At 70.5% G+C, this 101,273-nt stretch carries 100 protein-coding genes, 4 tRNA genes and 2 pseudogenes (1 of these 106 cut by a window edge); 83 read left to right on the top strand and 23 right to left on the bottom strand.

Translation table 11 applies throughout. The annotated features are described in order from the left end of the window. Positions 1-1,147 (top strand): MFS transporter (locus KDK95_RS03970; protein ID WP_212516597.1); only part of this gene is annotated, 1,147 nt, incomplete at its 5' end. Here the strand turns inward: KDK95_RS03970 and pdxR are convergent. Beyond that, positions 1,138-2,541: a MocR-like pyridoxine biosynthesis transcription factor PdxR gene (pdxR, locus tag KDK95_RS03965; protein ID WP_212516596.1), complete on the bottom strand. Its 1,404-nt coding sequence runs from the start codon at positions 2,539-2,541 to the stop codon at positions 1,138-1,140. The two genes, KDK95_RS03970 and pdxR, sit on opposite strands and share 10 nt — an antisense overlap. 47 nt (positions 2,542-2,588) lie before the next feature. On the opposite strand from pdxR, the gene KDK95_RS36700 reads away from it, so the two are divergent. Then, complete coding sequence (locus KDK95_RS36700; protein WP_212516595.1) at positions 2,589-3,074, top strand: carboxymuconolactone decarboxylase family protein; 486 nt, start codon at positions 2,589-2,591, stop codon at positions 3,072-3,074. 34 nt (positions 3,075-3,108) lie between these two features. Here KDK95_RS36700 and KDK95_RS03955 read toward each other — a convergent pair whose 3' ends face one another. Beyond that, the gene (locus KDK95_RS03955) at positions 3,109-4,179 is read right to left on the bottom strand and encodes a sigma-70 family RNA polymerase sigma factor (RefSeq protein ID WP_212516594.1); all 1,071 of its coding nucleotides are present in this window, start codon (positions 4,177-4,179) and stop codon (positions 3,109-3,111) included. Further along, positions 4,180-4,845 carry a DUF899 domain-containing protein gene (locus KDK95_RS03950; protein ID WP_212516593.1) on the bottom strand — a complete coding sequence of 222 codons (666 nt, stop codon included), beginning with the start codon at positions 4,843-4,845 and terminating at the stop codon, positions 4,180-4,182. 242 nt (positions 4,846-5,087) lie between these two features. Here KDK95_RS03950 and KDK95_RS03945 point away from each other — a divergent pair, with 242 nt between their 5' ends. The 3 genes from KDK95_RS03945 to KDK95_RS36695 all read left to right on the top strand — a co-directional run bounded on the left by KDK95_RS03945 (position 5,088) and on the right by KDK95_RS36695 (position 8,595). Next, entirely contained in the window at positions 5,088-5,672 is a 585-nt protein-coding gene (locus KDK95_RS03945; protein WP_212516592.1) for a TOPRIM nucleotidyl transferase/hydrolase domain-containing protein, read from the top strand. 139 nt (positions 5,673-5,811) lie between these two features. Next, a complete protein-coding gene (locus tag KDK95_RS03940; protein ID WP_212516591.1) occupies positions 5,812-8,166 on the top strand; it encodes a helix-turn-helix domain-containing protein in 2,355 nt (784 codons plus the stop codon). Between the two features lie 75 nt (positions 8,167-8,241). Continuing rightward, positions 8,242-8,595 carry a helix-turn-helix domain-containing protein gene (locus KDK95_RS36695; protein ID WP_212516590.1) on the top strand — a complete coding sequence of 118 codons (354 nt, stop codon included), beginning with the start codon at positions 8,242-8,244 and terminating at the stop codon, positions 8,593-8,595. 24 nt (positions 8,596-8,619) lie between these two features. On the opposite strand, the gene KDK95_RS03930 is transcribed toward KDK95_RS36695, so the two are convergent. After that, on the bottom strand, positions 8,620-9,090 hold the full coding sequence (locus KDK95_RS03930; RefSeq protein WP_212516589.1) for an ATP-dependent Clp protease proteolytic subunit: 471 nt from the start codon (positions 9,088-9,090) through the stop codon (positions 8,620-8,622). 277 nt (positions 9,091-9,367) lie between these two features. Between KDK95_RS03930 and KDK95_RS03925 the strand changes: the two genes are divergently transcribed. Next, positions 9,368-10,768 carry an NAD-dependent malic enzyme gene (locus KDK95_RS03925; protein ID WP_212516588.1) on the top strand — a complete coding sequence of 467 codons (1,401 nt, stop codon included), beginning with the start codon at positions 9,368-9,370 and terminating at the stop codon, positions 10,766-10,768. 63 nt (positions 10,769-10,831) lie between these two features. Here KDK95_RS03925 and KDK95_RS03920 read toward each other — a convergent pair whose 3' ends face one another. Together KDK95_RS03920 and murA are read right to left on the bottom strand one after the other, a co-directional pair. Beyond that, positions 10,832-11,806: a quinone oxidoreductase family protein gene (locus KDK95_RS03920; protein WP_212516607.1), complete on the bottom strand. Its 975-nt coding sequence runs from the start codon at positions 11,804-11,806 to the stop codon at positions 10,832-10,834. A gap of 29 nt (positions 11,807-11,835) precedes the next feature. Then, on the bottom strand, positions 11,836-13,224 hold the full coding sequence (gene murA, locus KDK95_RS03915) for a UDP-N-acetylglucosamine 1-carboxyvinyltransferase (RefSeq protein WP_212516587.1): 1,389 nt from the start codon (positions 13,222-13,224) through the stop codon (positions 11,836-11,838). Between the two features lie 126 nt (positions 13,225-13,350). Here murA and KDK95_RS03910 point away from each other — a divergent pair, with 126 nt between their 5' ends. From KDK95_RS03910 to KDK95_RS03890, 5 genes are all read left to right on the top strand, one after another. Beyond that, entirely contained in the window at positions 13,351-13,923 is a 573-nt protein-coding gene (locus KDK95_RS03910; RefSeq protein WP_212516586.1) for a YqgE/AlgH family protein, read from the top strand. Between the two features lie 50 nt (positions 13,924-13,973). Further along, positions 13,974-14,276, top strand: coding sequence for a DUF3039 domain-containing protein (locus tag KDK95_RS03905; RefSeq protein ID WP_212516585.1), 303 nt, complete (start codon positions 13,974-13,976; stop codon positions 14,274-14,276). Positions 14,277-14,346: 70 nt separating this feature from the next. Then, on the top strand, positions 14,347-15,471 hold the full coding sequence (locus KDK95_RS03900) for an FAD binding domain-containing protein (RefSeq protein WP_212516584.1): 1,125 nt from the start codon (positions 14,347-14,349) through the stop codon (positions 15,469-15,471). Positions 15,472-15,538: 67 nt separating this feature from the next. After that, on the top strand, positions 15,539-16,192 hold the full coding sequence (locus tag KDK95_RS03895; RefSeq protein WP_212516583.1) for a (2Fe-2S)-binding protein: 654 nt from the start codon (positions 15,539-15,541) through the stop codon (positions 16,190-16,192). Next, complete coding sequence (locus tag KDK95_RS03890) at positions 16,185-18,611, top strand: xanthine dehydrogenase family protein molybdopterin-binding subunit (protein WP_212516582.1); 2,427 nt, start codon at positions 16,185-16,187, stop codon at positions 18,609-18,611. The genes KDK95_RS03895 and KDK95_RS03890 overlap by 8 nt, the downstream gene beginning before the upstream one ends. 170 nt (positions 18,612-18,781) lie before the next feature. Here KDK95_RS03890 and KDK95_RS03885 read toward each other — a convergent pair whose 3' ends face one another. Then, on the bottom strand, positions 18,782-18,997 hold the full coding sequence (locus KDK95_RS03885) for a hypothetical protein (protein WP_212516581.1): 216 nt from the start codon (positions 18,995-18,997) through the stop codon (positions 18,782-18,784). Between the two features lie 61 nt (positions 18,998-19,058). Here KDK95_RS03885 and KDK95_RS03880 point away from each other — a divergent pair, with 61 nt between their 5' ends. The 3 genes from KDK95_RS03880 (at position 19,059) to KDK95_RS03870 (ending at position 23,101) form a co-directional block, all read left to right on the top strand. After that, positions 19,059-20,459: an MFS transporter gene (locus KDK95_RS03880; protein WP_212516580.1), complete on the top strand. Its 1,401-nt coding sequence runs from the start codon at positions 19,059-19,061 to the stop codon at positions 20,457-20,459. A gap of 113 nt (positions 20,460-20,572) precedes the next feature. Then, complete coding sequence (locus KDK95_RS03875) at positions 20,573-22,360, top strand: DEAD/DEAH box helicase (RefSeq protein ID WP_249160180.1); 1,788 nt, start codon at positions 20,573-20,575, stop codon at positions 22,358-22,360. A gap of 72 nt (positions 22,361-22,432) precedes the next feature. Further along, positions 22,433-23,101 (top strand): IclR family transcriptional regulator, encoded by a 669-nt coding sequence (locus KDK95_RS03870; RefSeq protein ID WP_212516578.1) that lies wholly within the window; start codon positions 22,433-22,435, stop codon positions 23,099-23,101. Here the strand turns inward: KDK95_RS03870 and KDK95_RS03865 are convergent. From KDK95_RS03865 to KDK95_RS03855, 3 genes are read right to left on the bottom strand one after another with little or no spacing between them, the layout of a single operon-like run. Further along, on the bottom strand, positions 23,006-24,574 hold the full coding sequence (locus KDK95_RS03865; RefSeq protein WP_212516577.1) for a DCC1-like thiol-disulfide oxidoreductase family protein: 1,569 nt from the start codon (positions 24,572-24,574) through the stop codon (positions 23,006-23,008). The two genes, KDK95_RS03870 and KDK95_RS03865, sit on opposite strands and share 96 nt — an antisense overlap. Then, positions 24,553-25,170, bottom strand: coding sequence for a DUF5819 family protein (locus KDK95_RS03860; protein WP_212516576.1), 618 nt, complete (start codon positions 25,168-25,170; stop codon positions 24,553-24,555). Before KDK95_RS03860 ends, KDK95_RS03865 begins: the two co-directional genes overlap by 22 nt. A 22-nt stretch (positions 25,171-25,192) precedes the next feature. Then, positions 25,193-25,660 (bottom strand): Lrp/AsnC family transcriptional regulator, encoded by a 468-nt coding sequence (locus KDK95_RS03855; RefSeq protein WP_212516606.1) that lies wholly within the window; start codon positions 25,658-25,660, stop codon positions 25,193-25,195. A gap of 134 nt (positions 25,661-25,794) precedes the next feature. Between KDK95_RS03855 and hppD the strand changes: the two genes are divergently transcribed. Both hppD and KDK95_RS36690 read left to right on the top strand, forming a co-directional pair. After that, a complete protein-coding gene (hppD, locus tag KDK95_RS03850; protein ID WP_212516605.1) occupies positions 25,795-26,934 on the top strand; it encodes a 4-hydroxyphenylpyruvate dioxygenase in 1,140 nt (379 codons plus the stop codon). A 53-nt stretch (positions 26,935-26,987) separates the two neighbouring features. Continuing rightward, positions 26,988-28,370, top strand: coding sequence for an RDD family protein (locus KDK95_RS36690; RefSeq protein ID WP_212516575.1), 1,383 nt, complete (start codon positions 26,988-26,990; stop codon positions 28,368-28,370). A gap of 76 nt (positions 28,371-28,446) precedes the next feature. Here the strand turns inward: KDK95_RS36690 and KDK95_RS03840 are convergent, their stop codons facing one another. Both KDK95_RS03840 and KDK95_RS03835 read right to left on the bottom strand, forming a co-directional pair. Next, a complete protein-coding gene (locus KDK95_RS03840) occupies positions 28,447-28,941 on the bottom strand; it encodes an isochorismatase family protein (protein WP_212516574.1) in 495 nt (164 codons plus the stop codon). Between the two features lie 5 nt (positions 28,942-28,946). After that, positions 28,947-30,251 (bottom strand): nicotinate phosphoribosyltransferase, encoded by a 1,305-nt coding sequence (locus KDK95_RS03835; RefSeq protein WP_212516573.1) that lies wholly within the window; start codon positions 30,249-30,251, stop codon positions 28,947-28,949. A gap of 71 nt (positions 30,252-30,322) precedes the next feature. On the opposite strand from KDK95_RS03835, the gene clpS reads away from it, so the two are divergent. From clpS to KDK95_RS03765, 14 genes are all read left to right on the top strand, one after another. Continuing rightward, positions 30,323-30,619 (top strand): ATP-dependent Clp protease adapter ClpS, encoded by a 297-nt coding sequence (gene clpS / locus KDK95_RS03830; protein ID WP_212516572.1) that lies wholly within the window; start codon positions 30,323-30,325, stop codon positions 30,617-30,619. Between the two features lie 36 nt (positions 30,620-30,655). Continuing rightward, entirely contained in the window at positions 30,656-31,225 is a 570-nt protein-coding gene (locus KDK95_RS03825; RefSeq protein WP_212516571.1) for a DUF2017 domain-containing protein, read from the top strand. Between the two features lie 133 nt (positions 31,226-31,358). After that, positions 31,359-31,784 carry a M67 family metallopeptidase gene (locus KDK95_RS03820; RefSeq protein WP_212516570.1) on the top strand — a complete coding sequence of 142 codons (426 nt, stop codon included), beginning with the start codon at positions 31,359-31,361 and terminating at the stop codon, positions 31,782-31,784. Beyond that, the gene (locus KDK95_RS03815; protein ID WP_212516569.1) at positions 31,781-33,082 is read left to right on the top strand and encodes a glycosyltransferase 87 family protein; all 1,302 of its coding nucleotides are present in this window, start codon (positions 31,781-31,783) and stop codon (positions 33,080-33,082) included. Before KDK95_RS03820 ends, KDK95_RS03815 begins: the two co-directional genes overlap by 4 nt. Before the next feature lie 44 nt (positions 33,083-33,126). Then, positions 33,127-34,671 (top strand): MptA/MptB family glycosyltransferase, encoded by a 1,545-nt coding sequence (locus tag KDK95_RS03810; RefSeq protein ID WP_212516568.1) that lies wholly within the window; start codon positions 33,127-33,129, stop codon positions 34,669-34,671. A 76-nt stretch (positions 34,672-34,747) separates the two neighbouring features. After that, positions 34,748-34,903, top strand: a complete 156-nt coding sequence (locus KDK95_RS03805) for a putative leader peptide (protein WP_212516567.1) — start codon at positions 34,748-34,750, stop codon at positions 34,901-34,903. 65 nt (positions 34,904-34,968) lie between these two features. Beyond that, positions 34,969-35,247 (top strand): MoaD/ThiS family protein, encoded by a 279-nt coding sequence (locus tag KDK95_RS03800; protein ID WP_212516566.1) that lies wholly within the window; start codon positions 34,969-34,971, stop codon positions 35,245-35,247. Positions 35,248-35,257: 10 nt separating this feature from the next. Then, entirely contained in the window at positions 35,258-36,205 is a 948-nt protein-coding gene (locus tag KDK95_RS03795; RefSeq protein WP_212516565.1) for a PLP-dependent cysteine synthase family protein, read from the top strand. Positions 36,206-36,221: 16 nt separating this feature from the next. Further along, entirely contained in the window at positions 36,222-37,028 is an 807-nt protein-coding gene (murI, locus tag KDK95_RS03790) for a glutamate racemase (protein ID WP_212516564.1), read from the top strand. Further along, positions 37,025-37,777 (top strand): ribonuclease PH, encoded by a 753-nt coding sequence (gene rph, locus KDK95_RS03785; protein ID WP_212516563.1) that lies wholly within the window; start codon positions 37,025-37,027, stop codon positions 37,775-37,777. Before murI ends, rph begins: the two co-directional genes overlap by 4 nt. Continuing rightward, a complete protein-coding gene (gene rdgB / locus KDK95_RS03780) occupies positions 37,774-38,388 on the top strand; it encodes an RdgB/HAM1 family non-canonical purine NTP pyrophosphatase (RefSeq protein WP_212516562.1) in 615 nt (204 codons plus the stop codon). The genes rph and rdgB overlap by 4 nt, the downstream gene beginning before the upstream one ends. Positions 38,389-38,628: 240 nt before the next feature. Further along, positions 38,629-39,906 carry an extracellular solute-binding protein gene (locus KDK95_RS03775; RefSeq protein WP_212516561.1) on the top strand — a complete coding sequence of 426 codons (1,278 nt, stop codon included), beginning with the start codon at positions 38,629-38,631 and terminating at the stop codon, positions 39,904-39,906. Between the two features lie 107 nt (positions 39,907-40,013). Further along, positions 40,014-40,994, top strand: coding sequence for a carbohydrate ABC transporter permease (locus tag KDK95_RS03770; protein ID WP_212516560.1), 981 nt, complete (start codon positions 40,014-40,016; stop codon positions 40,992-40,994). Positions 40,995-40,997: 3 nt separating this feature from the next. Then, positions 40,998-41,882: a carbohydrate ABC transporter permease gene (locus KDK95_RS03765; protein ID WP_212516559.1), complete on the top strand. Its 885-nt coding sequence runs from the start codon at positions 40,998-41,000 to the stop codon at positions 41,880-41,882. Positions 41,883-41,968: 86 nt separating this feature from the next. Here the strand turns inward: KDK95_RS03765 and KDK95_RS03760 are convergent. The 4 genes from KDK95_RS03760 to KDK95_RS03745 form a co-directional block, all read right to left on the bottom strand. After that, positions 41,969-42,042, bottom strand: a tRNA-Leu gene (locus KDK95_RS03760). 12 nt (positions 42,043-42,054) lie between these two features. Then, positions 42,055-42,930: an HNH endonuclease signature motif containing protein gene (locus KDK95_RS03755; protein WP_212516558.1), complete on the bottom strand. Its 876-nt coding sequence runs from the start codon at positions 42,928-42,930 to the stop codon at positions 42,055-42,057. 306 nt (positions 42,931-43,236) lie between these two features. Continuing rightward, positions 43,237-43,842 (bottom strand): malonic semialdehyde reductase, encoded by a 606-nt coding sequence (locus KDK95_RS03750; protein ID WP_212516557.1) that lies wholly within the window; start codon positions 43,840-43,842, stop codon positions 43,237-43,239. 75 nt (positions 43,843-43,917) lie between these two features. Next, positions 43,918-45,570 (bottom strand): hypothetical protein, encoded by a 1,653-nt coding sequence (locus tag KDK95_RS03745; protein ID WP_212516556.1) that lies wholly within the window; start codon positions 45,568-45,570, stop codon positions 43,918-43,920. A gap of 150 nt (positions 45,571-45,720) precedes the next feature. Between KDK95_RS03745 and KDK95_RS03740 the strand changes: the two genes are divergently transcribed. The 18 genes and pseudogenes from KDK95_RS03740 (at position 45,721) to KDK95_RS03655 (ending at position 64,046) form a co-directional block, all read left to right on the top strand. After that, a tRNA-Thr gene (locus KDK95_RS03740) sits at positions 45,721-45,793 on the top strand. A gap of 60 nt (positions 45,794-45,853) precedes the next feature. After that, positions 45,854-45,926: transfer RNA gene (locus KDK95_RS03735), tRNA-Met, on the top strand. A 136-nt stretch (positions 45,927-46,062) separates the two neighbouring features. After that, positions 46,063-46,227 (top strand): 50S ribosomal protein L33, encoded by a 165-nt coding sequence (rpmG, locus tag KDK95_RS03730; RefSeq protein ID WP_212516555.1) that lies wholly within the window; start codon positions 46,063-46,065, stop codon positions 46,225-46,227. A 125-nt stretch (positions 46,228-46,352) separates the two neighbouring features. After that, entirely contained in the window at positions 46,353-46,811 is a 459-nt protein-coding gene (locus KDK95_RS03725; RefSeq protein ID WP_212516554.1) for a MaoC family dehydratase N-terminal domain-containing protein, read from the top strand. Next, the gene (locus KDK95_RS03720; RefSeq protein ID WP_307844132.1) at positions 46,808-47,239 is read left to right on the top strand and encodes a MaoC family dehydratase; all 432 of its coding nucleotides are present in this window, start codon (positions 46,808-46,810) and stop codon (positions 47,237-47,239) included. Before KDK95_RS03725 ends, KDK95_RS03720 begins: the two co-directional genes overlap by 4 nt. Beyond that, positions 47,236-48,318, top strand: coding sequence for a UDP-N-acetylmuramate dehydrogenase (locus KDK95_RS03715; RefSeq protein WP_212516553.1), 1,083 nt, complete (start codon positions 47,236-47,238; stop codon positions 48,316-48,318). Before KDK95_RS03720 ends, KDK95_RS03715 begins: the two co-directional genes overlap by 4 nt. Before the next feature lie 40 nt (positions 48,319-48,358). Beyond that, a complete protein-coding gene (locus tag KDK95_RS03710; RefSeq protein WP_212516552.1) occupies positions 48,359-48,925 on the top strand; it encodes a TetR/AcrR family transcriptional regulator in 567 nt (188 codons plus the stop codon). A gap of 91 nt (positions 48,926-49,016) precedes the next feature. Continuing rightward, on the top strand, positions 49,017-50,513 hold the full coding sequence (locus KDK95_RS03705) for a DHA2 family efflux MFS transporter permease subunit (protein WP_212516551.1): 1,497 nt from the start codon (positions 49,017-49,019) through the stop codon (positions 50,511-50,513). 64 nt (positions 50,514-50,577) lie between these two features. Continuing rightward, a tRNA-Trp gene (locus tag KDK95_RS03700) sits at positions 50,578-50,650 on the top strand. A gap of 421 nt (positions 50,651-51,071) precedes the next feature. After that, positions 51,072-51,308: pseudogene (secE, locus tag KDK95_RS38085) on the top strand (preprotein translocase subunit SecE); the annotation flags it as partial. 65 nt (positions 51,309-51,373) lie between these two features. Continuing rightward, positions 51,374-52,066, top strand: a pseudogene (nusG, locus tag KDK95_RS03690) (transcription termination/antitermination protein NusG); the annotation flags it as partial. 175 nt (positions 52,067-52,241) lie between these two features. Continuing rightward, complete coding sequence (rplK, locus tag KDK95_RS03685) at positions 52,242-52,673, top strand: 50S ribosomal protein L11 (protein ID WP_212516550.1); 432 nt, start codon at positions 52,242-52,244, stop codon at positions 52,671-52,673. A gap of 86 nt (positions 52,674-52,759) precedes the next feature. Beyond that, on the top strand, positions 52,760-53,473 hold the full coding sequence (gene rplA, locus KDK95_RS03680) for a 50S ribosomal protein L1 (RefSeq protein ID WP_212516549.1): 714 nt from the start codon (positions 52,760-52,762) through the stop codon (positions 53,471-53,473). Between the two features lie 155 nt (positions 53,474-53,628). Further along, entirely contained in the window at positions 53,629-54,516 is an 888-nt protein-coding gene (locus tag KDK95_RS03675) for an SCO4651 family lipoprotein (protein ID WP_212516548.1), read from the top strand. Positions 54,517-54,811: 295 nt separating this feature from the next. Next, positions 54,812-55,348 (top strand): 50S ribosomal protein L10, encoded by a 537-nt coding sequence (gene rplJ / locus KDK95_RS03670; protein ID WP_212516547.1) that lies wholly within the window; start codon positions 54,812-54,814, stop codon positions 55,346-55,348. A gap of 74 nt (positions 55,349-55,422) precedes the next feature. After that, positions 55,423-55,812 carry a 50S ribosomal protein L7/L12 gene (gene rplL, locus KDK95_RS03665; RefSeq protein ID WP_212516546.1) on the top strand — a complete coding sequence of 130 codons (390 nt, stop codon included), beginning with the start codon at positions 55,423-55,425 and terminating at the stop codon, positions 55,810-55,812. Positions 55,813-56,657: 845 nt separating this feature from the next. Then, the gene (gene rpoB, locus KDK95_RS03660; RefSeq protein ID WP_249160174.1) at positions 56,658-60,152 is read left to right on the top strand and encodes a DNA-directed RNA polymerase subunit beta; all 3,495 of its coding nucleotides are present in this window, start codon (positions 56,658-56,660) and stop codon (positions 60,150-60,152) included. A gap of 15 nt (positions 60,153-60,167) precedes the next feature. Beyond that, positions 60,168-64,046 (top strand): DNA-directed RNA polymerase subunit beta', encoded by a 3,879-nt coding sequence (locus KDK95_RS03655; RefSeq protein ID WP_212516545.1) that lies wholly within the window; start codon positions 60,168-60,170, stop codon positions 64,044-64,046. Positions 64,047-64,182: 136 nt separating this feature from the next. Here KDK95_RS03655 and KDK95_RS03650 read toward each other — a convergent pair whose 3' ends face one another. Next, the gene (locus KDK95_RS03650; RefSeq protein WP_212516544.1) at positions 64,183-65,541 is read right to left on the bottom strand and encodes an MFS transporter; all 1,359 of its coding nucleotides are present in this window, start codon (positions 65,539-65,541) and stop codon (positions 64,183-64,185) included. Positions 65,542-65,658: 117 nt separating this feature from the next. Between KDK95_RS03650 and KDK95_RS37340 the strand changes: the two genes are divergently transcribed. Continuing rightward, the gene (locus tag KDK95_RS37340; protein WP_307844130.1) at positions 65,659-66,162 is read left to right on the top strand and encodes a MarR family winged helix-turn-helix transcriptional regulator; all 504 of its coding nucleotides are present in this window, start codon (positions 65,659-65,661) and stop codon (positions 66,160-66,162) included. A 123-nt stretch (positions 66,163-66,285) separates the two neighbouring features. Here the strand turns inward: KDK95_RS37340 and KDK95_RS03640 are convergent, their stop codons facing one another. Next, the gene (locus KDK95_RS03640; RefSeq protein WP_212516542.1) at positions 66,286-67,059 is read right to left on the bottom strand and encodes an SDR family NAD(P)-dependent oxidoreductase; all 774 of its coding nucleotides are present in this window, start codon (positions 67,057-67,059) and stop codon (positions 66,286-66,288) included. 134 nt (positions 67,060-67,193) lie between these two features. On the opposite strand from KDK95_RS03640, the gene KDK95_RS03635 reads away from it, so the two are divergent. From KDK95_RS03635 to tuf, 7 genes are all read left to right on the top strand, one after another. After that, complete coding sequence (locus KDK95_RS03635; protein ID WP_212516541.1) at positions 67,194-67,808, top strand: TetR/AcrR family transcriptional regulator; 615 nt, start codon at positions 67,194-67,196, stop codon at positions 67,806-67,808. A gap of 55 nt (positions 67,809-67,863) precedes the next feature. Continuing rightward, positions 67,864-68,250, top strand: a complete 387-nt coding sequence (locus KDK95_RS03630; RefSeq protein ID WP_212516540.1) for a hypothetical protein — start codon at positions 67,864-67,866, stop codon at positions 68,248-68,250. Between the two features lie 68 nt (positions 68,251-68,318). Next, the gene (locus tag KDK95_RS03625; protein ID WP_212516539.1) at positions 68,319-69,731 is read left to right on the top strand and encodes a protein kinase family protein; all 1,413 of its coding nucleotides are present in this window, start codon (positions 68,319-68,321) and stop codon (positions 69,729-69,731) included. 473 nt (positions 69,732-70,204) lie between these two features. Continuing rightward, on the top strand, positions 70,205-70,579 hold the full coding sequence (gene rpsL / locus KDK95_RS03620; RefSeq protein WP_034266172.1) for a 30S ribosomal protein S12: 375 nt from the start codon (positions 70,205-70,207) through the stop codon (positions 70,577-70,579). Next, positions 70,579-71,049 carry a 30S ribosomal protein S7 gene (gene rpsG, locus KDK95_RS03615; RefSeq protein WP_212516538.1) on the top strand — a complete coding sequence of 157 codons (471 nt, stop codon included), beginning with the start codon at positions 70,579-70,581 and terminating at the stop codon, positions 71,047-71,049. Before rpsL ends, rpsG begins: the two co-directional genes overlap by 1 nt. Before the next feature lie 91 nt (positions 71,050-71,140). Continuing rightward, on the top strand, positions 71,141-73,261 hold the full coding sequence (fusA, locus tag KDK95_RS03610; protein WP_212516537.1) for an elongation factor G: 2,121 nt from the start codon (positions 71,141-71,143) through the stop codon (positions 73,259-73,261). Positions 73,262-73,343: 82 nt separating this feature from the next. Further along, positions 73,344-74,537 carry an elongation factor Tu gene (gene tuf, locus KDK95_RS03605; RefSeq protein WP_212516536.1) on the top strand — a complete coding sequence of 398 codons (1,194 nt, stop codon included), beginning with the start codon at positions 73,344-73,346 and terminating at the stop codon, positions 74,535-74,537. A gap of 121 nt (positions 74,538-74,658) precedes the next feature. Here tuf and KDK95_RS03600 read toward each other — a convergent pair whose 3' ends face one another. After that, a complete protein-coding gene (locus KDK95_RS03600; RefSeq protein WP_212516535.1) occupies positions 74,659-76,764 on the bottom strand; it encodes a protein kinase domain-containing protein in 2,106 nt (701 codons plus the stop codon). A 439-nt stretch (positions 76,765-77,203) separates the two neighbouring features. Here KDK95_RS03600 and KDK95_RS03595 point away from each other — a divergent pair, with 439 nt between their 5' ends. The 8 genes from KDK95_RS03595 to KDK95_RS03560 are packed head-to-tail and all read left to right on the top strand — an operon-like array spanning position 77,204 to position 87,840. Further along, positions 77,204-78,004, top strand: a complete 801-nt coding sequence (locus KDK95_RS03595) for a glycosyltransferase family 2 protein (protein ID WP_212516534.1) — start codon at positions 77,204-77,206, stop codon at positions 78,002-78,004. Beyond that, positions 77,974-78,975 carry a hypothetical protein gene (locus KDK95_RS03590; protein ID WP_212516533.1) on the top strand — a complete coding sequence of 334 codons (1,002 nt, stop codon included), beginning with the start codon at positions 77,974-77,976 and terminating at the stop codon, positions 78,973-78,975. The genes KDK95_RS03595 and KDK95_RS03590 overlap by 31 nt, the downstream gene beginning before the upstream one ends. A 55-nt stretch (positions 78,976-79,030) precedes the next feature. Further along, complete coding sequence (locus KDK95_RS37335; RefSeq protein ID WP_212516532.1) at positions 79,031-81,517, top strand: DUF2206 domain-containing protein; 2,487 nt, start codon at positions 79,031-79,033, stop codon at positions 81,515-81,517. Next, the gene (locus KDK95_RS03580) at positions 81,514-82,689 is read left to right on the top strand and encodes a glycosyltransferase family 4 protein (protein ID WP_212516531.1); all 1,176 of its coding nucleotides are present in this window, start codon (positions 81,514-81,516) and stop codon (positions 82,687-82,689) included. Before KDK95_RS37335 ends, KDK95_RS03580 begins: the two co-directional genes overlap by 4 nt. A 41-nt stretch (positions 82,690-82,730) precedes the next feature. Beyond that, positions 82,731-84,182: a lipopolysaccharide biosynthesis protein gene (locus KDK95_RS03575; RefSeq protein WP_212516530.1), complete on the top strand. Its 1,452-nt coding sequence runs from the start codon at positions 82,731-82,733 to the stop codon at positions 84,180-84,182. 8 nt (positions 84,183-84,190) lie between these two features. After that, positions 84,191-85,336, top strand: a complete 1,146-nt coding sequence (locus tag KDK95_RS03570; protein ID WP_212516529.1) for a glycosyltransferase family 4 protein — start codon at positions 84,191-84,193, stop codon at positions 85,334-85,336. Between the two features lie 21 nt (positions 85,337-85,357). Further along, positions 85,358-86,530: a glycosyltransferase family 4 protein gene (locus KDK95_RS03565; RefSeq protein WP_212516528.1), complete on the top strand. Its 1,173-nt coding sequence runs from the start codon at positions 85,358-85,360 to the stop codon at positions 86,528-86,530. Next, positions 86,518-87,840 carry a polysaccharide pyruvyl transferase family protein gene (locus KDK95_RS03560; protein ID WP_212516527.1) on the top strand — a complete coding sequence of 441 codons (1,323 nt, stop codon included), beginning with the start codon at positions 86,518-86,520 and terminating at the stop codon, positions 87,838-87,840. Before KDK95_RS03565 ends, KDK95_RS03560 begins: the two co-directional genes overlap by 13 nt. Here the strand turns inward: KDK95_RS03560 and KDK95_RS03555 are convergent. From KDK95_RS03555 to KDK95_RS03545, 3 genes are all read right to left on the bottom strand, one after another. Next, positions 87,774-88,946 (bottom strand): cellulase family glycosylhydrolase, encoded by a 1,173-nt coding sequence (locus KDK95_RS03555; protein WP_212516526.1) that lies wholly within the window; start codon positions 88,944-88,946, stop codon positions 87,774-87,776. The genes KDK95_RS03560 and KDK95_RS03555 overlap by 67 nt on opposite strands. 69 nt (positions 88,947-89,015) lie before the next feature. Beyond that, positions 89,016-90,167, bottom strand: coding sequence for a cellulase family glycosylhydrolase (locus KDK95_RS03550; RefSeq protein WP_212516525.1), 1,152 nt, complete (start codon positions 90,165-90,167; stop codon positions 89,016-89,018). Between the two features lie 120 nt (positions 90,168-90,287). Next, positions 90,288-91,016, bottom strand: coding sequence for a hypothetical protein (locus KDK95_RS03545; protein WP_212516524.1), 729 nt, complete (start codon positions 91,014-91,016; stop codon positions 90,288-90,290). 758 nt (positions 91,017-91,774) lie between these two features. On the opposite strand from KDK95_RS03545, the gene rpsJ reads away from it, so the two are divergent. The 17 genes from rpsJ to KDK95_RS03465 all read left to right on the top strand — a co-directional run bounded on the left by rpsJ (position 91,775) and on the right by KDK95_RS03465 (position 100,046). Beyond that, positions 91,775-92,083, top strand: coding sequence for a 30S ribosomal protein S10 (gene rpsJ, locus KDK95_RS03540; protein ID WP_034266131.1), 309 nt, complete (start codon positions 91,775-91,777; stop codon positions 92,081-92,083). Positions 92,084-92,098: 15 nt separating this feature from the next. Then, positions 92,099-92,740 (top strand): 50S ribosomal protein L3, encoded by a 642-nt coding sequence (gene rplC, locus KDK95_RS03535; protein WP_212516523.1) that lies wholly within the window; start codon positions 92,099-92,101, stop codon positions 92,738-92,740. 5 nt (positions 92,741-92,745) lie between these two features. Then, positions 92,746-93,372 (top strand): 50S ribosomal protein L4, encoded by a 627-nt coding sequence (rplD, locus tag KDK95_RS03530; RefSeq protein ID WP_212516522.1) that lies wholly within the window; start codon positions 92,746-92,748, stop codon positions 93,370-93,372. Beyond that, a complete protein-coding gene (gene rplW / locus KDK95_RS03525) occupies positions 93,372-93,704 on the top strand; it encodes a 50S ribosomal protein L23 (protein WP_212516521.1) in 333 nt (110 codons plus the stop codon). The genes rplD and rplW overlap by 1 nt, the downstream gene beginning before the upstream one ends. A gap of 35 nt (positions 93,705-93,739) precedes the next feature. Then, positions 93,740-94,576, top strand: a complete 837-nt coding sequence (rplB, locus tag KDK95_RS03520) for a 50S ribosomal protein L2 (protein ID WP_212516520.1) — start codon at positions 93,740-93,742, stop codon at positions 94,574-94,576. A gap of 12 nt (positions 94,577-94,588) precedes the next feature. Next, the gene (gene rpsS / locus KDK95_RS03515) at positions 94,589-94,870 is read left to right on the top strand and encodes a 30S ribosomal protein S19 (RefSeq protein WP_212516519.1); all 282 of its coding nucleotides are present in this window, start codon (positions 94,589-94,591) and stop codon (positions 94,868-94,870) included. 58 nt (positions 94,871-94,928) lie between these two features. Then, positions 94,929-95,258 (top strand): 50S ribosomal protein L22, encoded by a 330-nt coding sequence (gene rplV / locus KDK95_RS03510; RefSeq protein WP_249160212.1) that lies wholly within the window; start codon positions 94,929-94,931, stop codon positions 95,256-95,258. Then, positions 95,258-96,106 (top strand): 30S ribosomal protein S3, encoded by an 849-nt coding sequence (rpsC, locus tag KDK95_RS03505; protein WP_212516517.1) that lies wholly within the window; start codon positions 95,258-95,260, stop codon positions 96,104-96,106. Before rplV ends, rpsC begins: the two co-directional genes overlap by 1 nt. 4 nt (positions 96,107-96,110) lie before the next feature. Next, entirely contained in the window at positions 96,111-96,530 is a 420-nt protein-coding gene (rplP, locus tag KDK95_RS03500; RefSeq protein WP_212516516.1) for a 50S ribosomal protein L16, read from the top strand. Then, positions 96,530-96,751, top strand: a complete 222-nt coding sequence (gene rpmC, locus KDK95_RS03495; protein WP_212516515.1) for a 50S ribosomal protein L29 — start codon at positions 96,530-96,532, stop codon at positions 96,749-96,751. The genes rplP and rpmC overlap by 1 nt, the downstream gene beginning before the upstream one ends. Then, positions 96,751-97,032: a 30S ribosomal protein S17 gene (rpsQ, locus tag KDK95_RS03490; RefSeq protein WP_212516514.1), complete on the top strand. Its 282-nt coding sequence runs from the start codon at positions 96,751-96,753 to the stop codon at positions 97,030-97,032. The genes rpmC and rpsQ overlap by 1 nt, the downstream gene beginning before the upstream one ends. A gap of 113 nt (positions 97,033-97,145) precedes the next feature. After that, complete coding sequence (gene rplN / locus KDK95_RS03485; protein ID WP_212516513.1) at positions 97,146-97,514, top strand: 50S ribosomal protein L14; 369 nt, start codon at positions 97,146-97,148, stop codon at positions 97,512-97,514. Between the two features lie 2 nt (positions 97,515-97,516). After that, on the top strand, positions 97,517-97,885 hold the full coding sequence (gene rplX / locus KDK95_RS03480) for a 50S ribosomal protein L24 (protein WP_212516512.1): 369 nt from the start codon (positions 97,517-97,519) through the stop codon (positions 97,883-97,885). After that, positions 97,885-98,460: a 50S ribosomal protein L5 gene (rplE, locus tag KDK95_RS03475; RefSeq protein ID WP_212516511.1), complete on the top strand. Its 576-nt coding sequence runs from the start codon at positions 97,885-97,887 to the stop codon at positions 98,458-98,460. Before rplX ends, rplE begins: the two co-directional genes overlap by 1 nt. Positions 98,461-98,462: 2 nt before the next feature. Next, complete coding sequence (locus KDK95_RS03470) at positions 98,463-98,648, top strand: type Z 30S ribosomal protein S14 (protein ID WP_212516510.1); 186 nt, start codon at positions 98,463-98,465, stop codon at positions 98,646-98,648. A gap of 271 nt (positions 98,649-98,919) precedes the next feature. Next, complete coding sequence (locus tag KDK95_RS36680; protein ID WP_282971214.1) at positions 98,920-99,045, top strand: hypothetical protein; 126 nt, start codon at positions 98,920-98,922, stop codon at positions 99,043-99,045. Next, positions 99,042-100,046 (top strand): polysaccharide deacetylase family protein, encoded by a 1,005-nt coding sequence (locus tag KDK95_RS03465; protein ID WP_212516509.1) that lies wholly within the window; start codon positions 99,042-99,044, stop codon positions 100,044-100,046. The genes KDK95_RS36680 and KDK95_RS03465 overlap by 4 nt, the downstream gene beginning before the upstream one ends. A 9-nt stretch (positions 100,047-100,055) precedes the next feature. Here KDK95_RS03465 and KDK95_RS03460 read toward each other — a convergent pair whose 3' ends face one another. Beyond that, positions 100,056-100,478 carry a VOC family protein gene (locus tag KDK95_RS03460; RefSeq protein WP_212516508.1) on the bottom strand — a complete coding sequence of 141 codons (423 nt, stop codon included), beginning with the start codon at positions 100,476-100,478 and terminating at the stop codon, positions 100,056-100,058. Positions 100,479-100,802: 324 nt separating this feature from the next. On the opposite strand from KDK95_RS03460, the gene rpsH reads away from it, so the two are divergent. Both rpsH and rplF read left to right on the top strand, forming a co-directional pair. Further along, positions 100,803-101,201: a 30S ribosomal protein S8 gene (rpsH, locus tag KDK95_RS03455; RefSeq protein ID WP_212516507.1), complete on the top strand. Its 399-nt coding sequence runs from the start codon at positions 100,803-100,805 to the stop codon at positions 101,199-101,201. Between the two features lie 24 nt (positions 101,202-101,225). Then, positions 101,226-101,273, top strand: partial view of a 50S ribosomal protein L6 gene (gene rplF / locus KDK95_RS03450; protein ID WP_212516506.1) — the 5' end (the start) only. It continues 492 nt past the right edge of the window; only the first 48 of its 540 coding nucleotides appear in the window; its start codon is at positions 101,226-101,228; the stop codon falls past the right edge of the window.

The raw sequence follows: 101,273 nt of genomic DNA, 5'->3' as shown, positions 1-101,273 counted from the left end.
GCTCGGGGGCGTCGCGGGGGCGATCGGGCCGTTCGTGGGCGGGTGGCTCGTACAGGCGGCGACGTGGCGGCTGGTCTTCCTGATCAACGTGCCGGTGGCGGTGGCGGTCATCGCCGTGGCGGTCCGGGGCGTGCCCGAGTCGCGGAATCCGGATGCGGCACGGAGCCTTGACGCGATCGGCGTGCTGACGGCTGCGGCGGGGCTCGCGGGCCTGACGTACGGCTTCACGGCGTGGCCTGATCGCGGCGGCTCGAGTCCGGCCGTGATCGGTGCGCTGGCCGTCGGCGTGGCCGGAATCCTCGGCTTCATCCTGGTCGAGAAGCACGCGCGCGAGCCGATGCTGCCGCTCTCGATCTTCCGGTCACGCGCGTTCAGCGCGGCGAACCTGGTGACGTTCGCGGTGTACGCGGCGCTCAGCGGCGTGCTCTTCCTCGTCGTGCTGAACCTGCAGGTGGTCGTGCACTTCACGGCGCTGGCCGCCGGGATCTCGATGCTGCCGGTCACGGTGCTGATGCTGCTGCTCTCCGCGCGTGCCGGAGCGCTCTCGCAGCGCATCGGGCCGCGGATTCCGATGACGCTGGGGCCGATCGTGTGCGCATGCGCGATGCTGCTCTTCTCGCGGATCGGGGCGGGCTCGACGTACGTGCGCGATGTCCTGCCGCCGGTCGTGGTCCTCGGCCTCGGGCTGTCGCTGACCGTCGCGCCGCTGACCGCGACCGCGCTCGGATCGGTGGACGAGCGTCACGCTGGCATCGCGAGCGGCGTGAACAATGCGGTCGCGCGTGCTGCCGGGCTACTGGCGGTCGCGATTCTCCCGTTGGCCGCGGGCCTTGGCGGCGGGAGTCTGACGAGTTCGGCGGACCTCGGGCCGATGTATCACCGGGCCATGCTGATCTGCGGCGGTCTGCTGCTCGTCGGCGCGGGCATCGCCTTCGCCGCCATCCCGTCGAAGCTCCGCGAGCCGAGTGCGGGCGCCGAGGCAGCGGCGGAACCGTCCGTGGAGGCCGTCCAGCCCGTGGCGCTGGTCGAGCAGATCGAGCCGGTCCGCGTGCACTGCGCGATCGCGGGCACGCCGCTACAGCCGCACGCGCCGAACCCGCACACGTCGAGCCCGCACGCGCCACGATCCGAGGAATCTCATCGATAGAACCCCCGCAGTACGTCGACCAGGACCCCGACGGCTTGCAGATAACCGGCTTCCGTGGGTGCGCCATAGCCGACGACGAGGCCCTTGGCGCGGTCCGGGCGGCCGGAACCATGCCAGTGCTCTGCCAGGCCGCCCAGGGCCAGCCCGCGCCGCGTAGCCGCGCCGATGACTTCTGATTCGTCGGGGCCGTCGGCCGGCAGGCTGACGAGGATGTGCTGGCCCGCGCTGATTCCGGCCGCCGAGAGGGCGGGGAACGCGGCGACGGCGTCGACGAGCAGGTCGCGGCGGCGACGGTGGCGGTTCCGGCCGGCGCGGATCTGGCGGTCGTAGCCGTGTGTGGAGATCAGGTCGGCGAGAGCGAGCTGGCCGGGGCTTTCCGTCTCCAGGGTGCTGAGCCGCAGTTCGGCGAGGACCGGGTCGACGAGCTGCGGCGGCAGCACCATCCAGCCGAGCCTCAGGGCCGGAGCCAGCGCCTTCGCGCAGGTCCCGGCGTAGACGACGTGGTCCGGCGCCATGGCCTGGAGCGCGCCGACCGGTTGGCGGTCATAGCGGAACTCGCCGTCGTAGTCGTCCTCTATCACGATCGCGTCCGCCGACCTCGCCCAATCGATCAATGCCCTGCGACGCTTCGGGTGCAGCGTCACACCGGTCGGGTATTGGTGGGCGGGAGTCGTCACGAGCAGGCGCACGTCGGCGGGCAACGTACTGGGGTCGGCGCCGAGGCTGTCGACAGGTAACGGCCAGGGCTCGCCGCCCGCGTGCACGACGAGTTCGCGGTGGTACGGCAGCCCGGGATCCTCCATCGCGACGCGGCGGGACGTCGGCGCGAGTACCCGCGTCAGCAGCGAGAGCGACTGCGTGTAGCCGCTCGTGATGACGATCCGCTCCGGGGTCGCGGCCACGCCTCGCGCGCGGCCGAGGTAGTCGGCGAGCGCGGCACGCAGTTCCGGCCGGCCCCGCAGGTCGTCCGCGTATCCGAACGCCGACGACGGTGCCGTGGTCAGCGCCCTCCGCATCGAGCGCAGCCACACCTGCACCGGGAACGCGTTCATGTCGCCGGTGCCGGGCCGCAGATCGTAGCGCGGCTTGGCGGCCGGGCGACGGATGTGGTGGCCCGCAGCGTGCGGCACGTGCGCGACCGTGGTCCCCGACCCGTGCCGCGCGTGCAGGTAGCCCTCCGCCACGAGCTGGTCGTACGCGGCGCTCACCGTGCCGCGCGACAGGCCCAGCTCCGTGGCCAGCACACGCGTCGCGGGAAGCCGCTCACCTGCGGCAAGCCGTCCGCCCTGGATCGCCTCCCGCAGCGCCCGCTCCAGTCCGTCCCGCCGCCGCTCGCCCGGCAGCAGCTCCAGGAACAGGTCGAGCCCGGAAGAAGTGGCCCAATCTCTCGCCATGGAATTGGACCTTAGCACCGGTCCACTTCCACCCTAGGGTCAGAGTCATGACAACGAACACGAACACGAACACCGCCGCCTACGTCGCCGCCCCCGCCGTCCGCATCGCAGCCGACAAGCTCGCCCCCGCCGCCATGCGCGCCATGTCCGCGCTGGACAAGGCCACCGCCTCCAGCGGCCTGGAAGCCGGCCTCAAGGAACTGGTGCGCGCCCGCGCTTCGCAGATCAACGGCTGCGCCTATTGCGTCGAGACGCACACTAACGACGCCCTTGCCGGCGGCGAGGGCCGGCGCCGGCTGTTCCTGCTCCCCGTCTGGCAGGAGACCGGCCTGTTCACCGCTCGCGAGCGCGCCGCCCTCGCCCTGACCGAAGCCGTCACCCGCCTCTCCGACGGCCCCGTCGCCGACGGCGTCTGGGCCGCGGCCGCCGCCGAGTTCGACGACACCGAGCTCGCCGACCTCGTCTGGCTGATCACCACGATCAATGCCTGGAATCGGGTCAACGTCGCGGCGCACGTCTGGCCGGTGGACTGACAGCCGGCCGGAAGCGGAATGCCGACGTCTTCGGCTACTTCAGCCAGGCGCGCTCTGCGCCCTCGACCGGCAGGCCGAACTTCTCGAAGTCGGCGTCCAGGAACGCCGTGACGGCGCTGATCTTGTCGCCGCGCAGGGTGAGGACGTCGATGCAGTGCGGGAGGAAGGCCTGCCGGCCGGGGTCGTACATGTAGCAGGCGACCGCGAGGTGGCCGTTGGCGCGGGCGGGCAGGTGCCGCCACTGCCGGGTCAGCGGGTAGCGGCTCAGGAAGGAGGCGATCGCCTCGTGGCCTCGGAAGTAGGTCGGGACCGGCGGCATCGACCAGGTGGCGTCAGCAGTCAGCATGCTGATGATGGCGTCGACGTCGCCGCGTTCCATGGCGTCGACGTAGCGGTGGGCCAGTGCGCGGGTGCGCTGCTCGCCGAGGGCGCTCAGCGTCTCCCGCTGCGTGGCTTCGTCGGGGCGGTGGGCGCGGACGGAGGCTCTGGCGCGCTGGAGGGCGCTGTTGACGGAGGCGGCCGACGTGTTGAGCTGGTCGGCGATCTCGGCCGTCGTGAAGCCGATGACCTCGCGCAGCAGGAGTACGGCGCGTTGCAGGGGCGGGAGGCTCTGCAACGCGATGACAAAGGCCAGTTCGACGCTCTCGCGTTGTTCGAACCTTGCGTCAGGAGATGTGAGCCACTGGTCGGGGTACGGCTCCAGCCACGGTATGTCGGCGGACGGCGGCTCCAGCTCCGCACCCGCGTCTGCTGCCGGACCGAAGCCCGCGGGCAGTTCACGGCGTGACCGGTGGGTGGCGATGTCGAGCGCGGTGTTGGTCGCGATGGAGTACAGCCACGCGCGCACGGTGCCGCGCTCCCGGTAACCCGACAGGCCCTTCCACGCGCGGAACACCGCGTCCTGCAACGCGTCGTCGGCGTCGTGGATCGAGCCGAGCATGCGGTAGCAGTGCGCGCGCAGCTCTGACTGGTACCCGGCGATCAGCTCGTCGAAGGCGCGGGAATCACCGGTCTGTGCGCGGTGCAGCAGCGCGGAGGTGTCCAGAGCGTCCCCTGTGCGCTCGGCGTCCTGCGCGCCCTCCGGGTCGGGCCTGTCGGAAGTCACCTAGCTATCCTGACGGCCGAGCGCGGTCATATCCAGGAACGCGTAACGCAGCTCGGTGAGGTCCATGCCGCGCGCGTAGGCCGAGTAGGTGTGGAAGATCTCGCCGTTCTCGCGCAGGAAGCAGCTGGCTCCAGGCACCTCGGTGCTGACCTCGTCCTCCCCGAGGATCCCGGGCTCTGGCCGGTAGTTGTACTCCAGCTGCGGGATCGAGGAGTCGACCGTCACTCGGAAGTCGTAGTTGAAATCGCTGCCGTACGACGAGTACCAGGGCAGCGCCCAGCCGCGGCCCTCGCTGTACGCCCGCACCTTCGCGATCGGCGCGCGGCAGACCATTGCGAACTCGGTGTCAGCCTCGCGCATCCGGTCCAGCAGGGTCGGGGTGAACTCGCTGGTCGCGGCGGTGCAGCGGGGGCAGGCCGAGTCCCAGTCCGGGCCGAACATGATGTGCTGCACGACGAGCTGCCGGCTGTCGCGGAACAGCTCGGCGAGCGTGACCTTGCCGTCCGGGCCCTCGAACACGTACTCCTTCTCGACGCGGACCATCGGCAGTTCGCGGCGCTTGGCGTTGAGCGCGTCGCGCCGGCGGGTGAGCATCTTCTCCTCGGCGAGCAGGGCGATCCTGGCCTCGAGCCACTGCTCGCGGGACACGACCTGGGGTAGCGACATCTTCTCGATCTCCTTCGGTGAGCCGGTGCTTCTGCGGATGCTTCGGTGCATGCTTCGGCCGGTTCGACACGGTTCGGTGCGCCGAAAGCCCTCCGAGGATGAGACCGGCGCCGGGCGCCGGAATCATCGGTCCCCGGGCGAATTTCTCGCGCGGTATCCCGCCGGGAGCGCGTACCACCGCCCCGTCGGCGGCACTTGGTGAACGGCCGCCCTCGGCCGACCCCCGGGGATAGGATCGCCGCATGGCCGAGGCCTCGCCGAACGGGGATGCCCGCGCGGTGGTGCTCGTCGAAGGGGTGAGCGACCGGGCGGCGCTGGCCGTGCTGGCCGAGCGGCGCGGGATGGATCTCGCGGGCGCCGGAATCGAGATCGTGTCGATGGACGGCATCACCAACATCGGGCACTACCTCGACGTCTACTGCGCTCCCGCGCGCGAGACGCACGTCACCGGGCTCTACGACGACGGCGAGGAGCGCTTCGTGCGCCGCGGGCTGGGCCGGGTCGGCCGGCTGGAACCCGGCGGCGATCTGGAGCCGCTGGGCTTCTACGCCTGCTCGCCGGACCTCGAGGACGAGCTGATCCGCGCGCTCGGGCCCGGCGCGGTCGAGGAGATCGTCGAGGCCTGCGGCGAGCTGCGCTCGTTCCGCACGCTGCAGCGGCAGCCCGCGCAGCGGGCCCGGAGCCTGCACGATCAGCTGCGGCGGCTGATGGGCGGCCGCTCGGGCGGCAAGGAGCGGTACGCCGCCGCGATGGCCGCCGCCGTGCCGCTCGACCAGGTGCCCCGGCCGCTCGACGCCGTGCTCGCCCACGTCTGCGCGGCACTCTGACGCTGCTCGCCGGGCCGCGACCATTGCAGTTCGCCGACAGCCTGTTGATACGATTCAATCACGCCGTGTTATTCTGACTCGCTAATCTGCAGACGTCTGTCATGGATTGGGACGGACCTGGTCGAAGGACTTGGGCATCGTGGGCAGTGTGTGGGCACCCCTTCCGGCCGGACTCAATCCGGCTGCCCGGAGACTGGTCGGTGAGCTGCGCGCGCTCAAGACCGACCACAACCTCTCGCTCGCACAGCTCAGCGCCTCGACCCACTACAGCCGCGCGTCCTGGGAGCGCTGGCTCAACGGCAAGCGGCTGATCACCCGGCACGCCCTCACGGCCGTGGCCACCCGGTTCGGCGCCGACCTGGTGCTGCTGATCACGCTGCTCGGCGAGGCCTCCCTGGACGAGGAGGCGGACCGCGAGGCCGCCCCCGAGGTACTCGCCGCGTCGGCGGACGCTTCCGCGCAGGACGACGTGCCGGTCGTGATCGCTCAGCTGCCCGCCAGCGTGTCGGACTTCACCGGCCGATGCGCGCAGGTCGAGGACCTGTCCGCCGCGCTGCTGCCGGGCACGGGCGATCCCGGGCAGGTCTCGATCGCGGCGGTCACCGGAGGCGGCGGCCTCGGCAAGACGACGCTCGCCGTGCACGTGGCGCACCGCATCGCGGAGCGCTTCCCGGACGGGCAGCTCTACGTGGACCTCAACGGGGCGTTCGAGAACGCGCTGACGCCGGAGACCGTGCTCGGCCAGTGGCTGCACGTGCTCGGCGTGGCGCCGTCCGAGCTGCCCTCGGGGCTGGAAGAGCGCGCCGCCCTGTATCGCAGCCTGCTGAGCACGCGGCGGGTGCTCGTCGTCCTGGACAACGCGCGTGACGCCCAGCAGATCCTGCCGCTGCTGCCCGCGACGAACGAGTGCGCGGTGCTGATCACCAGCCGCAGCCGGCTCGCCGAACTGCCGGGCGCCTACAAGCTGAGCCTGACGTCGTTGCCGGACGACGAGGCGACGATCCTGCTGGCCCAGCTCGTCGGCGCCGCCCGGCTGGCCGCGGAACCCGAGGCGACGGCCGAGCTGCTGCGCGCGTGCGACGGCATGCCGCTGGCGCTGCGCATCGCGGGCGCGAGGCTCGGCGCGCGGGCGAACTGGGCCGTCTCCACGCTCGCGCGGCGGCTGTCCGATCGACGCCGCCGGCTGGACGAACTCGCGATCGGCGACATGGCCGCGCGGGCCAGCTTCGACGTCAGCTATGCCGCCCTGGCCAAAGCGGGCTTCGACGGCGCGCTCTCCCTGGAGCGCGCCTTCCGCCTGCTGGGCCTGGCCTGCGGCCCGGACATCTCGCTGCCCGCGGCCGCCGCGTTGCTCGACCTCTGCGAGGCGCGAGCGGAACTCGTCCTCGAAGCCCTCGTCGACACGCACCTGCTCGAATCGCCCGAGCCGGACCGGTACCGGATGCACGACCTGATCAGGCTCTACGCGGCGGAGCGGGCGATGGCCGAGGAGAGCGAGCAGGCGCGCGCGCTCGCCGTCAGCAGACTGATCGGCTGGTACCTCGTCACCGCCGCCAACACGCACGCGATGCTCTCGCCGCAGTCGCGGCCCATCCCCCTGGGCGACCTCGCCCCCGAGCCGCCGGCGCCCGTGTTCGCGAGTTACCAGGAGGCGCTGGACTGGTGCGAGCGCGAGCGCGCGAGCCTCGTCGCGGGCGTCATCCAGGCTGCGGAAGCCGGCCTCGGCGAGTACGCCTGGAAGCTGGCCGCGGCGATGCTGGGCTTCTTCAACGCGCGCCGGTACCTGGCCGACTGGACCTCCACGCACCTCGCCGCGCTCGCCGCCGCGCAGTCCATCGGCGACCTCGTGGGCGAGGCGTGGATGTGGAACAACCTCGGCTTCGTCTACTTCTACTGGGAGGAGACGGAGCACAAGGCGCTGGAGAGCTTCGAGCGCTCGCACGAGCTGCGGGTGCGTCTCGGCGACCGGCTCGGCGAGGCCATCGCTCTCAACAACATCAGCGGCGCGCAGTACCGCCTCGGCGACCACGCGGAGGCGATCAGCACACTCGACAAGGCGATGCGGATCCGCGAGGAGCTCGGCGACATGATGGGCGTCGGCATGGCCTGCCTGAACATCGGCACGGTCTACTCGGACAACGGCCAGAACGCGCAGGCCGAGCTGTACCTGCTGCGCGCACTGGAGATCGTCGACGAGCTCGGAGCCGAGCAGCTGAAGCTCAAGACGCTCAATACGCTCGGCGCCGTCTACGAGGCGATCGGCGAGACCGCCGTCGCCAAGAAGTACCTGTACGCCGCGCTGGAGCTCGGCAGCGAGCTGCGCGAGGTGGACGGCGAGGCGACCGCGCTGCAGAAGCTCGCCAAACTGCACGCGGCGGACGGCGACCGCAGCACGGCGATCGAGTTCTGGCAGCGTGCGCTCGGCCTCTACGAGCGCTTCAACGACTCCGAGGCAGAGATCGTGCGCGCCGAACTGGCCGCCGCGAGCCGATAGCCGCGCTCGTCCCGTTCGCTCAGAGCAGAGCCGAAAGGGGCTCCCGGGACGGCGCGCTCTGCCTACTCTGAGGGCATGGAGACACGCGCACACGATGACCGCCCCCGACGTGAGCCGCTCTGGCGGGACCTGATCGGCGACGTGCTGCGCCGCGAGCGGCAGGCCCAGGCGCGCACGCTGCAGGAGGTGGCGGACGCGGCGCGCATCTCCATGCCGTATCTCTCCGAGCTGGAGCGCGGCCGCAAGGAGGCCTCCTCGGAGATCCTCGCGGCCACGGCCCGCGCCCTCGGATTGCGCCTGTCCGACCTGGTCAGCCTCGCGAACAGCCGCCTCGGCGAATACGAGACCGCGATGGCCGCCCAGCCGGCCCCGGCCCACGCCTCTTCCGGCGCGCACGGCGCCCGCGGGGCCCTCGCGCTGGCGGCGTAGGCGCGGAATCCTCCGGCGGTCTTCTCAGAGCCCGATGCGGCGGGCCGGGGTCGACGGGCGGATCTTCGCGAGCGACTCCAGGATCGCGTCGACCAGGCCGTGCTCGACCGCCTCCCGCGCGGTGAACCGCCGCTCCACGTCCTGCGGGCGCTCGGGCCGGCGCACCACGATCCGCGCGCTGGGCAGGGCGTAGCGCTTGCCGGGCGTGCCGGCCGTGAGCAGGACCTGGCCCATGCCCGCGACCAGGCCGGTCGCCACGGTGGCGACGTCGTTCGGGATCAGCCGGAGCACGTCGTGGACCGCGAGGCCGGCCGTCGCCGTGCCGCCGGAGCTGTTGATGTAGAGGCGGATCTCGTCGCGCGGGTTCTCCGCGGAGAGCAGCAGCAGCTGCGAGCAGATCCGCTGCGCGGTCACGTCGTCGACTTCGCTGCCGACGAAGATGATCCGCTGGGCGAGGAGCTGGTTGGCGAGGTGGTCGTCGAAAGTCGCGGACATGCTTCCACTCTCGCCCGCGCGCGGGCGGAAATCACCCGAATCTGCTGACAGCAGAGCGCCGTACCGCACCGCGTGCACCCCGCTCGCCCCCCGCCCGGCCCGAGGATCGGCTCCCGTCGATCACCGGCCGGATTACGCGCTTAACGCGCCCGCGAGAGAACGCTCACATCAGCCGGTACGCCACCGTTCGGACGGCCGGCGCATGGGACCATGGTTGACACTGGATGAGCGAGCGCGACGACGAGAAGCTGCGCAGGAAGAAGGCAAGACCGCGATCATGACTACTCAGCCCAACGCCTCCTATTCGTACACGGTGCGCCTGGAGGCCCCGTCCCGCGGCAACGCGGTGTCCAAGCTGACGCGAACCGTGGAGGACGCGGGGGGCGAGATCACGGCGCTCGACGTCTCGGGCTCCGGCAACGACCGGCTGCGCATCGACGTCACCATCGCGGCGTACTCGAGCGCGCACGCCGCCCAGATCACCGACGGCCTCAAGGCCGTCGAGGGCATCGAGGTCGGCCGCGTCTCCGACCGCACCTTCCTGCTGCACCTCGGCGGCAAGATCGAGATGGCCTCGAAGGTCCCGCTGCGCAACCGCGACGACCTGTCCATGGCGTACACGCCGGGCGTCGCGCGCGTGTGCAAGGCGATCGCCGACAACCCGGAGGACGTGCGCCGGCTGACCATCAAGCGCAACTCGATCGCCGTGGTCACCGACGGCTCCGCGGTGCTCGGGCTCGGCAACATCGGGCCGATGGCCGCGCTGCCGGTGATGGAGGGCAAGGCGGCGCTGTTCAAGCGCTTCGCGGGCATCGACGCGTGGCCGATCTGCCTGGACACCCAGGACACCGAGGAGATCATCCGCACGGTCAAGGCCATCGCGCCGGGCTTCGCCGGGATCAACCTCGAGGACATCTCGGCGCCGCGCTGCTTCGAGATCGAGCGGCGGCTGCGCGAGGACCTGGACATCCCGGTCTTCCACGACGACCAGCACGGCACCGCGATCGTCGTGCTCGCCGCCATGACCAACGCGCTGCGCGTGGTCTCCAAGGACCTGTCCGCGGTGCGCATCGTCTGCTCCGGCGCGGGCGCCGCGGGCACCGCGATCATCAAGCTGCTGCTCGACGCGGGCGCCAAGGACATCACCGTCGCCGACTACCACGGGGTCGTGCACCTCGGCCGCGATGACCTGGGCGCCGAGGACTCGGACCTGCGCTGGGTCGCCGAGCACACCAACCCGGCGGGCTACACCGGCACCCTGCGCGAGGCGCTGGCCGGGGCCGACGTGTTCATCGGGGTCTCCGCGCCGAACATCCTGACCGGCGCCGACATCGCCACGATGGCGGCCGGATCGATCGTGTTCGCGCTGGCCAACCCGGACCCGGAGGTGGACCCGGAGTCGGCGCGGGAGCACGCCGCGGTGGTGGCCACCGGCCGCAGCGACTACCCGAACCAGATCAACAACGTGCTCGCCTTCCCCGGCTTCTTCCGCGGCCTGCTGGACGCGCAGAGCCATGAGATCCGGCCGGAGATGCTGGTCGCGGCGGCCCGGGCGCTGGCCGACGTGGTCAAGGAGGACGAGCTGAACGCCAACTTCATCGTGCCCTCGGTGTTCGACCCCGAGGTCGCGACGAACGTGGCGGCCGCGGTCAAGAACGTGGCCGTCGCCGCCAGGTGAGCTGATCCGACGCGACGTCAGGGCCCGTGCCCGCCCACGCGGGCGGGCACGGGCCCCGGGCGGCTACGGGATGAGCAGGACCTTGCCGGTCGTGGCCCGGCCGGCCAGGGCGGTGTGCGCGTCGGCCGCCTCGGCGAGCCGGAAGCGCGCGCCGATACGGATCTTCAGGCTGCCGTCGGCGACCGCCGCGAGGATCTCGCCCGCGCGCCACTCGAGCTCCTCGCGCGTCACGATGTGGTCCACGAGCGTCGGGCGGGTCAGGAAGAGCGAGCCCAGCCGGTTGAGCACCTGCGGGTCGAAGGCCGGCACCGGGCCCGACGCGCCGCCGTACAGGGCCAGCAGGCCGCGCCTGCGCAACGACCTGAGTGAGGCCTCGAAGGTGGTCTTGCCGACGCCGTCGTAGACCACGTCCACGCCGCGGCCGTCGGTGAGCGCGCGCACCTCGGCGGCCAGATCCGCGACCTCGGTGTAGTCGATCACGGCTTCGGCGCCCGCCTCGCGGGCCAGCGCGGCCTTCGCCGCGGTCGACGTCGTGCCGATGACGCGGGCGCCCTTGCTCGTGGCGATCTGGGTGAGCAGCAGGCCCATGCCGCCCGCCGCCGCGTGGACGAGCGCGATGTCCCCGGCCTTGAGCGGCCAGGTGGAGTTCGTCAGGTAATGGGCTGTCATGCCCTGGAGCATCGCGGCGGCCGCGGTCTCCAGGTCCACGCCCTCGGGCACGTGCACCAGGCGGTCGGCCCGCACGACGTCGTACTCGGCGTACGAGCCGGTGTTGCCGTCCGCCCAGGCCACGCGATCGCCCACGGCCAGGCCGGTGACCCCCTCGCCGAGCGCGGCGACCGTGCCCGCGCCCTCGCCGCCCGGAACCGCGGGCAGCGGGCGCGGGTACAGCCCCGTGCGCACGTAGATGTCGATGAAGTTGACGCCCGCGGCCGCCACCCTCACCAGCACCTGGCCGGGCCCCGCCGCGGGGGCCTCGACCTCGGAGTACTCCAGGACCTCGGGTCCGCCGGTCTTCGTCACATATGCCGCATGCATGAGGCTCATGCCTCTGCGAACGTTCGGCTCTAGCTCGGGAATTCCACCTGAGCGCCGAGCGCCTGCAGCTTCGTGCCGAAGTCCTCGTAGCCGCGGCTGATCAGCGAGATGCCGTGCACGCTGGAGGTGCCCTGCGCCGCGAGCGCCGCGATCAGGTAGGAGAATCCGGCCCGCAGGTCCGGGATCACCAGGTCGGTCGCGTGCAGCTTCGTCGGTCCGGAGATCACCGCCGAGTGCATGAAGTTGCGCTGGCCGAAGCGGCAGGGCGTGCCGCCGAGGCACTCCCGGTACAGCTGGACCTGCGCGCCCATGTCGATCAGCGCCTTGGTGAAGCCGAGCCGCTTCTCGTACACGGTCTCGTGCACGATCGACAGACCCTGCGCCTGCGTCAGCGCGACGACCATCGGCTGCTGCCAGTCGGTCTGGAAGCCCGGGTGCACGTCCGTCTCCAGCGCCAGCGCGCTGAGCGGACCGCCCGGGTGCCAGAAGCGGATGCCGGTCTCGCCGGGCTCGTCCTCGACCTCGAAGGCGCCGCCGACCCGCCGGAAGACGTTCAGGAACGTCATCATCGGGCCCTGCAGCGCGCCGCGCACCAGCACGTCGCCCCCGGTGGCCAGCGCCGCGCACGCCCAGGAGGCGGCCTCGAGCCGGTCCGGCAGCGCGCGGTGCCGGTAGCCGCTGAGCGAGTCCACCCCGGTGATGTGGATGACCCGGTTGTCCAGCACCGAGATGATCGCGCCCATCTTCTGCAGGACGGCGATCAGGTCCTGGATCTCCGGCTCCGTGGCCGCGTTGCGCAGCTCGGTCACGCCCTCGGCGAGCACCGCCGTCAGCAGCACCTGCTCGGTGGAGCCGACGCTCGGGTAGGGCAGCGTGATCTTCGTGCCGCGCAGCTTCTGCGGGGCCGAGATGTGCAGGCCCTCGGGGCGCTTGTCCACCACGGCGCCGAACGCGCGCAGCGCGTCGAGGTGGAAGTCGATCGGCCGGTCGCCGATGCGGCAGCCGCCGAGGTCCGGGATGAAGGCGTGGCCGATCCGGTGCAGCAGCGGGCCGCACAGCAGGATCGGGATCCGGCTCGACCCGGCGTGCGCGGCGATCTCGGCGTGGTCGGGCCGGTCCACCGAGGTCGGGTCGAGCACCAGGTCGCCGGGCTGCTCGCCCGCGCTCACGGTGACGCCGTGCGCCTCGAGCAGGCCGGTGACGATGCGCACGTCGCTGATCTGCGGCACGTTGCGCAGCAGGCTCGGGCCGTCGCCCAGCAGGGCCGCCACCATGGCCTTGGGGACCAGGTTCTTGGCGCCGCGCACGGTGACCTCGCCGGTGAGCGGCGTGCCGCCGGTGACCCGGATGAGGTCCGCGGAGTCGAACGCCTCGGACGGTTCGGCGGGCCGGGGCAGGGTAGTGGCTGGACTAGTCATGGCTCCAAGTGCGGGTTGACGAGGGGCGGTCGCACGGGACGTCAGTCTGCCAGAGACGCACCGGCTGTGCCCAACGCCGCACGCGCGTCCTCTCGCCTGTCAGTATGTACTCCATGGGTGTGGCGCATGTCCGACACTGAGCTGACCGGGCGACTGCTGGTGGCGACTCCGCTGCTGGTGGACCCCAATTTCGACCGCACCGTGGTGCTGGTGCTCGATCACGACACCGACGGCACCCTCGGCGTGGTGATCAACCGGCCCACGACGGTGCCGGTGAACGAGGTCCTGCCCGCGTGGAGCGAGCTGGCCGGCCCCATGCCGATGGTCTTCCAGGGCGGCCCGGTCGCCCTCGACTCGGCGCTCGGCCTGGCCGAGCTGCGCGCGCTGCCCCGCGGCGAGGACCCGGACCCGCTCGGCTGGCGCCGCGTGCACGGCGACCTGGGCCTGGTGGACCTGGACCTGCCGCCGGAGCTGCTGGCCGCCGAGATCTCGGCCTTCCGGGTCTACGCGGGCTACGCCGGATGGAGTGCCGGGCAGCTGGAGCGGGAGCTGGGCCAGGGCGCCTGGTACGTGGTCGACGCGGCCCCCGCGGACGCCTTCACCCTCTCCCCGGAGCTCGCCTGGCGCACCGTGCTGCGCCGCCAGCGCGGCGGCCTCGCCCTGCTCAGCACGTTCCCGGACGACCCCGAGCTCAACTGACCTTGATAAGCACTCCACAGGCGGCCCGGCGACCTTCTACACTCGGGGTTATGAGCACCGTAGAAGAGATGACCGTATCGGGCGGGACGTCCACGCTGATCGAAGAGCGGACCGACTACCGCACCGACGACGGCGACCACGAGCGCTTCTCGCACTACGCGCCCAAGGACAAGATCACCGAGGCGATGGTGTTCGGCACGCCGATCACCGCGCTGTGCGGGAAGACGTGGGTGCCGAGCCGCGACCCGAAGCGCTATCCCATCTGCCCGACCTGCAAGGAGATCTACGAAGGCCCGGGCTGGGCCGACGACAACTCCGACGACAAGGCGGGGAAGTCCGGCGGCGAGTCCTGACGCGCGGCCGCGCCCCGCGCCCAGCGCCGACCAGTCCACCCCCTCGTAGACAAAAAAGACAAAGCCCTCCATGCCGGTGTCCACCCCCGTAGCGGCCCTGCGCCCGACCGAGCTCGAGCCCGCGGTCGAGGCCCTGGCCGCGCAGCCTGATCTGTGCGTGCTGGCCGGCGGGACGGAGCTGATGGTGCTGGCCAACGCCGGAAGGCTGCGGCCGGGCGGCTTCCTGCTGATCGACCGGATCCCCGAGCTGCGCGGGGTCTGGTTCACCGAGCAGGAGGTCATCATCGGCGCCGCCACGACCTGCGCCGATCTGACGCACCCGGACCTGCGCGCGGTGCTGCCCGCCCTCGCCCAGGCCGCCCGCGCGATAGGCTCCGCCGCCCTGCGCACCCGGGCCACCCTCGGCGGCAACCTGGCCTCCGGCAAGCGCCTCGGCGGCGGCCCGGCGCCGCTGCCCGGGCGCGACATGCTCACGACGCTGATAGCGCTCGGCGCGGTCGCGGTGTGCCGCACCCGGCACGACTGGCGGCAGGTCCCGGTCGCCGGGCTCTACGCCAGGGACGGCGGCGTGCAGCTGCAGCCCGGCGAGCTGATCACCGCGTTCCGGCTGCCGCTCGGCACCGGCCAGCAGGGCTTCATGAAGATCGGCACCCGCGGCGGACCGGGGCGGCCGGTGCTCACGCTCGCCCTGGTCGTCGACCCGTCCACCCGCCAGGTCGCCTGCGCGATCGGCGGGCACGGGCCGGTGCCGGCGCGGGTGGACCACGCCGGGCAGTGGCTGCAGGCGCACGTGGACTGGGAGGCGGGCGCGATCCCGGACCCGGGGACGTACCAGACCTTCGCCCGGCTGGTGGCCGAGGGCCTGCTGGCCCCGCTCACCGCCGGCCCGGCCGGCGCCTCCACCTCGCGCATCCCGGACGAGTACCGCAGGCAGGCCGCCGAGGTCTGCGCGCGCCGCGCGCTGGTCCGGGCGCTGCCGCCCTCGGGCTGGCTGGAGCAGGTGAAGCAGTACCAGATCAAGGCGGAGCTGATGCGCGCGCGCTCGGCCGTGGAGCGGGCCGAGCGCGGCCTGCCGCAGGCGCCGCCGGTGCCGGGCCCGATCACCGGGCCGATCAACGTGCCGGGGCTCGGCGCGCTCGGCGCGCGCACGGACATCACGATCCCGGCGCAGGGCAACGGGGGGCGGGCACAGTGAGCGGGCTTGCGAGCGAGCCGTGGGGCGCAGAGCCCGAGCGCCTGCCGAGCGCCGACGAGGCGGGCGCATGAGCGAGGCCCACGACTTCGATCAGTACGACTTCCTCTCGGCGGACTCCTCGAACGAGCTGGAGATCGACCCGCTCGCGGGCAGCGGCACGTACACCGTGGTGAGCAGCCTGCCGAGCCAGGTCCAGCACGCGGCCGAGGCGGTGGCCGGGCCGCCGATCCCGCCGGCGTCCGGTCCGTTCGCGACGGTGTCGATCCGCTGCACGGTGAACGGCGAGCCGGTCGAGGTGCCCGAGGTCTGGGTCGCGGACAGCCTGCTGTTCGTGCTGCGGGACCGGCTCGGCCGCACCGCCGCGAAGGACGGCTGCGGCGAGGGCGAGTGCGGGGCGTGCCTCGTGCTGCTGGACGGCGAGCCGGTGCTCGGCTGCCTGACGCCCGCGCTGGTGGCCGAGGGTTCCTCGGTGACCACGCCCGAGGCGTACGGCGACGGCGACGAGGTCTCCGGCGCCCTGGCCGCGCACTGCGGCGCCGGATGCGGCTACTGCCTGCCGGGCATCGGCCTGACCACGCGCGCGCTGCTGGCCCGTCAGCCCGAGCCGAGCGAGGCGGCGATTCGCGAGTCGCTCTCCGGCCACCTGTGCCGCTGCCTGCCTCCCGGCCACTTCATCGATGCCGTGAACGAGGCGGCGCAGGCGGTGAAGCGGCGTGGATAAGCCCTCTGCGCTTCCCGGCTTCCTGATCGGCGAGCAGCTGCCGGCCGAGGTCGCGGCGGCGGCGCCGGTCGACGTCGTCGCGGCCCCGGCGTACGCGGCGGTCGATCCGCCCGCGGACGGCATCGGCAAGGCGGTGCCCGCCGCGAAGGCCGCGGGCCGCTACCCGTACGCGGCGGATCGTCCCGGCGGCCCCGGCATGCTCTACGCGGCGCTGGCCCGCAGCCCGTACCCGCACGCCGCGCTGCTGAACATCGACGTCAAGCCCGCGCTGGACATCCCCGGAGTGCACGCCGTGCTCGCCGGCCAGGAGCTCGGCGTGACGGCGGTCGAGTACCGCGGGCAGTGCGTGGCGGTGGCCGCCGCCGACCATCCCGCGCTGGCCAGGGCCGCGCTGGACGCCGTCGAGATCACCTACGCGCCGGGCGAGCCGCTGCTCGACGCGCGCCAGGTCTTCGCCGCGGCGCGCCGCACCGGAAACGACTCGCGCGTGGCCGCGTACCGCCGGTACACGCTGGGCGAGGGCGGCGACCTGGCCGAGCCCGACGAGGGCGAGAGCACGGTCATGTACGGGTACGAGTTCGGCCGCGGCGCCGATCCGGCCGCCGCGCCCGGCGCCGTGCTCGCCGTGCCGCACTTCGCGCAGGACGGCCACGGCGGGCTGCGGCTGGTCGCGCTCGACCTGCACACGGCGTGCGCCGACCCGATGCGCGACCTGCGCGCGGTCTCCGCCGCCCTGGGCCTGCCGATCGAGGCGATCCACCTGGTCCCGGCGCCGTTCACCGGCACCAGGTCCGGCGACGACCCCGATCTGCGGGTGGCCGCCGCGCTGCTCGCGCTGCGCACCGGACGGCCGGTGCGGGCCGAGGGCGGTCCGGCCGACCGGCTCGCGGGCGACGCGGGCACCCCGGCGATCCGGGTGCACGCCACGCACCGCGTCGACGCCGAGGGCACCTTGCTCGCCGTCCGGGTGGAGCTGGTCGTGGACGGCGGCGCCGACCCGGCCGGTGCCGAGCCGCTGCTCGACGAGCTGTGCCGCAGCGTCGTCGGACCGTACCGCTGCGAGAACGTGGACATCCAGGGCTGGGTCGTGCGCACGCACAACCCGCCGGCCGGTCCGTGGCCCGGCGGCGCCGCGATGGTGGCCGCGGTGGTCGCCGAGGCGCAGATCGACGCGGCCGCGGCGGCCTGCGGGCGCGGTCCCCTCGACCTGCGCGTCAGGAACCTGATCCGCTCCGGCGACCATCTGCCGGACGGCCGGCGGCTGGCCGGCGCGGTCCCGCTGCCTGAGCTGCTGACCGCGCTTCTCGACACGCAGATGCCGCCGTTCCCGCCGGGCCCGGACATCCGGACGTTCCCCGGCACGGTCGGCCGCACCGGCGAGCTGACCCGGGTGCGCCGCGGCGCGGGCATCGCGCTCGCCATGGTGGACCTGGTGCCGCCGGAGCTCGGCGAGGAGTTCGCGAGCGCCCAGGTCGCGCTGACCTCGGACGTCAACGGCCCGATCGTGCACGTGGCGACGAGCATGGTGGACACCGGCAACGGCCAGCACGCGCTGCTGCGCAAGATGGCCCGCGAGATCCTCGGCGTGCGCCGGGTGATCGTGCGGCGTCCGGCGAATCCGGCGGACCTGCCCGCGACGGCGATCGGCCCGGGGCGTACGACGTGGCTGCACTGCATGGCCGTGCAGCGCGCGGCCCGCGCGGCGCGGTCGCAGGCCCTGGCGAAGATCGCCGCGCAGTTCGCCGTCTCCCCCCAGCTGCTCGAGGTGCGCGACGGCATGGTCGTCACCTACGACGGCACGCTCTCCAAGCCGGTCGAAGAGGTCTACGCGCAGGTGCTGCGCGGCGCCGCGGTGTACGTCGCGAACGGCGAGTTCCGCGTGCACGGTTCGGGCGCGCCGTCTCCCGGCGTGTTCGTGCCCGAGCCCGGCACCGCGCACGTGGCCGTCGCCGCGTACCGCGCGGTCGTGGACGCCGACACCGAGCTGCACACGCTGCGGCCGGTCCGGGTCACGGCCGCCCACGACGCGGGCCGCGTGCTGCTGCCGGAGCGGGCGCAGGCCGCGGTCGGGTCTGGCGTGCTCACCGCCGTCGACTTCGTCTTCAACGCGCAGGCCGAGGAGATCGACCTGGCCGGCGCCGAGCTCGGCGGCTTCGGCGCGCTCGGGCCCGGCCAGTTCCCGACGATGCTGGAGCAGCCGGAGCTGGAGCTGCTGCCGTTCGCGGAGTCCTCGATCGGCGAGCTCGACTCGACGATGCTGCGCCGACGCGGGTTCGCCGCGCCGCTGCCGCTGGGCTACATCCCGGTACGCCGCGCCGCGTACGCCGCGTGTGCCGCCGCACTGGCCTGCGCGACGCGCGACGCGCTGGAGGCGCACCCGACGCGGATGCCACTGCGGCCGTGGGGCGTGAGCAACTGACGCGGCGTCACCCGACGGTTGGGTGGGCCGCGCGACGCGTCTGAGGCGCACCTGACGCGGATGCCGCTGCGGCCGGGAAGCGTGACGCGCCGGAGGCGCACCCGACGCGGATGCCGCTGCGGCCGTGGGGCGTGAGCAACTGACGCGGCGTCACGCGACGGCGGCTTCGGTCAGCTCCAGCCCGATCCGCGTCCGTAGCGCGCAGCGTCCGTAGCGCCCGCAGCGCGCAGCGTCCGTAGCGCCCGCAGCAGCCGCAGCAGCCGCAGCGCCCGCAGCAGCCGGTCCTCCTCCAGCCGGTAGCGCGCCTCCCACGCGGCGCCGGCCAGGCTGTGCGCATCTCCGCCTCTTCGCCTGCCGGGGCGCTCAGCGCACCGCGCGCGGATCACGGAGGCCGGCGTCCGGTGTAACAGGTGGATAACCCATTGGGCTATGACATACCATCCTGAGGTGACCACGCTCTCCGCCGCCGCCCCCGCCCAGCCCGCAGCCTCGGAGAGCATCCTCAGCCCGCGGTATCTGGCCGTGACGATCGGCTTCGTCGCCTCGATCCTGCTCACCGCCTTCGAGGCGATGGCCGTGGGCGCGGCGATGCCGGTCGCGGTCGCGAAGCTGCACGGCCTGCCGTACTACTCGCTCGCGTTCTCGGCGTACCTGACGACCAGTCTGCTCGGCATGGTCCTGAGCGGGCAGCGCTCCGACCGCAGCGGGCCGCGGCTGCCCTGCCTCGGCGGCATCGCGCTGTTCGGCGTCGGGCTGCTCACCGCGGGCACGGCGACGACGATGGCGCAGTTCGTGCTCGGCCGCGCGATCCAGGGCCTGGGCGGCGGACTCGTCATCGTGGCGCTGTACGTCCTCGTCGGCCGCGCCTACCCGGAGCACCTGCGCGGCAAGGCGTTCTCCGCGATGGCCACGTGCTGGGTGCTGCCCGGCGCGGTAGGCCCGGTGATCGCGGGCGTGCTCACCGAGGATCTGAGCTGGCGTTGGATCTTCCTCGGCACGGCGGTGCTGATCGTCATCCCGCTCGTGCTGCTCGCCGGGCCGCTGCGCGACCTGCCGCGGGTCGAGGCGGCCGAGCGCGACGAGGCGGAGAACGCGCGGCTGCGCCGGATCCGCGTGGCCGCCGGCGTCACGGCGCTCGGCGCCGGGCTGCTGGAGCTCGGCAGCCAGGAGATCAACCTCGTCGGCCTGATCCTCGCGCCGATCGCGATCGCGCTGCTCGTCCCGAGCGTCCCCCGGCTGCTCCCGGCCGGCACGCTGCGCGCGCGCCGCGGCCTGCCCACCGTGATCCTGATGCGCGGGCTGATGGCGGGCTCGTACTTCGGCATCGAGGCCTTCCTCCCGCTGATGCTGGAGCAGCACCGCGGCATGAGCGTCACGTTCGCGGGCCTGTCGCTGGTCACGGCGACCGTCGGCTGGGCGATCTCCTCGTGGGCGATCAACCAGCCGGCCGTCGCGACCCGCCTGTCCAAGCCCGCCCGCGTCCGCACCGGAATCGCCGTCTGCGGCCTGTCCCTCATCGGCGACATCGTCGCGGTCAGCACCGCCACCCCCCTGTGGACCGTCGCCCTCGCGATGGGCTTCGCCTCGCTCGGCGCCGGAATGGCGTTCCCCACCGTGAGCCTGCTCACCCTCGAGCTCTCCGAGCCCGAGGAGCAGGGCACGAACTCGGCCTCGCTCCAGGTCGCCGACGGCATCACCAGCACCCTCGCGATCGCCCTCGGCGGCAGCATCTACCACGCCATGAGCACCGACGGCTCCTCCGGCGGCGTCTACGTGCTGCTCTACGCGTTGTACATCGGCATCGCCGCGGTGGCATGGATGCTCGCCCCGCGGGTGCGCCGGGCCTGAGTCCACGGAACGTTTCCCGTTCTGTCGGCGGCGCCCGGTACGGTGGAAGACCGCGCCGACCGAGCAACGCCGCCACGGCGGCCCAGTCGACACTTGAGGGGACGACGTCACCGTTGAGCACCAACGCCGCCTCACACCTGTCTCCGGCGTACCCGGACCGGGCACCGTGGGGGACCGCGGGCAAGCTGCGGGCCTGGCAGCAGGCCGCCCTGGACGAGTATCTGAAGCGCGAGCCGCGCGACTTCCTGGCGGTCGCGACGCCGGGCGCCGGCAAGACGACGTTCGCGCTTCGGATCGCGACGGAGCTGTTGGACCGTCACATCGTGCAGCAGATCACCGTCGTGGCGCCGACCGAGCACCTCAAGCACCAGTGGTCCGAGGCCGCGAAGCGGGTCGGGATAGGGATCGACCCGACGTACTCGGGCTCCTCGGGCGGCACCTCGCGGGACTACACCGGCATCGCCGTGACGTACGCGGGTGTGGCGGCGCATCCGATGCTGCACCGCTCGCGGGTGGAGAACCGGCGCACGCTGGTCATCCTCGACGAGATCCACCACGCGGGCGACGCGCTGGCCTGGGGTGACGCGATCAACGAGGCCTTCGAGCCGGCGGCGCGGCGCCTCGCGCTGACCGGGACGCCGTTCCGCTCGGACATCGCGCAGATCCCCTTCGTCGAATACGCGCCGGACGCCGAGGGCGTGCGCCGCTCGGTCGCCGACTACACCTACGGGTACGGCGCCGCCCTCGCGGACGGCGTCGTGCGGCCGGTCATCTTCCTGTCGTACGCGGGCCAGATGCGCTGGCGCACCAAGGCCGGGGACGAGATCGCCGCCTCGCTCGGCGAGCCGATGACGCAGGACGCGGTCAGCCAGGCCTGGCGTACCGCGCTGGATCCGGCGGGCAACTGGATGCCCTCGGTGCTGCGCGCGGCCGACCGGCGGCTGACCGAGGTGCGCAAGTCCGTGCACGACGCGGGCGCGCTGGTCATCGCCACCGACCACTTCGCCGCCCGCGCGTACGCCAAGATGCTGCGCGACATCACCGGCGAGTCGCCGACCGTCGTGCTCTCCGACGACCCCAAGGCCTCATCGAAGATCGAGAAGTACAGCGAGAGCGAGTCGCGCTGGATGGTCGCGGTTCGGATGGTGTCCGAGGGCGTGGACGTCCCCCGGCTGGCCGTCGGCGTCTACGCCACCTCGATCTCCACGCCGCTGTTCTTCGCGCAGGCCGTCGGCCGGTTCGTGCGCGCCCGAAAGCGCGGCGAGACCGCCTCCGTCTTCCTGCCCTCGGTGCCGATGCTCGTCCAGTTCGCCAACGAACTCGAGCTGCAGCGCGACCACGTCCTGGACCGCAAGAAGCGCGACGACGACATGTGGTCCGAGGAGGAGGACCTGCTCGCCGACGCCAACGCGGAGAAGAACGAGACCGACCTCGGCGAATTCAAGTTCGAGGCGCTGGAGTCGGAGGCCAACTTCGACCGGGTCATGTTCGACGGCGGCGAGTACGGTCTCGCGGCCGCGCCGGGCAGCGCGGACGAGGCGGACTACCTCGGCATCCCCGGGCTGCTCGAGCCGGAGCACGTGCGCACCCTGCTGCAGAAGCGCCAGACCCGGCAGATCGCCCGGCAGCGCGGCCAGAAGGCCGGCCCGGACGGCGCGCCCGCGCTGCCCGCGCAGGAGCGCCCGGTGGTCAGCCACCAGCAGCTGCTGAGCCTGCGCAAGGAGCTGCACACGCTGGTCGGCGCCTGGCATCACCAGTCCGGCCTGCCGCACGGCGTCATCCACAACGACCTGCGGCGCAGCTGCGGCGGGCCGCCCGCGGCGCAGGCCACGGCGGCCGAGCTGCGGGCCCGGATCGACAAGGTCAGGGCCTGGGCCGCCGGCCGGGACAAGCAGCGCTGAAAGCCCGCTTTCCGGACCCGGCCCGCCCCGTCGCGCTTAGCCGCTGACAGACCGCGTGTTTAGACTGCTGCCGTGACGACAAGCACGGCGACCCCGGCGGGCGAACACCATCCCGAGACCTCGCAGACCCTGGACCGGGGCCTGCGCGCGCTCGAAGAACTGGCGGAGGTCCCCGGCGGCCTGACCGTGACGGAGCTGGCCGACCGGCTCAGCGTGAACCGGACGATCGTCTACCGGCTGCTGGCCACCCTGGAACTGCACGGCCTGGCCAGGCGCGACTCCTCCGGCCGGGCCCGGCTGTCCATCGGCGTGCTGGCGCTGGCCAGGCAGGTGCAGCCGCTGCTGCGCGAGGCCGCGACGATCCCGCTGCGCCGGCTGGCCGAGGAGGTCGGCGCGACCGCGCACCTGACCGTCGTGGACGGCAGCGAGGCGCTCGCCGTCGCAGTGGTCGAGCCCACCTGGACCGACTACCACGTGGCCTACCGGGTCGGCTCGCGGCACGCGCTGGACCGCGGCGCGGCCGGACGGGTGATCCTCAACTACCGGGAGAACAAGAGCGCCGGCTACCTGATCACGGACGGCGAGCTGCAGTTCGGCGCGTACGGCATCGCGGCCCCGGTGGTCGACGTGCCGGGCGTCGAGGCCTCAGTCGGCGTGATCTCCTTCGGCCAGCTCGACCCCAACCGCACCGGCCCGCGGGTGATCCGGGCCGCCACCGAGGTCGCCAGCGCCCTGCGCTGAGCCCTCGGACGTCGCGGACGCCACGGACGCCACGGACGTCGCGGGAACCGAAGGCGCCGGTGCCGGCACCGCGCACGCGGGCGTGGCGCCGGGCATCCGGTAGCGGTTCTTCGCGATCAGCCGGTAGACGAGCTCGGCCAGCCAGGAGATCGGCGGAACCAGCATCAGCGCGCCGACCGGCCGGAACGGCCAGCGCGAGCGCAGCAGCGTCCGGGCGACGGCGGCGGAGCCGTGCGGGATCGGCCGCGTGACGGACGTGCGCGGGCCGAGCCACTGCACCGACGAGGTCACCGCCTCTTGCGACAAGCCGTGCGCCGCCAGATCCAGGTTCTGCCACGGTACGAAGCGCACCGCCGGCCGGCACCAGCGCTCGGCCCAGTGCACGGTCGATGTGCAGAATCCGCAGTCCCCGTCGAACACCAAGGTCGGTTTCGCAACGCCTGCCATACCCTCAGCGTACGCGGGGCCGGAGACCCGCCTCTCGACGGCCTGCCAGACCCGGTCGGACAGGAACACCGCGTCGCCGACCAGCATCATCAGCGAGAAGAACGGCAGGCCGAGCAGCACGGCGATGCTCAGGTGCATTCCGGCGAGGACGACCAGCGACGGGTACTTGAGCTTCGGCGAGAAGACCGCGAACGGGAACGCGACCTGCACGAACACCGTGACGTAGCCCGCGAGCGCGAGCAGCACGGTGTGCGCGAGCAGCCAGGAGTCGAGGGCCGGCCAGGGCTGGAACCAGTGCAGCCGCAGCACGAAGCCCATCGCGGTGCCGTCCTGCCACATCGAGCCCTGCACCTTGTACAGCCCCGCCGTCGCGTATATGACGCAGACCTGGAAGGCGATCACCAGCACGGCGCCGTTGTGCAGCACGTTCGCGACCTGCTCGCGGACCGCGCGGAGTTCGAGCCGCCATTCCGGCACCTCGGCTGTGCCGGTGTCGGCCGCGTCGTGCGCCGCGTCGTCCGTTGGACGTGAACGCAGCCGCCGCGCGTCCAGCGACCAGTGCCTGCCGCAGCGGGTGAAGCAGAGGAAGAGCGACATGATCATCAGGACGTTGTCGCCGCCGTCCGTGATCAGCGGGCTGCGGTTCTCCAGCGCGACGACGACGAAGCAGAACAGCAGTGAACTGATCCGGGTGCGCCAGCCGAGCGCGAACAGCACCCCGGCCACGACGGCGAGCGCGTAGAAGGCCTCGAAGGCGCCGCTGCCGAGCCCGGCGACCGCGGTGAGCCAGTCCCGGATCCAGCCGAACATCGGGATCTGCGCCTCGTACGCGCGCGCCATCGCCGGCGTCCAGGGCGCGTTCGGGCCCCAGGCGGTGAGCCGTTCGTTGAAGGAGGAGAGCAGGTACAGCGTCCAGAGCGTGCCGTAGCCGATGCGCAGCGCCGCGGTTCCGCGCGCCGCGACGGCCGATTCGGTGATCCTTCTGTAGGCGTTCCAGAAGCGGTTCACGACTGCGTCACCGGCCACCACGGCATCATCGCCGTCTGCGGGGCGGTCTGCGCGGCCGTGCGGCCCTCGCCGGAGAGAAGCGTCGTGACGAACCGCACCTGGATGGAGTCGATGGTCTGCGACTCATGCGGCCGCAGGTAGGTGAGGACGAGGTTCTCCAGGTATCCCTGCGCCGTGCCGGCCAGCGGCGAGTTGGCGAGCGGAATGCCGGTCGAGGTGTGCGTCTGGATGAACTTGATCCACGCATTGCGCATCGCGTTCATCGTCAGGTGGCTCGGCGCCGGGTCGCCGTCCGTCTGCGCCTCGTCGATCGCCGAGAGGTTCACCCACGAGGTCACGGCCGCGGACGGCCCGACGCTGGCGCGCGCGTCGACCTCGACGTTCTCCGAGATCGGGTTAGGAGCGAACAGCTGCCAGTTCTGCATCTGCAGCGGCGTCATCCACCAGGAGACCTGTGCGGCGTACGCCTTGGAGATCACATTGGCCGGCGCGTTGTAGAGGAACGACGCGGCCATCTGGCAGCCCACCAGCGCCAGCGTGACGAGTACCGTCACGCCGACGAGCGCGCGCGACCAGTGCCGCGTCGGCCTCCGGGGTATCGCCTGCTCGGTCACCGCGCCGAGACTACCCGGAGACTCATGAAGACGCAGCGGCCTGCGCCAACTGCACGACCCGCAGCGGGATCGGGTTCTCCATCGCGATCATGGTCGAGGTGCGCACGATCCCGTCGAAGTCGATCAGCCGGTCGATCACGTGCTGCAGGTCCAGGTTGGAGCGCGCCACGATCCGGCAGAGCATGTCCCCGCTGCCGGTCACGGTGTGCATCTCCAGCAGCTCGGGCACCGTAGCGAGGTGCGCGCGCACGTCCCGGCCGCGGCCCTGGGCGATCTCCAGCGTCGCGAAGGCCGTCACCGGATAGCCGAGCGCCTCCGGGTCGAGCTGCGGTCCGAAGCCGCGCACGACGCCGTCCGCCTGCAGCCTGTCGAGCCGCGCCTGCACGGTTCCGCGGGCCACGCCGAGGCGGCGCGAGGCCTCCATCACGCCGACCCGCGGCTCCTCGTCGAGCAGCCGGATCAACCGGGCGTCCAGCTCGTCCACGGCCATGGCCCCGATCACGCTCGCAATCTGTACAAGTTGCCGACCGAAATTACCGTTCCACTGGTCATTATGTATATCATAATCGCAAACTATTGACCACTCTGCGGAGCGCGGGCACGATCACGGTCATGACCGACCTGATGCACGAGACCCCCGCAGCGACCTCCGCCGGCGCATCCTCCGAGGACCCGTTCCCCGTCAAGGGCATGGACGCGATCGTCTTCGCCGTGGGCAACGCCAAGCAGGCCGCGCACTACTACGCCACCGGCTTCGGCATGCGGCTGGTCGGCTACTCGGGCCCGGAGACCGGCAGCCGGGACGTCGCCTCCTACGTGCTGACCTCCGGCTCGGCCCGCTTCGTGTTCAACGGACCGGTCCGCGCGGGCACCGAGCTCGGCGCGCACATCGCCGCGCACGGCGACGGCGTGACCGATCTGGCGATCCAGGTGCCGGACGTGCACAAGGCCTACAAGTACGCGGTCGAGCACGGCGCCAAGGGGCTCGAGGAGCCGCATGAGGTCACGGACGAGCACGGCACCGTCGTCCTCGCCGCCATCGCCACCTACGGCGAGACCCGGCACACCCTCGTCGACCGCTCCCGGTACCAGGGTCCTTACCTGCCGGGCTACGTCGCGCGCGAGCCGATCGTCGCCGCGCCGGAGAAGCGCTACTTCCAGGCCGTGGACCACTGCGTGGGCAACGTCGAGCTCGGCAAGATGGACGAGTGGGTCGAGTTCTACCGGCACGTCATGCACTTCACGAACATGGCCGAGTTCATCGGCGACGACATCGCCACCGACTACTCGGCGCTGATGTCGAAGGTCGTCGCGGACGGCACCCGCAAGGTCAAGTTCCCGCTCAACGAGCCGGCCGTCAGCCGCCGCAAGTCGCAGATCGACGAGTACCTGGAGTTCTACGGCGGCCCGGGCGTGCAGCACATCGCGCTGGCCACCAACGACATCATCCGCACCGTCGACGAGATGCGCGCGGCCGGCGTGGAGTTCCTGGACACCCCGGACTCCTACTACGAGGACGAGGAGCTGCGCTCCCGGATCGGCAGCGTGCGGGTCCCGGTGGCGGAGCTGCAGGCGCGCAAGATCCTGGTCGACCGGGACGAGGACGGCTACCTGCTGCAGATCTTCACCAAGCCGGTGCAGGACCGGCCGACGGTCTTCTTCGAGCTGATCGAGCGGCACGGCTCGCTCGGCTTCGGCAAGGGCAACTTCAAGGCCCTGTTCGAGGCCATCGAGCGGGAGCAGGAGCGTCGCGGGAATCTCTGAACTCGGCTAATCTCTTCCGCGGAGAATGGAACAGGCCGTCGGGGGAGGGGACCTTGAGCACCGGAAATCCGCCTGCCGGATATTACGCGGATCCGTCGATTCCGGGATATATCCGTTACTGGGACGGCAACGAATGGGTCGCGGGGACCAGCAGGCCCGCGCCGGACGAGGCGGAGCGGCAGGCCGCGGAGCAGGGGCTCGCCGCCTCGCAGGCGGACGCGGTCCCCGCGGACAGCTCCGGCACCTGGACGCCGGAGCCCGCGGCCGCCGCCGCGGCCTCGCCGGACCACTCGCAGGCCGCCGCCGCGGGACGCAGCGGCGCACGGGGGTACGCCCAGGTCCCGCAGCAGCCGCAACCGCCGCGCGAGGATCCGCAGGTCCCGCAGCAGCCGGTGGTTCAGCCGCAGGTCCAGCCGGACACGCAGGCGCAGTCGCAGGTCCAACCGGACACGCAGGCGCAGTCGCAGGCCCAGCCGCGGTTCCCGGCCCAGCCGCAGCAGTACGCGCAGCCCGCGCCGCAGGAGCCCGTTGCGCAGCCGCAGCGGGTACCGCAGGTCCCGCAGCAGCCGGTGGTTCAGCCGGACTTGCAGCCACAGGGGGTCCCGCAGCAGCCGGTGGCCCCGTCGCAGGTCCAGCCGGACTTGCAGCCGCAGTTCCCGGCCCAGCCACAGCAGCACGCGCAGAGCCCTGCGTCGGCGCCGGCGACGCACCGAACGGCCACTCCTGTGCCGAGCCCGCGGCAGCCGCAGCTGCAGCCCGAGCCGCCGCAGCAGGCCGAGTCGGTCGCCACCATGATCGTTCCCTCGGCGTTCGCGCCGAGCCAGCGCACCGGCACCTACCGGCTGCCCGGGCTGAGCACCAACCCCTTCGCGGGGCTGCCCGGGACCGGCTTCGGCGCGTCCACCGGGCCGGACGACGAGGACGGCGAGGGCGAGGCCACCGTCGTCGAGCTGGCCACGCCCGGCTCCCGCTTCCTGGGCCGCATCATCGACCTCGGCATCGCCGCGATCTTCTCCGCGCCGATCACCGTGACCCTGCTGCTGATCGCGCACCGGCACGACCACCAGTACGTGCTCCGGCTCGACGCCGAGGCCACGACCACGTACACCACGCTCGGCATGGACGCCGTGGGCATCGCGCTGTGGGCGGGCGCGCTGCTCGCCTTCGTGATCGTCTCGGTCGCCTACGAGGGCTACCGGCTCGGCCGCGGCGGCCAGACCTTCGGCAAGCGCCTGGCCGGCGTGCAGATCGTGCAGCTGCCGAGCGGGCAGCCGCTGCGCACGAGCGGAGTCGGAACCCGCAGGGCCCTGTTCTTCTGGGCGCTCGCGATCATCCCGCTGGTCGACATCTTCGCGCTCGGCGGGGTGCTCTGGGGGCGGCCCTACCGGCAGGGCGTGCACGAGAAGGCGACCTCCACGGTCACCGTCAAGGCATGAGCCTGATCCGAGCGAACGCAAGGGCCCGCACATTGCATGTGCGGGCCCTTGCTTGTTCTCCCGTGAATTCCATCCATTAGCCCTGATTGACCGCCGCGCTCAACTCCACCAGCACGCGCGTCGTGAAGCCGAGCCTTTCGGCGTCCTTCGCCGTCGCCGCCACGCAGAAGTCCGTGGCCAGGCCGCAGACGTCCACCTCGATCACCCCGCGCTCGCGGAGCCACGCCTCCAGGCTCAGCCCGGAGCCCGCCGCGTCCACGCCCTCGAAGCCGGAGTAGGCCGCGGCGTGCTCGCCCTTGCGGAACTCCGCGTCGAAGGGCAGGTCGGCGACGGCCGGGTGGAACTCCGCCCCCTCGGTGCCGACCCGGCAGTGCACCGGCCACTCGCCGAAGTGCGCGCCCGGGTCCACGTGGTAGTCGCGGGTCGCGACCACGTACAGGGCCCCGCCGCTGCCTCCGTTCAGCACGTATTCGCGCACGTTCGCGGCCACGGCGTTGCCGCCGGCCACCGCGAGCGAGCCGCCCTCGCAGAAGTCCCTCTGGACGTCCACCACGATCAGTGCCTTCGTCATCTGCTTCAGTCCGCCTTCGCGTAGACCGTGGGGATCACCGCGTCCCCACGGGACAGCTGGGTCGCCGAGAGCGGGAGCTGCGCCAGGCTGTCCTGGTGCAGCCGCCGCCCCTCGGCCAGGTTCTGCCTTTCCACCACGTCGCCGTCCACGACGAGCGGGGTGATCAGCGGCCGGCCCAGCGCGGGGTCCGGCCGGGTGGCGATGATCTCCTCGGTCGCCACGCCGTCCTCGTCGATCCGCCGGTAGGCCCACTTGCGGCCGCCGAGGCTCGGCTTGCCGGTCGACTTCTTGGCCACCGGCAGCAGCGGCGCCTTCGGGTCGGCCGACTCCGCGCGGGCCACCAGCTTGTAGACCATGGACGAGGTCGGCGCGCCGCTGCCGGTCACCAGCTGCGTGCCCACGCCGTACGCGTCCACCGGTGCCACGGCCAGCGCCGCGATCGCGTACTCGTCCAGGTCGCTGGTGACCACGATCTTCGTGTCCTGCGCCCCGAGCTCGTCGAGCTGCCGGCGCACCCGGTGGGCCATCCAGAGCAGGTCGCCGGAGTCCAGCCGGACCGCGCCGAGGTCCGGCCCGGCCACCTCCACGGCCATTCGCACCGCCTCGGCCACGTCGTAGGTGTCGACCAGCAGCGTCGTGCCCTTGCCGAGCGTGGCCACCTGGGTCTGGAAGGCGTCGCGCTCGCTGTCGTGCACCAGGGTGAACGCGTGCGCCGCGGTGCCGACCGTCGGCACGCCGTACCGGAAGCCGGCCTCCAGGTTCGAGGTCGAGGCGAAGCCGGACAGGTACGCCGCCCGGGCGCCGGCCACCGCCGCCTCCTCGTGGGTGCGGCGCGAGCCCATCTCGATGCACGGCCGCCCGGCCGCCGCCGAGACCATCCGGGAGGCCGCGGCCGCGATCGCCGAGTCGTGGTTCAGGATCGAGAGCACGAGCGTCTCGAGCAGCACGCACTCGGCGAAGCCGCCCTCCACGGTGAGGATCGGCGAGCCGGGGAAGTAGCACTCGCCCTCCCGGTAGCCGCTGATCGACCCGCGGAAGCGGTAGTCGGCCAGCCAGTCCAGCGTCGGCCGGTCCACGACCGCGGTGCGCTCCAGGAACTCCAGCTGATCCCCGGTGAACCGGAACTCGGCCACCGCCTCGATGACCCGGCCGGTGCCCGCCACCACGCCGTACCGCCGCCCCTCGGGCAGCCGGCGGGTGAACACTTCGAACACCGACCGCCGGTCGGCCGCCCCGCTGCGCAGCGCGCCCTGCAGCATGGTCAGCTCGTAGTGGTCGGTGAGCAGAGCCGGGGTACTTATCGTCACCATGACGCTAAGGGTAGCGCACTTCTGCGCGGCCGGCATGTGAGGCCTGTCTCAAAGAGTGCGACGATAGGACCGTGAGCACTGCGCCCATCGAACTCGAACAGCCGGAAGCCGCCGAAGCCGACCCGCTGGAGTCCGCTGACCGGCCTTGGACCACGATCGTGTGGAACGACCCCGTCAACCTGATGAGCTACGTCAGCTACGTCTTCCAGACGTATTTCGGGTATCCGCGCACGAAGGCGGAGAAGCTGATGATGGATGTGCACCAGCGCGGAAAGGCGTCGGTGTCGAACGGGACCCGTGAGGAGATGGAACGCGACGTGGCCGCCATGCACGGCTATGGTCTTTGGGCCACGCTGCAACACGACTGACGCCGCGTCACCACTCCCTCAACGGAAAGATCCGCCGTGAGCTTCACTTTCCGAGCCGGCCCGCACCGCACCGTCCAGGCGAACCTGGAGGCGGTGGAGGCGCAGCTGCTCGCCTACCTGTTCGGCCAGCTGCTCGACCTGCTCGGCCCGGCCGAGGAGCGGGCGGCCAGCGCCGACCCGCTCGCGATAGAGCTGGGCCTGGCCGACCTCGGCTTCGAACCCGAGGAGGTGGCGCCGCCGGACGACCCCGCGCTCGCCCGGCTGTTCCCGGACGCCTACCGCGACGACGAGAAGGCCGCCGCCGAGTTCCGCCGCTTCACCGAGGGCGAGCTGCGATCCGGCAAGCGCGGCCGGGCGCAGTGCGCGCTGGAGAGCCTGCCGCAGGACAAGGGCGGCCGCTTCGACCTCGACGAGGAGCAGGCCCAGTGCTGGCTCGGCGCGCTCAACGACCTGCGCCTGGTGCTCGGCTCCCGCTTCGGCCTGCAGGACGACGGCCAGGAACCCGGCGCCGACCTCGAGGCCGACGACCCGCTGCGCGCCTACGTGCCCGCGTACCACTATCTCGGCTACCTGCAGGAAACCCTGCTCGAGGCGCTGCCGCGCTGAGCTCGGACGCGCTGCCGCCGTGAGTGTGAGAGCGGCCGCTCACCGTCTCCGATTGCCCTGTGCGCGCCCTGACCGTTTGGTCGGCCCAGGCGATCCGCGACGCGCTTTCAAGGTGACCAGCTACCCTTTTCCCGTGCTGACCATAGGACAGGCGATTCGAGACGCCATCATCGACCATGCGCGCGCCGACCACCCCGACGAGGCCTGCGGCGTCGTCGCCGGGCCGATCGGCTCGGATAGGCCGGTCCGCTTCATCCCGATGGCCAACGCGGAGCGCTCGCCCACGTTCTACCGCTTCGACTCGCTCGAGCAGCTGAAGGTGTGGCGGGAGATGGACGACCGGGACGAGGAGGCCGTCGTCATCTACCACTCGCACACCGCGACCGAGGCGTACCCCTCGCGCACCGACCTGTCCTACGCCTCCGAGCCGAACGCGCACTACGTGCTGGTCTCCACCCGGGACGCCGACGGCCTGGGCGAGTTCCAGTTCCGCTCGTACCGGATCGTCGACGGTGTGATCTCCGAGGAGGAGATCGAGGTAGTGGACGATACGGAATGACCCTCACCGTCGCCCGGCCGCGGTACCGGCGGGTCCTCGCGGCATGGTTCGCCAGCCGGGTGCTGCTGATGCTCCTGGCGACGACCGTGCTCCCCTGGTTCTCGCACGGCGCGGTGCTGGGCGACGTGAAGATCTACCAGGGCTGGGCGCACATCCTGGAGCACGGTTCGTACCCCGTGCACGACACCCGGTGGCAGTACCCGCCCGCCGCGGCGCTGATCTTCCTGGCGCCGCTGCTGGTCGCGCACTTCGGGGCCAGCTACCTGGTCACCTTCTTCTTCCTCGCGCTGCTCGCCGACTTCGCGGTCTACGCGCTGCTGCTCTCGCACTCCGACCGGAACGCGGCGGCGGACGGCGCGGAACCGCACCTGACCGGCGTGTGGGTGTGGGTGGTCGGCGGCTTCGCGATAGGGCCGCTGCTGCTGATGCGCTACGACGTGATCGTCACCGCGCTGGCCGTGGCCGGGCTCGTCCTCCCGGCGCGCTCGGTGAAGCTGCGCTGGTCGCTTCGCGGCGCGCTGCTCGGCGTCGGCGCGCTGGTCAAGGTCTGGCCGGGCGCGCTGATCCTCGGACTGCCGCCGAAGGGCCCGGGCCGCCGCGCCGTCGCGTGGCTGGTCGGCACCGCGGCCGTGCTGACCGCGATCCTCTCGCTGTCCCTGACGGGCGCGCTCTCGTTCCTGTCCGGCCAGTCCAACCGCGGCATCGAGGTAGAGTCCGTGCTCGCCTCGGTCTTCATGATCCTGCACTGGTTCGGCTACCCGGCCAAGGTCGCCATGACCTACGGCTCCTTCCAGGTCTCCGGGCCCGGGATCTCCGCGGTCGCCTCCTTCGCCGAACTGCTCACCGTCGTCGGCGTCGGGATCGTGCTGTGGTGGCGGCTGATGCGGTTCAAGGCGCGCTCCTGGACCCCCGGCCTGATGTACGACACGGCGTTCACCGTCGTACTCGTGCTCGTCGTGACCAGCCGGGTGCTCAGCCCGCAGTACCTGATCTGGCTGCTGGGCCTGGCCGCGCTGGTGCTCACCGAGAACGGCCCGATGCGGCGGGGCACCGTGATGGCCAGGCCGGCCTGCCTCGTCGTGTTCTGCGTGCTGATCACCCAGGTCGAGTTCCCGCTGCTGTTCGGCGAGGTCATGGGCGGCCAGTTCTGGGGGACGATGGTGGTGGCCGGGCGCAACCTGATCCTGGTGGTGGCCTGCGTGCAGGCGCTGCACCGGCTCTGGCAGTCCGGCGCCCGCGAGCCGCAGGAGTTCGCCGAACCGGCCAGGACCGCGGCCTCGGCCGCCCACGCCGACTGAGCAAGCACTAGCATCACTGCGGGGACCGAGCGGGACGAGGAACAGTGACGGAGCCGATAAGAACGGGCGGGGGCCCTGGGGCCATCGTCGTCGGCGGACCCGGCTCAGGCCGGTCCGCGGGCCGGCCGCGCCCGGAGGACGGCCCGCGCGGACCGGTCGCCCGGGCCATCGAGCTCGTCTACCGGCTCGCCAACTCCGAGCTCGCCACCGCGCGCAGCGCGATCATCATCTCGCTCACCGGCATCGTGCTGATCATGGTGGTCGGCATCTTCTCGCCGAACTACAACACGCTGCCCCGAGTGCCGTTCACCCTGATCACCCAGAACGGCGGCACGCTCGACATCAGGTCCGGCTTCACCTACATCATGCTGCCGCTGTCCGGGCACCTCGGCAGCCTGCCGGACTGGGCATCGATCTCGATGACCTGGACCGCGATCATCCTGCAGTGCGTCGGCCTGGCCGCACTGCTGTGGGCCAACAGCCGCGGCTGGCGGCCGAACCCGCGGCACCTGTTCCTGGCCGCCGCGGCGATCGTCGCCGTCATGGTGTTCATCACGCCGGTCGGCTCCTCGGACACCACCAGCTACGCCGCCTACGGCCGGATGGCGAACCTCGGCATCGACCCGTACGACAACGGCCCCAGCGCGCTCGGCCCCTCCGACGTCTACGTGCACACCGTCGGCCAGATGTGGTGGCGCACGCCCTCGGTCTACGGCCCGCTGGCCACCTGGCTCCAGCAGTTCGCCGCGCTGTTCGGCGGCAAGTCCAACCCGGCCGCCGCCGTCTCCGCCCTGATGATCATGAACGGGCTGGTCTTCCTCGCCGTCGGCTACTACCTGATGCGCACCGCCGACGACCCGGTCCGCGCCAGCCTGATGTGGGTGGCCAACCCCGTCCTGATCCAGCAGCTGGTCTTCGGCGGCCACCTCGACACGTACGTCGCCGCGGCCACGGTCGTCGGCGTCCAACTGGCCCGCAGCCGGACCAGCGGCTGGCGCTACCTGTGGGTTGGCGTCGCGATCGGCGTCGGCTGCTGCTTCAAGATCAACGCGGCCTGGGCGGGCGTGGCCATCGGCTGGGTGCTTCTCATGCGGCGCGAGTGGATCAACCTGCTGCGCCTGAGCGTCGGCGGGCTCGGCACCGTCGCGTTCTTCTACTCGTTCTTCGGCATGCACGCCTTCAAACAGGTGCTCCAGGCCTCCAGCCTGGTCGCCACCCCCTCGCCCTGGCGCGCCTTCCAGCTCTCGGTCGAGTGGGTGTTCGGCCTGTTCGGCGCCGAACCCGCAGGGCAGCGCATCTCCTCCGACATCATCTCGGTCAGCTGGCCGGTCCTGATGGTGATCATCGCCTACGCGATCTACCGCAAGTTCGGCGCCGACCAGCCGGCCGTGGTCACCGTGCCGTTCGCGCTCTCGTTCGCCTGGATCCTGGTCGCGCCCTGGTCGCTGCCCTGGTACGCGGCGGTGGCCTGGGCGATCCTCGCGCTGGTGCCGCGCAACCCGATGACCCGGTGGCTCACCCTCGCGACCGTCTACCTCGCGCTGATGCACTGCTCCGGCGGCGGCCCGGCGACCTGGGCCAACAACTGACGTAACGCCCGTCACACCCCGTCCGAGCTGCGGAACGGCCTGGGGCCGCCGCCCCGGGAATCGGTAGAATGGTCATATGCGTTCCCCCGATGTGATGACGGCGCCAGAAGGACAGCACCCGAGCGTGCCGCCCTTCGCGGGGACGACCGCACGCTCTGCGGACCCGAGCGTGCTGCTCGTCGCGCGCCGCCACGTCGATCTGGGCCGCCTGGCCAGCGCGCTGTGTCGCTGACATCCCGCATCGCTGACGACCCCCCGACCCGCAGGGCGAGAACGCCCCGAATCCCAGGAGCCACCATGGCCGTCCAGGTCTCCATCCCGACCATCCTGCGCAGCTACACCGACGGCGCCAAGAGCGTCGAAGGCAGCGGCGAGACCCTCGCCGCCCTGATCACCGACCTCGACACCCGGCACCCCGGCATCGGCGACCGGCTGCTCGACGAGGGCAAGCTGCGCCGCTTCGTGAACGTGTACAAGAACGACGAGGACGTCCGCTTCCTCGGCGGTCTGGACACCGAGCTCGCCGACGGCGACAACGTCACCGTGCTGCCGGCCGTCGCCGGCGGGATGAGCTGACCCCGCCGCCATGCGCTACGACTCGCTGCTCGACTCGCTCGGCCACACCCCGCTGGTCGGGCTGCCCAAGCTCTCCCCGTCCGGGGACGTCCGGATCTGGGCGAAGCTGGAGGACCGCAACCCGACCGGCTCGATCAAGGACCGTCCGGCGCTGGCCATGGTCGAGGAGGCCGAGCGTGACGGGCGGCTGCGCCCCGGCTGCACGATCCTCGAGCCCACCAGCGGCAACACCGGGATCGCGCTGGCCATGGCGGCCAAGCTCAAGGGCTACAAGCTGATCTGCGTGATGCCGGAGAACACCTCGGCCGAGCGGCGCCAGCTGCTGCGCATGTGGGGCGCCGAGATCGTCCCGTCCCCGGCCGCCGGCGGCTCCAACGAGGCGGTCCGGGTGGCCAAGGGGCTGGCCGAGCAGAACCCCGACTGGGTGCTGCTCTACCAGTACGGCAACCCGGCCAACGCCGGCGCGCACTACCACGGCACCGGCCCGGAGATCCTCGCCGACCTGCCGACCATCACCCACTTCGTCGCCGGCCTCGGCACCACCGGCACGCTGATGGGCGTCGGCCGCTACCTGCGCGAGAAGGTCCCCGGCATCGAGATCGTCGCCGCCGAGCCGCGCTACGACGACCTCATCTACGGCCTGCGCAACCTCGACGAGGGCTTCGTCCCGGAGATCTACGACGAGTCGGTTCTGACGACCCGTTACTCCGTCGCCTCCGCCGACGCGCTGCGCCGCACCAGGGAGCTGCTGACCACCGAGGGCATCTTCGCGGGCATCTCCACCGGCTGCGCGCTGCACGCCGCGATCGGCATCGCGACCAAGGTGCACAAGGCCGGCGGCACCGCGGACATAGCCTTCGTGGTCGCCGACGGCGGTTGGAAGTACCTGTCCACCGGTGCGTACGAGGGCACCCTGGACGAGGCGGAAGATCGCCTGTCCGGTCAGCTCTGGGCTTAGCCGTTACAGTTTCCTGGTGGCAGACGCACCGATTGGCATTTTCGACAGCGGCTACGGCGGATTGACCGTGGCCAGGGCCGTGCTGGACCAGTTGCCGCACGAGCCGGTCTTCTACCTCGGCGACACGGCCCGGGCCCCCTACGGCCCGCGGCCCATCGCCGAGGTCCGCAAATTCGCCCTCGAATGCCTCGACCAGCTGGTCGAGCAGGGGGTCAAGATGCTGGTGATCGCCTGCAACTCGGCCAGCTCCGCGATGCTCAGGGACGCCCGCGAGCGCTACTCCGTGCCCGTCGTCGAGGTCATCCACCCGGCCGCCCGGCGCGCCGTGGCCGCCACCCGCAACGGCCGCATCGGCGTCATCTCCACGATGGCCACCAAGACCTCGCGCGCCTACGACGACGCGCTCGCCGCCGTCCCGAACGTGACCCTCACCAGCCAGGCCTGCCCGCGCTTCGTCGAGTTCGTCGAGGACGGCGTCACCGGCGGCGAGGACCTGATCAAGGCGGCGCACGAGTACCTCGACCCGGTCGCCGCGGCCGACGTGGACACGCTGATCCTCGGCTGCACCCACTACCCGCTGCTCACCGGCGTGATCTCGTACGTGATGGGCCAGGACGTCACGCTGATCTCCAGCGCCGAGGAGACCGCCAAGGACGTCTACCGCGCGCTCGCCGAGCTCAACCTGATGCGCGACGAGACGCTCGACCCGCCGGTGCACGAGTTCCGCACCACCGGGGACCCGGAGCGCTTCCGCGAGATCGGCAGGCGTTTCCTCGGGCCCGAGCTGAGCGACGTCGCCCGGGCCGTTACCCTCGACGCATGACCTCCTCCCCGACTCCCGAGAACGCCGCCCGCATCGACGGCCGCACCGCGGATCGCCTGCGCCCCGTGACCATCACCCGCAACTGGCTGGACCACGCGGAGGGCTCGGTGCTCGTCGAGTTCGGGCGTACCAGGGTGCTGTGCGCGGCGTCGGTGACCGAGGGCGTGCCGCGCTGGCGCAAGGGCTCCGGCCTCGGCTGGGTCACCGCCGAGTACGCGATGCTGCCGCGCGCCACGCACGACCGCTCCGACCGCGAGTCCGTCAAGGGCCGCATCGGGGGCCGCACGCACGAGATCTCCCGGCTGATCGGCCGGGCCGTGCGCGCCGTCGTCGACTACAAGGCGCTCGGCGAGAACACCATCGTGCTCGACTGCGACGTGCTGCAGGCGGACGGCGGCACCCGCACGGCCGCCATCACCGGCGCGTACGTCGCGCTGGAGGACGCCGTGAGCTGGCTGCGCGAGCGCGGCGCGATCAAGGGCAAGCACGAGCCGCTGACCGGCTCAGTCTGCGCGGTCTCGGTGGGCATCATCGACGGCAAGCCGATGCTCGACCTCTGCTACGAGGAGGACGTGCGCGCGGAGACCGACATGAACGTGGTGTGCACCGGCGACGGGAAGTTCGTCGAGGTGCAGGGCACCGCCGAGGGCGCGCCGTTCGACCGGGCCGAACTCGGCAGCCTGCTCGACCTCGCCGAGCTCGGCTGCCGCGAGCTGACGCTGATTCAGAACAAGGCGCTGGGCCGATGAACGACGCTCCGCAGCGCGTGGTGCTGGCCACGCGCAACGCCCACAAGATCGGCGAGCTGCGCGCGATCCTGGCCGACCTCGGCGTGGTCGTGGACCTCGTCGGGGTGGCCGAATTCCCGGGTGTGGCGGACGTGGCCGAGACCGAGCTGAGCTTCGCGGGCAACGCGCTGCTCAAGGCGGTGGCCGTGGCCGAGGCGACCGGGCTGCCCGCGATCGCCGACGACTCCGGCATCTGCGTGGACGCGCTCAACGGCATGCCCGGCATCTTCTCCGCGCGCTGGGCGGGCAGGCACGGCGACGACGCGGCCAACCTGGACCTGCTGCTGGCCCAGGTCTCCGACGTGCCGGACGAGCACCGCGGTGCCGCGTTCGTCTGCGCCGCCGCGCTGGCCGAGCCGGGCCCCGACGGCCGCCGCATCGTGGAGGAGGGCCGGATCAACGGCGTGCTGCTGCGCGAGCGGCACGGCGAGGGCGGCTTCGGCTACGACCCCGTGTTCCGGCCGCACGGCCACGACGTGAGCACCGCCGAGCTCACCGCCGAGGCGAAGAACCGGATCTCGCACCGCCGCCGCGCCTTCGCGGCCCTGGCCCCGCACCTGGTGCGCGGCTGAGCCGCCCCCGCCGCGGCCGACAGGCTGCCGGGAAGGGCCGGGCATCCCGAGAGGGTACCCGGCCTTTTGGCATACTTTGTCCCATTACTGCGGGTGATCAAGTCACGGCGCCGTGCAGCTGAGATTACGATTAGATAACTGGTCTATACCTGGACTCTCCCTGGTATAGACCAGCGTGTACCGGCGCGCCTACATTGTCGGCACCTCCCGAACAGAGCGTGTCCTGGCAATGAAAGGCATATGCCAATGAAGCGTCGCCTCGCAGCCGCGGCAACCCTCGGACTGTCCGCCGCCCTGGCCCTGTCCGCGTGCAGCTCCTCGTCCACCTCCGGTTCGTCGTCTTCAGGCGGCGGCTCGGTCACCTTGCACTTCTTCGGCGCCGACTACGGAACCGCCGGCACGTCCAACACCACCCAGACGTACTGGCAGAACATCGCCACCGCGTTCCACAAGCAGTACCCGAACATCACCGTCGACGTGCAGACGATCGACTGGAACGACTTCCCGACCAAGCTGCACACCCTGCTGCAGTCGAAGAACTACCCGGACATCATCGAGGGCGACGCCCCGCAGTCGTACGCGCAGGAGGGGATCGCGTACAAGGCCTCGGACGTGCTCAGCGAGTCCACGCTCGCCAACCTGATCCCGACGTTCGCCAAGCAGGGCGACTACCAGGGCACCGAGTACGGCATCCCCTTCACCACCAGCACCCGGGCGCTGTACTACAACAAGAAGCTGTTCGCGCAGGCCGGCATCAGCGCCGCGCCCACCACGTGGGCCGAGCTCCAGGCCGACGCGGCCAAGATCTCCAAGCTCGGCAACAGCACGATCGGCTACGGCATGCCGCTCGGCACCGAGGAGGCCCAGGCCGAGTCCTACATGTGGATGCTCGGCGCCGGCGGCGGCTACGTGAACGGCGGCGGCGCCTACACGATCAACTCGGCCGCCAACGTCACCGCGTTCAACTTCATGAACACCCTGGTCAAGGCCGGCGACACCGAGGCCAACCCGGGCACCGTCAACCGCGCCACCCTGTGGTCCGACTTCGCCGCCGGCTCCGTCGGCATGGTCGGCGGCTCCCCGGCCGTGGTCCCGATCATCCAGGCGGCCGGCAAGCTCACCTCCTCGGACTGGGCCACCGCCCCGTTCCCCGGTGAGAACGGCACCGTCACCAACCCGCTCGGCGTCGACGACCAGATCGTCGCGCTGAACGTGCACAACCAGCAGAGCGCGATCCAGCAGTTCCTGAACTTCGCCTACCAGGACACCTACCAGGCGCAGTTCGACAAGGAGTACGACCTGCTGCCGGCCACCACCTCGGCCGCCACCGCCGAGGAGAACGACCCGATCTTCGGCCCGTTCGTCAAGGCCATCCCGACCTCCTCGGCCTACCCGACGAACGCCAACTGGTCCGACGTCAGCACCAAGATCAAGCAGACGATCGGCGCCGCCGTGGACGGCACCGCGCCCGCCACGGTCCTCGGCCAGATCCAGACGTTCGCGCTGAGCAACCAGTAACCCGCTCGGTCCCGCCAGCCACCCCCGGTCCCGGCCCGCACCCGGGACCGGGGGTCGCCCCGCAGCAGGACAGCCGGCAGACGGCGCCCGAAGGAAGAGAACTGACCATGCAGGAAACCGTGGACACCCCGCAGGCCGCGCCGGCCCCGGCCGCGGAGCCGAACCGGCGGGCCGGCGCGGCCGCGTTCCGCCCCTCGCTCGCCCGGCGCGCGCGCCGCGCCCTCGCGCCGCTCCCGTGGCTCGCCCCGGCGCTCGCCCTGATCGCATTCGTCGTGCTCTGGCCGGTCTGGGAGATGTTCCAGACCTCCCGGCAGCACATCAACTCGTACGGCTTCAACCTCGGCGACTACGGCTGGAAGAACTACTCCACGCTGTTCGCCGACCCGAACCTCGGCTCGGTGATGGTCCGCACCGTGCTGTGGGTCTTCGCGATCGTCGCCATCACCGTGCTGATCTCGCTCGGCCTGGCCCAGCTGCTCAACCGCGGCTTCCCCGGCCGCAAGCTGGTCCGCTGGGCGCTGATCGCGCCGTGGGCCGCCTCCGTGATGATGACCGCCATCGTCTTCCGCTGGATGCTCGACCCGAACAACGGCGTGGTCAACGTCTTCCTGCATCAGATCGGCGTCGTGCACGACTACAACGGCAGCCAGGCCTCCTGGCTCGGCGACCCGACCGCGGCCCTGTGGTGGATGATCGCCGTCGCCGTCTTCGTCTCCGTGCCGTTCACCACCTACGCGCTGCTCGCCGGCCTGACGTCCATCCCCGCGGACGTCTACGAGGCCGCCCGGATGGACGGCGCCGGGAAGTGGCGCACGTACCGCGCCATCACCTTCCCGCTCCTTCGCCCGGCCCTCCTCGTCGCCGTGCTGATCAATCTGATGAACGTCTTCAACTCCTTCCCGATCATCTGGACGATGACCGGCGGCGGGCCGGACTACCAGACCAGCACCAGCACCGTGTACATGTACGCGCTCAAGCAGTTCAACATCGGCGAGTCCGGCGCGCTGTCCGTGGTCAACTTCGGCGTGGTCATCCTCATCGTGCTCGTCTTCCTGCGGGCCAACCGCAGCGCCCTGAAGGAGGGCTGATCCATGGCCGCCGTCACCGTCGCCGCGACACCGCCCCAGGACCAGGACCGGGTCGCCCGGACCCGCCAGAAAAAGCCCCCGACACTGCGCACGGTCCTGGTCTGCGCGGTCGCCTACCTCGTCGCGCTGATCTTCGTCCTGCCGTACCTGGAGATGATCGTCACCGCGCTGCGCCCCCAGGCCGAACTGCGCGACCGCGACTACTTCCCGCACCACCTGACCTTCGCGAACTTCACCAACATCTGGTCCACCGGCCTCGGCACCAACCTCGCCGTCAGCCTCGAGGTGGCCGTGGGCAGCACCGTGCTCGTCCTGCTCGTCGCCATCCCCGCCGCGTACTACACGTCCAGAAGGAAGTTCCGCGGCCGCGGCGTGTTCCTGATCCTGGTGCTGGTCACCCAGATGTTCCAGCCGACCTCGCTGATCGTCGGCATCTACCAGGAGTTCACCAACACCGTCCACGTGAACTCCACCCTCGCCCTGATCCTGGTCAACGCCGGCTTCAACCTGGCCTTCGCGATCTGGATCCTGAACGCCTACTTCGGCGCCATCCCCAAGGAGCTCGAAGAGGCCGCCATGGTCGACGGCACCAGCCGGGTGGGCGCGATGTTCCGCGTCATCATCCCGCTCGCGCTCCCCGGCATCGTCACGGCCCTGATCTTCACCTTCATCGCCGCCTGGAACGAGTTCATCACCGCCCTGACGCTCACCAACACCGACTCCAGCGAGCCGCTGACCGTTAAGATGAACAGCTTCATCGGCCAGTACTCCACCGACTGGCAGCACCTGTTCGCCGCCTCGGTGATCGCCACCATCCCGGTGATCATCCTGTTCGCCTTCATCGAGGGCAAGGTGGTCTCCGGCCTCACCGCCGGCTCGGTGAAGTAACGCCAGGCCGCAGGCCCCTCTTCCGATCTGAATGCTGAAACACTTGTGGCCAGGCATCATGCCTGGCCACAAGTGTCATGTCGCAGTGGGACCGGTCGGATTCGAACCGACACTGTGATGCACCTAAAGCATCTGCCTCCTGCCGTTGGGCTACGGTCCCGGCCTGCAGATTCTATCGGATGGACTTCTTGCGGCAGTAGTTGTCCGTAGTGGCGTGACAGTTCGGGCACATGAAGCGGAGATTCTCGCGCCGATTGTCCCGAAAATCGCCGTTGATGTGGTCGAGTTCGAGGGTCAGCGGCCTCCCGAGCCATTCCGGGCCGGTGCCGCACCCGGCGCATCTCTCGGCCATGCCCGTCTCAATCAATGCTCTGCGGAGTACCGGCGGCTTCGCGCGCTGCAGCTGCTCGGGCCGAAAGATCAGCACGGCTTCGGGCGCCATGCGTCGGCCGTTCGGAATACCGCGCAAGTGCCCTTGGCCGAGGAAGTGGCGCGTGTCGAGCCCAAGACGGCGAGCCTCCTCCCGGACAAGCCCGCAACGCTGTGCAGACGGTGCCATGCCGAGCATGCGGACGACGTGAGCGACGCTGTGGCACCGAGGGACGACGGCGCGCAGCATCGCCTCGTCGACGACTAGCCTGCGGCCCTCGTACCGGAAACCCACGCTGGCCGTTCGCGGCTTGATCGACTCCCTCGGCCTGGACTTATTGAAGTGACCGGTGTCCAGGCCGAGTGCATCTATTCGCCGCCTGAGGTGGTGGATCGTGCCGCCCATCGGCTTCGCGCCGAGGAGGACGGCGACATCGACCATCGTCGCGGACACGGATACGGCTTCGCGGAGGTCGGCGTCGGTGTAGAGCAGTGATGTGCTGTGGAGATGGCTGCCGTCGATCCCGAGAGCCTTGATTCGGCGGGACACGTACGCGCGGCGCTCACGGCTGTCCTCGAGTCCGAGGTTGGTCAGCACCTCGCCGAGGGTGCCTGCCGCTGCGACGGCGGGGATGAGCTTCTCGGGGGTGTACATGCCACGCGGGCGGGCTGCGGTCATGGCGTGCTCCTCGGTCAGTCGCTCGTTCGTCGGTAGAACTGGTGAGCGAGGACTACAGCGTATGCGCGGCCTGAGCTGCAGGGGAAGAGGTTTGATATAAGTCATATGATCGGATCGGGCGGTATCGGGGCATGCGAAAGGGCCGCGTACCTCGCCCGTGGAGGGGAGCGGGGTGCGCGGCCCTGACGGCCTGGTGCACGGCCCTGACGGCCCGGCGCGGCGCGGCCTAGCGGCCGGTGCAGGTGGCGGTGCCTGTGCTGAAGCCGGTGCCTGTTTCGGGGCCGGGCTGCTGTGCCGGGGCGTCGGTCAGACGGTGGTGACGACGGCGTCCTGGTCGAGGCGCGGGTTGCGGGGGAACCAGGCGTTCTCGCCGGGCTTGCCGATGTTGACGACGACGAGGGTCTTGTAGCCGGACTCGGAGAAGAACTCCTTGTCGATGCCCTCGGCGTCGAAGCCGGTCATCGGGCCGGCGGCGAGGCCGGCGGCGCGGACGGCGAGGATGAAGTAGCCGACCTGGAGGCTGGCGTTGAGGGACGCGGTGCCGAAGCGGTGGTCCTGGCCCTTGAAGATGGCCTGGGCGCCCTGGAAGTGCGGGAACTGGGTCGGCAGGTGCTCGTGGAACTCGGGGTCGTAGGCGAGCACGGCCACCAGCGGGGCGGTCTCGGTCTTGGCCTTGTTGCCGTCGGACATGTGCGACACCAGGCGCTCGCGGGCCTCGGGGGTGCGCACCAGCAGGATCCGCAGCGGCTGGGTGTTCATCGAGGTCGGGGCGTACTTGACCAGGTCGTAGATCGCGGCGACCTGCTCTTCGCTCACCGGCTCGTCGCTGAAGGTGTTCGCGGTGCGGGCCTCGCGGAACAGCAGGTCCTGCGCGGTCTTGTCCAGGACCAGGTGCTCGTGCAGCTCAGTCATCGTTCTTCCGTTCTTGGTCGTCGGTCGCGTCCCCGCGTCGGGGAGGGTGTCCGGAAGGGCCAACCAAGTTGAAGCTTAAACTATTCCGCCGGGCGCCTTCGACAGGGTCCGGGACGCCCCGGCCACGATCGCCAGTCCCAGGGCCCAGCCGAGATACGGCAGCAGAAAGGCCACGAAGGCGGCGAAACCGTGCGACTGGAACGCGTCGGCCTGGCCGAAGTGCACGATCGGCACGAACAGATCCGCAGCGTAGAGCAACGGATAGAACGTCACATGGTCGCCCGGGTGAACGGGGGTGGGCACGTCGTAGGCGTAGAAGATGCTCGCGGCCGCCTGAACTGCGGCCGCGAGGTATGCGGCGCGCCGGGGCAGGTAGCCGTAGCCCAGCAGTGTGCTGGAGATCACACTGCCGAGCCGGGAGAGCGAGTGGAAATCCCGGTGCCGCACCCGCTCCTTCTCGATCAGGATCCGCCGGGCGGCCTCCTCGTGGCCGAGGGCGCGGTAGTACGCGGCCATGAATTCGTACGGCTGTGCGGTGTAGCCCGGCTGCCGGCGCAGCAGCCCGACCCGCTCTCCGGCGTCCAGGTACGGGTCGAAGGCCTCGTAGGTGAACCCGTCCAGCTGGACGTCCGCGGGCCAGGAGCCGACCCCGCCGGCCACGTACCGCCCGTGCTGCGTCCGGCCGTCGCGCACGGTGGCGGCCTTGGCGTGGTAGAGCTGCAGGGGGCCCGAGCCGGGGGCCATGCCGAACAGGTCCAGGTGGCCGCCGATCTGAGCGCCCGTCAGGCGGGCGCCGGTCGCGGCGCGAAAGCCGTCGCCGATGTACAGGCCTCGGGCCACGGTCACGGAGCTGGCCATCAGCGCGGGCCACTCCGGCATCGGGCTGCCCAGCCGCGCGCCCTTGAAGGAGAGCCGCCCGCCGAAGCTCGCGCCGGTGAGGTCGATCTGCGCGGCGGCGGTGACGCGGTCGAAGAAGGCGTTGCCGTTGACCTCGATGGAGTCGGCGGAGACGGACTGGTGGGCGAACAGGCCCGCCGTCGGCGGGTCGGCGAGGGTACTGTCCTCGAGGCTGAACATGCCGCCGACGGACAGGCCGGGCATCCGCAGGTGTCCCTCGATCGTGGCGCCCGTGAAGTAGAAGCTGCTGCCGACGCTCATGCCGCCGACGTTGATCGCGACGTCGCCGGGATTGCGCAGTTCCGCGCGGTTGAGCCGGAGCGCGGAGCCGACTCGGGTGTTGATCAGGGTGATCTTCCCGCGGCAGCGCAGGCGTATGCAGAGCAGATCCGTCTCCACGGTCAGCAGCTGCAGGAGCGCCGCGTCCTGTCCGCCGTCGGATATCCCGAGCCGGTTCAGGGTCAGGCTGCCGCGTATGTGCGCGCCGGTCGCCCACAGCCTGACCAGATGGCTGCCCGTCAGGTCGATGGACTTGGTGACGGACTGCTCCAGCCGCACCGGATCGGGGAACGTGCAGCTCAGCATCGTCAGCGGGACCTCGACCGTCCCGTGACGCAGGTCCAGCTCGCCGACGATCCTGGCGCCGCGCATCCGCACGCCGGCGGTGCGTCCCGGGGTGCCGGCGACGGCGCCGAGCGCGAGCGCCGCGACGACGTCGGCGCGGATCTCCTCGCCGTGCCAGAACTCGACCTGCCGGCCGTGGCCGAACGCCTCCCAGAGCCGCTCCTCGGCCTCGCTCAGCTCGCCGAGCCAGTCGGGTCCCTCAGTCATGCGCGACATCCTGGCAGGTCGCGCCGTTGGACGACGGGCTACCGCAGCGTACGGCGGAAACCCGATTTCACTGTGGTGGCCGCGCCGTGTATGGTTTTCCACGCAGCGACCGATTGCACGGAGTCGAAGGACGCCGGGCAGCGGAAGCAGGCCCCTTTAGCTCAGTCGGCAGAGCGTCTCCATGGTAAGGAGAAGGTCTACGGTTCGATTCCGTAAAGGGGCTCTTGATCGGCGGCCCGCCCGTGACGTGACGAGCGTCGACCGGCGGGCTTTTGTCGATCATGGCGGTGTAGCTCAGTTGGCAGAGCAAGCGGCTCATAATCGCTGTGTCACCGGTTCAAGTCCGGTCACCGCTACCGAACCCTGCTTCACCCCGTGGCATCCTCGCTCGCCGAGGCCCTGTCTGGTATGGGGTAAAGTATTGGGGTCCGTCTAACGGCCCGTGTCCGCGGGCCTCGCAGCAGCTTCCGATTGGCAGTAGGAGTCGTACTCGTGGCAGCCACAGACGTCCGTCCCAAGATCACGCTGGCTTGCACCGAGTGCAAGGAGCGCAACTACATCACCAAGAAGAACCGGCGCAACGACCCGGATCGTCTGGAGATGAAGAAGCACTGCCCGCGTTGCAACAAGCACACGGCGCACCGCGAGACGCGGTAACCGCGTCGGCTGATCTTCCAGGGCCGCCCACCCCGCCTCGGGGAGGGCGGCCCTCGGCGTTCTGCGGACTTCCGGCGCCGCTATGCTCGAACGCGGTCTTACGACGCTGCAGATTGAGGTTTTCCATGGCCTTGGACCAGTCCTTCGTCGGCCGGACGTATCCGCCGACCCCCGCCTACGAGGTCGGCCGGGAGAAGATCCGCGAGTTCGCGGAGGCGATCGGCGACCCGAACCCGGTGTACCGGGACCCGGAGGCGGCCAAGGCGCTCGGCCACCCGGACGTCGTCGCGCCGCCGACCTTCCCGATCGTGATCTCGATGCCGGCCGCGGACCAGGTGGTCTACGACCCGGCGCTCGGCCTCGACTGGTCGCGCGTGGTGCACGGGGACCAGCGGTTCAACCACGAGCGGCCGATGCGGCCGGGGGACCGGGTCGTGGCGGTGGTGACCGTGGAGTCGATCAAGTCGATCGCGGGCAACGACATGATCACGCTGATGACCGAGATGAGCACGGAGGACGGGGAGCTGATCACCGTAGCCCGCGCCCTGCTGGTCGCGCGTGCCGCGGAGGAGGAGCAGTCGTGACGGAGACCGAGTCCGTGGCCGAGCGCTTCGCGGTGGGCGCGGTGCTGCCCGCGGCGAGCTTCCCGATCACCCGCAAGGACCTCGTGCGCTACGCCGGGGCCTCGGGTGACTTCAACGACATCCACTGGAACGGCCGCTTCGCCGTCGAGGTGGGTCTGCCGGACGTGATCGCGCACGGCATGTACACGATGGCCGTGGCCGGGCGGGTGCTCACCGACTGGGCGGGTGACCCGGCCGCGGTGCAGGAGTACTACGTGCGTTTCTCCCGGCCGGTCGCGGTGCCGGACGACGGGGTGGGCGCGCTGGTCGAGGTGACCGGCAAGGTGACGAAGGCACTGGACGGCGGCCGGGTGCAGGTGGACCTGACCGTGCTGAGCGCCGGGCAGAAGGTGCTCGGCAAGGCGTCCGCGGTGGTGCGGGTCTCGTGAACGGCGCGGTGGGCGAGGGCGGCGGGGGCGGCTGGAAGCACGGCGTGGAGCTGTCCGGGCTGACCACGCTGCGGCTCGGCGGCCCGGCCGGGCACTACTTCGAGGCGGATTCCGAGCAGACGCTGATCGCGGCGGTCAAGGACGCCGAGGGCCACGGCGAGCCGCTGCTGATCCTGGGCGGCGGCTCGAACCTGGTGGTCGCGGACGAGGGCTACCCGGGCAGCGTGGTGCGGGTCGGCCTGCGCGGGGTGACGGCGCGGGACGGGCTGCTCTCGGTGGCGGCGGGCGAGGTCTGGGACGAGGTCGCGGCCCGGTCGGTGGCCGAGGGGCTGGCCGGGATCGAGTGCCTGTCCGGCATTCCGGGCCTGGCCGGGGCGACGCCGATCCAGAACGTCGGAGCGTACGGCCAGGACGTGAGCCAGACGGTCGTGATGGTGGACGCGTACGACCGCGCCACCGGGACGATGACCGTGCTGGACCGCTCCGACTGCCGGTTCTCGTACCGGCACAGCGCCTTCAAGGGCAACGCGCGGTACGTGGTGACCGCCGTGCACTTCCAGTTGGAGGACCTCGGCGGCCTGTCGAAGCCGGTGATGTTCCGGGACGTGGCCGACGCGCTCGGCATCGAGATCGGCGGCCGGGCGCCGCTGGCCGAGGTGCGCGAGGCGGTGCTGGCCCAGCGGCGCAGGCGCGGCATGCTGCTGGACGAGGCCGACCACGACACGTGGAGCGCCGGATCCTTCTTCACCAACCCGATCCTGACGCCGGATCAGCACGCCGAGTTCGAGCGGCGCTGCGCGGCGGCGGGGATCGAGGCGCGGCCGACGGCGTACCCGGAGGCGGACGGCCGGCTGAAGATCTCGGCGGCCTGGCTGATCGAGCACGCGGGCTTCGGCAAGGGCTACGGCTCGGGCCCGGTCACGCTCTCCACGAAGCACACCCTGGCGCTGACCAACCGCGGCGGCGCGAGCACCGGCGACCTGCTCAAGCTGGCGACGGAGGTGCGCGACGGGGTGTCCGCGCGGTTCGGCGTCGGGCTGGTCCCCGAGCCGGTCTTCGCGGCCCCCTTGACTTGGTAGTTATCGGTCACTAACTTAGTTCTCGGAAGGAGGTCCGCCGATGAGTCCGCGGATGGCGATGGAGGAGCGTCGGGAGCTGGTGCTCCGCGAGGCGATCCCGGTGTTCGCCCGCTACGGCTTCGAGGGCGCGACCACCGCCGAGATCGCCAAGCGGTCCGGGGTGACCCAGCCGTACATCTTCAAGCTGTACGCGTCCAAGAAGGACCTGTTCATCGCGGCGTGCGAGCGCAACATGCGCACCACGCTCGAGCAGATGCGCGACTCGGCCGGGGGCAAGACCGGCCAGGAAGCGCTCGAGGCGATGGGCGACGCGTACGTCGAGCGGATGGAGACGGACCGGGACTCGCTGCTGCTGCAGATGCAGCAGTACGCGGCGTGCTGGGACGAGGACGTCCAGCGCACCGTGCGGCACTGCATGCAGGGCATCTGGAACATGGTGGTCGAGCTCACCGGCGTGCCGCTGGAGGAGATCGCCGTGTTCTTCGCCAAGGGCATGATGTGCAACGTGATGGCGGCGGCCGGCCGAGCGGACGGGAACGATCCGCAGTGGCTGCCGGTGCTCATGGCGCTGTGGCCGCACAAGTTCCCGCTGCCGAACGGCCAGTAGGACCGGCGCGTCGGCGCCCGCACTGTCGGGCGCCTCTCTTTTTGACCTGCGAAGTTAGTAATCGATAACTACTCTAAGGGGTTCGAGGACGATGGCCGAATCGACACTGGCCCGGGACGCGGGGGCGTCGCCGGGCACGCAGACCGGCGCCGGAGCGGGCGCCGGAGCAGGTACCGCGCAGGCCGCGCCGACCACGGTCGGCCACCCGGTCCGCACGTTCGTCATCGTGGGCACCGCGATGTTCATGGCGCAGCTCGACAATCTCGTCGTCACCTCCGCGCTGCCCTCGATCCAGAAGGCGCTGCACGCCGGGCTCTCCGGACTGCAGTGGACGATCTCCGCCTACACGCTCACGTTCGCCGTGTTCCTGCTCACCGGCGCGACGCTCGGCGACCGCTACGGCCGCAAGCGGCTGTTCGGCATCGGCCTGACCGTGTTCACGCTCGGCTCGATCGGCTCGGCGCTGGCGCCGAACATCGCGACCCTGATCACCGCGCGCGCGGTGCAGGGCTTCGGCGGCGCGATCATGGTGCCGCTCACCCTGACCCTGCTGTCCGCCGCGGTGCGCCCGGAGCGCCGGGGGCTGGCGATCGGCGGCTGGGGCGCGCTGGCCGGCGTGGCCGTCGCGCTCGGCCCGGTCATCGGCGGCGGCATCACCGACGCCGCGTCCTGGAAGTGGATCTTCTGGATCAACGTGCCGATCGGCATCGTGCTGCTGCCGCTGTCCCGGTACTGGCTCAGCGAGTCGCACGGCCCCTCCCGGCGCCTGGACGTGCCCGGCAACGCGCTGGTCAGCCTGGGCCTGTTCGGCGTGGTCTACGGCCTGATCCGCGGCGGGCAGATCGGCTGGACGCGGCCCGAGGTGCTGGCCGGCTTCGTCGTCGGCGGGCTGCTGCTGGCCGCGTTCCTGGTCTGGGAGTCGCGCACCGCCGAGCCGATGCTGCCGCTCGGGCTGTTCCGCGGCCGGCAGTTCACGCTGGTGAACCTGGCCTCGATGCTGATGTTCTTCGGGATGTTCGGCTCGGTCTTCTTCCTGATCCAGCTCTTCCAGGACGTCTACGGGATGTCCCCGCTGGCGGCCGGCGTGCACGCGCTGCCGTGGACGGCGATCCCGATGGTGGCCGCGCCGATCGCCGGCGCCCTGTCCGACCGGATCGGCGGCCGGGTCATCGTCGGCGTCGGACTGCTCTTCCAGGCGGCCGGTCTCGCCGCGATCGCCGCGGTGACCACGACCACCGTGCCCTACTCGCACGTGATCCCCGGCCTGGTGCTCGGCGGCATCGGCAACGGCCTGTTCTTCGCGCCGATCGCGAACCTGGTGCTCGGCTCGGTGCGCCGCGACCAGGAGGGGCTGGCCTCCGGGGTGAACAACGCGATCCGCGAGTTCGGCGGCGTGCTCGGCGTGGCCGTGATGGGCGCCATCTTCGCGGCCAGCGGCGGGTACGGCCCGACCGCGACGCTCAGTGCCCCGCAGCACTTCGTCAACGGCGTGATCCCGGCCGTCTACACCGGCGCCGTGGTCCTGCTGGTGGCCTCCGCCACGGTCTGGGCCCTGCCGCGGCGCGCCCGGATTCCGGCTGCGGCGTAAGCCATTCGACTCTGGACCGCGGAAACCGTTAGACTGCTCGCCAGTGCAGAGCGATCTGAACCATAGGGTCGTAGCTCAACTGGCAGAGCACCGGTCTCCAAAACCGGGGGTTGGGGGTTCAAGTCCCTCCGGCCCTGCACGGGAAGAACGGACAGGCACCCCCCGGCCTCGGGGGGTGCCTGTCTCGTTCCCGGCGGTGTTTGCCTCGCCGAGGCCGGGACGCGTACGCTGGGGAAAAGACTTCGGCAGGGTGGATCTCGGCCCTGTACCGGTGGTGACGAAGCCGCGTCGGGCGCGCTTTCCATGCGGAAGGTGGCCCTGGCGCGGCTTGCGTCGTACGCTGTGCGGTGCACCGCATCGATCGCGGCTGCCGAGACCGAGCAGTGAGGTAGACAGGTGAGCCAGACGCGCAGCAACGCCGGCGAGGAACTGGACGGCGTCTCCGACGAAGAGGAGTTCGAGGACTCCGAGGAGTTCGACGAGGACTCCGACGTCGTCGAGGACGAGGTCCGGGCCAAGAAGCCGTCGCGCGCCGAGCGCAAGGCCGCGAAGCGCCGCGCCCAGCGGGACAAGGCGGCCGGCAAGACCGCGCCCAAGGCCCCGCGCAAGAAGCGCACCTCGCCCGCGCTGTTCGTCCGGCAGATCCTCGCGGAGCTGCGCAAGGTGGTCTGGCCCACGCGCGGCGAGCTGCTCACCTACACCAGCGTGGTCATCGTCTTCGTGGTGGCCATCATCGGCATCGTCGCCCTGTTCGACTACGGCATCACGCACGCGGTCTCCGCCGTCTTCGGCTGAGCCGGGCCGAGCCCGTCGTAGTTTCCGGCTAGTCTGGTTAACAGCAGGAAACGGAACCACACAGGGAAGAAGAGGCCGTAGTGTCCGACATCAACGAATCGGATTCGGAGCTGCTCGAGGAGCCGCAGGAGCAGGACGCGGCCGTGGACGTGCCCGAGCCCGAAACGCCGGGCACCGCCGACGACTTCCGTGAGGCGCTGCGGCGCTCGCCCGGCGAGTGGTACGTGGTGCACTCCTACGCGGGCTACGAGAACCGGGTCAAGCAGAACCTCGAGACCCGGATCACCTCGCTCAACATGGAGGAGCAGATCTTCCGGGTCGAGGTGCCGATGGAGGAGGCCGTCGAGGTCAAGAACGGCCAGCGCAAGAAGGTCAAGCGGAACAAGTTCCCCGGCTACGTGCTGGTGTGCATGGACCTGACCGCGGACTCCTGGGGCGTGGTGCGCAACACCCCCGGCGTGACCGGCTTCGTCGGCAACGCGCACGACCCGTACCCGCTCACCCTCGACGAGGTGGTCAAGATCCTCGCCGCGGAGGAGCCGGAGGCCGCGGGCGGCGCGCCCAAGCCGGCCGTCGAGGTGAAGGTGCTGGACTTCGAGGTGGGCGACTCGGTCACCATCATCGACGGCCCGTTCGCCACGCTGCAGGCCACGATCAACGAGATCAACGCCGACTCGCAGAAGGTCAAGGGCCTCGTCGAGATCTTCGGCCGGGAGACCGCCGTGGAGCTCTCGTTCTCGCAGATCCAAAAGAACTAGCAGCTTAAAGCGCGAGCTCTGCCCGAGCCCGTCGCCGCACGCGTTTTGGTGTGCGGTGACGGGCTCGGGTACTCTTGGCGTTTGTGTCATCAGACCCCCGCATGCTCGGCGAAAGCATGCGCGCAGGGTGGACACGTTCAGGGAAATCACCTTTCCAGAGTTAAGGACCCGGAGCATGCCTCCCAAGAAGAAGCTCGCAGCGATCATCAAGCTGCAGATCAAGGCCGGTATGGCGAACCCGGCCCCGCCGGTCGGCCCCGCGCTGGGTCAGCACGGCGTGAACATCATGGAGTTCTGCAAGCAGTACAACGCGGCCACCGAGAAGAACCGCGGCGAGGTCATCCCCGTCGAGATCTCGGTCTTCGAGGACCGCTCGTTCACCTTCATCACCAAGACGCCGCCGGCGCCGAAGCTGATCCTCAAGGCCGCGGGCCTGGACAAGGGCAGCGGCGTGCCGCACAAGGACAAGGTCGGCTCGATCACGCAGGCCCAGCTGCGCGAGATCGCGCAGGTCAAGATGGAGGACCTGAACGCGAACGACATCGAGGCGGCGGCGAAGATCATCGCCGGCACCGCCCGGTCCATGGGCGTCACGATCTCCGACTGATTCAGGGCTCTGCCCCAAGCGGAACCCGAAGGTGGTAGGGCCTCGCGCGGCCCGAATACACCACGAACTCCAACAAGGAGCGAAACATGAAGCGCAGCAAGGCCTACGAGGCGGCGGCCGCCAAGATCGACCGCGACGCCCTCTACGCACCGCTCGACGCGGTGAAGCTGGCCAAGGAGACCTCCTCGGCCAAGTTCGACGCGACCGTCGAGGTCGCCTTCCGCCTCGGGGTCGACCCCCGCAAGGCCGACCAGATGGTCCGCTCGACCGTCATCCTGCCGCACGGCACCGGTAAGACCGCCCGGGTCCTGGTCTTCGCCACCGGTGAGCGCGCTGAGGCGGCCCGTGCCGCGGGCGCCGACCACGTCGGCGGTGACGAGCTGATCGACGAGGTCGCCAAGGGCTTCCTCGACTTCGACGCCGTCGTCGCCGACCCGGCGCTGATGGGCAAGGTCGGCCGCCTCGGCCGCGTCCTCGGCCCGCGCGGCCTGATGCCGAACCCGAAGACCGGCACCGTCACCCCGGACGTGGCCAAGGCCGTCTCCGACATCAAGGGCGGCAAGATCGAGTTCCGCGTCGACCGGCACTCCAACCTGCACCTGGTGATCGGCAAGGCCTCGTTCACCACCGAGCAGCTGGTGGAGAACTACGCCGCCGCCCTCGACGAGGTGCTCCGGGTCAAGCCGTCCGCGGCCAAGGGCAAGTACCTGAAGAAGGTCACCATCGCCACGACGATGGGCCCCGGCGTGCCGGTGGACTCCAACCGGACCCGCAACCTGCTCGGCGAGGAAGAGGACTGATCCAGTCCCCTCCCGAGACGGTTTCGATACCGATTCGAGCCTGAAGAGGCGCCCCGCGACGCGGGGCGCCTCGTTCGCTCTACCGGACGAGATGGCTAGGCTGGGCTCGCGACTCAAGGCGGCGGCGCACGGCCGCCGCGACGGGAGGGTTCGACATGAAGCGCTCGAAGGCACGGCTCGGCATCGGCGCCGCGGCCGCGTCGCTGGCCGTTCTGGCCGCGGCGGGCTGCTCGGGTTCGGGCAGCGGCGGCGCGACGGCGCAGGGCACCACGGCGGCCGGGGACCCGGCCTCGCTGACGCTGGTGGCCGACGCGATGAACAAGGCGGACTCGGCGGGCACGGTCAAGGTCACGGGGACCATGACGACGCCGGGCTCGACGACGCCGATGACGATGACGGCCGAGGAGGAGTACAGCCCCAGCCTCGAGATGTCGATGACCACGCAGCTCAACGGGCAGAGCATCAGCGAGGTCCTGATCGCCGACAAGCTGTACATGAAGTACGCCGGGCTCTCCGCCATGATGGGCGGCAAGCCCTGGGGCGAGATCGACCTGTCCCAGGCGACCGGCTCGCTCGGCTCGCTCTCCACGCTGCTGTCCTCGGTGCGCGACCAGAACCCGACGACGCAGATCTCGGCGCTGGTGGCCTCCGGCGACGTCTCCAAGGTCGGCACGGCGACGGTGGACGGTCAGCAGACGACGCACTACTCCGGCACCCTGACGACGGGTCAGCTGGCGACGCTCAGCGGCGGTTCCGCGCACCTGAGCGCGGCCCAGGTCGCCCAGCTCAAGAGCCTGCTGCAGGACGCCGGCGCCAGCGCGGTGACGATCGACGTGTGGATCTCGTCCTCCGGCCTGCCGGTGGAGGAGAAGTACGCGGAGAAGCTGAGCTCCGGCACGGTGACCGGCGACATGCACCTGTCGGACTGGGGCGCCCCGGTGTCGGTCGGCGCGCCGCCCTCCGCTGAGGTCTACAACATGACCTCGGCGCTCACCGGCGCCGTGGCCAGCGCGAGCGCGGCCGCCGCGACGTCCTCGCACTGAGCGTCCCGCCTTCGGCGGGTTGTCCCGCTTGGGGCGGGACAAGCACCGAATTTGCACCGAGCGCGGGCCACCGGTTAGCCTTGGGCCAATCCGATGACCGCTGGTCGTTACGTCGTGCGCGAGCGCGGCGAACCGAAGGTCCTGTGTCCACAGGTGGCCCGCGCAGGTGTGCTGTGAACGAAGATCCGCCTCGATCGCCCGAGCGGAGCTGCGACCTCATGCGCCTGCGCATGGGGTTTTCTTGTTTTCCCGGGATGTTCAGCGGTCTCACAAACACCGTCCCGGAAGGAGGGCCATGGCGAAGTCCGAGCGTCAGGCCGCCGTCGAGGAGATCACGGCGCAGTTCCGTGAGTCCAACGCGGCCGTGCTGACCGAGTACCGCGGGCTCACCGTGAAGCAGCTCAAGGAGCTGCGTCGCGCCCTGGGTGCGGACACGCAGTACGCCGTCGTGAAGAACACCCTGACCAAGCGAGCGGCCGACGCGGCCGGCATCGAGGGTCTTGAGGACCTGCTGGCGGGCCCCTCCGCGATCGCCTTCATCAAGGGCGACGCGGTCGAGGCCGCCAAGGGTCTGCGTGACTTCGCGAAGGCTCACCCGCTGCTGGTGATCAAGGGCGGCGTGATGGACGGCAACACGCTGTCCGCCGCCGAGATCACCAAGCTCGCCGACCTCGAGTCCCGCGAGGTCCTGCTGGCCAAGGCCGCCGGCGCCATGAAGGCGTCCCTGGCCAACGCCGCCGCCCTGTTCCAGGCCCCGCTCACGCAGTTCGCCCGCACCGCGGACGCCCTGCGCGCGAAGGTCGAGCAGGACGGCGAAGCCGCCGGCGAGTAGTCCCGCCTCAGGCTGCGGCACGCACGCGCGAACCGCCGCCCGACCCTTATTCGCAGTACCGAAAGGAAGCCATCATGGCGAAGCTGAGCAACGAAGAGCTCCTCGAGTCCTTCAAGGAAATGACCCTGATCGAGCTCTCCGAGTTCGTCAAGCTGTTCGAGGAGACCTTCGACGTCAAGGCCGCCGCTCCGGCCGCCGTCGCGGTCGCCGGCCCGGCCCAGGGCGGCGGCGCTGCCGAGGCCCCCGAGGAGAAGGACGAGTTCGACGTCATCCTCGAGTCCGCCGGCGACAAGAAGATCCAGGTCATCAAGGTCGTGCGCGAGCTGACCTCCCTCGGCCTGAAGGAGGCCAAGGACCTGGTCGACGGCGCGCCGAAGCCGCTGCTCGAGAAGGTCAACAAGGAGACCGCGGACAAGGCCGAGGAGGCCCTCAAGGCCGTCGGCGCCGGCGTCTCGGTCAAGTAGTTCCGGCCAGGCTCGAAACGAGCCCCGCGCGCCTCGCGGCGCCGGCGGTCTCGTTGGGCCGTATGGACCACTCAGTGGGCCGTACGGGTGGATCGCCCCACCCGTACGGCCCACTGGCCTTTTCCGGCCCCGCAGGGCCCCTCCAGGAGGCCCCCGGCCCTCGCGCCATCCTGGCGCCAGGCTCACCCGTACGTGTCCCCACGCGCCGTCTGCGCCCGCGTGCCGCGGCCGGGCGGCCCGAATCGGCTGCGCCCGATGAGTGATCATGTGCCGCCGGGGGTAAGGACTCTTCCGAACGGCTGGAGAAGTGGCGGAAATCGGCCGGTCACGAGGTCAAGGGGCTTGTCACTCTTGACGAAACGGCCGGAGCGCGCAATTCTCTGGTCGTCTGCATGAGACGCGGCGGCCTCACCAAGGCAGCGCAAGCCGGTGCCGCCGCGTACGCATGACACGGTTCGGATCGTGGTACCCGTCCGCGGGGGCCATGGACGGACCCGGTCGGACCGCGGTATCCGCCCCGTCGCATCTGCCGGGGCACCGCCGCGTAGGAGTCTGAAGACTCCCTGCCGAACGGTCCGACTCCGCCGGGCTCAACAGTGCGTTCTGCGGCACTGGGCCTGGCTCTGAACTGGGCTTTTACGAAGCCCGCGAGCCGGACTCGACAGCAGTTGGCCTTTCGGCTACACTGCTCGTTTGCGCTGCCTTCTACCGTATGAGCACGTTCCGGAGTCTGCCGATCACCCCCTCCACGGGTGTCGGCACTGTCGAGGACCCCGGGGCGCGGCCCGTCCGCTGACGACCGGTGGCGCGAAGTGAGTCCGAGCCCTCGGAAGGACCCCGTCACCTTGGCCACCGCCGCCCCGCACGCCGTGAACGGTAATAACAACAGCACCGCCCCCCGCCGAGTCTCCTTCGCGAAGATCCGCGAGCCGCTGGAGGTCCCGAACCTCCTGGCCCTGCAGACCGAGAGCTTCGACTGGCTCGTGGGCAACCAGGCATGGAAGGACCGCGTCGCCGCGCAGCAGGCGGCCGGCCTCGAAGTGCCCACCACCTCGGGCCTGGAGGAGATCTTCGAGGAGATCTCTCCCATCGAGGACTTCTCCGGGTCGATGTCCCTGACCTTCCGCGACCACCGCTTCGAGCCCGCCAAGTACTCGATCGACGAGTGCAAGGAGCGGGACTTCACGTACGCCGCCCCGCTCTTCGTGACCGCCGAGTTCACCAACAACGAGACCGGCGAGATCAAGAGCCAGACCGTGTTCATGGGCGACTTCCCGCTCATGACCAACAAGGGCACGTTCATCATCAACGGCACCGAGCGTGTCGTGGTCTCGCAGCTGGTCCGTTCCCCCGGCGTGTACTTCGAGCGCTCGATCGACAAGACCAGCGACAAGGACATCTTCACCACCAAGGTCATCCCGTCCCGGGGTGCCTGGCTGGAGCTGGAGATCGACAAGCGCGACCTGGTCGGCGTGCGCATCGACCGCAAGCGCAAGCAGAACGTCACCGTGCTGCTCAAGGCGCTCGGCTGGGACGACGCGAAGATCCTCGAGGAGTTCGGGGACTACGAGTCGATGCGGCTGACCCTGGAGAAGGACCACACCGCGACCCAGGACGACGCGCTGCTCGACATCTACCGCAAGCTGCGTCCGGGCGAGCCCCCGACGCGCGAGGCGGCGCAGAACCTGCTCGAGAACCTGTACTTCAACCCGAAGCGCTACGACCTCGCCAAGGTCGGCCGGTACAAGATCAACAAGAAGCTGGGCACCGGCCAGGCCATCGACAACGGCGTGCTGACCGTGGACGACGTGGTCGCGACCATCCGCTACATGGTCAAGCTGCACGCCGGCGAGACCGAGATGGCCTCGCTGGTCGAGGGCGCCCCGGAGATCGTCGTCGAGGTCGACGACATCGACCACTTCGGCAACCGCCGCCTGCGCACCGTCGGCGAGCTCATCCAGAACCAGGTCCGCACCGGCCTGGCGCGGATGGAGCGCGTCGTGCGCGAGCGGATGACCACCCAGGACGTCGAGGCGATCACGCCGCAGACGCTGATCAACATCCGGCCGGTCGTCGCCTCCATCAAGGAGTTCTTCGGCACCAGCCAGCTGTCCCAGTTCATGGACCAGACCAACCCGCTCTCCGGACTGACGCACAAGCGGCGCCTGTCCGCGCTGGGCCCGGGCGGTCTCTCCCGTGAGCGGGCGGGCTTCGAGGTCCGCGACGTGCACAACAGCCACTACGGCCGGATGTGCCCGATCGAGACGCCGGAAGGCCCGAACATCGGCCTGATCGGCTCGCTCGCCTCCTACGGCCGGATCAACGCGTTCGGCTTCGTCGAGACGCCGTACCGCAAGGTCGTCGAGGGCGTGGTCTCGGACGCGGTGGACTACCTGACCGCCGACGAGGAGGACCGCTTCGTCATCGCGCAGGCGAACTCCCCGCTGAACGCGGACGACACCTTCGCCGACGAGCGCGTCCTGGTCCGCCGCCGCGGCGGCGAGGTCGACCTGATCCCGGGTGTCGACGTGGACTACATGGACGTCTCGCCGCGCCAGATGGTGTCGGTGGCCACGGCCATGATCCCGTTCCTCGAGCACGACGACGCCAACCGCGCCCTGATGGGCGCGAACATGATGCGCCAGGCGGTGCCGCTGCTGCGCAGCGAGGCCCCGCTGGTGGGCACCGGCATGGAGTACCGCTGCGCGGTGGACGCGGGCGACGTCATCCGGGCCGAGAAGCCGGGCACGGTGGCCGAGGTCTCGGCCGACTACGTGACGGTGGCCAACGACGACGGCACCCAGACCACCTACCGGGTGGCGAAGTTCCAGCGCTCGAACCAGGGCACCTCCTTCAACCAGAAGGTGCTCGTGGACGAGGGCGTGCGGGTCGAGGTCGGCCAGGTGCTGGCGGACGGCCCGTGCACCGAGGCCGGCGAGATGGCGCTGGGCAAGAACCTCCTGGTGGCGTTCATGCCGTGGGAGGGCCACAACTACGAGGACGCGATCATCCTCTCGCAGCGCCTGGTGCAGGAGGACGTCCTCTCGTCCATCCACATCGAGGAGCACGAGGTCGACGCCCGGGACACCAAGCTCGGCCCCGAGGAGATCACCCGGGACATCCCGAACGTCTCCGAGGAGGTCCTGGCGGACCTCGACGACCGCGGCATCATCCGGATCGGCGCGGACGTCGTCCCCGGCGACATCCTGGTCGGCAAGGTCACGCCCAAGGGCGAGACCGAGCTCACCCCGGAGGAGCGGCTGCTGCGCGCCATCTTCGGCGAGAAGGCCCGCGAGGTGCGCGACACCTCGCTGAAGGTCCCGCACGGTGAAGAGGGCAAGGTCATCGGCGTCCGGATCTTCGACCGCGAGGAGGGCGACGAGCTGCCCCCGGGCGTGAACCAGCTGGTGCGCGTGTACGTCGCGCAGAAGCGCAAGATCACGCACGGCGACAAGCTGGCCGGCCGCCACGGCAACAAGGGCGTCATCGCGAAGATCCTGCCGCCGGAGGACATGCCGTTCCTGGAGGACGGCACCCCGGTCGACATCATCCTCAACCCGCTGGGCGTCCCGTCCCGGATGAACCCGGGACAGGTCATGGAGACCCACCTGGGCTGGATCGCGAAGACCGGCTGGAAGGTCGAGGGCGAGGACGAGCCCGGCGAGGAGTGGAAGGCCCGCCTGCGCGGCATCGGCGCCGACCAGGCCGAGCCCGGCACCAACGTCGGAACCCCGGTCTTCGACGGCGCCCGCGAGGACGAGATCAGCGGCCTGCTGGACTCGACCCTCAAGACCCGGGACGGCGTGCAGATCGTCAACCGCACCGGCAAGGCGAAGATGTTCGACGGCCGCTCCGGCGAGCCGTTCCCGTACCCGATCTCGATCGGCTACATGTACATCCTGAAGCTGCACCACCTGGTCGACGACAAGCTGCACGCCCGCTCGACCGGTCCGTACTCGATGATCACCCAGCAGCCGCTCGGTGGTAAGGCGCAGTTCGGCGGTCAGCGCTTCGGCGAGATGGAGGTGTGGGCCCTCGAGGCCTACGGCGCCGCCTACGCGCTGCAGGAGCTGCTGACGATCAAGTCCGACGACGTGACCGGCCGCGTGAAGGTCTACGAGGCCATCGTCAAGGGCGAGAACATCCCCGAACCCGGCATCCCCGAGTCCTTCAAGGTGTTGATCAAGGAAATGCAGTCGCTCTGCCTCAACGTGGAGGTGCTGTCGAAGGACGGCAGCTCCATCGAGATGCGCGACACGGACGAGGACGTCTTCCGTGCCGCAGAAGAGCTCGGTATCGACCTGTCCCGGCGCGAGCCGAGCAGCGTCGAGGAAGTCTGAGGGGACTGATAACACATGCTCGACGTCAACTTCTTCGATGAACTGCGGATCGGTCTGGCCAGCGCGGAGCACATCCGGGAGTGGTCCTACGGCGAGGTGAAGAAGCCGGAGACCATCAACTACCGGACCCTCAAGCCGGAGAAGGACGGCCTGTTCTGCGAGAAGATCTTCGGTCCCACCCGGGACTGGGAGTGCTACTGCGGCAAGTACAAGCGCGTCCGCTTCAAGGGCATCATCTGCGAGCGCTGCGGCGTCGAGGTCACCCGTGCCAAGGTGCGCCGTGAGCGGATGGGCCACATCGAGCTGGCCGCGCCGGTCACCCACATCTGGTACTTCAAGGGTGTGCCCAGCCGGCTCGGCTACCTGCTCGACCTCGCGCCGAAGGACCTCGAGAAGGTCATCTACTTCGCCGCGTACATGATCACCTGGGTCGACACCGAGCGCCGGCAGCGCGACCTGCCCTCGCTCGAGGCCAAGATCTCGGTCGAGCGGCAGCAGATGGAGCAGCGCCGCGACTCCGAGCTCGAGAACCGCCAGCGCAAGCTGGAGGAGGACCTCGCGGCCCTGGAGGCCGAGGGTGCCAAGGCGGACGCGCGCCGCAAGGTGCGCGAGTCGGCCGAGCGCGAGATGAAGCAGATCCGCGACCGGGCGCAGCGCGACCTGGACCGCCTCGACGAGGTCTGGTCCCGGTTCAAGAACCTCAAGGTCCAGGACCTCGAGGGCGACGAGGTGCTCTACCGGGAGATGCGGGACCGCTTCGGCCTGTACTTCTCCGGCGGCATGGGCGCCGCGGCGCTGCAGAAGCGCCTGGAGTCCTTCGACCTGGACGCCGAGGCGGAGAACCTGCGGGAGATCATCCGCACCGGCAAGGGCCAGAAGAAGACCCGCGCCCTGAAGCGGCTGAAGGTGGTCTCGGCGTTCCTGCAGACCAACAACAGCCCGATGGGCATGGTGCTCGACTGCGTCCCGGTGATCCCGCCGGACCTGCGTCCGATGGTGCAGCTGGACGGCGGCCGCTTCGCGACCTCCGACCTGAACGACCTGTACCGCCGGGTGATCAACCGGAACAACCGGCTCAAGCGGCTGCTCGACCTCGGCGCGCCCGAGATCATCGTGAACAACGAGAAGCGGATGCTCCAGGAGGCCGTGGACTCGCTGTTCGACAACGGCCGCCGCGGCCGTCCGGTCACCGGTCCGGGCAACCGTCCGCTGAAGTCGCTCTCCGACATGCTCAAGGGCAAGCAGGGCCGCTTCCGGCAGAACCTGCTCGGCAAGCGCGTCGACTACTCGGCCCGTTCGGTCATCGTCGTCGGCCCGCAGCTCAAGCTGCACCAGTGCGGCCTGCCCAAGGCGATGGCGCTGGAGCTGTTCAAGCCGTTCGTGATGAAGCGCCTGGTCGACCTGAACCACGCGCAGAACATCAAGTCGGCCAAGCGCATGGTCGAGCGTGCCCGCTCGGTCGTGTGGGACGTGCTGGAAGAGGTCATCACCGAGCACCCGGTGCTGCTCAACCGCGCCCCCACGCTGCACCGCCTGGGCATCCAGGCCTTCGAGCCGCAGCTGGTCGAGGGCAAGGCGATCCAGATCCACCCGCTCGTGTGCACCGCGTTCAACGCGGACTTCGACGGCGACCAGATGGCCGTGCACCTTCCGCTGTCCGCGGAGGCGCAGGCCGAGGCCCGCATCCTGATGCTGTCCTCGAACAACATCCTCTCGCCGGCGAACGGCCGCCCGATCACCGCGCCGACGCAGGACATGGTCCTGGGCCTGTTCTTCCTCACCATGGAGAAGAAGGACGTGCGCGGCGAGGGCCGGGCGTTCGGCTCGATCTCGGAGGCCGTGATGGCCTTCGACAACCGCGAGCTGGACCTGCAGACGCCGATCGACCTGCGGCTGATCGAGGCCGTGCCGCCGCGCGACTGGGAGGCTCCCGAGGGCTGGGAGTCCGGCCAGCCGTTCCGGATCCGCACGACCCTCGGCCGGGCCATCTTCAACGAGGCCCTGCCGCTGGACTACCCGTACGAGAACCGGCCGATCGCCAAGAAGCAGCTCTCCCAGATCGTCAACGACCTGGCCGAGCGCTACCCGAAGGTCCAGGTCGCGATGACCCTGGACAACCTGAAGGCGGCGGGCTTCCACTGGGCGACCCGGTCCGGCGTGACCATCGCGATCGAGGACATCGTGGTGCCGCCGACCAAGGGCCAGATCCTCGAGGGCTACGAGTCCAAGGCCGACCGGGTGCAGAAGCAGTACGAGCGCGGTCTGATCACCAAGCAGGAGCGGACCGAGGAGCTCATCGGCATCTGGACCGAGGCGACGAACGACGTCGCCAAGGCGATGGAGAAGAACTTCCCGCGGGAGAACCCGATCTTCATGATGGTGGACTCGGGCGCCCGAGGAAACATGATGCAGATGCGGCAGATCGCCGGTATGCGCGGTCTGGTGTCGAACGCGAAGAACGAGACCATCGCCCGTCCGATCAAGGCCTCGTTCCGCGAGGGCCTGACCGTGCTGGAGTACTTCATCTCCACCCACGGTGCCCGCAAGGGCCTGGCGGACACGGCCCTGCGCACCGCCGACTCGGGTTACCTGACCCGCCGTCTGGTGGACGTCTCGCAGGACGTGATCATCCGCGAGGAGGACTGCGCCACCGACCGCGGCATCATGATGCCGATCGGCGAGCGCGGCGAGAGCGGCGCGCTGTTCGCGGCGGAGAACGTGGAGACCTCGGTCTACTCGCGCACCCTCGCCGAGGACGTCGTGCACGAGGGCAAGACGCTGCTCAAGGCCGGCGCGGACCTCGGTGACGTGGTCATCGCCGAGCTGGTCAAGAACGGCGTGGCCGAGGTCAAGGTGCGCTCCGTGCTCACCTGCGAGTCCAAGGTCGGCACGTGCGCGATGTGCTACGGCCGTTCGCTGGCCACCGGCAAGCTGGTGGACGTCGGCGAGGCGGTCGGCATCATCGCGGCCCAGTCCATCGGTGAGCCCGGCACGCAGCTGACGATGCGTACCTTCCACACCGGTGGCGCCGTCGGCGGTGACGACATCACCCAGGGTCTGCCGCGTGTCATCGAGCTCTTCGAGGCCCGCAACCCGCGCGGTGTGGCCCCGATCGCCGAGGCCGCCGGTGTCGTCAAGATCGAGGACACCGACCGCACCCGCAAGATCGTGATCGTGCCGTCCGACGGCACCGAGGAGATCGCCTACCCGGTCTCCCGCCGCTCGAAGCTGCTGGTCAGCGAGGGCGAGTCGGTCACGGTCGGGCAGAAGCTGGTCAACGGCGCGGCCAACCCGCACGACGTGCTGCGGGTGCTCGGCCAGCGGGCGGTGCAGCAGCACCTGGTCAACGAGGTGCAGAACACCTACCGCTCGCAGGGTGTGTCGATCCACGACAAGCACATCGAGATCATCGTCCGGCAGATGCTCCGCCGGGTGACGATCATCGAGACGGGCGACTCCGAGCTGCTCGCGGGCGACCTGGTCGAGCGCGGCAAGTTCGAGTCGGAGAACCGTCGCGTGGTGTCCGAGGGCGGCCAGCCCGCCTCCGGCCGCCCGCAGCTGATGGGTATCACGAAGGCCTCGCTGGCCACCGAGTCCTGGCTCTCGGCCGCCTCCTTCCAGGAGACGACCCGGGTGCTGACCGACGCCGCCATCCACGGCAAGTCGGACTCGCTGGTCGGCCTGAAGGAGAACGTGATCATCGGTAAGCTCATCCCGGCCGGTACGGGCATGCAGCGCTACCGGAACATCAAGGTCGACCCGACCGAGGAGGCCAAGGCCCAGATGTACACCCTGGCGGGCTACGACGAGCTGGACTACAGCCCGTTCGCCATGGGTGGCTCCGGCCAGGCCGTCCCGCTGGAGGAGTACGACTTCGGCGGCTACGCCGGCTGACGCCTGCGGTCTCAGCGACGCCCCCGCCACGCGAAAGCGCGGCGGGGGCGTTCGGCGTCTGCGGGGGTTTTCGGCGCCGGGGACGTGTCGCTGGTCTCCCGGATCGCCGGTCTCCCGGAGGTCGGCTTGGTCCCAGCTACAGACTGCTGATAAAGACGCCGGCGGCGACCGCGGCGAGCAGCGCGGTCGCCAGGTGCGCGGCGTGCTGCACGTCGTGCACCAGGTAGAGGGTGAGGGTGACGAGGGCGACGCCGAGGGCGGTGCCGAGGCCGCGGGTCATGTTGACCAGGCCGCCGCCGGTGCCCGCGGCGCGGGCCGGGATGGCGCCCATGACGATCGTGTTGTTCGCCGGCGTGAAGGTGCCGAGACCGAGTCCGAGCAGGGCGAGCAGCGGCATCTGGCCGGCCGGGGTGAACGGCATGGGGATGAGAGCGATGAGCGCGATGACGGCGAGCGCGGAGCCTGCGAGCGCGCGGCGGCGGTCGGTCCAGGCGAGGGGCAGCACGTGGTTCGCGCCGAGCGCGGCGGCGGCGAAGCCGAGCGGGAGCGCCGTGAGGATGAGTCCGGCGCGGGCGGACTGGTGGGAGCCGAGCACGTCGGGCACCAGGACGAGCGGGCCGAAGAGCACGAGGTAGCCGCCGAGCGCGCCGGCCAGGCCCGCGGTGATCCGCCGCGTACGCAGCAGGATCGGGTCGACGAGCGGGAAGGCGGCCGCGTTGATGCGCCGCCAGAAGCCGTAGCCGCTGACGGCCGCACCGAGGTACAGCAGCGCCGTCGCGTACCCGGGGAGGCCGAGGCCGGAGCCGCTGGAGATGCCGAGCAGCAGCGCGGTGCTGGCGAGCCCGAGCAGGGCCAGGCCTGGCCAGTCGAAGGAGTCGGTGGACGCCTTGGTGCGGGTGCGCGGCAGGAGGTAGTAGCCGGCGACGACCGCGATGACGCCGACCGGGACGTTCACGAGGAACACCCAGCGCCAGCCCAGTGTGCTGACGATGACGCCGCCGAGCGCGGGGCCGAGGGCGAGGCCGAGCGCCTGTGCGCCCGCCTGCACGCCGAGTGCCGCGCGCATTCGCTCGCGCGGCGCGCTGGTCGTGACCAGGGCGACGCTGTTGGCCTGGAGCAGCGCTGCGCCGAACGCCTGGATGAGGCGGAAGCCGACGAGCGCGCCGAGCGTAGGTGCGAGCCCGCACGCGGCGGACGCGAGGGTGAAGACGAGGAAGCCGTAGAGGTAGCAGAGCTTGCGGCCGTGCGCGTCGGAGAACCGGCCGACCGGGACCAGCAGCGCGACCAGCACGAGCAGGTAGCCGAGCGACACCCATGAGACGGCGGCGGTCGAGGCGTGGAACTCCTCGGACAGCGCGGGATAGGTCAGGGTCGCGATCGAGGCGTCGAGCTGGCCCATGAAGGCGCCGAAACAAACCGTGGCGATGGCCAGCCACCAGCCGTTCGGCGCCTCGCGTATCCGCCGCGGCCGAGGGCGTTCGGTGGTGAAAGCCACGCTCAGAGTATGCGTCGGGTTCATCGGTACCGCCTCCCCGCCCAGCATAGCCAAAGTGCTTCGGGAACCGAAATACTTGGCAGACGCAGCTGTTGTCCGGCCGGGTACAGTGGCCTCGTGACCAGGCCGGAGAGCGAGAGCGCCACCGAGAATTCACCGACGGCTCCGCCGGCGGACGCGCGCGGGTTGACCGACGTGGTGGCCCGGCTGCGGCGGGTGCTGCGGGCGAGCATCCGGGCCGACTACCCCTGGGAGTCGCTGCCGATGGCCCAGGTGGAGCTGCTCCAGTCGCTGGCCGAGTCGGCCCCGGCGCGCGTCGGCGACCTGGCCGCGCGGCTGCGGCTGGCGCCGTCCACGGTGAGCGGGCTGATCTCGCAGATGATCACGGCCGGGCTGGTGGAGCGCGGCACGGATCCGCACGACCGGCGGGTGGCCGTGGTCGCGCTGAGCGAGGCGGGAGCGCTCCAGCTCGGCGAATGGAACGCCGCGCACCAGCGGCGGATCGCCGGCGCCCTCGCCGACCTGGAGCCGGCCGACCGCGCCGCGATCGGCGGCGCGCTGCCCGCGCTGTCCCGACTGGTGGAACGGCTGGCCGCCCAGCGAGACGGGGCCGAGGCCTGAGCGACGGGGTGGGGGCCTGAGTGGGTGGTGGGGCGCTGGCCTGAGCGGCGGGGCAGAGGCGCAGGCAAATGAACGACCGGGCCGAGGCCTGAGCGCCGCCGCTGCCCACCGCGTCCGGCTTGTCTAGATGGCGGCCCAGCCGTCGTCGACCGGCAGGATGACGCCGTTGACGTTGCTCGCGGCGTCGGAGGCCAGGTAGACGATCGCGGCGGCCTGCTCGTCGGGCGTGGCCATCCGGCCGAGGTTGCCCATGTACTTCATGACGACCTTCGGACCGTGTGCCTCCGGGTCGAGGCCCGTCATGCTGGTGTGGATGTTCGTCGCGGTGCCGCCGGGGGCGATCGCGTTGGTCCGGATGCCCTGCTCGCGGTACATCGTGGAGAGCGACCGGGTCAGGCCGAGCACGCCGTGCTTGGAGACCGTGTAGGCGGTGCCCGCCGCGCTGCCCCGGAACGAGGCCTCGGAGGCGGTGTTCACGATCGCGCCCCGGCCCGCGGCGAGCATGTGCGGCAGGACGGCCCGGGTGAGCTGGAACGGTGCGGTGAGGTTGATCCGGATCACCCGCTCCCACTCGGCGTCGGAGACGTCCGCGGTCGCCGTCATGCTGTCCATGATCCCGGCGTTGTTGACCAGCACGTCGATGCCTCCGAAGGTCTCGACGGCGCCGGCGACCAGCTGCTCGATCACGCTTGCGTCGCTGAGGTCGCCGGTGACGGCGAACGCGGTGCCGCCCGCCGCGTCGATCAGCTTCACGGTCTCCTCGGCCGCCTCCGCGTTCAGATCCGCCACGACCACCTTCGCGCCCTCGGCGGCGAATCGAAGTGCCGCCGCCCGTCCGATGCCGGAGGCCGCTCCGGTGACGATGACGCTCTTCCCACTCAGCCCGGTGCTGCTCACGGGGTTCTCCTTCGTTCCACGGGGCGGGTTGCGCCCCGACCCTATGACTTATTGTCGCTCAATGACAAGATGGCACAGTGCGCCACAGACATAGGCTGGGTGGCCACAGTGTCGGCGGGAAGGGCGGGTGCCGGATGACCGGGCGGACGGGGCGGCCGCCGCTGAGCGAGCGGCGGCGGGCCACGACGCGGATGGAGATAGCCGAGGAGGCGGTGCGGCTGTTCGCGGCCAAGGGGGTCGCCGCCGCGTCGGCCGACGAGATCGCCGCCGCGGCGGGCGTCTCCACCCGCACGCTGTGGCGCTACTTCCGCAGCAAGGAGGACTGCGTCCGTCCGCTGCTGACCGCGGGCCTGGACGCGATGGCCGACCGGGTGCGCGCGTGGGACGGCACCGGTTCGCTGCTCGCCGCCGTCCGTCGCTCCGGGGAGCTGTCGATCGACCCGCGGCACGTGACGGCGCTGCGCGAACTCGTCGTCCTGACGCGGACCGAGCCGGGATTGCGCGCAGTCTGGCTGGAGACGCACTACGAGGCGGAGGTGCTGTTCTGCCGGCTCGTAGCCGAAAGCACCGGGCGCTGCGCCGACGAACTGCCGCTGCGCCTGCATGTCGGGATGTTCAATCTCGCCATGCGGATCGCGGTCGAGGACTGGGCCCGGCGCGGCGCCGAGAGCCCGGCCGCCGACCTTGAGGCGCTCACCGGCGCGGTGATCCGCACCGTCGCCACGGCGGCCCGCGCGCTCGAAGACTGACACGAGTCCGCGGACGGGCCCACCCACCGGGGCCGATCCGCGCTAAGGTGCGGGCATGTCGGACCCGCACGGCCCGGAACTCGGCCGACCCCGCTATCGGCCGCAGGCCGGCTCCGGCCCCCTGCTGCCCGGTCAGCGGCAGCCCTCGGGCGGCGGGCAGGGCGGTCCGGAGCGGACGGCCAACGTGGCAATCGTCGCGATCCTGATCGCCTCGATCGGGTGGATTCTGCCGATCCTCGGCGGGGTCGCCGCGATCCGGCGCGGGAACGCCGCGGTGCGCGCCATCGAGGGCTCCGGCGGCGCACTGGACGGGCTCGGGCTCGCGCTGTGGGCCAGGCGGCTCGGCTGGATCTACGTCGTGGCCTGGTCCGCGGTGCTGTTCGCCTACCTCGGCGGCCCGGCGATCCAACTGTTCTACGACCTGGTGCGTCATCTGATGTGAGGGCCCGAGCTTCCGATGCGGAAGAATAGACCGGAATCGACGGGACCAGGGCTACAGACACGAGGCGGATGATGACCACTTCCGGGCAGGCCGGGGCGCTGATCGCCGGACGGTACCGGCTGGAGCGGCCGACCGGCGGGGGCACCTGGCCGGAGGAGATCTGGCAGGGCTTCGACGAGACGCTCAAGCGGCCCGTGATGATGCGGCTGCTGCCGCTCGAGGGCCAGGTGGAGCCGGACCTCGACGTGCAGGTGCAGTCCGTGGTCGCGCAGGTGGCCAGGCTCGGCCACCCGAACATCGCGCAGGTCTACGACGTGGGCCACGAGGGCGGCCTGCGCTACGTCGTGTCCGAGTGGACCGGGGGCCGCACGCTCGGCCAGATCATGTCGACCGGCCGGCAGCCCTGGCAGCGGGTGGTCGACTGGGGCCAGCAGATCGCCGAGGCGCTGGGGGCGCTGCACGGCATCGGCCTGGTGGACGGCGTGCTCGGCCCGGAGACGGTGTCCGTGATGGACGACCGCCGGGTCAAGCTCACCGACGTCGGCCTCGGCGTGCCGCAGGGCGGCGGCCCGGACGACGCCGAGGCGACCCGGCTGATCGGTCCCGGCATTGACGAGCAGGCGACGCAGATGATGCCGCCGCAGGGCGACGCCGACGCCACCCGCGTGGTGCCGGGCGGCTCCGGCGCCGGACCGGCGGGTGCCTCGAACGACGTCTACGCGCTCGGCGCGATCCTGTGGACGGCCATGACGGGCCGGCCGCCGGAGGTCGGACCCGACGACTACGAGGGCCCCGACCTGGAGCCGCTGCGTGAGACCGGCGCCCCGGCGGAGCTGGCTGTGCTGCTGCAGTCCATGCTCGCGGCCTCCGCCCGGCTGCGTCCCACCGCGACGATCACGGCGCACCGCTTCGGCGCGCTGGCCATCGAGGCGCGGGAGACGCGTCCCGACACGCTGCCGACCGCCGTGGTCGGCGCGACGACGCAGGGCCTCGGCGGGCAGCCGACCCAGGCCGTCGGCCCGCTGCGCCCCGACCGCGACGAGGATGACGATTACCGGCCGGGCGGGGCGGCCTCCGGCTCTGGCAAGAGGGTCGGCATCGCGGTCGGCGTGATCCTGCTGCTGGTGCTCGCGGGGGTGGCCCTGGCGCTGGTCCTCGGGAACAAGAACAGCAACGCCAACACCCCGGCGGACACGACCTCGGTCACCGCGCCGACGAACAGCCCCGGCGTGATCAGCCTGTCTGCGAACCCGAGCACGACCACCGCGGCCCCGACCACCTCGAGCGCCGCGCCGACCACCTCGAGCGCCGCCCCGACGACCTCGAGCGCCGCGCCGACGACGACGAGCGCGTCCCCGTCGAGCAGCCCGACGGATACGGCGACGAGCAGCTCTACGGCGACGTCGACCGCTACGAGCACGAGCGGCAACGGTGGCGGTCCGTCGTCCTCGGCGAGCGCCAGTTCGAGCGCCACTCCCTAGCCGTCGAATTCCCGGCGCGAGCAGGGCGGGCAGCGTGAGACAATGGTTCCGGCGGGGATCCGCCGGCACCGGCTCACCGGAAGATCGGCCGTTTTGACCGGAAGCCGGGTGCGTCGGTAGGCTCTCGTCTGATGCTGGGGTTACCCCGGCTTTGCCCGTGTGCGCGCGTTCCCCCGGGGGCTGCCCTCCAGGGTGCTGCGATCGCGGCAGTCCTAGCAGTGGACCGCACGGGGCTTGGTCGACTCCCTGACCGGCCGTCGCCTTCGGGCACAGTTGGAGCGGGCGCGACACACCCGACCTCGTGGGCGGGAGCAAGCACTGCGAAGCCGGACAAACCCCCCGCATCGAAAAAAGGCGGTCCTCGGGCCGCGACATTCGCCAGAGAACGCCTGGCGACCTGCAACTGTGCATGATCGACAGCGTGCAGGTCGACCGAAGGCATGGCATGGCATGAACCGAAAGACGGAGACGTAGTGCCTACGATCCAGCAGTTGGTCCGCAAGGGCCGGCAGGACAAGGTCTCGAAGACCAAGACTCCTGCGCTCAAGGGGAGCCCGCAGCGGCGCGGCGTGTGCACCCGCGTGTACACCACCACCCCGAAGAAGCCGAACTCGGCCCTGCGCAAGGTCGCCCGTGTGCGCCTTTCCAGCGGCATCGAGGTCACGGCCTACATCCCCGGCGTCGGCCACAACCTGCAGGAGCACTCGATCGTGCTCGTCCGCGGTGGCCGAGTGAAGGACCTTCCCGGTGTCCGCTACAAGATCATTCGCGGGTCTCTGGACACCCAGGGCGTCAAGAACCGGAAGCAGGCTCGCAGCCGCTACGGCGCCAAGAAGGAGAAGAAGTAATGCCTCGTAAGGGTCCTGCCCCGAAGCACCCGGTCGTCGTCGACCCGGTTTACAACTCTCCGCTGGTCACCGCGCTGGTGAACAAGGTCCTGCTGGACGGCAAGCGCTCGACCGCCGAGCGCATCGTCTACGGAGCCCTCGAGGGCTGCCGCGAGAAGTCCGGCACCGACCCGGTCATCACGCTCAAGCGCGCCCTGGAGAACGTCAAGCCGTCCATCGAGGTCAAGTCCCGCCGCGTCGGCGGCGCGACCTACCAGGTGCCGGTCGACGTCAAGCCGGGCCGGTCGAACACCCTCGCGCTGCGCTGGCTGGTCAGCTACTCCCGCGCCCGTCGCGAGAAGACCATGACCGAGCGACTGATGAACGAGCTGTTGGACGCCAGCAACGGACTGGGCGCCTCCGTCAAGCGACGCGAGGACACCCACAAGATGGCCGACGCCAACCGCGCGTTCGCTCACTACCGCTGGTAGTACGAGGTTCGTGACCGCCGCCGGTCCAGGCCGGCGGCGGGCGCCGAACCCCACGGAATCTTTTTCGACTCGCGAAAGTAGACGAGCCACCATGGCCACGAACGCCGCCGTAGACCTTGCCAAGGTCCGCAACATCGGCATCATGGCGCACATCGACGCCGGTAAGACCACGACGACCGAGCGCATCCTGTACTACACGGGCATGAGCTACAAGATCGGCGAGGTCCACGACGGCGCTGCCACCACCGACTGGATGGAGCAGGAGCAGGAGCGCGGCATCACGATCACCTCCGCCGCGGTGACCTGCCACTGGAAGACGGACGACGTCGACCACACCATCAACATCATCGACACCCCCGGACACGTGGACTTCACGGTCGAGGTCGAGCGCTCGCTGCGCGTCCTCGACGGCGCGGTCACCGTGTTCGACGGCGTCGCCGGCGTCGAGCCGCAGTCGGAAACCGTGTGGCGGCAGGCCGACCGGTACGGTGTGCCCCGAATCTGTTTCGTCAACAAGCTCGACCGCACCGGCGCGGAGTTCCACCGCTGCGTCGACATGATCGTCAGCCGGCTCAACGCCATCCCCCTGGTGATGCAGCTGCCGATCGGCGCGGAGGCCGACTTCAAGGGCGTCATCGACCTCGTGAAGATGAAGGCCCTCATCTGGAACATCGAGGCCAAGCTGGGCGAGATGTACGACGAGGTCGACATCCCCGCCACGCACACCGAGGCCGCCGACGAGTGGCGCAACAAGCTCGTCGAGACCATCGCCGAGAACGACGACGAGCTCATGGAGCTGTTCCTGGAGGGCGTCGAGCCCACCACCGAGCAGCTGTACGCGGCCATCCGCCGCGCCACGCTCGCCTCGAAGCTCACCCCGGTCTTCTGCGGCACCGCGTTCAAGAACAAGGGCGTGCAGCCCCTGCTCGACGCGGTCGTGCGCTACCTCCCCTCGCCGCTGGACGTCCCCTCGATCGACGGCCACGCCGTCGGCAACGAGGAGGAGATCCTGCACCGCAAGCCCTCCGACGAGGAGCCGCTCGCCGCGCTGGCGTTCAAGATCATGAGCGACCCGCACCTCGGCAAGCTGACCTTCGTCCGGGTGTACTCGGGCCGCCTCGAGGCCGGCTCGTCGGTGCTCAACTCGGTCAAGGGCCGCAAGGAGCGCATCGGCAAGATCTACCGCATGCACGCGAACAAGCGTGAGGAGATCCCGTCGGTGGGCGCGGGCGACATCGTCGCCGTCATGGGCCTGAAGGACACCACGACCGGCGAGACGCTCTGCGACGCGTCCAACCCGGTGGTCCTGGAGTCCATGACCTTCCCGGCGCCGGTCATCCACGTGGCGATCGAGCCGAAGACCAAGAGCGACCAGGAGAAGCTGGGCACCGCGATCCAGCGGCTCGCCGAGGAGGACCCGTCCTTCTCCGTGCGGACCGACGAGGAGACCGGCCAGACGATCATCGGCGGCATGGGCGAGCTCCACCTGGAGATCCTGGTGGACCGCATGCGCCGCGAGTTCAAGGTCGAGGCGAACGTCGGCAAGCCGCAGGTGGCCTACCGCGAGACGATCCGCCGCACGGTGGACAAGACCGAGTACACGCACAAGAAGCAGACCGGTGGCTCCGGCCAGTACGCGCGTGTGATCATCAAGCTCGAGCCCCTGGAGGGCGACGGCGAGGGCGACAACGGCTACGAGTTCGTCAACGCCGTCACCGGCGGCCGCGTCCCGCGGGAGTACATCCCGTCCGTGGACGCCGGCGCGCAGGAGGCGATGGAGTTCGGCATCCTGGCGGGCTACCCGCTCACGGGTGTGAAGGTGACCCTCCTCGACGGTCAGTACCACGAGGTGGACTCCTCCGAGCTCGCGTTCAAGATCGCCGGTTCGATGGCTTTCAAGGAGGCTGCCCGCCAGGCCAGCCCCGCGATCCTCGAGCCGATGATGTCGGTCGAGGTCACGACCCCCGAGGACTACCTCGGCGACGTGATCGGCGACCTGAACTCCCGCCGTGGCCAGATCCAGGCCATGGAGGAGCGGTTCGGTTCCCGGGTCGTCAAGGCCCTGGTTCCGCTGTCCGAGATGTTCGGCTACGTCGGCGACCTGCGGTCGAAGACCTCCGGCCGGGCCTCGTACAGCATGCAGTTCGACTCCTACGCCGAGGTTCCGCGGAACGTGGCCGAGGAGATCATCAAGAAGGCGCGCGGCGAGTAGCCCAAGCCGACCCACCTGAAACATCCACTGCCGCCGGGGCAATCCAGCCTACCGGCACCGCACCAGTCCACAGGAGGACAACGTGGCGAAGGCGAAGTTCGAGCGGACCAAGCCGCACGTCAACATCGGCACCATCGGTCACATCGACCACGGTAAGACCACTCTCACCGCGGCGATCTCGAAGGTGCTGCACGACAAGTACCCGGACCTCAACCCGTTCACGCCGTTCGACCAGATCGACAAGGCGCCGGAAGAGCGTCAGCGCGGTATCACGATCTCGATCGCGCACATCGAGTACCAGACCGACAAGCGCCACTACGCCCACGTGGACTGCCCCGGTCACGCGGACTACATCAAGAACATGATCACCGGTGCCGCCCAGATGGACGGCGCGATCCTGGTCGTGGCCGCCACCGACGGCCCGATGCCGCAGACGAAGGAGCACGTGCTGCTCGCCCGTCAGGTCGGCGTGCCCTACATCGTCGTGGCCCTGAACAAGTCCGACATGGTGGACGACGAGGAGATCCTGGAGCTCGTCGAGCTCGAGGTCCGCGAGCTGCTGTCCGAGTACGAGTTCCCGGGCGACGACGTGCCGGTCGTGCGCGTCTCGGCGCTCAAGGCGCTCGAGGGCGACCAGGAGTGGGGCGAGAAGCTCCTCGGCCTGCTGGACGCGGTCGACGAGTTCATCCCGCAGCCGGAGCGCGAGACCGACAAGCCGTTCCTGATGCCGATCGAGGACGTCTTCACGATCACCGGTCGTGGCACCGTCGTCACCGGTCGTATCGAGCGCGGCGTGGTCAAGGTCAACGAGACGGTCGACATCGTCGGCATCCGTCCGACCAAGCAGACCACCACGGTCACCGGCGTCGAGATGTTCCGCAAGCTGCTCGACGAGGGCCAGGCCGGTGAGAACGTCGGCCTGCTGCTCCGCGGCACCAAGCGCGACGACGTCGAGCGCGGCCAGGTCGTCGTCAAGCCGGGCTCGATCACCCCGCACACCGACTTCGTCGGCCAGGCGTACATCCTGTCCAAGGACGAGGGCGGCCGGCACACGCCGTTCTTCAACAACTACCGTCCGCAGTTCTACTTCCGGACGACCGACGTGACCGGCGTCGTGACCCTCCCCGAGGGCACCGAGATGGTCATGCCGGGCGACAACACCGAGATGTCGGTCAAGCTGATCCAGCCGATCGCCATGGAGGAGGGCCTGCGCTTCGCCATCCGCGAGGGCGGCCGCACCGTCGGCGCCGGCCGGGTCACCAAGATCACGGCCTAGTCTCGGCTCGTCACTGACCGCGGGGCTTCGCGCCCCGCGGTGAGTCGAAGGACGTAGAGCCCCCCGCATCCTTTCCGGGATTGCGGGGGGCTCTTCCTTTTTCAGGCGAGGATGTGCGGCCTCACTGCAGCTCGCTGACCTGCTTCGCCGTGAGGGCCGAGTCGAAGATCTGCAGGTCGCTCAGGTTGCCGGTCAGGCCGTCGTAGGTGGTGCCGTTCTGGTAGATGTTCGCGCCGAGGGCGATCTGGGCGTTCGCGTTCCAGGCGACGACGCCGGGGGTCTGGGCGGCGAGGGTGCCGTTGATGTAGAGGCTCATGGTCTTGGCGGTGGCGTCGTACACGCCGACGAGGTGGGTCCAGGCGCCGGTCTTCGGCGCGGTCTTGCTGGCCGCGGCGATCCAGGTCGCCTTGGGGTTGTCCTCGCTGCTGCGGTTGAAGGCCCAGCCGCCCCAGCCGGGGTTGTACTCGAGCTTGAAGGCGTCGATGCTGTTGCCCTGCATGATCAGCACGGTCGAGTACTTCGACTTGTTCAGTGCGTTCAGGTAGACCCAGATCGAGACGCTGAAGCTGGTCGAGGTGTTCACGAAGCCGGTGTTGGGCACGGTGGCCACGGCGTTGCCGGTGGAGAGCTTGAGCACGTGGCCGTGCGAAGTGCTGTTGGTCCAGCGGGCGCCGTGGGCGAGGGTGAGCGAGTTCGCGGTGGACGGCGCCACCGAGCAGTCGCCGGGGGTGCCGTCGAGGGTCCAGCGCGCCGCGGCGGCGATGCCCACGGAGGCCTCGGCCGGGCAGCTCGCCACTCTGACGGCGGTGGGCGACGCGCTGGACGTGCCGGCCGCGATCGGCTTCGGGGCCGGCGAGCCGCCGCCGCCCAGGGTGAGCGCGGCGACCAGTCCGCCGGCGACGAGCACGGCCACGACCGGCAGGCCGATCAGCAGCGGCTTGCGCCAGCGCCGCTGCGGCTTCTTCACCGTGAACATGTCCTCGGTGAACGGCGGCGGGTTCGGCGTGAAGACCGTGTTCTCGGCGTTCGGGTCCGATTCGCCGAGCATCTCCCGGCCGGGGTAGAAGAACCCTGAGGGCGACGGCGCCGGGATCGGGGACTGGCCGGGGGTTCCGTAGCCGCCGGGCAGCGGCGTTCCGGGGCCGGGCTGCGGGCCGAAGCCCGGCGGCTGCTGCGGATACGGGGTCTGCGGTGCTTGCGGATACGGGGTCTGCGGCGCCTGCGGATAAGGAGTCTGCGGTGCTTGCGGCACGCCGTAGGGCGAGGCCTGCACCGGGCTCTGGGGTCCGGGGAGCGGGCTCGGCAGCGGGCTCGGCGCCGCCTGCTGCTGGAGGGGGGCGGGCCACGCCTGCTGCTGCGGGACGGGCAGCGCCGGGGACTGGGCGGCGGGCGCCTGCTGCGGGAAGGTGACCGGTCCGAGGTTGGCGACCAGGGCGTTCATCGCGGCGCTGATGTCCAGCGCGGTGGGCCGGGCCTGCGGGTCCTTGGCCAGCATCGCCTGCAGCAGCGGCAGGATCTGCGGCGGGATCGACTGCGGCCACTGCGGTTCCTGGTACATGTGCTGGTTGAGCACCTGCAGCAGCTGGTCGCCGTGGAACGGCGGCGCGCCGGTGAGCAGCTCGTAGAGGGCGATGCCGAACGCGTACACGTCCAGGGCCGGGCTCGGCTCCGCGCCGCTGATCGCCTCGGGCGAGAGGTACTGCGGGGTGCCGACGACCGACGAGCGGGAGGTGAGCCGGCTGCCCGCGAGCATCCGGGCGATGCCGAAGTCGACGAGCTTGGGCTGCGCCTGCGGTCCGCTGAGGTCGAGCAGGATGTTGGCGGGCTTCAGGTCGCGGTGGATGATCCCGGCCGCGTGGATCGCGGCGAGCGCGTCGGCGACTCCGCGGCCGATCACCGCGGCCTCGGCCAGGCTCAGCACCCCGCGCTCGGCCAGGTGCTTGTGCAGGTCGGGGCCGGCGACCAGGTCCATCACGATGCCCAGCTTGCCGTTCTCGACCACCAGGTCGTGGATCCGCACCAGGTTGGGGTGGCGCACTGAGATCAGGGTATTGCGTTCCTGGATGAACCGGGTGACCATCTCCGGCTCGTCGCTAAGCTCCTCGCTGAGGATCTTGACGGCGACGTCCTGGTTCGTCTCGGTGTTCAGCGCCCGCCACACGGTGCCCATGGCTCCGCGGCCCAGGCGTTCCTTGAGCACATACCGGCTGCCGAGTCGCTGGTCCACGCCACTCATCGGATCCTCGAGCCTTTCGCGTTTGCGGTCGATGCCCGGCAGGCCGCCCTGTCCGGCGGTCGCGCTGCGGCGTCCCCCCCGGCGAATCGGCGATACCCCGGCCCGTGGGGAGTCTACCGAGGCCGCAAGAGCTAGGCCACCGCCCCCCGCCGGTCTCCGCGCGCCCCGCCGCATACGGCGTTCCCGCCGGACCGGGCGAATGCGGGACGAGCCCTGAGATAAGAACATTGGGCTGATTTGCCGGTCTCGGATGCCTTGTAACGAAACGGGATCGAGGGTGGCCCCGTACCCTGGCGGACTGGCAGAATCCTGCACGCGGTGTATGAGGCCCACGCTGGACAATGCTGTCCGCGGGCTGCCCGGGAGGCGTCGCCGCTCGAGCCGTCAGGTGCACATCCACTTCATGTACCGCGACCGTGGGGGACCCGCTGTGAAGACGCTGTCGATCGTCATTCCGGCATTGAACGAGGAAGAGAACATACCGGCCGTATTGACCTCGGTTCCGGTGGATCGGCTGCGGGACGCGGGTTTCGAGACCGAGGTCATCGTCGTCGACAACAACTCCACGGACCGCACCGGGGACGTGGCCCGCGCATGCGGGGCGCGGGTCGTCGTGCAGCCGGAGCGCGGCTACGGCAACGCGTACAAGGCCGGCTTCGACGCCGCATCAGGGTCCTACATCGCCACCGGCGACGCCGACCGGACGTACCCGTTCGACGCGCTGCCCGAGCTGCTCTCGGTGGTCGAGGAGCGGGACGTCGAGTTCCTCACCACCGACCGGCTGCACCCGGCCAACCGCGAGGCGATGAAGGACTCTCATTTCCTCGGCAACCACGTGCTCAGCCTGGTGAGCCGGCTGCTGTTCCGGCACGACTTCCGCGACTCGCAGTCGGGAATGTGGGTCTTCCGCCGCTACGTCTGGAAGGGCGTCGACGTGCGCTCCCCGGGCATGGCGTTCTCGCAGGAGATCAAGAACGCCGCCGCGCTCGCCGGCTACCGGGTGCTCGAGGTGCCCATCGAGTACCGTATGCGGGGCGGCGAGGTGAAGCTCAACGCGATCATGGACGGCATGTCCAACCTGTACAGCCTCTTCGAGCACCGGCTGCGCCGAGGGCACGCCGCCGACCTGGAGGCACAGGTCGTCATCCCCGCCCTGGCCTCTGACGGAGGTGTGCTCGAACCGGACGGAGAAAAGGCGCAGTGTTCCCTGACCAGCGCGATGCCGAGTTGACCGGGCGGAGCGTCGAACGCGAGCCGGGGAACGGCGTCGAGAGCGCCGTGGAGGATCCGCGCCCGGACGAGGAGCCGTGGCGGCCGGAGAGCGGGGGCGGCGAGCCGGAGGAGCACGCCGCGACACAGCCGGAATCAGAGCCCGAGATCAGGCGGCGCACGCGTCGCCGGGCCGTGCCGCCTCGCGCGTCGGAGTCCGACGCCGATCGCGACGAGACGCCGGGCGAGCGCACGCGTCGCCGGGCTGTGCCGCCTCGCGCGTCGGAGTCCGACGCCGATCGCGACGAGATGCCGGGCGAGCGCACGCGTCGCCGGGCTGTGCCGCGCGAGGGCGTGGAGACGGGGCGCCATGGCCGTGAGGACGCGGGCGAGGATGCCGGCGACGAGTCGGCGGCCGTCTCCGAGTCCGCGGCAAAATCAGAGCCCGATGCCGAGTCGGAGTCGGAGGCGCCTGCCAAGACCGGGTCCGAGGCTGCTGAGTCGCGGCGTGGGCTGGTCGGGCGTCGGCGGGCGGTGTCGATCGGCGCGGTGGCCGGGGTCGTCGTGCTGGTGCTCGTCTGGGTGAGCTCGCTCTCCTCGGTGCAGACGATCCTGCGCCAGTCGTTCAGCCGGCTGCCGACCGCGTACACGGAGATGTACCTCAGCGGCACGCCCACGGTGAGTGGGATCACGCTGAGTGTCCCGGTGACCGTGGTCAACCACGCGACGACGCAGGACTCGTTCACTCTCAAGGTGTGGACGGTGAACGGGGTCGGCAAGACGGACACGACGACCTCGATCAAGGTGACGCCGAAGCACGGCGAGGCCACCGTGGTCGTCAAGGTCGCGGTGCAGATATCCTCCGACGCCCAGGTGCTGTGGATCAACCTGGTCGGCCAGCCGCAGACCCTGCACTACCGGATCGCCGGCGAGGCGATCCCGTCGCCGACCGCCACGGCGAGCGCCACGCCGACCACCACCGCGAAGCACTAGCGAGGCGGCGCGCCGCGGACCGCCAGGCCAGGAACGGATCAACGAGATGTCACGGGTGAAGTCGAGGTCGAACCCGCGGTCGCGCACGGCCCGTTCGGTCGAGCGGGGCGAGGCGGACAGGGCGGCCGTTCCGGCGGAGACGGCCGCGTCGGCCGGTTCAGCCGAGGCGGACCGGGCGGCCGAGTCGGTCGTCCCGGCCGCTTCTGCCGGGACGCGGCAGATCCGGGCTCGGCAGGTCGTCCTGCTCCTCACGGCGCTCGCCTGCGTGATCGAGGTCTTCGGGCCGCCCGGGAACGCGCTCGCCGACCTCCCCGGGCTGTGGCTCGTCTTCGGGGCGCCGACAGCCGTCTGGTACGGCGTCTCCAGCCGGACCACGTCCACCTTCGACGGAGCGCTGCTGGTCGCGGTTGGCTTCGGGCTGGTGACGGATATGGTCGCGCTGCTCGGACTGAACGAGCTGTTGCCGCGGATCGCGCACGACACGCGGCCGCTGTCGACGATCCCGATCGCCGCCACGCTCGCGGGCACGGCGATCCTGCTCGGCGCAGTCCTGCCCGAGCCGGTGCCGGGGCTGTTCGCCGAGTGGCGTCCGCGCCGGAGCGGGGTGCTGTGGATCGGCGCCGCCGGGCTGTGCTGCCTGGCGCTGTCGGTGGCCGGACCGGTCCGGATCAACAACGGGTTCGGCGACGGCGTCAGCGTGGCCGCGATGATCTGCGTGACGGCGCTGCTGATCGGGCTGGTCGCGGTGGACCGGCTTTCCGTCGCGGCGACGGAGCTGGGCATCTACTGCGGCGCCCTCGGGCTGCTGCTGCTCACCTCGCTGCGCGGCTGGCTGATCACCGGGCACGACATCCAGAAGGAGTACTACTACTACCAACTCGCGTTCGGGTGGGAACGCTGGGAGGTTCACACCTTCTCGAACGCCTTCAACGCCTGCCTGAGCATCACGATCCTGCCGGTGGCGATCGCCAAGCTCACCACGATCTCCGGGATCTACGTGTTCAAGGCCGTGATCCCGGCCGTCTTCGCGCTCGCGCCGGTGATGATCTTCCGTGCTGTGCGCAACGTGGCGCCGCGGCGGATCGCCGTGCTGTCCGCGGTGTTCTTCGTGATGTTCCCGACGTACTTCACCGACATGCCGTACATGGGACGGCAGGAGATCGCGTTCGTCCTGCTCGGCTGCGGGATGCTGGTGGTGACGGACACCGCGCCGCGGTTGCGCAACCGGCGCATCGCGTTCCTGGCGCTGATGGTGGGCCTGGCGCTCGCGCACTACTCGACGACGTACGTCGTGATCATGGTGCTGGGACTCGGGATCGTCATCGACCTGTTCTGGCGGCTGGGCAGTTGGCGTCGCGCGGTGCGGTTGAAGAAGTCCGCGGCGGGGGCCCGGTCGCGGTCGGTGCGGCGCCACGGCAACGAGCACAGTTTCCTGGTCTGGTGGATGCTGCCGATCGTGGCCGGCTTCGCGCTGCTCTGGGCCGGACCGGTGACCGGCACGGCAGGTCAGCTCAAGTCGACGATCTCCATCGCGATGCAGGAGACCTTCGGCGACGACACCGGTCAGGCCGCCTCCTCGGGCACGTCGTTCAGCGTCTTCGGCGGCGCGACGGAGACGGACCAGCAGCGGCTGGCCGACTACCGTGCCGCGACCATCGCGAACTCGGCGGCCGCGCGGGCGAAGGGAGGCCTGCTGCCCACGTCGATGGCGTACACGGCCTCCACGCCGTACGTCGCCGCGGCCGAGGCGCCGTCCACCTCGTTCGGCCGGATGCTCGACTCGCTCGGCCTCGACGTGTCCGGGCTGAACTCGCTGGGGCGCAATCTCGCGGCCTACTTCCTGCAGCTGCTCATCGTGCTCGGCCTGATCGCCTGGTGGCTGCACTATCGCAATGGCCTGAAACCGGTCCGCGACCAGATCTCGCTGACCATCGGGGCCCTGGGCATGCTCGTGCTGCTCACCGTCGTTCCGCAGTTGTCCGTGGACTACAGCGTGCTGCGCGCATTCCAGCAGGGCATCTACTTCTTCGCGCCCTTCATGGCGCTCGGACTGCTGTGGATGTTCAGCTGGCTCAAGCGGTGGACCATACCCGCGGTCTGCGCGGTGACCGCCGCGCTCGTGCTCTTCCTGACCGGCGCGCTGCCCCACTTCACCGGTGAGTACGCGGCGCCGCTCTCGCTCGGTAATTCGGGCCAGTACTACGACATCTACTATCCGACCGTCGCCGAGCAGACCGCCGCGAACTGGCTGGATCGCAAGGTCCGGGCGTCCGGGTCGAAGTCGCCGTCGAACGTCATCCAGACGGATCAGTACACCTTCAACCGGCTGCAGACGGTGTTCACCGGCGGTGTGAAGTCGAACATCTACCCGACGGTTCTCAGCATCAACGCGTTCACTTTCCTGGGCGCGGAGACCTCGGACACGGGCGAGGTGACTGTCTTCTACCGCGGCGACCTGATCACGTATCGCTATCCGATGTCGCTGCTCAACCAGGTGTACAACGAGATCTACGCGAGCGACGGAGTGGAGATCTACCAGTGACCTCGACTCCTGCCATAGCCGACGGCGGTGCACTGCGCGTCCTGCTGGTCTGCCACTACTTCCCGCCGCACGTCGGCGGGATCGAGCGCGTGGTGCGGGACGAGGCGACACGGCTCGTTCAACAGGGTCACGAGGTCGTGGTGCTGACCAGCGGCGAGCGCACTGGCGTGGAAACCGTGGACGGCGTCCGCGTAGTGCGGGTCGCGGCCTGGAACATCGCCGAGCGCAAGGCAGGGGTCCCTTTCCCGCTGTTCTCGCCGAGTCTTGCCTTCCAGGCTCTGCGCTGGGCCGGATGGGCCGATGTCATCCACGTCCACGACTGCTTCTACCTGTCCTCGTGGACCGCGGGCCTCGCCTCCGTGCTGCGGCGCAGGCCGATGGTGCTCACCCAGCACGTCGCGATGGTCGATCACCCTTCGGCCGCGGTGCAGACCGTGCAGAAGCTCGTGTACGGCACGGCGGGACGCATGCTGCTGCGCCGCGCCCGGAACGTGTTCACGCTCAACGGTCACGTGACGGAGTTCGTCACCCTGCTCGGCGCCGCCCCGGAAAAGGTCGAAGTGCTCGCGAACGGGGTGGACGGCGAGTTCTACCGTCCGTCCTCGGGCGCGCAGGAGCGGGCCCTGATCCGGAAGCGCTTCGGCCTGCCCCTCGATCGCGTGCTGGTGCTCTACGTCGGCAGGCTCGTGCCCAAGAAGGGCATCGACCTCGTGCTCGAGGCCGCCGATCCGGCCTACGACGTGGTCGTGGTCGGCACGGGTGACGAGCGCGCCGTCCGGGAGGTGCAGGCGCGGCCTGCCGTCCACCATCTCGGCGGACGCCCGGCGGACGAGGTCGCGCAGCTCTACCGCGCCTGCGACGTCTTCGCGCTTCCCTCGACCGGCGAGGGCTTCCCGCTCGTGATCCAGGAGGCGATGAGCTCTGGGATGCCCGTCGTCACGTCGGACGATCCGGCCTACGCGCCGTACGGTCTCGAGCAGGCCGGTGTCGCGCTGATCCGCCGCGACGCCGAGGCGCTGCGTACCGCGCTGGTGACGATGGCCGCCGACGAGGCCGAGCGTGAGCGGCTGAGCAAGCAGGCCGCTTCGTACGCCGAAGAGCGCTTCTCGTGGGGCAGGCACGTCGAGACGCTGCTGCGCCGATACCGCGCGGTGGCGCGGAGTACCCGATGAGGCTGCCTGCCCATGGGCTCAGCGCGATTGCGAGCGCGTGAATGGCAGCCCGACACGCCCGCTCCGCCGAGAAGGTGACGCAGAACTCGATTTTCCTGATGGGGACGACCGGGCTCACCGCGCTGCTCAGTTTCGCGTTCTGGGCCCTGGTCGCGCGGTTGTTCAGCGCCTCGCGGGTCGGCCTGGCCACGTCGCTGATCTCGGCCATCTCGCTCATCTCGTACATGAGCCTGTGCGGGATGAACAGCACGCTGATCCGCTTCGCGGCCCCGCAGCGCGCACGGAACAGCCAGATCACGCTGGCCTGCGCGGTGGTGGGTTCCGCCGCCTTCGTCATCGCCTCCGGCTACCTGCTGGGCCTGCCGCTCTACGCCGAGAAGCTGATGTTCATCCGGGCCAATCCGTGGCTCGGCGGAATGTTCGTCGGCGTCTGCGTCACCGCGGCGCTCAACGTGATCACCGACACGGTGTTCATCAGTGCCCGCATACCGCAGTACAACCTGCTCGCCGACGGGATCATCCAGGGCGTCGCGAAGCTGGTACTGCCGCTGAGCCTCGTCTCCCTCGGCGCGGTCGGCATCGTCGGGGCGATGGGCGGCGGCTACGTCGTGGCCGTCGTCGCGTCGTTCGTGCTGATGTGGTGGCGCCTGGGGTTCCGGGTGGACCTGAAGACGCGCGGCACCGGGCTGCGCAAGTACGCCAGGTTCTCGCTGGCGAGCTATGTGTCCGCGCTGCTGAACCTGCTGCCGTCGCTGGTGCTCCCGCTCATCGTGCTGCAGAAGCTCGGGCCGACGGACGCGGGCTACTACTACATCGCCTTCCAGATCGCGGGCATGCTCACGGCCGTGTGCGCGGCTGTCGGCGAGGCGATGTTCTCCGAGGCCTCCCACGACCTCTCCCGGACCGGCGAGGTGCTCAAGCGCTCCGCGAAGATCATGGTGATCACCGGGATTCCGGCGGCGGCGATCGTCGCAGGCGGCAGTGGTCCGCTGCTCGCATTGTTCGGCGCGCAGTACGCGGCGAACGCTCGGATGCTGCTGATCGTGCTGGCCGTCGGCGTGATCGCGGTGGTGCTCAACACGTGGGCGAGCAATGCGCTGCGGGTGCACCGCAAGCTGCGTGCCATGGTGATGAGCAACGTCGTGTTCCTCGTCGTGACGGTCGCGATGGCCCTGCTGCTCGCCGCGCGCGGCCTGGTATGGCTGGGCTGGGCCTGGGATGCGGGCAACCTCGCCTCCGGCCTCGCCGCCGCCGTCTGCATCCCCTGGCACCAGCACGCTCCGGCTCCCGCGCCCGCGGTCGAGGCGGAGGAAGGCGAGCCGGAGTGGGAGGAGCCGATCGCCGGCGGCTTCCTCGACGACACCGGCACGATCCCGATGGTCTTCCCGTGGAACCGGCCGGAATGGTCGGCGGCGTCCATGCGGAGCCGGCCGCGCACCGAACTCCCGGACATGCCGAAACGCGCCGACGACGAGGAGGCGCTCAAGTGGTGAGGGCACCGATGCCATCGAGGGCCGCGAAGAAGACCGTCGCGTTCGTCTGCGCGTACTACCCGCCGCACGTCGGCGGGGTCGAGAACTACGTCGCCCGGCTCGCCCGAGCGGTGGCCGAGCAGGACGATCTGGCCGCGGTCGTCATCACCACGCGCGACACCGGACTGCGCAGCACGGTGGACACCGAGGACGGCGTGCTCGTCGTGCGGCTGGGCGCCTGGCTGCGGCTGTCGAACTCGCCGATCAGCCCGCTGTGGCCGGTGCAGGTTCGCCGCTGGCTGCGCAAGACCGGCGCGCAGGTGGTCAACGCGCATGCCCCGGTGCCCGGCCTCGCGGACGTGGGCATCTTCGCGGCCGGGCGCCGCCGTCGCAAGGTTCTGACGTATCACGCGGGGACGATGCACAAGGGCGTGGCGTGCAGCGGCCTGGCGGACCGGCTCATCGCGCGCTACGAGCGGCACGTGCTGCCGAGGCTGTTCGCGGCCGCAGACGTCCCGGTGCCGGTCGGTCCCTCCTCGCTCGCGGCCGACCGCCCCGGAGCGGTGCTGATCACTCCCGGCGTGGACATCGAGCGGTTCGTCCCCGGGCCGCCCGCCTCGGCCCGTGCGCGCGAGGTCGTGTACGTGGGCCGGCTGGAGGCGGCGTCCTCCTGGAAGGGGATCGACGTCCTCATCGAGGCGATGGCGCTGCTGAAGGACGTGCCGGACGCGCGGCTGCGGCTGATCGGCGACGGCGACGCGCTGCCGGGCCATCTGGAGACGGCCAGGCGCCTCGGCGTGGCCGACCGGGTCGAGGCGGTCGGCGTGCTGCGCGGCGCGGAACTCGTGGACGCGATCGGCCGGGCGGCGGTCATGGCGCTGGCCTCGACCACGAACGCCGAGTGCGCGGGCACGGTGCTCATGGAGGGCATGGCCTGCGCGACTCCCGTGGTGGCCACGGACGTCGGCAGCCTCGCGTACGTCGTCGGCGACGACGAGGCGGGTCTGGTCGTCCCGCCGGGCGACGCGGCTGCTCTGGCCGCGGCGATCCGCAGGGTGCTGACCGACGGCGCACTCGCCGACCGGCTGGGCAAGGCCGGACGGTCCCGGGCCGAGACCCGCTTCGCCTGGCCGCTGCTCACCCGGCGGTACATCGAGCTGTTCCGATCGCTGTAGGCGCAAGGAGAGGAGGTCCGCATGCGGGTTCTGCAACTGGTCAACATCGGCTACGAGGCCGGCGGCGCGGAGAAGAGCGTCCGCATCATCCGCGACGGCCTGCGCGCCCGCGGCCACGAGGTGCGCGTCATCGCCTCGACCCGGCTGCTCACCGGCGAGCAGGACGTGTTCGCGGACGACCTCGTGCCGATGGTCTCCGGACGCGGGCCGGCCAAGGCGCTCGGCTACCTCTGGCACCGCGAGGCGTACCGCCGGATCGGCGACGTGGTGCGCGAGTTCCGGCCGGACTGCGTGCACCTGCACACGATCGGCGAATTCAGCCCAGCCGCGCTGGTCGCGACCGGGGGCTACCCGAGGGTGCTGACCGTGCACGGGCCGGAGAGCTGGACCAGCGGACTGCTGCGCTGGAACCTGCCGAGCGCGGCGAGCGGCGGCTCGCTCTCCGCCGCCGACCGCGCACTGCTGCTGTATCTGACGTGCGTCCAGCGGCCCGCGTTCCTGCCGCTGATCCGCCGCGTGGACCGGGTGATCGCGCCGAGCGGGTACTTCGCCGACGCGATCCGCTCCGACGTCGGCCGGGTGCCGACGCACGTGCTGCCGAACGGGATCGAGCAGACCGCGGCCGCCACGCCGGTCCCCGCGACCGCGCACGTCGTCTACGTCGGCCGGCTCGAACGCGTGAAGGGCGTGCACATCCTGCTCGACGCGTACCGGCGGCTCGTCCGGCGGGTGCCCGAGGCCGAGCTCACCATCGTCGGCGACGGGCGGGAACGCACCGCGCTCGAAGCGGCGGCCGCGGATCTGGTCGCGGCCGGGGGAGTGCGCTTCCTCGGCTGGCTGGACCAGGAATCCGTCTCCCGCGAACTGGGCGCCGCGAGCGTCGTCGTGCTCCCCTCGCTCTGGCCGGAGAACTTCCCCACCGTCGCGCTCGAAGCGCTGCAGCACGGCCGGCCCCTGGTCGGATCGCGCGTCGGCGGGATCCCCGAGCTCGTCGGGCCGGACAACGGCGCGCTCGTCGAGCCCGGCGATCCGGCCGCGCTGGCCGACGAACTCGTCCGGCTGCTGGCCGATCCGGAGCTGCTCGCGAAGCTCGGCCGCGCTTCCGCGGCCCGTGCGCAGCGCTACGGCGTCGAGGACTTCCTGGACGCGATCCTCACCCACTACCAGGAGGTCGCAGCATCGTGCGAGTCGTGATCGTCAACGCCTTCGAGCGCGGCAACCGCGGCGACGCCGCGCTGCTGAGTGCGATGATCGAGCAGACGCGGCAGGCGTACCCGGACGCCGAGACCGCGATCTGCGGTTTCGAGGACCCGGCGAAGGCACCGGAGTTCGACGGCGTGCCCAACCTCGGCTCGATTCGGCGCTACGCGGGCGAGGAATCGGTGAATCCGGTCCGGCGGCACAGCCGGAAGCTGGTCGCGATCCTCCTCGTGGCCGCGCTGTCGGCCGGCCTCGGGCGGCTCCTGGTGCGCGCGGCCGGGACGCTGCTGCCGAAGGAGGTGGCCGCCGAGTTCACCGCGATCGCCGAGGCCGACGTGGTCATCTCGCTCGGCGGCGGCTACCTGCGCGGGGGCGCGGACCTGCCCTCGGACGTCAGCGTCGCCTTCCTGCTGCTGCCACTGTGGATCGCCGGGCGCTTCCGGGTGCCGGTGGTGTCGGCGCCGCAGTCGTACGGCCCGTTTCCGACGCGGTTCCAGCGCTTCGCCGTGCGGCGGGTGCTCTCCCGCAACACGGTCGTCTCCGCCCGCGAGGACATCTCCCGGCAGTTGCTCGCCGAGCAGGGGATCCCCGACCGCATCGTTCGCCGGGACGTCGACAGCGCCTTCGCCTTCACCTGCCGCTCGGACCGCGATTGGCGCGCCGAGTTCGGCATTCCCGCCGCGGACAAGGTTCTGCTCGTCACCGCGCGGCAGTACCTGCCGCCGGACGGGCAGGCCGCGTACGAGAAGGCCATGGCGGCGGCGATCGCGCACGCGCTGCGCGAGGACGGCGTCCACGTCGTGCTGGCTCCGCAGGTCACCTGCGCGTACCACGAGGACGACGACCGGATCGTGCAGCGCCGGATTGCCGCGCTGACCCCGCATCCGCGGCTGCGCTCGGTGGAGGACGACACGATCAGCCACCACGACGTGATGGCGCTCTACAGCGCGGCCGATTACATGCTCGGCACGCGCTTCCATTCGGTGATCTTCAGTCTGCTCGCGCACGTGCCCTGCATCGCGGTCAGCTACGAGCGCAAGGGCCGCGGCATCATGCGGGACCTCGACCTCGAGCACTGGGTGATCGACATGGCCGACGCGACCGGCGAGCGGCTGATCGCCCTCTACGACGAGCTGCGCGCGGACGGCGGCTATCCGGCCCTGCTCGCCTCGGTGATCCCGGCCTACCGGGAGCGGGCCGGGGAGTTCGTGGACGTGCTGCGCGCCGTCGGCTCGGGTCAGCGGCCCGAGTTGCAGCCGCAGGCGGCGATCGCCGACTTGAGCGACGCGAACGCGGGCCGATAGGTGCCGTTCGTCCGGCGCAGGCCGAAGAACAGGTGGTTGCCCGGGTCGTCCTGGTCCGAGTACCAGAAGTCCGCGGACACGTAGTCGTTCGCGGCCACGGTGTGCACGAGGTTCGTCGCGTACGCGGCCTGCGCGCTCTCCTGCTGCCCGGTGAGGGTCTGCGCGCCGGTCGGGTCGTAATAGGCGTTGTCGACCTGAGCGCCGGTCTCGTTCAGCCAGATCGTCACGTTGGGCGTGCCGTAGCGCTGCAGCACCGACTCCAGGTTCTCCGTCGAGCTGGAGATCGCCTGGAAGTTCACCGACGCGGACGGCATCGTCGGCAGCGAGTACGGGTGGTAGCCGACCGCGTCGACGTACTTCGTGCCGCCGAGCTCGGCGACCTGGGTGAGGAAGTCGAACGCTGAGATGCGGTGCAGGCTCGCGTTCGTCGGCACCGCGGCGAGGCCCCCGAGCACGACGAAGGCGCTCGATTCGGCCTTGTGCAGCGCCGTCGACGTGGCCGCGAGCAGCTTCTCGTACGCGGCGGGATCCGGGTCCGGCGCCCACGCGTCGATGTTCGGCTCGTTCCAGATCTCCCACGTGTTCATGCCGTAGGACGCGTAGTGCCGGGCGGCGGCCGCCGCGAAGTCGGCGAACTGGCCGTCCTCGGCCGGCGCGCAGGAGAAGTCGGTGCGGCACGCCGACTCCCTGGCCCACTGCGGCACGTCGTCCAGGATCGCGTCGATCTTCAGGCCGCGGGACTGCGCGGCGCTCGCGATCCGGTTGAACTCGGTCCAGTCGTATCCGGATCCGGCCTGCGGCTCGATCGAGCCCCACGGCAGGTCGACGCGGATCCACTTGGTGCCGAGCGAGACCGCGTCGTCCAGGCTGGTGTCGATCGTCGACTGCGGCTTGCCGTAGAGCGTGTCTCCGTAGGCGAGGCCGAAGTTCAGGGAGTGGTTCACGGTCGCGGCCTGGCTGGGCGAAGCCGTGCCGGCGGTCTTCGGATGCGCGGCGGCGGAGGCGGTCGGCTCCTGGTGCACCGCGGCGGCGGTGGAGACGACCACGGCCAGCAGAGAGCCGACGACGATCAGCCAGTGGGATCGCGGGCGAGCGGGCGAAGCCATACGGGGCACCCTATCCGAACCGGGCGCCCCGGTACCGCGCGATCCTGAGGTGTTCGCGTCCGGAGACCGTCACAGGCTCGCGCGATACGCGGCGATCGCCTTCTGCAGCGCGGAGAACGCCGGCTTGGCGGACCCGTGGGCGGTGCGCAGGCCGTAGTACAGGCCGCTGCCCGGCAGATCGGTGTCCGTGTACCAGAACAGGCCTCTGATGTGCGGATCGGCGGTCTCCGCGGCGACCGTCGCCGTGGCGATCTGCGCCTGCCTGGCGTAGGTGACGTGGCTCGCCCCCGTCGAGTCGGTGCTCGCCGCCGAGCCGCTGCCCGAGGTGGGCGCCCCGGTCTCGGTGATCCAGAACGGGGTGCCGCCGTGCCCGTAGGTCTCCAGGATCGACTCCAGGCTCTGCCCGGTGCCGTCGATCAGCTTGAAGGCCGCGGACTGCGCGGGCATGTGGTTCCAGTCGTAGGGGTGCACGCCGATCGCGTCCGCGAAGTCGAGCCCGCCGGCCACGGCGAGCCCGGACAGGAAGCTGTACGCGCCGATCCAGTTCTGGGACGGGTCGGTATCGCTCATCCCGAGGCCGCCGATCATCACGACCGCGTGCTCGTCGGCCTTGTGGATCGCGGTGTACGAGTCGGCGAGCAGCTTCTCGTAGGCGGCCGCGGGATGCGCCGAGGCCGCGAAGCTGCCGAGGTTCTCCTCGTTCCAGATCTCCCAGTCGTGCACGCCGTACGGGGCGTAGCGCGCGGCCGCGTGGGCGGCGAACGCGGCGTAGGCCTTCGGATCGAGCGGCTCGCAGCTCTCCTGCGTGTCGCACTGCGGGGTCCTGGCCCAGGTCGGCGGGTCCACGACCGTCACCAGGAGCTCGAGGCCCCGCGAATCGGCCGCGTCGACCAGCTCGTCGAAACGGCTCCAGTCGTACGCCGACGACGAGGAGGTGTCCTGCACCCCGTCCCAGGGCAGGTCCACGCGGACCCACGAGGCCCCGAGCTTCTTGGCGTCCGCGAAGCCCGCGGCGATCTTCGCGGAGCCGGCGTTGAACAGCGTGTTGCCGTAATCGAGGCCGATCGGGATCCCGGGCGGCTGCGTGGACGCCGCGACGATGTCCGGCTGGGCGCTCCCGGCCCCGCTGTGCGAGGACGACACGGCCGCGACCGTGCAGGCCGCGGCGATCGACAGCGCGAGCGCGATGCCTATCCAGAAGAACCGGGGGCGGTCAGACATGCGGATCAGGTTAGCCGATGACGGCTTGTCAACTGATGGAAGCTCACATCGCGCAGGCCGGGGCGCGAACTCCCGGCCGCCGCACGGTTCGTGTCCGCTCCGGCGCGCCCTGGCCGACTGCTAGCCGAGTTTGGCGAGGTTCGCCGTGATCGCGGAGGCGAGGGTCTTCGCGTAGGTGGCGCTGTCGCCCGTGGCCGAGTTGAGCACCGAGATCACGTTCGGGCCGACGCGGACGGCGATGAGGGTCGCGGAACTGGCCCACGACGGGTCCGTGAGGGTGATGGTGACGCTGCCGGCGCCGGGGGAGGCGGCGGTGGCCACGGACACCTTCACCGTGCTGTTCTTGGTGTTCGCGTCCTTGAAGGTCGGGCAGCTGGTGCCGAGCTTGGCCAGGCCGGCCATGACGCTCTGGGCGGTGCTGCCCTGGTAGGCGTCGATCTCCTGCAGGAACTCCTCGGACTTGCCGTTGTTCACGTAGTCGCTCTGGGCGAAGGAGGCGGACTGGTAGCCGGCCAGGTTCACCCAGCCGGACGCGATGAGGTTCGCGCACTTGGGGGCGGCCGTGGAGGGCGGGCTCGGGGACACGTAGGACGAGCCGGAGTCGACGGCGGAGGCGGCGACGGCCGCGTAGCCGGACGGGATGCCGGTGGTCACCAGGGCGCCCCTGAGCTGGGTGCCGGTGAGCAGGCCCGCGTCCGGGTTCGCCGAGGTGGAGGCGGCGGCGCCGGCGGCGGACCCGCCGGCCGGCCCGCCGGACGAGGCGTGCGAGAGGCCGGGGAGGTCGCAGCCGGCGGCCGCGAGCGGCAGGGCGGCCGCCGCGGCTATCGAACACAGGCGCTTGAGGCGCATGATGGGGTCCGGATCCTTGCGCTGGTGGGTGGGCCGGTCCCCGGGGGCCGGGATCCGGGCCGGGCCAGGATAGCGAAGCGGCCGTACGCGGGGCCTTCGCGCCGTAGGCCGCCGGGCCTCCGCGCCGTACGCGGGGCCTTCGCGCCGTATGCCGGAGCTTCGCGCCGGGCGCCGGACCTCCACGCCGGCCGCCGCCGGACCTCCGCGCCGTAGGCCGCCGGACCTCCGCGCCGTACGCCGGGCCGGGGGCGCGCGGCGGCGGGTTCGCGCCGGGGTCCGCGGCTGGCCTGAGCTGCGTGCGGATTTGGAATCGCCCCCCGGTATACGGCACACTGTTGTGGTTGCTCGGCGCAGGCATGCCCTGAACCGGGCGCCCGGAGCCGCGTCGGACCCCCGACGCACCGTCCGCGCAACCGCCGCACGGCGTCGCTAGACGAAAGTGCGGCGTGAGCTGCGCCGGGACATGGTCTCGGGCCCGCGTCACGATCCCTCTCCGAGTGGTGGTGAACGGCAGGAGCTGCCTCCTGCCTGCGGGAAGGCGTGTGGTCATTATGCGACACGCCCGACCGCGTGGGTCGGAGAAATCCGGACAAGACCTACCGCCGGGTACGGTCCGCCTGGCAAATCGCCTGGTGGATGACGGCCTGAAGTTCTCATGCGGAACGCCGCGCGCGGTCGTACGACAGCAGGGCTCGCCCTGTCGGTCCGCTGGACCGGCGCGGAAGCCGCATCGGAACTAGACGAGAAGAAGGACAGCCATGGCGGGACAGAAGATCCGCATCAGGCTCAAGGCCTACGACCACGAGGTCATCGACTCCTCGGCGCGCAAGATCGTCGAGACGGTGAGCCGCACTGGCGCCCAGGTCGCTGGGCCGGTGCCGCTGCCGACCGAGAAGAACGTTTACTGCGTCATCCGCTCGCCGCACAAGTACAAGGACTCGCGCGAGCACTTCGAGATGCGGACGCACAAGCGGCTCATCGACATCCTCGACCCCACGCCCAAGACGGTCGACTCGCTCATGCGGCTCGACCTGCCGGCCGGTGTCGACATCGAGATCAAGCTGTAAGGACGCCTACTAATCATGGACAAGCAGATCAAGGGCGTCCTGGGTGAGAAGCTCGGCATGACCCAGGTCTGGGACGCGGAGAACCGGGTCGTCCCGGTGACCGTCGTCAAGGCCGGGCCGTGTGTCGTGACCCAGGTGCGCAGCATCGAGAAGGACGGCTACGCCGCGGTCCAGCTCGCCTTCGGCGAGATCGACCCGCGCAAGGTGAACCGGCCGGAGAAGGGCCACTTCGAGAAGGCCGACGTCGCCCCGCGCCGTCACCTCGTCGAGCTGCGCACCTCCGACGCCGCCGAGTACTCCGCCGGCCAGGAGGTCACCGCCGAGGTGTTCGAGGCCGGCCAGCGGATCGACGTCGTCGGCACCTCCAAGGGCAAGGGCTTCGCCGGTGTCATGAAGCGGCACAACTTCCGGGGCCTGGGCGCCGGACACGGCGTGCAGCGCAAGCACCGCTCCCCCGGCTCCATCGGCGCCTGCGCGACCCCCGGCCGCGTCTTCAAGGGCGTGCGCATGGCGGGCCGCATGGGCAACGAGCGGGTCACCGTGCAGAACCTGACCGTCCACGCGATCGACGCCGAGAAGGGCCTGCTGCTGATCAAGGGTGCCGTTCCCGGCCCCAACGGCGGCCTCGTGCTCGTCAAGACGGCGGCGAAGGGCTGATTGAGATGACTTCCACTGTTTCCGTCGATCTCCCCGCGGAGATCTTCGACGTCGAGCTGAACGTCCCCCTGGTCCACCAGGTGGTCGTCGCCCAGCTCGCCGCCGCCCGGCAGGGCACGCACAGCACCAAGCGCCGCGGCGAGGTGTCCGGCGGTGGCAAGAAGCCGTACCGCCAGAAGGGCACCGGCCGCGCCCGCCAGGGCTCGACCCGCGCGCCGCAGTTCGCCGGCGGTGGCATCGTGCACGGCCCCAAGCCGCGCGACTACGCGCAGCGGACGCCGAAGAAGATGAAGGCCGCCGCGCTGCGCTGCGCCCTGTCCGACCGGGCCCGCAACGGCCGTCTGCACATCGTGGACGAGTTCGTCGCGGACATCCCGTCGACCAAGGCCGCGAAGACCGCGATCAAGGCCGTGACCGAGCGCAAGAACGTGCTCGTGGTGCTCGGCCGCGAAGAGATCAACGCGTGGCTCTCGCTGCGCAACCTCCCCGAGGTCCACCTGCTGCACGCCGACCAGCTGAACACGTACGACGTGCTCGTCAGCGACGACGTGATCTTCACGAAGGCCGCCTACGACGCGTTCGTCGCCGGTCGTCTGAAGGCCTCGGCCGACACCGAAGGGAGCGAGGCCTGATGGCTAAGGACCGTTACGTTCTCGCCCGCGACCTGCTGATCAAGCCGGTCGTCTCGGAGAAGAGCTACGCGCTGCTCGACGAGAACAAGTACACGTTCATCGTGCACCCGGACGCCAACAAGGAGCAGATCCGCGACGCGGTCGAGCTGCTCTTCGACGTCAAGGTGACGGCTGTGAACACGATCAACCGCAAGGGCAAGCGCAAGCGCACCCGCGTGGGGACCTACGGTCACCGCGCCGCGACCAAGCGCGCCATCGTGTCGGTCGACCCGCAGCCGACGGACGCCAGCAAGAAGAGCCGCATCGACATCTTCGGGGGCCCGGTCTCCTGAGGCCGGCACCGAGGAACTAGAGGAATCTCACAGCCATGGGCATTCGCAAGTACAAGCCGACGACCCCCGGTCGCCGCGGCTCCAGCGTTGCCGACTTCGTCGAGATCACCCGGGACACCCCGGAGAAGTCTCTGGTCCGCCCGCTGCACAGCAAGGGCGGTCGCAACGCGCAGGGTCGCGTGACGGTTCGGCACCAGGGCGGCGGTCACAAGCGCGCCTACCGTGTCATCGACTTCCGTCGTAACGACAAGGACGGCGTGCCGGCGAAGGTCGCGCACATCGAGTACGACCCCAACCGCACCGCGCGCATCGCGCTGCTGCACTACGCGGACGGCACGAAGCGCTACATCATCGCGCCGGCCAAGCTGAAGCAGGGCGACCCGATCGAGTCGGGCCCCAACGCCGACATCAAGCCGGGCAACAACCTGCCGCTGCGCAACATCCCGACCGGTACGGTCATCCACGCGATCGAGCTCCGGCCCGGTCAGGGTGCGAAGATCGCCCGCTCGGCCGGCGCCAGCGTGCAGCTCGTCGCCAAGGACGGCCCCTACGCCCAGCTGCGTATGCCCTCCGGCGAGATCCGCAACGTCGACGCGCGCTGCCGCGCGACCGTCGGCGAGGTGGGCAACGCCGAGCAGAGCAACATCAACTGGGGCAAGGCCGGCCGCATGCGCTGGAAGGGCAAGCGCCCGACCGTCCGCGGTGTCGCGATGAACCCGATCGACCACCCGCACGGTGGTGGTGAGGGCAAGACCTCCGGCGGACGCCACCCGGTCTCCCCGTGGGGTCAGAAGGAAGGCCGCACCCGCAAGCCGGGCAAGGCCAGCGACAAGTACATCGTCCGCCGCCGCAAGTCGAACAAGAAGCGCTAGGAGGAGGTCTAGATGCCGCGCAGTCTCAAGAAGGGTCCCTTCGTGGACGACCACCTGATCAAGAAGGTGGACGCCCAGAACGACAAGGGAACCCACAACGTCATCAAGACGTGGTCCCGGCGCTCGATGATCGTCCCGGCGATGCTGGGCCACACGATCGCCGTGCACGACGGCCGCAAGCACGTCCCGGTGTTCGTCACCGAGTCGATGGTCGGCCACAAGCTGGGCGAGTTCGCCCCGACGCGTACCTTCAAGGGTCACGTGAAGGAAGACCGGAGGTCCCGCCGTGGCTGAGAACAAGGCCAAGGACCTGCCCGCCAACCAGGCGCTCGCGCAGGCCCGGCACGTCCGGATGACCCCGATGAAGGTCCGCCGCGTCGTGGACCAGGTCCGCGGCGTCCCGGTGGAGCAGGCGCTGGACTACCTGCGCTTCGCCCCCTGGGCCGCGGCCGAGCCGGTCTACAAGTGCGTCGCCTCGGCGGCCGCCAACGCCCGGAACAACAAGCAGCTCCACGGCGACCTGGTCATCGCGGCCGCGTACGTGGACGAGGGCCCGACGCTCAAGCGGTTCCGTCCGCGGGCCCAGGGCCGCGCGTACCGCATCCGCAAGCGCAGCAGCCACATCACCATCGTGGTCGAGCAGCCCGCCGAGGCCGCCGCTAAGAAGGGCAGGAACCGGTAATGGGACAGAAGGTCAACCCGCACGGCTTCCGCCTCGGCATCACCACGGACTTCAAGTCCCGCTGGTACGCCGACAAGATGTACAAGGCGTACGTCAAGGAAGACGTCGAGATCCGCAAGCTCATGAACAAGGGCATGGAGCGGGCCGGCATCTCCAAGGTCGAGATCGAGCGCACCCGCGACCGCGTCCGCGTGGACATCCACACGGCGCGTCCGGGCATCGTGATCGGCCGCCGCGGCGCCGAGGCCGAGCGCATCCGCGGCGAGCTGGAGAAGCTCACCGGCAAGCAGGTGCAGCTGAACATCCTCGAGGTGAAGAACCCCGAGCTCGACGCCCAGCTCATCGCGCAGGGCGTCGCCGAGCAGCTCTCCTCGCGCGTCGCGTTCCGCCGTGCCATGCGCAAGGCGATCCAGACGACCATGAAGGCCGGCGCCAAGGGCGTGAAGGTCCAGGTCTCCGGCCGTCTGGGCGGCGCCGAGATGTCGCGTTCCGAGCAGTACCGCGAGGGCCGCGTGCCCCTGCACACGCTGCGCGCGAACATCGACTACGGCTTCTACGAGGCCCGCACCACCTTCGGCCGCATCGGCGTGAAGGTCTGGGTCTACAAGGGCGACGTCACCTCGCTGAGCGCGGCCCGCGCGGCCGCCGCAGCCGAGCAGCGCCGTCCGTCCACCGGCGGCCGCGACGAGCGTCGCGGCGGCGACCGTCCCCGCGGCGGCCGTCCCGGCCGTGGCGGCGAGCGCGGCGGACGCGGCCAGGGCCGTTCCGAGAACACCGCCGCTCCGGCGACCGAGGCTCCGGCCGAGGCCACCGCCGGCGCGGCCGCAGAAGCTCCGAAGGAGGGCTGATCCCATGCTGATCCCGCGTAGGGTCAAGCACCGCAAGCAGCACCACCCGGAGCGCGGCGGTGCGTCGAAGGGCGGCAACGAGCTGAACTTCGGCGAGTACGGCATCCAGGCGCTGAGCCCGGCGTACGTGACGAACCGGCAGATCGAGTCGGCTCGTATCGCGATCAACCGGCACATCCGCCGTGGCGGCAAGGTCTGGATCCAGATCTTCCCGGACCGTCCGCTGACCAAGAAGCCGGCCGAGACCCGGATGGGTTCCGGCAAGGGCTCGCCCGAGTGGTGGGTCGCGAACGTCAAGCCGGGCCGGGTGCTCTTCGAGCTCTCGTACCCGAACGAGAAGGTGGCCCGGGAGGCCCTGCTGCGCGCCGCGCACAAGCTCCCGTGCAAGTGCCGCATCATCAAGCGCGAGGCAGGTGACATCTGATGGCAGCCGGAACCGCGACGCACGAACTGCGTGAGCTGTCGGACGAGGCCCTGGTCGACAAGCTGCGCGAGGCCAAGGAGGAGCTGTTCAACCTCCGCTTCCAGCAGGCCACCGGCCAGCTGGAGAACCATGGCCGGATGAAGGCCGTCAAGGCGGACATCGCGCGGATCTACACGATCCAGCGTGAGCGCGAGCTGGGCATCACGGAAGGTGCCAAGTGATGAGCGAGGACACCAACGTGGAGCAGAACGAGCGCGGCGCGCGCAAGACCCGTGAGGGCCTTGTCGTGTCGGACAAGATGGACAAGACCGTCGTCGTGTCGGTCGAGGACAGGGTCAAGCACCCGCTGTACGGCAAGGTCATGCGCCGTACCAGCAAGCTGAAGGCCCACGACGAGCAGAACAGCTGTGGCATCGGCGACCGCGTGCTGCTCATGGAGACCCGGCCCCTCTCGGCGACCAAGCGCTGGCGCGTGGTCGAGATCCTCGAGAAGGCCAAGTAGGCAAGCAGCCCCGTCCCGGCGGGTCCGTACGGATCCGCCGGGCTCGGCGGGGCTTTCTGCGAAGAGACACGGCCGCGGACGCAACGACCGCGGCCACGAGTCAGGAGTAGAACGTGATTCAGCAGGAATCGCGGCTGCGGGTCGCCGACAACACCGGTGCCAAGGAAATCCTGTGCATCCGGGTTCTCGGTGGCTCCAGCCGCCGCTACGCCGGCATCGGCGACGTGATCGTCGCCACCGTCAAGGACGCGCTGCCCGGCGCGGGCGTGAAGAAGGGCGAAGTCGTCAAGGCGGTCGTCGTGCGCACCGTCAAGGAGCGCCGTCGTCCGGACGGCTCGTACATCCGCTTCGACGAGAACGCGGCCGTCCTGATCAAGGACGGCGGCGACCCGCGCGGCACCCGCATCTTCGGCCCGGTCGGCCGTGAGCTGCGTGACAAGCGCTACATGCGCATCATCTCGCTGGCGCCGGAGGTGCTCTGACCATGGCCAAGCAGAAGATCCGCAAGGGCGACCTGGTCCAGGTCATCGCCGGCAAGGACAAGGGCCTGCAGGGCAAGGTCATCCAGTCCCTGCCCCGCGACGGCAAGGTCATCGTCGAGGGTGTCAACCGCGTCAAGAAGCACACGAAGGTCGGCCAGACCGCTCGTGGCTCGCAGACCGGCGGCATCATCACGACCGAGGCGCCGATCCAGGTCAGCAACGTGATGCTGGTCGTCGAGCACGAAGGCAAGAAGGTCGTCACCCGCGTCGGCTTCCGGCGCGAGGAGCAGGAGCGCACCCTGCCCGACGGCAGCAAGAAGACGGTCACGCGTTCCGTGCGGTTCGCGAAGAAGACCGGAGAGGCGATCTGATGACTGTCACCGAGGAGACTCAGACCAAGGTCACCCCGCGTCTGAAGACCCGCTACAAGGCCGAGATCGCTCCGGCGCTGCGTGAGCAGTTCAACTACGCGAACGTCATGCAGATCCCGGGCGTCACCAAGGTCGTCGTGAACATGGGTGTCGGCGACGCCGCCCGTGACTCGAAGCTGATCGAGGGCGCGATCCGCGACCTGCAGGCCATCACCGGCCAGAAGCCGGCCGTGACCAAGGCCCGCAAGTCCATCGCGCAGTTCAAGCTGCGCGAGGGCCAGCCGATCGGCACGCACGTCACCCTGCGCGGTGACTACATGTGGGAGTTCCTGGACCGCCTGGTCAGCATCGCGCTGCCGCGCATCCGCGACTTCCGCGGCCTGTCGCCGAAGCAGTTCGACGGCAAGGGCAACTACACCTTCGGTCTCAACGAGCAGTCCATGTTCCACGAGATCGACCCCGACAAGATCGACCGCGTCCGGGGCATGGACATCACGGTGGTCACCACCGCGACCAACGACGACGAAGGCCGCGCGCTGCTCAAGCTGCTCGGCTTCCCCTTCAAGGAGGCCTGATCATGGCGAAGACCGCGCTGATCAACAAGGCGAACAAGAAGCCGAAGTTCAAGGTCCGGGCCTACACCCGGTGCCAGAAGTGCGGCCGTCCGCACTCGGTGTACCGCAAGTTTGGCCTGTGCCGCGTCTGCCTTCGCGAGATGGCCCACGCGGGCGAGCTGCCGGGCGTGACGAAGTCGTCCTGGTAGGCTGACCTGCAGCTGCCGGGCCGTCAGATCCGGTGGCCGCGAGCTGTCATACAGCTGTCATAGGTGATTGCCCCCGCACGAGAGTGCGGGGGCAATCGCTTTTTCCGGCAATCGCGCGGCCTGGCGGCGGGCGTGGTGGAGTTGGCTGAGATGCCCGCAGGGCGTGTCCGCAGCGACATTCCATCCACACTGGATGAATTGCCCTATACAGTCTTAGCAGGGCGTCAAGCTTCGAGTGTCCGAGCCCGAACACGACTCAGGAGGAGCAGCCGTGCAGTGCAGCTCACTCGCTCGCCGCATCGCCGCGAGCTCGCTCGCTCGTCAAGCGCCGATCGACCCCCTGTTCGTGGACACGGGCTACGCCGGCGCCAGCTTCCCGGCGCTGGCCAGAGCATGAATCCTGAGCTCAAGGCGCTGCTCGCGGGCTGCTACGGGCGCTGGGACGGCTGGCACGGCAGCGATCGCGTGCTGCGCGGTTCACCCGTCCAGGCGTGGTTCCGGCGTCGCGCGGCGCGCCGCCTGGCCGTGCTCGGGTACCACGGCATCGACGATCCGGCGGGCTTCGCGGACCACCTCGACCGCGTGCAGCGCGGCTTCCAGCCGGTGTCGCTGCACGAGGTCGAGGAGGCGGTGAACGGCGGGCCCGCGCTGCCGCCGCACAGCGTGCTGATCACGTTCGACGACGGCGATCGCAGCGTGCACACCCACGCGCTGCCGCTGCTGGCCGAGCGCGGGCTGCCGGCCGTGTGCTTCGTGATCCCGGGCCTGATCGGGACCGACACGCCCTACTGGTGGGACGAGGTCGAGCACCTGGCCCGGCACGGCGGCACGACTCGCCTGGTGCCGCCCGCGCCCCCCGGGATCCTCGTGCACACCGTCAAGCTGCTGCCGGAGAAGGACCGGCAGCGGGCGCTGCAAGAGCTGCGGGGCACGGCGACGGTTCCGGCTCCCCGTCGCGCGCAGCTGACGGCGGCCGAGCTGCGGGAGCTCGAGGTCGGCGGGATCACCGTGGGAAACCACACCCTGACCCACCCCTGCCTGGACCGCTGCGAGCCTAGCCAGGCCCGCGCCGAGGTGCTGCACGCGCACGAGGCGCTGACCGACATGCTCGGGCGCCCGCCCACGTCCTTCGCCTACCCGAACGGCAACGAGGACGAGCACGCCCACCGCGCGATCAAGGAGGCGGGCTACCGGTCGGCCTTCCTGTACAACCACCGGCTCGCCGCGCCCGGCTCCTGCCACCCGCTGCGGATCGACCGGCTCGTCGTCTCCAGCAGGACCAGCACCGACCGCCTGGAGACGATCATGTCGGGCCTGCACCCGACGGTCTTCCACTCGCTGCGCTCGGCGGCTCGGGCCGCCGCACCGGCCTTCCATCTGATCAACCGCCGGTTCTGACCCCGGCGGTCAGCGCGCCGCGACGAGCTCGACCTCGAAGCCGTCCTCGTTCTCCAGGTAGGCGGCGTAGTGCTCCTCGCCGCCCGCGTGCGGATGGCTGTCGGGGAACATCAGCCGCCAGCCGTGCCGGGCCGCCTCGCTCGCCAGCGTCTCGACGGCGGCCGCGTCCTCGACGTGGAACGCCAGGTGGTTCAGGCCGGGCCGGAGCCGGTCGTGCCCGTCCGCGCTCATGGCCGGCGACTGCTCGACGACGATGTACGTGGCGCCGAGCCGCCAGCTGCGGCCCGCCTCCCAGTTCTGGTACTCGGCGTAGCCCAGCGCCTCCAGCAGCCAGCCGAACGAGGCGACCGCGCGGGCCAGGTCGGGGGTCCAGAGCTCGACGTGGTGGAGGGCTCCGTGCTGGGAGAGTGCTCCGTGCTTGGGTTCAGTCATGGCCCGCAGTATGGTCGCTGTCCGATTTGGGCGGGCCGGGACCGCTCTGTTACTCTGGCTCAACGCGTGCCCGCCCCAGGGTGTGCCCGCGTGTGGGCGCTCTAGCGAAAGCGAGTCCGTCACCCTGGTCCGCACGGCCCCCGGCCGCCGCGGATACCCGGTGGCTGCTGGTCCGGCCGGTTTCGGCTTCCCCAGGTGCCCTGAAGCTCTGTTACTACGACGCCGTAGGTCCTCCCGGCGAATCAAGGGCACCGCTCTCCACGCGAGACGGTTCCGCGATGCGCACGGGCCGGAAACCGCGGTGGGAAGGCCCAAGGCCCCCTTATGACCATGACTGACCCGATCGCAGACATGCTCACGCGTCTGCGCAACGCCAACGCGGCGTACCACGACCAGGTCACCATGCCGTCCTCCAAGCTGAAGGCTCGCATCGCCGAGATCCTCAAGCAGGAGGGCTACATCGCCGGCTACGCCGTCGAGGACCTCGAGGTCGGGAAGAACCTGATCATCGACCTCAAGTTCGGCCCGAACCGCGAGCGGTCGATCGCCGGCATCAAGCGCATCTCGAAGCCGGGTCTGCGCGTCTACGCGAAGTCGACCAACCTGCCGAAGGTCCTCGGCGGCCTCGGCATCGCCATCATCTCCTCGTCGTCCGGTCTGCTGACCGACCGACAGGCCGCCAAGAAGGGCGTGGGCGGAGAAGTCCTCGCCTACGTCTGGTAAGTCCGGAAGGGAGTAAAGACAGCTATGTCTCGTATTGGACGGCTGCCGATCCCGGTTCCGGCCGGCGTCGAA

Source organism: Actinospica acidithermotolerans (assembly GCF_018139625.1).
In the GTDB taxonomy this organism is placed as follows: Bacteria; Actinomycetota; Actinomycetes; order Streptomycetales; family Catenulisporaceae; genus Actinospica; species Actinospica acidithermotolerans.
This window is presented reverse-complemented; position numbering and strand designations above follow the sequence as displayed.

Coding starts and splice junctions, on each gene's coding strand:
- pdxR (WP_212516596.1), bottom strand. CDS start 2,541: ATGGCGAGAGATTGGGCCACTTCTTCCGGGCTCGACCTGTTCCTGGAG.
- KDK95_RS36700 (WP_212516595.1), top strand. CDS start 2,589: ATGACAACGAACACGAACACGAACACCGCCGCCTACGTCGCCGCCCCC.
- KDK95_RS03950 (WP_212516593.1), bottom strand. CDS start 4,845: ATGTCGCTACCCCAGGTCGTGTCCCGCGAGCAGTGGCTCGAGGCCAGG.
- KDK95_RS03945 (WP_212516592.1), top strand. CDS start 5,088: ATGGCCGAGGCCTCGCCGAACGGGGATGCCCGCGCGGTGGTGCTCGTC.
- KDK95_RS36695 (WP_212516590.1), top strand. CDS start 8,242: ATGGAGACACGCGCACACGATGACCGCCCCCGACGTGAGCCGCTCTGG.
- KDK95_RS03930 (WP_212516589.1), bottom strand. CDS start 9,090: ATGTCCGCGACTTTCGACGACCACCTCGCCAACCAGCTCCTCGCCCAG.
- KDK95_RS03925 (WP_212516588.1), top strand. CDS start 9,368: ATGACTACTCAGCCCAACGCCTCCTATTCGTACACGGTGCGCCTGGAG.
- KDK95_RS03920 (WP_212516607.1), bottom strand. CDS start 11,806: ATGCATGCGGCATATGTGACGAAGACCGGCGGACCCGAGGTCCTGGAG.
- murA (WP_212516587.1), bottom strand. CDS start 13,224: ATGACTAGTCCAGCCACTACCCTGCCCCGGCCCGCCGAACCGTCCGAG.
- KDK95_RS03910 (WP_212516586.1), top strand. CDS start 13,351: ATGTCCGACACTGAGCTGACCGGGCGACTGCTGGTGGCGACTCCGCTG.
- KDK95_RS03905 (WP_212516585.1), top strand. CDS start 13,974: ATGAGCACCGTAGAAGAGATGACCGTATCGGGCGGGACGTCCACGCTG.
- KDK95_RS03900 (WP_212516584.1), top strand. CDS start 14,347: ATGCCGGTGTCCACCCCCGTAGCGGCCCTGCGCCCGACCGAGCTCGAG.
- KDK95_RS03895 (WP_212516583.1), top strand. CDS start 15,539: ATGAGCGAGGCCCACGACTTCGATCAGTACGACTTCCTCTCGGCGGAC.
- KDK95_RS03855 (WP_212516606.1), bottom strand. CDS start 25,660: ATGGCCGTGGACGAGCTGGACGCCCGGTTGATCCGGCTGCTCGACGAG.
- hppD (WP_212516605.1), top strand. CDS start 25,795: ATGCACGAGACCCCCGCAGCGACCTCCGCCGGCGCATCCTCCGAGGAC.
- KDK95_RS03840 (WP_212516574.1), bottom strand. CDS start 28,941: ATGACGAAGGCACTGATCGTGGTGGACGTCCAGAGGGACTTCTGCGAG.
- KDK95_RS03835 (WP_212516573.1), bottom strand. CDS start 30,251: ATGGTGACGATAAGTACCCCGGCTCTGCTCACCGACCACTACGAGCTG.
- KDK95_RS03815 (WP_212516569.1), top strand. CDS start 31,781: ATGACCCTCACCGTCGCCCGGCCGCGGTACCGGCGGGTCCTCGCGGCA.
- KDK95_RS03805 (WP_212516567.1), top strand. CDS start 34,748: ATGCGTTCCCCCGATGTGATGACGGCGCCAGAAGGACAGCACCCGAGC.
- KDK95_RS03800 (WP_212516566.1), top strand. CDS start 34,969: ATGGCCGTCCAGGTCTCCATCCCGACCATCCTGCGCAGCTACACCGAC.
- KDK95_RS03795 (WP_212516565.1), top strand. CDS start 35,258: ATGCGCTACGACTCGCTGCTCGACTCGCTCGGCCACACCCCGCTGGTC.
- rph (WP_212516563.1), top strand. CDS start 37,025: ATGACCTCCTCCCCGACTCCCGAGAACGCCGCCCGCATCGACGGCCGC.
- rdgB (WP_212516562.1), top strand. CDS start 37,774: ATGAACGACGCTCCGCAGCGCGTGGTGCTGGCCACGCGCAACGCCCAC.
- KDK95_RS03775 (WP_212516561.1), top strand. CDS start 38,629: ATGCCAATGAAGCGTCGCCTCGCAGCCGCGGCAACCCTCGGACTGTCC.
- KDK95_RS03770 (WP_212516560.1), top strand. CDS start 40,014: ATGCAGGAAACCGTGGACACCCCGCAGGCCGCGCCGGCCCCGGCCGCG.
- KDK95_RS03765 (WP_212516559.1), top strand. CDS start 40,998: ATGGCCGCCGTCACCGTCGCCGCGACACCGCCCCAGGACCAGGACCGG.
- KDK95_RS03755 (WP_212516558.1), bottom strand. CDS start 42,930: ATGACCGCAGCCCGCCCGCGTGGCATGTACACCCCCGAGAAGCTCATC.
- KDK95_RS03750 (WP_212516557.1), bottom strand. CDS start 43,842: ATGACTGAGCTGCACGAGCACCTGGTCCTGGACAAGACCGCGCAGGAC.
- KDK95_RS03745 (WP_212516556.1), bottom strand. CDS start 45,570: ATGACTGAGGGACCCGACTGGCTCGGCGAGCTGAGCGAGGCCGAGGAG.
- KDK95_RS03725 (WP_212516554.1), top strand. CDS start 46,353: ATGGCCTTGGACCAGTCCTTCGTCGGCCGGACGTATCCGCCGACCCCC.
- KDK95_RS03710 (WP_212516552.1), top strand. CDS start 48,359: ATGAGTCCGCGGATGGCGATGGAGGAGCGTCGGGAGCTGGTGCTCCGC.
- KDK95_RS03705 (WP_212516551.1), top strand. CDS start 49,017: ATGGCCGAATCGACACTGGCCCGGGACGCGGGGGCGTCGCCGGGCACG.
- rplK (WP_212516550.1), top strand. CDS start 52,242: ATGCCTCCCAAGAAGAAGCTCGCAGCGATCATCAAGCTGCAGATCAAG.
- rplA (WP_212516549.1), top strand. CDS start 52,760: ATGAAGCGCAGCAAGGCCTACGAGGCGGCGGCCGCCAAGATCGACCGC.
- KDK95_RS03675 (WP_212516548.1), top strand. CDS start 53,629: ATGAAGCGCTCGAAGGCACGGCTCGGCATCGGCGCCGCGGCCGCGTCG.
- rplJ (WP_212516547.1), top strand. CDS start 54,812: ATGGCGAAGTCCGAGCGTCAGGCCGCCGTCGAGGAGATCACGGCGCAG.
- rplL (WP_212516546.1), top strand. CDS start 55,423: ATGGCGAAGCTGAGCAACGAAGAGCTCCTCGAGTCCTTCAAGGAAATG.
- KDK95_RS03655 (WP_212516545.1), top strand. CDS start 60,168: ATGCTCGACGTCAACTTCTTCGATGAACTGCGGATCGGTCTGGCCAGC.
- KDK95_RS03635 (WP_212516541.1), top strand. CDS start 67,194: ATGACCGGGCGGACGGGGCGGCCGCCGCTGAGCGAGCGGCGGCGGGCC.
- KDK95_RS03630 (WP_212516540.1), top strand. CDS start 67,864: ATGTCGGACCCGCACGGCCCGGAACTCGGCCGACCCCGCTATCGGCCG.
- KDK95_RS03625 (WP_212516539.1), top strand. CDS start 68,319: ATGATGACCACTTCCGGGCAGGCCGGGGCGCTGATCGCCGGACGGTAC.
- rpsG (WP_212516538.1), top strand. CDS start 70,579: ATGCCTCGTAAGGGTCCTGCCCCGAAGCACCCGGTCGTCGTCGACCCG.
- fusA (WP_212516537.1), top strand. CDS start 71,141: ATGGCCACGAACGCCGCCGTAGACCTTGCCAAGGTCCGCAACATCGGC.
- KDK95_RS03575 (WP_212516530.1), top strand. CDS start 82,731: ATGGCAGCCCGACACGCCCGCTCCGCCGAGAAGGTGACGCAGAACTCG.
- KDK95_RS03570 (WP_212516529.1), top strand. CDS start 84,191: ATGCCATCGAGGGCCGCGAAGAAGACCGTCGCGTTCGTCTGCGCGTAC.
- KDK95_RS03565 (WP_212516528.1), top strand. CDS start 85,358: ATGCGGGTTCTGCAACTGGTCAACATCGGCTACGAGGCCGGCGGCGCG.
- KDK95_RS03555 (WP_212516526.1), bottom strand. CDS start 88,946: ATGGCTTCGCCCGCTCGCCCGCGATCCCACTGGCTGATCGTCGTCGGC.
- KDK95_RS03550 (WP_212516525.1), bottom strand. CDS start 90,167: ATGTCTGACCGCCCCCGGTTCTTCTGGATAGGCATCGCGCTCGCGCTG.
- KDK95_RS03545 (WP_212516524.1), bottom strand. CDS start 91,016: ATGCGCCTCAAGCGCCTGTGTTCGATAGCCGCGGCGGCCGCCCTGCCG.
- rpsJ (WP_034266131.1), top strand. CDS start 91,775: ATGGCGGGACAGAAGATCCGCATCAGGCTCAAGGCCTACGACCACGAG.
- rplC (WP_212516523.1), top strand. CDS start 92,099: ATGGACAAGCAGATCAAGGGCGTCCTGGGTGAGAAGCTCGGCATGACC.
- rplD (WP_212516522.1), top strand. CDS start 92,746: ATGACTTCCACTGTTTCCGTCGATCTCCCCGCGGAGATCTTCGACGTC.
- rplW (WP_212516521.1), top strand. CDS start 93,372: ATGGCTAAGGACCGTTACGTTCTCGCCCGCGACCTGCTGATCAAGCCG.
- rplB (WP_212516520.1), top strand. CDS start 93,740: ATGGGCATTCGCAAGTACAAGCCGACGACCCCCGGTCGCCGCGGCTCC.
- rpsS (WP_212516519.1), top strand. CDS start 94,589: ATGCCGCGCAGTCTCAAGAAGGGTCCCTTCGTGGACGACCACCTGATC.
- rplV (WP_249160212.1), top strand. CDS start 94,929: ATGACCCCGATGAAGGTCCGCCGCGTCGTGGACCAGGTCCGCGGCGTC.
- rpsC (WP_212516517.1), top strand. CDS start 95,258: ATGGGACAGAAGGTCAACCCGCACGGCTTCCGCCTCGGCATCACCACG.
- rplP (WP_212516516.1), top strand. CDS start 96,111: ATGCTGATCCCGCGTAGGGTCAAGCACCGCAAGCAGCACCACCCGGAG.
- rpmC (WP_212516515.1), top strand. CDS start 96,530: ATGGCAGCCGGAACCGCGACGCACGAACTGCGTGAGCTGTCGGACGAG.
- rpsQ (WP_212516514.1), top strand. CDS start 96,751: ATGAGCGAGGACACCAACGTGGAGCAGAACGAGCGCGGCGCGCGCAAG.
- rplX (WP_212516512.1), top strand. CDS start 97,517: ATGGCCAAGCAGAAGATCCGCAAGGGCGACCTGGTCCAGGTCATCGCC.
- rplE (WP_212516511.1), top strand. CDS start 97,885: ATGACTGTCACCGAGGAGACTCAGACCAAGGTCACCCCGCGTCTGAAG.
- KDK95_RS03470 (WP_212516510.1), top strand. CDS start 98,463: ATGGCGAAGACCGCGCTGATCAACAAGGCGAACAAGAAGCCGAAGTTC.
- KDK95_RS03465 (WP_212516509.1), top strand. CDS start 99,042: ATGAATCCTGAGCTCAAGGCGCTGCTCGCGGGCTGCTACGGGCGCTGG.
- KDK95_RS03460 (WP_212516508.1), bottom strand. CDS start 100,478: ATGACTGAACCCAAGCACGGAGCACTCTCCCAGCACGGAGCCCTCCAC.
- rpsH (WP_212516507.1), top strand. CDS start 100,803: ATGACCATGACTGACCCGATCGCAGACATGCTCACGCGTCTGCGCAAC.